The sequence below is a fragment of the Paenibacillus sp. genome (assembly GCF_031177825.1).
Classification (GTDB): domain Bacteria; phylum Bacillota; class Bacilli; order Paenibacillales; family YIM-B00363; genus Paenibacillus_AE.
Map to the genome: position 1 here is coordinate 53779 of NZ_JAPSKE010000012.1, position 106208 is coordinate 159986.

Below are 106208 nucleotides of genomic sequence, written 5' to 3' on the forward strand. Positions count from 1 at the left end.
GAAATCGAGCCGTAACGCAAGAGGCGCCGTGCGCTCATAAGGCCGGCGCTCCGCGACCCAGGCTTCCCATGCGTTCGGCTCCGCGCCGATCGCGGCGCCCGTTAACCGGCGCAGCTCGAGCAGCGCGTTCTGTCGCAGCCGAGCCCGCGGACGGCGCCGCCTCGGCCAAGAACGCCAGCGCTTCGTTCGCCGCTCGCTCGCCGCACGGACTAACCGTTCGGCACAAACCGACGCTCCCGCGCAAAAAAAAGGAGCCCGCCCGGGTCGAATTACGACCCGGACAGCCCCTGCGCCATCTCCTATTTCGTTCGACGATCAGCCCGTTCTCGTCCACGGCCGCCCCCCGACTCACTTCGGCATCCGATAGACGGCGACCCCGAGGAAATAGCGTACGCCTTCGCGCGGCTCCCGCTCGAACGTCGGGCCGCGCTGGTAATAAAACTCGACGCCCGGCAGCCCTTCGAACAGCTCGCGGAACTGCTCCGACGTCAGCTGATGCGTGTGGAACGGCTCGCTCGTCGGCTCCCCCCGCCCCCTTCCGAACGGGCTCGACAGCACGAGCGCGCCTCCGGGACGGAGCATGCGGAGCAGCTGACCGAGGAAGAGACGATCGTCTTCGACATGCTCGATCGTCTCGAAGCTGAGAATCGTGTCGAACGTTCCGAGCCGCTCCGGCAGCGCCGGATCCAGCGCATCGCCTTGCACATAGACGATCTTCTGATGATGGTACTCGCGCTCGGCGTATAGCAGCGTCTCCGCGTCGTTATCGACCGCGACGATCTCCGTCACCTCGCGCTTGCGCTCCTTAGCCGTCATATGGCTGCCGTAACCGACGCCGCAGGCGATGTCGAGCACCCGGCCTCTGACATACGGCGCCGCGAAATAATACCGCGCGACATGCTCGAGCAGCATGCCGTTCGTCGGCTTCATCGACTTCGGGATGATCCGCTCCCCGGTCCACTCCAGCTCCATGCGTCAGCCGCGCCGCAGGCCCGGGAACTCCGCCTGTCGCAGCGCCTCGAACAGGACGATCGCCGCCGAATTGGACAGATTGAGCGAGCGGATATGGTCGTTCATCGGAATGCGAATGCGCCGCTCGGGGAAGCGCGACAGAATCGAATCCGGCAGCCCCTTCGTCTCCCGGCCGAACACGAACATGTCCTCGTCCCGGTATTCGAAGTCCGTATAGCTGCGGCTCCCCTTCGTCGTCGCGAAGAACATGCGCCCGCCCCCGTACTGCTCGAGCACCTCTTCGAACGAATCATGCACATGCAGCTTGACGGACGGCCAATAATCGAGGCCGGCCCGCTTCAAGTCCTTGTCTTCGATGCTGAAGCCGAGCGGCCGCACGAGATGCAGATGCGTCCCGGTGCCTGCGCAGGTGCGCGAAATATTGCCCGTATTCGCCGGAATTTCCGGTTCGACGAGCACGATATGAAAAGCCATGTCGGAAAGCCTCCTTGAATGCCTAGGTTCGGCGACGTTTTACATACAATTAATATTCCGTTAATTCGGCGATGACGTCCGCGATGCATAATGGGGATACACCCTATACCATAGGAGCGAACCGATGCCATGAAAAGAAGAATCCTCGTCGTCGACGACGAACCGTCCATCTCGATGCTTATCGAATTCAACTTAAAGCTGGCCGGGTACGACGTCCAATGCGTATACGACGGCGAAGCCGTTTTTCACGTGCTCTCCTCGTTCCGTCCCGATCTCGTAGTTTTAGATTTAATGCTGCCGAAGATGGACGGCCTGGAGGTATGCCGGCGGCTCCGCTCCGAAGGCAACATGGTGCCGGTCATCATGCTGACGGCGCTGCAGGAACTGCCCGACAAGATCGCCGGTCTCGATAACGGGGCGGACGATTATATGACCAAGCCGTTCTCGCCGCAGGAGCTGCTGTCCCGCATTCAAGCGATTCTGCGCCGGACCGCCGCCTTGCCGTCGCTGCAGACGGACGAAGCGATCTCGCACGGCGCTCTCGTCGTGAAGCCGGAGCAGCGGGAAGCGTCGTTGGACGGCCAGCGGATCGACTTGACGCCGAAGGAGTTCGACCTGCTGCTCTTCTTGCTGAAGCATCGGGGCAAGGTGCTCTCCCGGCAGCAGCTGCTGCACGGCGTATGGGACTACCACTTCCTCGGAGATACGCGCATCGTGGACGTCCATATCAGCCATCTCCGGGACAAGATCGAATCGAATCCCCGCAATCCTGAATATATTGTAACGATCCGCAATGTCGGGTACAAGCTGAGCGAAGCCGCCGGGAAGGAAGCCGCCTCGAACGGGTAACGCGCCGCATCGGTCAATCCGCCGGGGCGGCGTTCGCGAACAGCTCGTTCATGTCGATCTCGACGCACCCGAACAAGGGGGACGTCAACGTATCCCCGAGGCCGTACGTTTCGTGCAGCTCGAACTTCCCGCCGCGCGACACGAACTGGTCGACGGTCCGATGCGTCGGATCGGCGATCCAGTATTCCTGCACGCCGTGGCGCTCGTACTGACGCTTCTTTCGAATCTTATCGTTGCTGCTCGTGCTCGGGCTAAGAATTTCGGCCACGAGATCCGGCGCGCCCTCGATCCGCTGTTCCGTGAGGATCGAGGCGTTGTCATGCGCAATGTAAACCAAGTCCGGTTGAAACCGATTGTTCTCGTCCAAGTACACGTCGATCGGCGCGAACAGAAGGATTCCATCGTTGGAGCAGATTCGATCCATCGCGCGGAACATGGCCGCTAAGATCCGTTGATGCGACACGACCGGCGCCGTCAGGAAATCATATCGCACCCCCTCGACGATCTCGTACCGCTCCTCGACGAACGGATTGCGACTCGGTTCTCCTTCGTACGTCTCCAGCTGTTCCTTCGCGCGTTCGGCCGGCTTCTTCTTTTCCACGAACATCCCTTCTTCCTTTCGAAAATGTCCCCGCAACGCGAAACACCCCGCCCAGGCCGCATGATGCGCGCGCTTAGGCGAGGTGCTTCCTCGGCTTCGTTACCGTCAGTATGACGGAAAACTTTGCAATTTGTCAAGTTTCGCGTCCGTTCGACATTACTGCCGTTTCCGACGGAAATCGTGCATAAACTCCGCCAGCGCGGCGCATGCCTCGTACGGCACCGCGTTGTACGTCGACGCGCGGCAGCCGCCGACGCTGCGATGCCCCTTCAACCCGACGAAGCCGGCCGCGTCCGCCGCCTTCAAGAACGCCTTCTCGTCGTCCTCGTTCGACAGGCGGAACGTAATGTTCATGCGCGAGCGGTACGGCGCTTCCGCGTGACCGCGGTAGAAGCCTTCGCTCTCGTCGATCGCTTGATAGATGAGGTTCGTCTTCTCCGCGTTGCGGCGTTCGATGCCCGCGAGTCCGCCCTCGGACTCGATCCAACGAAGCACGAGATTCATGATATATACGGAGAAGGACGGCGGCGTATTGTACAACGAATTGTTCGCCGCATGCGTGTCGTAGCGCAGCATCGTCGCGAGATGCTCCGGCGACTTGTCGACGAGCTCGTCCTTCGCGATCACGACGGTGACGCCGGACGGGCCGAGATTTTTCTGCGCGCCCGCATAGATGAGGGAGAATTTCGACACGTCGAGCGGACGGCTCAAAATATCGCTGGACATATCCGCGATGAGCGGCACGTCCCCGGTGTCCGGGAACGCGTCGAACTGCACGCCCTCGATCGTCTCGTTTGAGGTGACGTGGAGGTACGCCGCGTTGTCCGGGAGCGTCAGCTTCGACAAGTCCGGCACGCTCTTGAAGCCGTTCTCCTTGGTGGAAGCGATCGTCACGGCGTCGCCGAACAGCTTCGCTTCCTTATAGGCTTTCGTGCTCCACGCGCCGTGAACGACGAACGCCGCCGTCTTGCCCGCCGGCAGCAAATTCATCGGCACCATCGCGAACTGCGTGCTCGCGCCGCCTTGCAGGAACAACACCTTATAGCCGTCCGGGATGCCGAGCAACGTGCGGAACAAGCCTTGCGTCTCGTTGTTCAGCCGCTCGTAGTTTTCGCTGCGGTGCGACATCTCCATGACGGACATGCCCGTTCCCTCGAAATTCGTCATTTGTTCGGCGGCCGTCTGCAGCACCGACAGCGGCAGCGCCGCCGGCCCCGCGTTAAAGTTGTATGCTCTCTTCGTCACCCGTCCCACTCCATTTCCCGATTTCGATTTCACCTATCATAGCAAGGACGTACCGCGGGTTCAAGAGAAATATCCCATGATGATGCCCGCCGTCTCCTCGATCGCTTTATCCGACACATTGATGATGCGGCAGCCGATTCGATGCATGACCGACTCCGCGTATTCGAGCTCGCGGACGATACGCTCCATCGCCGCGTACGACGCTCCTTCGGGCAGCCCGACGGCTCTTAGCCGCTCCGTTCGGATCTTGTGGATCGCTTCCGCGTTCATCGTCAATCCGAAGACGCGCTCCGGGTCGAGCGACAGCAGCTCCTCCGGCAGCCGCACCTCCGGTACGAGCGGCCAGTTAGCCACCTTATACCCCTTGTGCGCCAGGAACATGCTGAGCGGCGTCTTCGACGTCCGCGACACCCCGACCAGCACGACCTGCGCCTGCGTCAGTCCGGTCGGATCCCGTCCGTCATCGTATTTGACGGCGAACTCGATCGCTTCCACGCGGTTGAAATACTGCTCGTCCATCTCGTGCAGCAGCCCGGGCTTGCGCTTCGGCGCGTCGTGGAACGTATCCGTGAACGCCTGCAGCATCGGCCCCATAATATCGACCGCGCGTACGCCTAATCGCGCCGATTCCTTCAGCATCGCTTCCCGCAGCTTGGGCTGAACGAGCGTATACGCGACGAAGCTTTCGTACCGCTTCGCCTCTTCCAGCAGACGCTCGATTTCTTCGACCTCGCGGACGTGCCCGACGCGCTTAATACGAACCTTCTTGCCTCCGAACTGTCGGAGCGTCGCCATGGCGACCGCCTCCGCCGTCTCCCCGACGGAATCGGAACATATGTAGAGGACACCCTCGTCAGGATGATACAACGTCTGCCGCGGCTCGCGCGGCGCTTCGGGTGGTACGGACATGCGTCGTGTTCGACTCCTTCTGCGGCGGTTTCCTCCGCTCTTCCTATCACTTTACCGCGTCGAATCGCCGAATTCAAGCCGAGGCCGACGGCTCGCGTTTACAAGAAAGCAGCCCCGGCGAGATGCCGAGGCTGCTTGGATAAGTGCAAGAATTAGCAATCGAAGTACAACGCGTATTCGTGCGGATGAATCCGGATGGAGACGGCTTTCGCTTCGGCGCGCTTGTACTCGACGTAGTTTTCGATGAATTCCTTCGTGAATACGTCGCCTGCCGTCAAGAACTCGTAGTCCGCTTCGAGAGCGTCAAGCGCTTCGTCCAGGGAGCCCGGAACGCTGCGGATGTCCTTCTTCTCTTCTTCGGAGAGGTCGTACACGTTCTTGTCGACCGGACCGTATCCGAGCTTGCGCGGGTCGATCTTGTTCTTGATGCCGTCGAGGCCGGCCATCAGCATCGCCGCGAACGCGAGGTACGGGTTCGCCGTGGAGTCCGGCGTACGGAACTCGATGCGCGCGCCCTTCGGCGTCACTGCCGCGATCGGAATCCGAACCGCTGCGGAACGGTTGCCCTTCGAGAACACGAGGTTGACCGGAGCTTCGTAGCCCGGTACGAGTCGCTTGTAAGAGTTCGTGCTCGGGTTCGTGAACGCGATGATCGCCGGAGCGTGGTGCAGGATGCCGCCGATGTAGTAGATCGCGAGCTCGGACATGTTCGCATATGCGCCCTTCTCGTAGAACAACGGGGAACCCGCGTTGAAGATGGACATATGAACGTGCATGCCGCTGCCGTTGTCGCCGAACAGAGGCTTCGGCATGAACGTCGCGACCTTGCCGTGCTGGCGCGCCGTGTTGTGCACGATGTACTTGTACTTCATCAAGTTGTCGGCCGTCTTCGTCAGCGTATCGAAGCGGAAGTTGATCTCGCCTTGCCCCGCCGTAGCGACTTCATGGTGATGACGGTCGATGCGGATGCCCGCTTCCATCATCAGTCGGCACATTTCGCTGCGGATGTCCTGTTGCGTGTCGACCGGTTGTACCGGAACGTAACCGCCCTTAACAGGAACCTTGAAGCCGAGGTTGCCGCCCTCTTCCTTGCGGCCCGTGTTCCATGCCGCTTCTTCGGAGTCGACTTCGAAGTAAGACTTGTTCATGCCGGTTTCGAAACGAACGTCGTCGAAGATGAAAAATTCGGATTCCGGTCCGAAGTACGCGTCCGTACCGATGCCCGTGGATTGCAGGTATTCTTCGGCCTTCGTCGCGATGCCGCGCGGATCGCGGTCATAACGTTCGCCTTCGGCCGTGAAAATATCGCACATAATGATCAATGTCGGGTGAGCCGTGAACGGATCGACGTACGCCGTTTCCGTAACCGGCATCATCACCATGTCGGAGTTTTCGATGCCGCGGAAGCCCGGGATCGAGGAGCCGTCGAACGCTACACCGTTAACGAAAGTATCTTCGTCGATTTCAACCGCAGGTAAGGAAATGTGCTGTGCTTTACCGGACAAACCGACGAATCGGAAGTCAACCCACTCGATATTTTTTTCCTTGATCAAATTGAGAACGTTTTGTGCCGACATGCGTAAATACCTCCTAATTCCGAACATTGAGTAGTTATTAAAGTCAAATCGTTCAGTAATTTGCTAAAACCTTGTCGTTATTATAAACCCGTCGATATTTAGCGTCAATAGCTATGTAAGGTATTTTTGACGCATATGTCAGCTATACTCACACCCTCGGGGCATGTAAGCGTTCGCAAAATAAGGCGGTTATTGGTTTATCTCCAGCAGATCTCCTGTGGTCAAGCTTTTCTTATCGATTGTTATTTTACTGATTTGCGCAATAAAGCGATACAAAGTAGGATCAGCGGAATCGCGGTTTGAACGAATGTGCCGTGAAAAGGAAAGACCGCCGTTAAAAAATGAACGACGTGCTGAAAGCTCGGGAAACTCCAAAAGCTGAATAAGGCAATCAATACCCCGATCGGGAGCACGATCGGTTTATAGTCTGAAAGCTTCAACCATTGAGCCGTTCCCAGAACAGCCGCATAATAAAATACGGAAATCTTCACCGCGTTCCCCATCACCCACATCGCCACCACGACCGACTCCATATTTTCGAAAAAATCGGCGACGCTGATATATCGGAACGTGATCAAGACCGGATATACCATAGCGGGCACATGTTCGCCGAACAACAACAATATCATGAGATTGATGTAGACGAGCCCGAACACGGCGGCCGCCACGGAGATGAACCCCCATTTCTTTCCTTTCTCGATATCGGTCAGGAAGGGAAGAAGGAAAGAAACGAGGAAAAACTCGCTGAACCAAGCCTGCGGCACCACCGCGCCCATGATGGCCGGCATGATCCCATGCTCCATGACCGGAAATAAATAGCTCGCGTGCAAATCCGGAATCAGCAATAAAATGAGGGCTAACGGAAAAATAAAGACAGGCGTAAAAATTAACGCGCTCCTCGCGATACTTTCGACTCCGCCGCGTACGGAGAAGGCGGTGACCAGAAGGATCGAAGAGATCACGACAATGACCGGGGTGCGGCGGAGAAACGCACTTGTAATCATTTCCGCGTATTCGCGGACAACGATGCCATTGGTATGCAAATAGAAGAAGATATAGATCAGCCCGATCGCTTTGCCTGCGATCCGGCCGACGATCCGTTCGCTGTACTGGACGACCGTCTGCTTCGGGTACAGCTGATGGAGACGGTAAGCAATATATACCGTTGCAAATCCGACAACGGAAGCGAGAATCGGCGAAAGCCATGCATCGTTTTTGGCATGTTGCGCCGTAACCCCGGGGACGATGAGGATGGCGGTGGCAACGATCGTCGGATACATCATGACGGCCATTTGAAAAGCCGAGATTTTCCCTTTGTCGATCATGCCCCGCCTCCTCCCCCTGTTTCAAGTATTTTTGAGAATGGTTTAAATACGTATTCAAGAATCGTTGCCGGCCCCGCCATATGTTGAAGATCGAACATGGCAAGCCCCCATCCGATCATAAGCAATATCACGAACGCCGTTTTATCTTTTTTCGGTATCTGTTTCATTTTCGGCCACTCGTACGCAATAATGAAACCCATCATCGCCGTAACGCCCAAGAAGTCTCCCCATTTCATTTTTCCGTGGCCTCTTCCTCCGAATTACCCGCGGGTACGGTTTGCAGCCCCGGACGGCGGATGCAAACGGAAATATCCGTCGACACCCGAACTTCCGGAAAGATTTCCTCCCAGCGATCTTTCGACTTCTGCCATTGCTTCGGGTACTTGCGGTGGTATGCAGCGGCAAACCCCAAAACGTCGGCCTTCAGTTCCTTCTGCGTTTTCTTCAACGCCAGCTCGACCCGATGTTGGATGTCCGCTTCCAACGCTTGTTCCAATTCCTTCAGCATTGTCAGATTCATGGGATCGAGGTCGGTTTCGTTTTGTACGAGGTCGCCTTCCGTTTCGATTCGGATCCGCATGCTCCATATTCCGTCTTCGATTTGGGGTATAAGCGTTGTCGTTTGCCTTACCGGATTAACGGACACGGAACCTTTTGCGTTCTTTGGTTCAACCGTAATCGTGGCTAGCGTAATTTCATTACGTATGGTCATCACGCCTCTTGTCGTCCGTTCCGCAATCGTTCCGATCATCTTATTTTTCTTGAAAATGGAAGTTCCCTTTATATAGGGAATAGTTTGCGACTCTTTCTCCCCTTTTTCAGGCGGCAACTTGTCGATGAAAGGCACAACGGCCGTTTCCGCCTCCCCTTTAAACATGACGATTAAATCTTTCGAGGTTATTCTCATGCCGATCTGCAAGTCGGAGATTTCCCGAAGCACTTCTGACGAATATCTCTCAAGGGGAGGGAGCAGCGTCAATACATCGACGGCGTTCCCCTTGCTCACATACACATATGACCTCTCCCTCGGTTCGGGATGACGAAGCAGAAAATCCAACTCATCCCGAATTCCGCGCTTCGCCAGCTCTTCGCCAAAAATAAAAACTTTGCAATGTCCCCAAAACATTTTTCGCGGGAGCTTACCCTGAAGCCTGGATGCGGCATCGGCAATATTGACGCCGCTGCCGGATCTGACCAATGTCATTTTCTGTCCCCCTGCGGATGCCCCGCCTCCCATGCCCCCGGCGCTGCCTAAAGCGCGGGGAATAAACACTTGCACCGCCAGTTCGATGGATCCGTCTTCATTTCGATCGATGCCGAGTCCCGTTACGATCGCGATATCATTGATTTCCGTTCGATCCCAGCAACCGCCGAGAAGGATAGCGCCGCCTAATAATGAAACCATCAATAGGATCGTTCTCACGCGCTTGACTCCCCTTTCCGCTACAGAAGCAGCAGCAGCTGAACAAATAAAACAATCCCCGATAGGCGCTAATTACGGCAAGAAAGCCGATAAGGGAAGCCCTGTCCGGCTTATGTTCCATTCCCGTCGTTGCCCGGATCCGGTCTTTGTCCGGGAGCCTGCCTATATGTATCGTATCCGCCGGTCAGGTTAGGGCGCGTATTCATCATCCACCATGGGGCTCTTACCGCCACATCCTTCCAACGCCTCCCCTTATACGGGGCGATCGGCTGAAGATACGGAACGCCGAAAGAGCGCAAGTTGCACAAGTGGATAATGATGGCGATCACCCCCAGCATCACCCCCAACAACCCCAACCAACCGGAAAGCAAAATGATCGGAAAGCGCAGCAGCCGGATCGCGATCCCGACAATATACCGCGGAACCATAAAGGATGCGATCCCTGTAATGGCTACTACGATCACCATTGGAGCGGAAACGATACCTGCTTGCACCGCCGCCTGGCCGATGACCAACGCGCCGACGATACTGACCGCGGGTCCGACTTGTTTGGGCAGCCTCACTCCCGCTTCGCGAAGCACCTCGAACGTTATTTCCATCATGAGAGCCTCCACCAGCGCCGGAAACGGGACGGTTTCCCGGGATGAAGCCATGGTTATTAACAAAGAGGCAGGAACCATCTCCTGATGAAAGGTCTGCACCGATACATAGATCGAAGGCAACAAAAGCGAGAACATCGTAAATACATACCGCAGCCAGCGGATCGAGGTACCGACCCAAAATCTCTGATAATAATCCTCGTGAGACTGAAGCAAAGAAAACAGAGTAGTGGGTACGATAAGCACGAAAGGAGTCCCTTCCGTCATGATCGCCACACGGCCTTCCAACAGAGCGGAACAGGCGACATCCGGCCGCTCCGTCGACTTGACCTGGGGGAAAGGCGAGTACGGATTATCTTCAATGAGTTCCTCAATATACCCGCTCTCCAAAATACCGTCGATTTGTATTTTTTTCAGCCGGTTTCTGGCTTCCTCGACGAGCGTTTGGTCCGCGATTCCTTCGATATAAGCAATGACGATTTGCGTTTGGGTATACTTTCCGGTTTTCATAGGTTCCAGTTTTAAAGCAGGGCTTTTGATGATCCGGCGCAACTGGGACGTATTCACCTGGATCGTTTCGGTAAAACCTTCTCGCGGCCCCCTGATTCCTCCTTCGGCCGGCGGCTCCTCGATCGCCCGTTTTTCCCAATTGCACAGTCCGATCGAAATTCCCTGGCGCTCCCTTTCGCACAGCAAAACCGGGTAACCGGTAGACAAAGATTGTACACAGTCGGCGAATGTAGCGACGACATTCACCTTGGAAACGGACAAGGTGCGGCCGAGCATTTCCTGGACGGTTATATTTTCCGCAGATTCCTTCAGGAGAGGAGCCAGCACATTCTCATTCATCTCGCTAATATTCGAAAGCCCTTCGATATAAAACAGCGCCGCTCTCGATTTTCCTCCGATCAGAAACGGCCGTACGATGATATCCACGCTATTCGAGTAGATCGAGCGCAGCGTCTCGACATTCCGGTCGAAATCGGCGGAAAGCGCCGGTTCCGGTTTCTCCTCGTCGGTTTCCGGTTGGGTCGGGAGCATTTTCGGCTTGATTGTTTTGAGCCATCTTCGATAATTCCGGAACAATCGCCTCGCCCCCTCGATCATTTACTTTTTACTATTTGGGAATATTGCTTAAATTATTCTGCGATGGAAATAGAAAAACCGTTCCGCCTTTCGTTTCCGAAAGGGGAACGGCATCATCCGAAGGTACGATTATTTTATTGCCGTTACAGGCTGCTTCGCCGTCTCGAACGACTTGCCGACGAGCGGAGCCAATTGCTGGAGCTCGCGCAGCAGCGTATCGAATTGGTCCGGGAACAACGACTGCACGCCGTCGCCCGTCATCGAGTTGTCCGGATCCGTGTGCATCTCGACGATCAAGCCGTCCGCGCCGGCCGCGACCGACGCCTTGGACATCGTCGCCACGAGCTCGCGGCGGCCCGTGCCGTGACTCGGATCGGAGATGACCGGCAGATGGCTCAGCTGCTTCATGACCGGGATCGCCGACAGATCGAGCGTATTGCGCGTGTACGTCTCGAACGTCCGAATGCCGCGCTCGCACAACATGACGTTCGGATTGCCGCCCGCCAAAATGTATTCCGCCGCGTTCAACCACTCGTCGTACGTCGCGCTGAAGCCGCGTTTCAGCAGCACCGGCTTGCCGCACGTGCCGAGCTTGCGCAGCAAGTCGAAGTTCTGCATATTCCGAGTGCCTACCTGCATAATATCCGCGTATTCCGCGCATACATCGACGTACTCCGGCGTCATGACCTCCGTGATGGTGACGAGGCCGTACTTCTCGCCGGCTTCCGCCATCCACTCCAACCCCTCGACGCCGACGCCTTGGAAGCTGTACGGGCCGGTCCGCGGCTTGAACGCGCCGCCTCGGAGTACTTGCGCGCCGGATGCCTTCACGTGCTTCGCGATTTCCATGATTTGCTCTCGGTTCTCCACCGCGCACGGGCCGCCCATCACGACGAGCTCTTCGCCGCCGATCTTCACGCCCTTGATGTCGATTACCGTGTCCTCCGGATGGAAGTCGCGGCTCGCGAGCTTATACGACTTCGAAATCTTAATGACGCTTTCCACGCCGCTCATCTGGCGCAGCTGCTCGGCGAGCGTCGGCTCCGCCTTGCCGATGATGCCGACGACCGTCCGGTCCGTCCCCTTGGAGACGTGCGCTTGGAGTCCACGCTTCTCGATCGCCCGCACTACGTCCTGAATTCTATCTTCGCCCGCCGCATTCGATAAGATCGCGATCATAGGTCCCACTCCTCATGAATATACTTTCGTACTTCGACGCGTATACGCTTCTACGCTTTTATGCTTTTAACCACTAAAGTAACTATACGAAAAAGTCGGCCTCTCCGTCAAGCCTAACTTGTCGGCGAGGCCGTTATTTTCTTTGCCCTGGTTGTCCCGGCGGCTAATCGCCTGCTAAAGTGCATCTAATCGGCCCGCGACGAGCTCGTGGCGCCCCTTTACCTGCGTAAATACATCTAATTCGCCGCCTGAAGGCTGCTTCGCTACTGAATAACTGCATTTTTGCAGGCATTCCGCGGGTAACGCATCTTTTTCGGCTCGAATTACCGCACATTTGCACCTCAAAGCGCTTGGGCCAAGCGCGTATTTGCGCTTATAAGCGGAATCCTCCGACTATACCGCCCAACTAAGCGCGAATCCTCCGCCGCCCGCCCTTCGCGCTCAGCGCTCCTTCACCGTCGGCAGCAGCCGGTTCGGGTTGAGCGTCCGCTCGATCGGCCACGTCGATTCGTCCGCCGGATCGAACGCTTCCAAATAAGCGATCACTTCCTTCGTTACCGGCGTCGGCGTCGACGCGCCGGACGTCACCCCGACCTTGCGCACCGGCATCAGCCACTCCGGACGCAGCTCGGACAAATCCGAGATGCGGTACGCCTTCACGCCTGCGATCTCCTCGGAAACCTGCGCCAGCCGATTGGAGTTGTTGCTGCGCGGATCGCCCACGACGATGACGAGGTCCGCCAGCGACGCCTGCTCCGCGACCGCCTCCTGCCGCACTTGCGTGGCGAGGCAGATTTCGTTATGGATTTCCGCGTGAGGATATTTATCCGTCACCCGCTTCATAATATGGCGAATGTCCCACTGGCTCATCGTCGTCTGGTTCGTGACGAGCACGCGGACGCCGGGCGGGAGGCTAAGCGATTCGATCTCCTCTTCCCGCTCGATCAGGTGCACCTTGTCCGGCGCGACGCCGACGGCGCCCTCCGGCTCCGGATGCCCCTTCTTGCCGATGTAGACGACTTCGTAGCCCTCCGCCGTCTTCTCGCGAATGAGGTCGTGCGTCTTCGTCACGTCCGGGCACGTCGCGTCCACGATCGTCAGCCCCTTGGCCGCCGCCCGCTGCCGCACCTCCGGCGACACGCCGTGCGCCGTGAAGATGATCGTGCCCTTGTCCACTTGCTCCAAGATGTCCAACCGATTCGGACCGTCGAGCGTGATGACGCCTTCGCGTTCGAACGCTTCGGTCACGTGCGCGTTATGAACGATCATGCCCAATATATAGATCGGCCGCGGCAGCTCCAAGTTGCGGGCCGTCTGCAGCGCAAGCACCATCGCGTCGACGACGCCGTAGCAGTAACCGCGCGGGGTGATTTTAACGACTTCCATGGGTCGTCACTCCCTTCCGTTTCATTATAAGGGAAACCGCCGCCGGAGTACATGACAGCTCTACGACGACAAGCTTCTGAACTAAGACGCTACGGCAATTCCGGAGGCGCCGGTTCGGTCCGCAGCCAGACGAGGAACGACGTTCCGCCGCCGGGGCGCGTCAACACTTCGATCGAGCCGTCGTGCTGATCGATGATCCAGCGGGCGATCGACAGCCCGAGACCGGTGCCGCTCGTCTCGCCGCGCGACGGGTCGATACGGTAGAACCGCTCGAAGATGCGCGGCACATGCTCCTTCTCCATCCCGATGCCCGTGTCCCGGATGCGAAGGCCGACGCGATCGCCCTCCTCCGACGGAACCGCCGACAGCTCCACTTCCCCGGAGGGGGTGTATTTGAAGGCATTTTCGATGAAAATGAACAATAGCTGCCGCAGCGCATCCGCGTCGCCGACGACCGAGACCCCCCGCAGCGCGGACAAGTCCCCGACGACCCAATCCGCCGCGCGCGGCAGATGCGTCGCCTTCCGGGCGACCTCGGCCACGAGCGGCCCCAACTCGAGGCGCTCCATGCGCATCTTGTGGCCGGCGTCCGCGCGCGCGAGCATCAGCATGTCGTTCACGAGCCGACTCATGCGCTCCGCCTCGCCGGCGATGTCCCGCACGGACTCCATCGCGATATCCGCTTGCTCGCCGTCGACGCCGCGGAGCGCGCCGGCCTCCCGCCACCGACGCCACATCTTCTCGAGCAGCTCCACGTTGCCGCGGATCGTCGTGAGCGGCGTCCGCAGTTCGTGCGACGCGTCGGAGACGAACCGACGCTGCGCCCGCACCGCATCCTCGAGTTCCCCGTACGCGGTCTGAATGCGCGAGAGCATGCCGTTGATCGTCGACGTCAGCCGCCCGATCTCGTCCTGCGGACCGCCGTATTCGATCCGGTGGCTCAGATCCTCCGCCTCGCCGATCCGGTCGGCCGCGCCGATGACGAGCTCGATCGGCTTCAACGCCTTGCGCGCCAAAAACCAGCCGAGCGTGGAGGCCAGCGCGATCGCCGCCAGCGCCGTCACCGTCAGCACGGTGCGCAAATACGACAGCGTCTGCTCCAGATCGTCGATCGTCGTCGCCACCTGCAGCAGCCCGACGTAATTGTCCGTATTCGGCAGCAACATCGGCCGGTTGTAGATCAAGACGGTGTTCCCGCCGATCTTCCGTTCCATATACATCGGTTTCGTCACCGGCTCGCCGTCCTCGACGTTCGCCGGCAGCGGCAGCTGGCCGTTGATGTTCTTCTGCCACACCCGCCCGTCGGCGTCCACCATCTGCAGGAAGTACCCCGAGTAGCGGAATTCGTCGAGCGCGGGGAACTGCGGTACGACGCGGGGACCGTAGAAGAAGCTCCACCCGACCCGAACGCCGATCTCCTGTTCGATCTGGTCGGCGAGCGACTCCATGTCGCGTTTCTCCCCCGTGGAGAGAATGAACGAGACCAACACGTACACCGCGATGCAGAAGGCGATGACGGTGACGCCGAGCACGGCGCTGTACCATAACGTCAATCGCAGCCGGATGCTCATCCCTTGTCGCCTCGCAACACGTATCCGGCGCCGCGCACCGTCTGGATCAGCCGCTTCTCGCCGCCCTCCTCCAGCTTGTTGCGCAGCATCGCGACATACACTTCCAGCACGTTCGACTCTCCGCTGTAGTCGTACCCCCAAATTTTATCCATCAGCACGTCGCGCGACAGCACGCGCCGCGGATTCGATAGAAATAAGTGCAACAGCTCGTATTCCTTCGCGGTCAGCTCGATCGACCGGCCGCCTCGAACCGCTTCCCTCGTATCCGGGTCGAGCGTCAAATCCTCGAAGACGAGGCGCCGATCTTCGACCGCCTCGTCGGCGCGCGGAACGGCGCTTCGCCGAAGCAAAGCGCGCACCCGCGCGAGTAGCTCCTCCAACGCGAACGGCTTGACGAGGTAGTCGTCCGCGCCCGCGTCGAGCCCCCGCACGCGGTCGCTCACCTCGTCCTTCGCCGTCAGCATGAGCACCGGCACGCGGATGCCCGCCTCGCGCAGCCGCCGGCACACCTCCCAGCCGTCCACGCCCGGCATCATAATATCGAGCACGATGACGTCCGGCTCCTCTTGCCGGATCGCCTCCAGCCCTTCCGCCCCGTTGCGCGCGGTCCGCACCCCGTAGCCCTCGAAGGCGAGGCCGCGGCGCAGCATCGATGTAATCTTCTCGTCGTCGTCGATGACCAATACCGTCTCTCTCATCGCGAATGAATCGCCTCCGTCTCGCGAAAAACCTTCCGAATCTATCGTAAAACAAAACCCGCCCCGCGGCAAAATCGAAAACGGCCGAACGGGATCCACATCACCGTTCGGCCGTTCGTTCGCCCCGCGCGGGGCGCTCGTCTTTATTGCTGAGCCGCGTCGTTCCGGTCGCCGACCGCTACGGTCACCTTCACCGATTTCCCGTTGCGGATGACGTCGAGCGCCATCTGGTCTCCCGGCTTCTTCTTGCCGACGATCGACTGCAGATCCGCGGCGCCCTTGATCTCCTGCCCGTCGATCCCGACGACGACGTCGTATTGCTGAAGGCCCGCCTTATAGGCCGGCGAACCGAGGATGACCTCGGAGATGAACGCGCCGTCCTTGTCCTCGAGACCCAAGTCGTCGATGTACTCTTCCGGCACGTCGCCCATCATGACGCCGATGTACGGACGCGGAATCGCCTTGTTCGCCTTAAGCGATTCGAGCACCTCGTTGATCGTGGTCGTCGGAATCGCGAAGCCGATGCCTTGCGCCTGCGCGTTCACCGCCGTATTGATGCCGATGACCTCGCCGTTCAAGTTGAGCAGCGGACCGCCCGAGTTGCCCGGGTTAATGGAGGCGTCCGTCTGAAGCAGCGCTTGGTATTTCCGGGTGCCTTCCGTATCCGGAATATCGATCGCCCGCTCCTTCGCCGACAGCACCCCGACCGTGACCGTATGATCGAACTCGTACGGGTTGCCGATCGCGACGACCCAGTCGCCGACGTCGGTCGAATCGGAGCTGCCGAGCGGCAGCGTCGGGAAGTCGGTCGCGCCTTCGATCTTCAACACTGCAAGGTCGAGATCGTACGCCGTGCCGAGCACCTCCGCGACATAAGGCTCTTTCGTACCCTCCACCACGACTTCGACCTTCTCCGCGCCGTTGATGACGTGCTCGTTCGTCAGGATATACCCTTCCTTATCGAAGAAGAACCCCGACCCCGAGCCGACCTGCACGAGATTGCCCGATCCGGCATTCGGCTGGCGCTGCTCCGGAACGCCGAAGAACTGATCGAAAATGCCGGACCCCGCGCTCGCGCGCTGGTTCGCGTACGTGACGATCTTCACGACCGCCGGGGACGCGACGTCGACCAGCTCCGCGATCGTGTTCGGCCGGACGACATCGATCGAAGCCGTCTCGATCGAGCCGCTCGAGCCGTTGCCGGCCGCGTTCGTCGCGGAGCCGACGCTGCCCGACGCCGCCCCCGTCGCCAAGACGTCGCTGCCCGAGAACAGGTTCATCTTGTCGCTGGCGAACATCAAGCTGCCGACGACGACCGCGCCGGCGAGGAACGAGGCGACGACGCTCTTGAACGACGAACGCTTCGCCGGACGCGCCTCCGCGCCGGTGTAAGACCAGGCGGACTGCGGTCTCGACGGCGCCTGCACCATCGGGTACGTGCGCAGCTCCCGAGGCGGGGTCATCTCCGCTTCGACCGCCGGCTCCGACGCCGCCTCGCGCCGCGCCTCTTCCCGTTCGCGCTCCGACGGAACTCGTCCGTACGTAAAGTGGTGATACTCTCTATCCTTCTTATTATGATCGTCCATTGCGAATAACCTCCTTGAATAACCTTATGGCTCTATTGTGAACGAAGAACCTTAAAGCTACCTTAAAGAAGGCTAAATTCGCGCTGAAAAGAACAACAATTTTCTAGACAAGCGCCGATTCGATCTCTCGAAGGACGTCCTTCGCCTCCGTGACGTAGGCGTCCTCGACCGCCGCGTCCGGGTCGACCGGCGCTTGGAATTGATTGACCAACGCGCCGAGCACGTAAAAGCGAGCCGTATGATCGTCGCCGGCGTTATAGAGATGCTTCAACACGTAAGGCGTGCCGACGACGACGCGCGTCCCGGGCTGCGGCGCGTCCGGGTCCAGCTCGCCGTGCACGACCTCGAACGGAACGCGAAGCCACACGGTCTGCTTCTCGCCGTCGAGTCTCCGATCGAAGCTGCCTTGATTGTAATCCCAGTTGCCGCCAAGCGCGAACCAATGGCGCTCGAGCGCGTCTTTCAGCTCCACGAAATCGAGCTCCCGATTCGTCAGATTCGATGATATAGAAATCAACGGAAGCAACCCCCTACATTGTTTCCATTAGAGTAGGCGTCTCTTCCGTCGATTATGTATTACACCCGCAAATCGATGCCCACCACGCCGCCCGCGCCGCCTTGGTAGCGAACGGCGAGCGTAATGCAGGGACGCTTCGTGATGGCGGAGACGTACGGCTCCGATACGTACAGCTCGCCCGCCATCGCCCGCTTCCACCACTCTCGATGGCGCGCGTGCAAGAGGCCTGCGGCCGGCTCGGAGAAGATGAAGCGGCCGTCGGTGTCGTTCGACCAGACGGCTTCGACTCCGTCATACGCCTTCAACGCTCGCAACAGCATGCCCTTGTGCCGGTCCTTGTCGAGCCCCGCGGCCGTCAACTCGGCCGCGAGCGACCGCAGGATATGCTTGCCCTGCTCGAGGTCGACGCCGACAAGCTCGGCGCCGTCCTCCGCGCGGAGCGAGAGGATCGACGAGACGAGCTCGCTGGACGCTTGCTGCAGCTCCGCGCCGACGGTCTGGAGCGACTCGATGCCCTCGCGCTGGCGCCGCATGTCCGCCATCGTCTGCTCGACGCTCTGCACCGTCTCCTGCCCGAGCTCCGCCGCTTCGTTCACCATCTCGGCCGTGCGGGAGACGCGAATCCGCTGCTCGCGGTTGGCGTCCGCGACGCCCAGGGCCGAGTCGTGCACCGCCTCCACCGCGGCGGACGCCTCGTCCAGCTTCAGCGCGATCGACCGCACATGCCCGATCGCCCGCTGCACCGACGCTCGCTCGGTTTCGACCGCCGCCGCGGCCTGCGCGGCGCCCTGCCCGATCTCCTCGACCATTCGCGAGGAACGCTCGACCGCTTCGCGGCTCTGCTCCGCGAGCTTCTTGATCCGATCCGCGACGACGCCGAACCCGCGACCGGATTCGCCGGCGCGCGCCGCCTCGATCGAGGCGTTCAAGGCGAGCAGCGACGTCTGCCCGACGATCTCCCGAAGCAGCTCGTTAATGTCCTCGATATGCTTCATCCGCTCGGTCGAATGCTTCACGTGGTCGACCGCCGTCCGGTTCAACCCGTCGAGTTCGGACAGCGCGCGCACCGACTCGTTCACCGCTTCGTTCATGTCGGTCATATTCGCGCGCGTCCGCTCGCTCTCCTGCTTCATCCGATCCGACAGCGCGTGCACGCGCTCCGCTTGGGCGTCGGCTTCCTTCATCCAGACGAGCGTCTGCTTCAAGCGGCTCATGACGTGCAAGCTTCGCTTGCGCAGCTTGTCCCCCGCGTCGGAGGAGCGTTCCGCGATATCGTTCAGATGATCGGCGGCCCGGCCGAGGTCGTCCACGCTGGCGATGAGACGGTCCGCAAACACTTGCGATTCGTTCAGGAACGCTTCGACCACATCGGCCGAAGCTGCGTTTCCGGATCTTCCTACGTCAGCTATGTTCCCTGACTTCTTCCAAAATGTCCAACCCACCACGCTCATCCTCTCATCTACGTTACTTTTTCTAACATTATAATCCCGGTATAACCAAAAGAAAAGAGGAACGCGTCAGCGTTCCTCTCAATAGTTTCATTTTCCAACCGTTATACCGACAGCTTCTTCCGACCGTCCTCCAGGATCAGTTCGTTCAACCGATTCAATTCCTTCTCGGTGAGCTTCCCGTCGCCCTTGTGAATGACGCGAACCTTGACCTTCTTCTTGCCCCATTCGTCGTACACCTGCTTCGTCGTCTCGAAGAACAAGTCGATCTTCTTCCCCTTGATCGCGGAGCCGGTGTCGGCGACGACGCCGTAGCCGTAGCCGGGAATATGCAGCACCGTGCCGATCGGGAACACCTTGCGGTCGGCCGCGATCGTGGAGAACACGTCGCGACGCACCTTTACGCCGGAATACGTGATCCCGTATTGCGGATGATCCGGCGACTTGCCCGTCGATTCGACGCCCGCCGTGTAGCCGGTCGCCGTCACTTCGATCTCGTCATATTGTTTCATCTTGTCGGCATGGAGCACCGGCACCGCCTTCGCCAGCTTCATCCATTGCGACTTCGATTTTACGTTCGCTTGCAAGAGCTGCACGATCGTCGGTCGCGCGGCCGGCGATCCAAGGCTCTTGACCGGGCTCAGGCCGTGCAGCTGCCCGGGGAATTCCGCTTGCGTCGGCGACGCGTCGTCGAACGCTTCGAGATGCGCTCCTAGTATTTTGCCATTGCCTATCGGGCCTAGCGACGCGATCAATAGGAAAGCGGTCATCCCTACGACCATCGTTCGAATCTTTCCGATCGTCGTCGTCGTTGGCTTTGCTGGCGTCGTTGTCATCATTCGGTTTCATCCCCCCATACTCTGAGGGTGTCCAGGCCATTTGGTTCTTATACATTAAAAACCTATTTTTTGGCATGCGAGGGGATGAAAACCGCATGAATTCGCTAGTTTAGTAGACTTTCCCGCCGACCTCTTCTTGGATCATCCGGATCGCTTCCTCGATTCCGAACGCGCCGATATCGCCGTCGCCGCGGCGGCGGATCGATACCGTGCCGGCGCTCTGCTCGTTCTCGCCGACGACGAACATGTACGGGATGCGCTCCAACTGCGCTTCGCGAATCTTATAGCCGAGCTTCTCGTTGCGCAGGTCCGCGTCGACCCGGAGGCGGGACGCCTGCATCTTCTCCTGTACGTTCTTCGCGTAATCCGAGAACTTATCGGATACCGGAATGACGACCGCCTGCACCGGCGACAGCCACGTCGGGAGCGCGCCGACGAAATTCTCGAGCAGGAACGCCGTCATGCGCTCCATCGTCGAGATGATGCCGCGATGGATGACGACCGGACGATGCTTCTGACCGTCTTCGCCGACGTATTCGAGCTCGAACCGCTGCGGCAGCAGGAAGTCGAGCTGCGCCGTGGAGAGCGTCTCTTCCTTTTTCAACGCCGTCTTGATTTGCACGTCCAGCTTCGGCCCGTAGAACGCCGCCTCGCCTTCCGCCTCGTAGTACGGCAAGCCGAGATCCTCGACGACTTCCTTCAGCATGCGCTGCGACATTTCCCACATCGCGTCGTCGTCGAAGTACTTCTCCTTGTTGTTCGGATCGCGGTACGACAAGCGGAACCGGTAGTCCTCGATGCCGAAGTCTTTGTATACGTGTTGGATGAGCTGCACGACGCGCGCGAACTCTTCTTTGATCTGATCCGGCCGGCAGAAGATGTGCGCGTCGTTCAGCGTCATCGCGCGGACGCGATGGAGGCCCGTCAACGCGCCGGACATCTCGTACCGGTGCATCGTGCCGAGCTCGGCGATGCGGACCGGCAGGTCGCGGTAGCTTCGCATGTCGCTCTTGTACACCATCATATGATGCGGGCAGTTCATCGGACGGAGGACGAGCTCCTCGTTGTCCATGCCCATCACCGGGAACATGTCCTCTTGATAATGCGCCCAGTGGCCCGAAATCTTATAGAGCTCGACGTTCGCGAGCACCGGCGTATAGACGTGGCTGTAGCCGAGGCGCTCTTCGAGATCGACGATGTACCGCTCCATGATGCGGCGCAGCTTCGCGCCCCGCGGCAGCCAGAGCGGCAAGCCTTGGCCGACCTCGCGCGAGAAGGAGAACATCTTCAGCTCGCGTCCGATTTTCCGGTGATCGCGCTTCTTCGCTTCCTCCAAGAGCACCAAATGCTCGTCCAGCTGCGCCTTCTTCGGGAACGCCGTGCCGTAGATGCGCTGCAGCATCTTATTCTTCGCGTCGCCGCGCCAGTAAGCGCCCGCCACGCTAAGCAGCTTGAACGCCTTGATCCGGCCCGTGGACGGCAGGTGCGGTCCGCGGCACAGATCGAAGAACTCGCCTTGGTCGTACAGCGTGATCGGCTCGTCGCCCGGAATCGCATCGAGCAGCTCCACCTTCAGCGGATCGTTGATGCCCTTGAAGATGGCTTTCGCTTCTTCGCGGCTGACTTCGCGGCGCGTGATCGCCAAGTTTTCCGAGACGATGCGCTCCATCTCCTTCTCGATCTTCGGGAAGTCTTCCACGGAGATCGGCGTGTCGAGATCGATATCGTAGTAGAAGCCGTCTTCGATGACCGGACCGACGCCGAGACGCACGTTGTCCGCGCCGTAGATGCGCTTGATCGCCTGCGCGAGCAGATGCGCCGTGCTGTGGCGGAGCACCTCGACGCCCGCTTCGGAGTCGAGCGTGACGATCTCCACGGCCGCGTCTTCTTTCAGCTCGCAGCTCAGGTCGACGGACTTGCCGTTCACCTTGCCGCCTACCGCGTTCTTCTTCAATCCCGGGCTGATCGAGCCCGCGACGTCTTCGACCGTCGAGCCGGCTTCGTATTCGCGAATCGACCCGTCCGGCAGCGTTACTTTAATCATGTCTTTCATCCTCCTCGTGTCTTTGGAAAACAACAAAAAAAGCACCCATCCCCATAGGGACGAATGCTTGCATTCGCGGTTCCACCCTAGTTCGTTCGCTTCCCGCCGTCCGGACGACGCGAGAGGCGCGACGCGCTTCATTCACCTGATTCGTCCGATAACGGGAACGTCCCGGCATCGACTACGGTCCTGCCCTTCGGGGCGGATTCGCCGACGCGGCTCTCGAAGCGGTAAGCGGTTCGTGCGTGAGTCCGGAGGAACTTGCAGCCGAGGTTCCTCTCTCTGGGCGGAGCGGCGAACGCTGTTGTCTTCGGTCGAAGCCTTTGCGCGAAAATATGACATCATTATAGACGCGCCGACATGCGTTCGTCAAGCGTGGACTCGGCCCCTTACTTCCTCCGGCGTTCCTCGATCAGCGGCAGGCAGACGGCGCAATCGACGCACAACTCCGCGCGACCCTCGAATATGGTCAGAATCGTCTTGATCACTTGTTCCTCGGGCGTCTGGGTATGCACGAACAGCTTGCCCGGCGATACGGAAATGAGCGTGCTGACGATGACGTCCTCATAGCTGATGTCCTTGTCGATCAGCTCCACGACGAATTGGTCCATCTGCTTCGTATCGATCGGCAGCATCCGCTCGTTCAGCAGCGTGAAGTCGTGGTTGCCGTGATGGACGACGTGCGCCGCCGGAATTTTCGCCTCTTGAATGTACACGAAGTATTTCAGCAAGGAGATGAACTCTTGGTACTGACGTTCCATCATCCATTCGTCGACCGCGTACGCGACCGAATCGCGCAGCTCCTCCACGTACGATCCGGCGCGAAACCGAAGAAACCCTTCCACGTTCAGGAAACGCTCTTCGCCGAGATACGCTTCGATCGCCTCGGCCAGCTTGGACAAGCGGCGTTCGTAAAACACGTCGACGCCGTCCTCGTTCGTCTTCGCCGCGAGCATGCGGTCGCATTGCTCCTGCACCGCGGCGACGCCTTCCCGGTCCTCGGCCCCGACTTCCTTCGCGATGTACTTCTGCAGCCACTCGCGTTCATAACCTTCTATGACAGCCGCCGCAAGCGGTCGCGACGCAGCCTTGCGGGCTTTCGCGATCGTTTCCTGGCTCGCGTTGGCGATATCGCAGACGATGCCTGTCCCGCCCGTAAGCGGAACTCTGCGAAGCTCGATCCCGTCCGCTACGGGACTCGCTTCGACGATGGCGGCTCGCATCGCTTCCGCGACGCGCTCCGCGTCGATGCCGGCGGGGTTCACAAGCAGAGTGAACAGCTCCATGGTGTTTCCCCTCCCTTCCCTTTCTAAGAGTATATGGTCGCTCTACAGGGGATATACAAAGCAATCGTTGGAAGGGGGGGCGAGAATTTTTTCGGAAAATGTTGTGCATTGCGCGAGGGAGGGGCATGCGTCATACGCTCCGCTGCTCCGGTATGACCCATGCCCTGTTCGCACATGCGCAAACCCAAAGCCTCCCGACGACCCGCCCGCATCATTAATAAAGAAATCGCACTGATCGCGAGGCTGGCCTCAAGACCGGAAGTCGACGCAAAAAGGCCCCGAAGCCGGGGGCGTCGCCTCCCGACAGCTTCGAGGACCTTCGAATCAAGCGATTAATTTTGCATCACGAAATCCTTGTCCACGCCCGCCGATTCGTCGTCGAACGTGCGGATCGTGTTGTATTTCGTATCGCGCTGCGCCGGCACCTTGCCCGCTTCGCGGATCAGCTTCAAGATCAGCTCGATGTTGACCTTGTGCGTCGTGCCCGCGGCGGAGACGACGTTCTCCTCGATCATCGTGCTGCCGAAGTCGTTGCAGCCGAACGACAGCGACTTCTTGCCGACCTCCGGCCCCATGGTGACCCACGACGACTGGAAGTTCGGAATGTTGTCGAGCATCAGACGCGCGATCGCCAATGTCTTCAGGTATTCCTCCGGCGTCGCTTTCTCGGCTTTCAGGTTCGTATTGTCCGGCTGGAACGTCCACACGATGAAGGCGAGGAAGCCCGTCGACGGGTTATTTTCCGCGATGCACTCGTCCTGCGCATCGCGAATGCGAAGCAGATGAAGCACCCGCTCCTCCATCGATTCGCCGAAGCCGATGACCATCGTCGCCGTCGTGTTCATGCCCGCGCGGTGCGCGGAACGCATGACGTCGATCCAGTCGCGCCAGGAGCCCTTCAGGCGGGAAATCTTCTTCCGCGTCCGGTCGTCGAGAATCTCGGCGCCGCCGCCCGGCAGCGAGTCGAGGCCCGCGGCTTTCAGCTCGCGCACGACCTCGTCCGCCGGAAGACCCGACACGTCCGCCATCTTGCGGATTTCCGCCGGCGAGAACGAATGCATCGTGATGTCCGGGAACCGCTGCTTAATGCCCCGCAGCAGGTCCGTGTAATACGAGAACGGCAAATTCGGGTTCGTGCCGCCCTGCATTAAAATTTCCGTGCCGCCGACGTCGATCGTCTCCTGAATTTTCCGGAAGATCGCCTCGTCCGGCAGCACATAACCCTCGTCGGAGCCCGGCTGGCGGTAAAACGCGCAAAACCGGCAATACACGTCGCAAATATTCGTATAGTTAATGTTCCGGCCGATGACGAACGTCGTCACCGGCTCCGGATGAAATTTTTTCATGATTTGGTCCGCCGCGGCGCCCATCTTCTCGATTTCGTCCGACGCGAACAACGCCAGCCCGTCTTCCATCGTCAGCCGTTCGCCCCGAAGCGCCTTGTCCAAAATCGCATCTATGCTCATTATCGGTTCGTCCTCCCCTGTTCTAGCCTTCCTATCATTCTATCACAATTCGATCCGAAAGACAGAACGGTAAGGTTTCCCGCGAGCGCCGACATTACTTCAATTCCGCGGCCGCCGCGTCGAACGCCTGCGCGAGGTCGTCGATCAGATCGTCCGCGTGCTCGATGCCGACCGAGAAGCGAAGCAGCGTCTCGTCGACGCCGACCTTGTCGCGGATGTCCTTCGGGATGTCCGCGTGCGTCTGCACCGCCGGATACGTCATGAGCGACTCGACGCCGCCGAGGCTCTCCGCGAACGCGATCAGCTTGATATGGCGCAGAATCGGCTCGATCGTGCGGGCGTCCTTCATCTTGAACGAGAAGATGCCCGTATTGCCGGACGACTGCCGGTTTTGGATGTCGTGGCCCGGGTGCGACGGCAGCGCCGGGTAGAACACCTCGGACACCATCGGGTGCTCCGATAACCATTGCGATATTTTCAGCGCGTTGTGCTGGTGCCGCTCCATCCGCAGCGCGAGCGTCTTCAGACCGCGCATGAGCAGCCAAGAATCCTGCGGTCCGAGCACCGCGCCGATCGAGTTGTGCAGGAAGGCGATCTTCTGCGACAGCTCTTCGCCCTTCGTGACGATGAGGCCCGCGAGCACATCGTTATGGCCGCCGAGATACTTCGTCGCGCTGTGGATGACGATGTCGCAGCCGAGCTCCAGCGGACGCTGGAAGAACGGCGTCAGCAGCGTGTTGTCGACGATCGTGATCAAGTCCTTCTTTTTCGCCCAAGCGGCGACGCGCTCTACGTCCGTCACCATCATGAGCGGATTCGTCGGCGTCTCGATGAGCACCGCCTTCGTCGAGCCGGGGCGGAAGTGCGATTCGAGCGCGTCGAGATCGTTCGTGTCGACGTACGACGCCGTCACGCCGAAGCGCGTCATGATTTGCTCGATCAAGCGGTATGTACCTCCGTACAGATCGAGGCTGACGAGCAGGTGATCGCCGGACGAAAATAGGGCGAAGATCGTCTGCAGCGCGGCCATGCCGGTGCTGCAGGCGAACCCGGCGTCGCCGGACTCGAGGTCGGCGAACGCCTCCTCGAGCACCTTGCGCGTCGGCGACTTCGTCCGAGCGTAATCGAAGCCCGTGCTCTGCCCGAGCTTCGGATGGCGGAATGCGGTCGATTGGTAAATCGGATAGCTGACGGCGCCCGTCTGCGGATCCTCCAAGGATCCGATCTGCGCGAGGCGGCTTTCGATATGTTTCACTGGTTCACTCGTCCCCTCTTTAAATGTACATTCCGGCGTATACGAAGCTGTCTTCTTCCTTCGCCTGGCCCAGCTCGAACGGCGTTTCTTGGTATACGTAGTAGTTTAACCAGTTGGAAAACAGCAGGTTCGCGTGCGCCTTCCACGTCGAACGCGGCTCGCGAGTCGGGTCGTCCTTCGGGAAGTAGTTTTTCGGCACGGCGATGTCCATGCCCTTCTTCATGTCGCGGTCGTACTCCCACTTCAGCGTCTCCGCGTCGTATTCGGAGTGGCCCGTGACGAATACGTGCTTGCCGTCCTTCGTCGCGGCGAGGTAGACGCCCGCTTCGTCCGACACCGCGAGGATGTCGAGGTCCGGCACCTTTTCGATATCTTCCCGCTTGACGTCCGTGTGACGGCTCTGCGGCACGAAGAACATCTCGTCGAACCCGCGCGTCAGCTTCACGTTCGAGCAAGTCAGGACATGGGGGAATACACCGAAAATTTTCTCCGGCATATCATATTTCGATACCCCGAAGTGGTGGTACAACCCGGCTTGGGCCGCCCAACATATATACATCGTCGACGTTACGTTGCGGTTCGCCCAGTTCATGATGTCCTGCAGCTCGCGCCAGTAATTCACTTGCTCGAAGGGGAGATGCTCCACCGGCGCGCCCGTGATGACGAGACCGTCGAATTGCTCGTAACGGATGTCGTTGAACGTCTTGTAGAACGACTCCAGGTGCTCCGCGGACGTATTTTTGGACCGATGCGTCTCCGGGTGCAGCAGCGTGACTTCGACCTGCAGCGGCGTGTTGCTGAGCAGGCGCAAGAGCTGCGTCTCGGTCGTCTCCTTCGTCGGCATCAGATTCAGAATGACGATGCGCAGCGGGCGGATGTCTTGGCGGAATGCGCGGGATTCGTCCATCACGAAGATGTTTTCGTTCGATAAGATTTCCTTCGCCGGCAGATTGTCGGGTACTTTGATCGGCATGGCGGAACGCTCCTTTGTCCTGAAAGATAGGGATGTCACGGAACGTGGAACATGAAAAGAACGCCTTCCTCAAATAGAGAGAAAGGCGTTCACGGGTATCGGTAACGGCCTTCTCTCATCTCTCAGAAGCCCCTGAATCTCCAACCGTCAAACCAACGGACGACGTGGAGATTCGGTCGATTCAGGTGTTATATCCGAAGGATATACGTTCTGAATCGTAAGCTTCCGCAAGAATTAGCACCGTGCAGGAATCGCGCCGCTTGGGCGTTGCGATTCCGTGCCGGTTGCCGGGTTTCATCGGGCTAGTCCCTCCACCTGCTCTTGATAAGAGTGCGTTCATATTCGGTTTCCAGTTGCGATTACTCTTTATGTTACGGAGAAACCGCCTCGAAGTCAAGAGGGGTGCGGAACCCTGTTGAAACCCAATAGGGACAAGAGTATACTAATCGAGTACTCGCGAGTTTTCATGTTATTTTCGCGGGGAAAATCAGGATGTATCGAGGTGACACGAGCGCATGGACGGAGACCGACCCTGTTGGTTCCAACACGCAGCGACGAACAAAATTGCATATTGGAACGCAGAAGCGATTCTGCCGCCGGCGCGAGCGATCCTACATTGACGATACCCGCGCCCGACTTGCTTCGCACTCGCGACTGCGTTCCTCGACACGAGGAGGAGATCCGCGATGAAAGTCAGATTGGTGCAGCAAGGCGTATTTACACAAATCGAAGACCCGGCGGAAGCGCTCGTTCAACCGGCTAACGGCTTCTACTGGATCGACGCGAGCCCCGAAGAGCTGGAGACGCTCCAACCGTTATTCCACCTTCACGAGCTGGCGGTCGAAGACGTGATGCAGGAAGAGGAGCAGCGCCCGAAGCTGGAAATTCACGAGGGACATTACTTTATCGTCGTGAACAGCATTCGGTTCGACGACGAGGAGTTTTTCTTTCGGGCCGTGAACATGTTCTTAGGCAAGCACTTCATCATTACGGTGACGCGGCAGAAGGTCAACGAGCTGCGCGCGGTGAAGCCGCTGCTGTGGGAGGAAGAAGTCAACTCGCCCGATCAATTCCTCTACCACCTGGTCGACCGGATCGTCGACAATTATTTCAGCGTGGCGGACCGAATCGAAGACAAAATCGAGAAGCTCGAGGAAGACATTCTTCGACATACGAAGAAATCGCATTTGAACGAAATCATCGGTCTCCGCAGCGAGATCTTATATTTGAAGAAGGTGCTCGGCCCGCAGAAGGAAGTGATCGGCATGCTGGCGCGCAAGGAGCTTCGGCTCATCGACGGCACGCTGCAGAAGTATTTCGCCGATATGCACGAGAACGCGCTGAAGGTCACGGAATCGTTCGACACGTTCCGCGACCTGATGGGCAACTTGCGCGAGGCGTACCAGTCGAGCATCGCGAGCCGCGCGAACGAAATCATGCGCGTCTTCACGGCCGTCACGACGATCTTCATTCCGCTGACGTTCATCACCGGCGTCTACGGGATGAACCTGCTGAATTTGCCGGGAGAGAAAAACCCGCATTTCGCCGTCATCTTGATCGTGACGATGACGTTGCTCGCGGTCGGCATGTTCTTTTATTTCCGCAAACGAGAGTGGCTGTGACCCAGCCGCTCTTTTTTTGCGTCGAGTTTTGCCCCTTCGAACGGGAAATCCTCCCTCCCATTTCGCCCCAGAGAGGCAAAATCGCCGGATCCGGCCAAATCGGATGGAGAATTTCCCGTTCAGCCCCTCGTCAAGCCGGATCCAGTTCGAATAAGACGGAGGTTTTCCTGTCTGACGAAATGTTTATTCCTCGCCTGCCTTCGACAGCATCCCGATTTCGACGCCCGCCAGCATCATGATGCCGATCCCGTGATTGTCGTTCACGACCGTCCGCAGATCGTCCATGTAATACCCTGGATCGAAGGAATATCGGGAGCCGCTGCACACCCCGTGCACGTTACCCTGCCGGTCGATCGCCTCCGCGGCGAGCCCCCGCCAAGCGCGATGCGCCGCCGCCGCATAACGCTCCCGCTCCTGCTCTCGGAGCCAGCCGAAGCGCACGCCTCTGGCGAAAGCGTAGGCGAACATCGCCGTACAGGACGCTTCTTCGTATGCGTCCGGCTCATTCAACACCTGACGCCACAGCCCGCTGTCCGATTGCAAGGCGATCACGCCGGCGCAATGGTCGCGGAAGAAAGCGAGCAGCGCCTCCCGGTCCGGATGGTTCTCCGGCAGCTTCTCCAGCAGCTCGGACAACGAGAACAGGCACCAGCCGTTGCCGCGTCCCCACGGCACGCGCGTCGCCTTGCCGTATTTGAAGTCGTAAACGTGCGACATCAGCCCTTCCGGCTCCATGAACAAGTACCGGCGATACAGCAGGAACTGCCTCGCCGCTTCGTCCAACGCTTCCCGGCTTCCGCGGGCGACGGCATACCGCACCAGGAACGGCCCGCTCATGTACAGATCGTCCGCCCACATCGTGTCCGCCGAATACTCCCCGGGGCATCGTCGATAGAACGCCCCGTCCTCGCGGCGCTCCAGCTTCCGAAGCATGAAATCGGCGATCGCGTCGGCGATGGTCAAGTAGCGCGCACTCCCTGTCTGGAGATAGGCTTCGAGCATCGCCGAGCCGAACGAACCGCAGTTGTCCAGCATCCGGATGAGGACGAGCTGATGGTTGACGGACGGGAAGCCGTACCGGTCCCGATCCCATAAGGCGTACTCGTACAAATCCGTGCAGCTGTCGATGTGGCCCAGCGCGTATTCCGTCAGATCCGGCCGGTTCAGCTCGCGCGCGGTCCGCAGCAGCCCGTACATCGTCACGCCGAGCGGATAGTCCCAGCGCGCGTAGTTCGTCGCGCCGCCCGTCGTCCAACGGTTGCTCAGCATGGCGTTCTCGTAATACGGCCGCGCCATCGTCTCCGGAGCGTCCAGCCGCCAATACGTCTGCCCGGCGGCGCGGCCCGCGAGATCGACGGCCGGGAACAGCGCCGCCGTCCCGCACGCCGCTGTAGGCTCCGCCGCGGCGGACGGGTCGAGCGGGCCGGCGTACATCCATGCTCCCGCGCCGCCGTGGACGGGGATCGGCGCCGCGAACGCGAGCGACTCCCCCCCGCGGTACGCCCGCAGCTCGAAGCCCCATTCGTCCGGGCCGCCGACGCAGCGCACGAGCACCTGACGACGACCGGCGTCCGCGGATATCTCCGCGCGGAACGGCCCGGCGGCGGCAACCTCGATCGCCGGCTTCCCGTCAAGCCAGACGGTCGCATTGCCCGACGCCCGGCCCTCCAGAACGATAGAAGACGCGCCGTAAGGCACCTCCAGGACGGACCAACCGTACGCCGCGACCGGCGCGGCGGGCCGGCCGAACATCCGCTCCAGATTGGGGCGCCCCGCCTCCTCCGCCGTCCATGCCGTCCGCGGCAGCCACGTCAGGCCGGTATCCTCCTCGTTCGCGAGGACGTCCGGGAACCCTACCTCGGGGCCGAATCGACGGCTCTTCGCCGGCGCCGTGAACGCCCAGCCCGCGCTTCCCTCCCGCCCTGCGAACGGGGCGAGCACCTGAAGAATGCGCACCTTCGCCTCCTCCGCGCCGAAGCGGCACCCGAAGCCCGCCTCCGTGCGGCGCGCTTCGACGAGCAACGCGTTCCATCCTTTGCGGAACAGCAGCGGCACGACGACGCTCGCGTCCGGCTTCATCTCCTCGGCCGCGCTCGACCGGTACAGCAGCTCCTCGTTCACGTACAGTCGAACCGGGCTCAGCGGCTCGACGACACAATCGATCGACCGCTCGTCGTCGCTCCACACCCGTCCGAGGACGTAAGCGTAATCGCCGTTCTCGGCGGTCGGCAGCTTCGCGGTTAAATCCATATCGTACAGCCCTTCTCGCGTCTGTAGAACGCCGGACGCGGAGAAGGCGCGCATCGCGAAAGGAACGGGCGGGTTCGCGCCGACGTAGCGGGCGGACAACACCTCCAGGACGCGGCGGGCGTCCTCGCCGAACCAATAGCGCGCGCTCTCGCGCGGCTCCAAATCACCGCTCATGCCCGCTCCCCTCCCGACGGCGAAGTTCGAATGCGGATCGTGTGATCATAGGGCGTCAACAAGTTGACGAGCAGCGTCCGGCAATGCGGGGGGTAACCGACATTGTTGATCGTCCTCGCGGTATGTTGCCGCGCCCCCCCGTCCAGCTCGATCCAATCGTCCCCGGCCGCGAGGCGAACCGCCCCGCGTTCCCAGTACGATAAGCCTTCGCCCGCCGGCGACAGACCGTCTCCGGCCGGCTCGCTCCCCGGCTCGAACACGAACGACAGCTGCGTCAGCAACGGCTCCGGCAGCGCGCATCGGACGCGGACGATCCATCCCCTCCCGTCCTCGTCCTCCGTCAGCTCGAGCTCTACCTCGTGCCGCTGCTCGTGAGTCAGCTCCCGCTTCTGATGCGGCAGCAAATACCATGGGCTCGCCGGCCCTCGCGCGCTCGCCGGCAAATCCGTCTCCGCGACGGGGCCGTAGTAGCCCTTCCGCTCCGCCGCCGTCAATCGGTAGCCGGACGGAATCGTCTCGAGCCGCCGCATCTTCACGAAGCCCGGCTCGAAGGACGAGGCGAGCTGCACGGCAAGCAGCCGCGCGGCGCCGTGGCGCAGCGCGAAGAACGCGTTCGTCTCGGTCATGACGGTCGCGCTCGTCGCGCCGTTCCGATGCCGGACGACCGGCGCGCCGAATTCGGGATGGAGCTTGCTGTGATAAATCCGACCGCCGTGGCCGGCCGCCTCCATGCCGTCGAGATACCGCTCCCGAGGGAAAGCGCCGTTCACGACGACCCGATACCGTTCCGGCAGCCGGCCGGCCCGTACGGTTCCGGACCGAAGCTCCGGATACCGCAGCAGCCCGAGCATCGGCTGGTTCGGCAGTCCGCCCGGATGCTTCAGCGCCGCTCCCGCGAGCTCCGCGATCGCTTCGAACAACGGATCGTCGTCCCGGTTCGCCATCAGCTTCGCGACAAGATAATAGGGGCTCAGATCGGAAGCGGCCCCGAAGTCCTGTCGCCCGGAATAATCCGTGACGACGTCGCCGTTCGGATGGATCATATACGCCATCATCCGCAGATTGCGCCGCACCGGCTCCAGCAGCTCGGGCCGATCGAACAGCTCCGCGGCGTAATACAGCACGATATCGCTGACGGCGTTATAGATGCCGTTGCTCCGCTCGGTCCACTCGCCGTCTTCCGTGCAGTCGAGCCCTTCCGCGAGCCACCGGTCCGCGCGCGACTTCAGCTCTACCCGGCCCGTCAGCTTATACAAGAACCCTAGCGCCGCCGCGATGACCCAGCGATGATTCGGCGTGTGACATCCGCCCGTCAGCAGCGCGGGAATCGTCCGCTCCAAGAACGTTCGAATGTCCGCGGCCGCCTCGCGGGCCGGCTCCCAGTCGGCGAGAAGCTCGTACGCTTGCGCGAGGCCGCCGACCACGAAGGCGGTATCCGGCGGCGAGTGCAAATTCGTCCACGGCGGCGAGATGGTGCCGTCGGCATGCTGGGACCGGAGCAGGAAGCGGGCGCTCAGCGCAAGGCGCCGAAGCAGCTCCGGGTCCCGGTAATAGCGCGACCGCTCGCACGAGAGCGCGGCGGTCCATACGCCCATCGTCAGCGGCGTTCCGCCATGGCTCGGCCAGGCGACGCCGTTCGCCGGATCGACGATTCCGCCGTAAAACCGGCTCCCGTCGTCGAGCACCTGCCCTTCCATGCCGCGCGCGGCCCATTCGTCGTTCATGGCGGCAAGCTTCTCGTACGTCTCCACATGGATTCCTCCTATCCTTTGATCGCTCCGATCATGACGCCGTTCACGAAATATCGCTGAAGCCACGGATACACGATCAAGATCGGCACGGTGGCGAAGATGACGCTGGCCGCCTTCAAGCTTTCCGGGACGACGAGCGCCATCTGCGCGCCCTCCATCTGGAGCAAATCCGTGATCATATTGTTTTGGATCAATTGATACAGCTTCAGCTGCAAGGGATACAGCTCCGGACTGTTAATGTACATGAGCGTATCCGTAAAGCCGTTCCATCGCCCTACCGCGTAGAACAAGCTCAACGTCGCGATGACCGGCATCGACAGCGGCAGCATGATGCCGATCAAGCTTCGGAAGTGGCTGCACCCGTCGATCTCCGCGGACTCCTGCAGGCTTTCCGGAATGTTGGCGAAGAATGAAATCAGGATGATGAGATAGAACGGGTTGATCAATCCCGGCAGCACCAGCGCCCAGATCGAATCGAGCAACTGCAAGTTTCTCACCAAGATATATTCCGGAATGAGGCCGCCGCTGAAAAACATCGTGACGACGACGATCAGCATAAGCCCCTTGCGTCCCCTGAGCTTCTTATTCGCCAGCGGATACCCCGCCGCGATCGACAACAGCATGCAGAACAAGGTGTACAAGACGGTCAGCATCACCGTAAACCCGAGCGAACGAATCATCGAACCGTCGGTAAACACCTTGGCGTACGCTTCCGTCGTGAACTCGACCGGAAGCAAGCTCACCTTCCCGGATAGGATCGGCCCGGCCGAGCTGAGCGAGATGGCCGCTATGTGAAGAAACGGAGCCAGACAGATCAACGTGAAGGCGAGTAACACGATAAAGTTGACGGCGTCGAACACGCGGTCGGACGTATGCGTTCTCATCGCGTCCGCTCCTTTCCTGTAATCGAATTCGCAACGCTACATAATGCTCTCGTCGGTAAGCTTCTTAGAAGCGTAATTAGCCCCCAGCACGAAAACGAGACCCACGACCGCCTGGAACAACCCGACCGCGGTCGCCAGCGTATATTGGCCGGATTCGAGTCCGACCCGGTAGACGAACGTGCTGAGCACGTCGGAATATTCGCGGACCGCTAAGTTGCCGATGACGTACGGGCGCTCGAAGCCGATGGAAATCATATGCCCCAGATTGATGATCAGCAGCACGAGAATGGTCGGCTTCAGTCCGGGAAGGGTGATGTGCCAGATCCGTCTCAGCCGGCCCGCCCCGTCGATGCCCGCCGCTTCGAACAGCTCCTTGTTGATGCCGGTGAGCGCCGCCAAGTAAATGATCGTGCCCCAGCCCGCGCTCTGCCAGACGCCGACCGCCAAGTACGTGGTCAGCCAATAGCCCTTGTCGGTCAGGAACGGAATCGCATCGAACCCGAGCGCGGTAACGACATTGTTGATCATGCCGGATTGCGTACCGAACACTTGATAGACGATACCGCCGATGATGACCCACGAAATAAAGTGCGGAATATACAGAATCGTCTGCGACAGCTTCTTGAACCAGATCAGCCTCATCTCGTACAACAAGATGGCCAAGACGAGCGGGGCCGGGAACGAAACGAGCAGGTCTAGAAAATTGAGCATCAACGTGTTGCGCAGCGTGATGTAGAAATCGCGCATCCGGAAAATGTCCCGGAACGCTTCCAAGCCGATCCACTCGCTGCCCTCGATGCCTTGAAAGAAATTAAAATCCTTGAATGCGATCTGAATGCCGTACATCGGCCCGTATTTGAAGATGACGAAATAGGCGAGCGGCAGGGCAAGCAAAGCGTACAACTGCCAATACCTGCGGAGATATACGTTCCAGCTCAATGCGGATTCCTCCTTATGCGCCAGGCTGTTCGGCGCGGAACAAGGCTGCCCGTCCCGCGCCGAGCCCGTACTCCAGTCTGTCGTTAGTCGGCCTTCATCTCTTGATAAACAGCCTTCCGTTCGTCCAGAATCGCTTGGCCTCCGCTCGCCATGTAATCCTTCAACATCGTCTCGTAGACGCTCTCGAACTGTTCCGGCTTCGCCATCGTCGTCTTAACGATCATCTCGTTGAACTTATCGAGCAGCGTCGTGCCGTATTTCGTCTGCGCCGCGATCGGCCGGTCGAGCAGCACCGGCGCGAACACGTCCGTATTCGCCACCTGCTGCGCGGCGTCCACCTCGTCTTGGAATTCCGGCGGCATCTGCATCGCGCGCGCCTTCAAGTTCAATTCCATGCTCCCGAGCTGCTTGCCGTTCGACACGATCACCATGTCGCCTACGTTATACAGCCGATTCGCCGCTTCCTCGGTCGGGTTCTCCACCGCTACCGGGATGCCGTCGACCATCGTGTAATTTTCGCCCTCGACTCCGTTCTGCAATTCGAACAGATTGTCGGCCGTCGCCATCCAATCCAAGTATTTAATGGCCTCGACCGCGCGTTCGCTCGATTTCGGGATCATGATGTACATCCCGTTCGGCGCGTACATCGGCTTGGCGTGTTTTCCTTCCTCGTTGGCGTATACGTCTACCGGAGCGAGAATGGCGCCGGGTACGTTCGTCTGCAGCGTCTCATAGGATCCGTTATCATAGAACGGATTGATGTCGTCCTCGCTGAAAAAGCCGATCTTGCCCGTCGAGACGTCTTCGCCTAATTTCTTTTTGTCTTTATCCAACGCGAAGTCCTTGCTCATCAGACCTTCGTTGTACAGCTTGTTCATGAATTGCAGCGCATCCTTGAAGCCGGGAAGCAGCGTCGGGTAATCGTTGGAGCCGAGCTGCTGCGTAAGCGTATATTTCTCTTCCTCCGTCGTCGGCTTGATGAACGACCAGATCAGCGGCTCGTATTGCGCGGAGGCGATCGTCATGCCGAGCGGAATGACTTGACCTCCCGTGCCGCCGGGATCCTGCTCCTTGAACGCTTTCAACACGGTATACAGCTCCTCCGTCGTCTGAGGAACCGGCATCCCGAGCTTGTCGAGCCAGTCCTGTCGGATGAAGGAAGCGTATTTCCCGAGGACCGAGCGCTTGGCGGGAATCGCGAACTGCACGCCCTTATATTTTCCATACGCCAATACGTCTTCTCCGAGGAACGCCTTCAGGTTCGGGCCGTGCTCGTCGAGCAGCGCGCCGACGTCGGTCAATCCGCCCTGCTCGGCGTACCGATTGAACGTGTTCGGATCGTACGTAAACACGATGTCCGGCACGTCGCCGCCGCTCGCCATGAGGACGTTCAGCTTCTCTACCTCTTCGGACCGCGGCACCGGCACGTATTCCACGTCGATGTTGTTCGGGTCGCCGAATCGTTCTTGAATAAGGTTCGTCATGTAGTTGTCCGTGATGGTACTGCCTGCCGGCGAGTTGCCGCGGTCGAACACCTCGACCTTCAGCGTCACCCGCTCTCCCTGCGCCGCGCCGTCCGTGCCTTCGGCCGCTTCGGGAGCCGCGTTCGAACATGCCGCGAGCAGCAAGGTGCAAGCCAGACCGAACGCCGCTGCCGCTCGTTTCGTTGCCGGAGCAACGCTTGCTCTTCTGATGCCGATCATTGTTCCAACCCCTTATACAAGTTAAGTTGTACCGCGCAGGCGGCCGCCGCATTCGATAACGCTTACAACCGAGGCGGAGACGGCCCGATCGGAATGACGCCAGTATGGCACGGCATCCGGGCGAGCGGCAATAAACTAGTTTCCCATGCATAAACCGGGGCGGAAATTCCCTACATATGGAAAATAAAACCGGATTCGCATGCTAAACCTTTTTCACATATCGCTCGAAATCCGCGTCGTACCGGGCTTCAGCTTCAGCTTGCGGTAATCTCCCGGCGTCACGCCGACGAGGCGCTTGAACACGCGTCCGAACGTTATGGAGTTGGCGTACCCGACCTGTAGGGCGATGCGTTGGATCGATTCCTCCGTCTCCGCCAGCAGCCGCTCGGCGCGATCCATCCGCAGCTCCGCGAGATAATCGACGAACTTCATGTTGTACGCCTCTTTGAAGAGATAGCTGACGTACTTGCCCGAAATATGGAATCGATCGCTCAGATGCTTCAACGACAAGTCGGGATTCTCGAAATGTTCCTCGATATAAGCCTTCAATTCCTTGATCATCGCGAGATGGTTTTTCGTTTCGCGGTGCGCGACGTAGGTGCGGTAGATTTCGGTCAATCGTTCCGACATTTTCGATTTGAGCTCCGCGAGCGTAGCCGCTTCCTCCTCGGCGGCTTCAGGGGCTTCCGCAGCTTGGAAATGCGCCTGCAGCTCCGGCGACATCTCCGCCAGCTCGGTCCCGAGCATATCCATCAACGTCCGCAGCGCCGTTCGGATATCCTCGTCCTTCAGGCGATCCGCCGCCATCCGATCGAACATCGCGTCGAGCGAATCGCGCCACTCGGCGTTCAGCAGTCTGAACGCCTTCACGAGCTCGGCGGCGCATTGAATATACTTATACCATTGCCGTTCGGATTCCCCGGGCAAATCCTCGCTCATCAGAATCGCTTCTTTGCCGAGCGACATCTTGTGCGACAGCGCGTCGAGCGCCGCGCGATACGATCGTCCGACTCCCTCCCAATCCCGCTCGACGGACCCGATGGCGAATAACAAAGACAACCGCAGATGCTCGGCCACCCAATCCCGTCCCTTATCGGCGAACCGCCGAATCGTCTCCCGAAGCGAAGCCGTCTCCCCGTTCCATCCGACGATGACCCCCATCCGATTTTCGGCGATCCACTCCGCCCACGCGTACATGCCCTCCGTTTGCGCCAGCTCCTGCAGCACGTTCGTAAGCGCGAATTTCAACGTATGCTGGTCCCGCGAGGAGAACGCCCGGCTGAAGTCTCGGTAATGTCCGATCTCGACGACGACGAACGCCAATCGCTGCAGCCGCTTCGCCTCGGGAAGCATGCCCAGCTTCTTCAGCCGCTCGGCCGCCGTCTCCTTGGCGAGGCCTTGCATCATATCGTGGAACAGCTGGCGGCGTTGGACGAGCAAATTTTCGCGTTGCTGTTTTTCGAAATCTTCGGTTTGCCGAATGAGCTTCTCCAGCGTCTGATCGATGACCGACAGCTCATCCATCTTCAGTCCGAAATCGTTCTCCGACATTCGGATCGATTCGATCCGATTCATCATGACCCGGATCGGCTGATAGTTCTTCCGCGTAATATAGAGAATGTAGAAAATGGCGAAAACGATCGTCACCAAGCCGACGCCGACCCAAGCGTAGGAGATGACCGAAACCCACATGAACATCTGCCCCGCGGCGATGCCGGTTTCGAACGTCCACCCGAGCGGCTCGAACGTCGCCCGATTGAGCACCTTGCCGCCGTTCGCCGCCGGCCCCTCCCGGTCCGCCGAACGGGTGGAAAACAACAAGCTCCCGTTTTCGTCGCGAACGTCCACGAACGAGACGTCGCCGTCGTTCATCGATCGGATCATCTGCTCGATCGCGTAGACGTCCGCGTTGACGACGAACAGTCCGTCGGAGCCGAAGGGCAGCGGCCACCGCTTATACATGGAAACGACGCGCCGCTCCTGATCGATGCTGAACTCTCGATACGTCCGAATGGACGACCAGCCGCGGAACTCCGGGCGTTCCATCGCCCGCTCGATGAAGCCTCGATCGGCGAAGGTATCCCAACCGACGAGTCCGCTCGTCGTCAGCACTTGCTTGTCTTCGAGTCTGTAAATATACATGGAATGAATCAAGCCGTCGTTCGCCATCAGCTTTCTCATGCTGTCCGCCACGTCGATGACGACCTGACGATCGTCCCGCGTCGTTCTCGCGTTCAGCGCGTCTCGGTATCGGTCGTTCTTCTCGAGCTCCTCGAGCACGTCCATCTCGACCGCTCGCAAGGATCGGGACAGACGGTCCAGCATATAGTCCGTCGACAATCGATCGGCCTTCACGGTTTCCTTATGCGAAATATCGTTCACGAGGATCAGGGACAGGAAGATCAGAATCGTAACCGTAAAGAAGAAGATCGGAAAATACGAAAGCAGCATGCGGCGGTACCAATTTTTCTTCATGTCCACACCACCTTTTCTTTGAAGGGAAGCGCTTTCCTATGGACATTTTAAAAGATAACGGTACCCTAGGCAAATCATTTTCCTGCCGCCTCTCCTCCGTTTCGCCGCCGAAAATGGAAGGACGGCCAAATCGCCGCGCGGCGAATCGGCCGTCCCCCCATCCATCCGATGCGTACCTTCGCTTACCCCGCCTTCGCCGCGGTCTCGTCCTTCCGCCGACGGAAGCGAATGCGCAGCAATCGCAGCCATTCGTACGCGCGGTCCGACGGGACGTCCTTCCATAGCTCCTCTTCGTTCAGCTTCTGCAGAATCGGCTTCAGGTATCGGTCCCCCGCCTGCCCGAACAGCTGAAGCACGCGCGCCTGCTGCTCCGACGGCACGTCCTTCGTCTCTACCGCGATGACCGGCTCGACGTCGTAGCCCTCCTTCTCCAGCTCCTCGAGCAGCGCCAGCGCTTCCCGCCGCGGCAGCGACGCGCTCGTCTTCAGCGTCTCGAGGTCGGTGCCGTTCAGCGCCGCCTCGAGCACCGCGTTCCGCTGCTGCTTGCGCTGCCGCTCCCGCTCGACGAACGCCTCCTGCTGCTGATGCAGCCACAGCTTATACTGAGCGTAGTCGATGCGTTCCGGCACCCAATCGAGCGGGAACGTCGTCTCCCGCGCCGCCGCGCCCGTAATCGCGAGCAGCTCCTTCCCGTACAGGTCCGCCTTGAACGGCCCGAATCCGGGCAGCTGCAACAGCTCGTCCGTCGTCTGCGGCAGGAAGGCGCTAAGCATGCCGAGCAGCCGGTTCGTCGCGACCATGTAAGGCGCCTTGTTTTCCTTGCCGGCCTGCTTCCGCCGCCATTCCCGCAGCGCCTCGTACACCGCATCGTTCTTGAACGCGTCGCCGTAATATTGCAGCTTCTGCACCCACTCCGAGCGGCCGTTGATCGACTGCACGTCGCCCGTTACGTTGTCGAGCAGCGGCGCGTAGCCTTCGGACATCTTCTGCAGCAGCTGTCCGCGGAACGCCGTCAGCATCTCGTTCCATCCGGCGCCCTCGAACCAGCACATCTCCGTCGTCTCCCCGCTCTCGTCCGGCTCGTTCCAATACACATGCCATACGCCGGAGTCTTCCCCGATCGTGACCTGCGCTTGGACGACGCCGCCCTCCTCCGTCCGCTTCTGCAAGCTGTTCATGAATACCCAGTTCATCCGTCAATGCTCCCCTTCCTAGGAAAATGATGATCCTCGAACGACGACAAAAAAAGCACCCCACTTACCTAGGTAAGTGAGGTGCTTCCTCGCCGATCACGTTCAATTGCCTTCACTATATCACGCGCCGAACGCGCTGGCAAGCCTAATTTTACCTTCGTACACTTAATACGAACCCGGCGCGGACCACCTTATTATAATCGTATATAGAGCGGCCGCGGCGACGACGACGCCGGCGAACCCGAGCGCGTATACGCCTCGTCGGGACGCCATCTCGCGCACCTTCCAAGCTCGCTTGCCGCGTTCGACCGGCCCGATAAACACCGCTACCATTACGTCCATCCACCACAGCATGATCGCTTGCAATTTGCGCATTCGCGTCCCTCCCCGCCGCCGTCTTTGCCGGAACCGCCTCGCTCCGGTATAATGGTTGAATTACTGTTTTATACGCCGAACGGCTCCCAAAAGTTTCTCCCGAAGGAGGAAAATCCATGTCGAACGATTTCGATTTTTTATCGGACAGCACCGAACAAACCAGCACGCGTTACGTTACCATGGTGACGCCGAAGCTGAACCGGTTCGACCTCGCGATCTTGACGACGAACCGCTTCTACGGCAAGAAGCTGATCATCGACATGCAAAGCGGCATCTCCGCCATCATCGGGCCGGACGACCTCGACGAGGAAGGCTTCTTGGAGCACCGGTTCCGCTTGAACGAAGAGCAAGCGGAGGAACTTCACGAATTCCTGTCGCAAATCGTCGGTCCGATTTCGTATCCCGACGATTAACGTTCATGAAAAACCTCCCTCCCGGACACGATAAGGAAATCCCGGGAAGGAGGTTTTTTGTATGGCTTTTCTGAAGGAAGATCGCTCGGAATATACCGACGTATCGACGGTGGAATCGCAGCGAAACGACCTCACCTTCGAGGAGTTTCCGGAAGGACCGTACGGCTCGAGCCTGATCGTCGAATCGATCGGCAAGAGCGGACCGTGGCGCGAAGACCAGCGGCCGCCGAACCGGTTCAATTACGAAAACCGGGAGCTTCACGAGGGGCTGCCGCGTCAATTTCCGGGCGCCCATCCGACGCACGACGAAGAAGGCAACGAAAGCGCGTTCGATGCAGGCATTTAATCGTCAAGGCGCGGCGAACGAAAAAGACGGCCTCCGGGGCGCAGTCCCGGAGGCCGTTTTCCAACTCGTTAAACAATATCCTTCAGCAACCCGCGGAACTCCAGCTCCTCGAACTTCGCCCCTACGCGCTCCGGATCCGGCGCCCAGCGGCAAGCGTCGATCTCGCACGTCAGCGGCACTTCGCAATAGATCGTGGCCAACTCGCGGCACAGATGCAGCATGTCGAGGTCCGCTTCGATCTTCTTCTTGACCGAAGCCGACAACGCGTCGAGATTCGCGAGGATGCCCTCGATCGTCTCGTACTCCGACAGCAGCTTGATCGCCGTCTTCTCGCCGATGCCTTTGACGCCAGGGTAGTTGTCGCTGCTGTCGCCGATGAGCCCCTTCAAGTCGATGACCTGCGGCGGCGTCAGCTGCTTTTCCTCCAGCAGCGCCTCGCGGTCGTACACCGCGTAGTTGCCGAAGCCCTTTTTCAACATCACGACTTTGACACGATCCGAGACGAGCTGCAGCAAATCATGATCGCCCGTCAGGATGAGCACGTCCATCTCGTCGCCGTACTTGCGCGCGAGCGTGCCGATACAATCGTCCGCCTCGTAGCCGAGCACGCCGATATTCGGAACGTCGAGCGCTTCGACGACTTCTTTCACGAGATCGAATTGCGGAATGAGATCGTCCGGCGCTTCCGGCCGGTTGCCCTTGTACGCCGCGTAACGCTCCGTGCGGAACGTCTTGCTGCTCATATCCCAGCAGACGGCTACATGAGTAGGTTCGTATGTACGGACCGCATCGGTCAAATACCGGACGAAGCCGTGAATGGCGTTGACGGGCACGCCCGATTTCGTCTTGCGCACGTACCCGCCGTACGCGGACGCGAAGTAAGCGCGGAACAGCACCGCCATGCCGTCGACCAATAACAACGAATTGGACACGAAGAAACCTTCCCCTTTGCTTGCAGACGGAAGCCTGCTTTTCTAGCATTATACCACAGTAGAAACCTACAAAGTGGAAACGACTCTCGCAGGGAAATAGTTCCGAATCGACTCGTTTCGACTCGTCCGCCTACAAAAATCATCCCGCTCGCAGTATAATGGAGTTAGCCCTATTCCCTACCGTCACACCCAGCGCGGATACCGAGGGCGATATGTCGACGATAAGGAGCGTGACCTCGGTATGACGAGCGAACAACAAGAATTGGTGCGGATGATCAGACAAGCGATTACGGAAAGCCACGATGATCTAAAACAGGAAATTCAAGGACTTCGAGCGGAATTGAAAGCGGAAATCCAAGAGGTTCGGGCGGAACTGAAAGCGGAAATCCAAGAGGTTCGGGCGGAACTGAAAGCGGAAATCCAAGAGGTTCGAGCCGAAATCCAAGAGGTTCGCACGGAGCTGCAGGCGGTTCGAACGGAGATGAACGCTCGCTTCGAGAAGGTCGACGAAGGCATGGACTACGTCCGGGAAAAAATCCAAGAACACGACGAGGACATCTTTCGAATCAAGCGATTGCTTAAAGCGGTAACCTAATCCTACGATAATAACATTCAAATGATCGGCCTCGACCCGTACGCCAACGGATCGAGGCCGTTTCGTCGTTCAGCGGATATGCGCCGTTACTTCCGCCATCCGGCGAAGGTCGGCCTCGGACAGCGCTCGGTCGAACACGGCGAGCCCTCCGAGCAAGCCGGTGTAGAAATTCCCCGGTTCGCCGGAACGATCCACCGCGCCGACCGTAAAGTCCGCGCCGTCCTCGCCCCCGTCGAAGATGCCCCCGTCGTACGGATACGGATTGAACGTGTCCCGTTCGTCCAGACGGCCGTCCAAGTACGACCGAGCCGCCTTGCCGTCGTACGTGAACGCGACGAAGCGCCATTCCCCGAACGGAACCGGCGTGCCGCCGATCGAAGCGTCCATGCAGTACATATAGCCGGGCGTCGGTCCGCCGACCGAGGAGACGTGCCCGCACACCTGCTGCGAGCTGTTCCATATTTTCAAGTTGAGGAACAGGCAATATTGCCGTTTCCGCCGCGTTTCGTCCCAAAAACCGGCGACCGCCTCGCAGCCGTCGTAAGCGACGGCTTCCCGTTTCACCCAAGCGGCGACGGTCAGCTGCGCCTGCGGCCCATGAAGGTTCAGCGCCGGACATCGTCCCCGCGGGATGCGGAACCATTGGCCGAAGCGCAGGTACGCGGCATACGGCCCGAACACGCCGTCGGCCGCTCGCTCGATCGGACCGTTCCTCTCTTCCAGCCGGTATTCGCAGCGCCCCTGAGAAACCCTATCCGCCCCCGCTTCCTCGCGAAAATCCCAAAAGGCGAGAAGCCCCGGAACGGATAAAATACGCTCCGTTTTCGATAGACGATTCATCCCTCGCAAATCACCTCCATAATTCTAGCGTGATTCAAGCCGTTCGTGCGGATGCCCTCGACGCGAAGCGCGGTCACGCCTTCCAACGCGACGTCGAACCGCAGCACCCGTCGGTAATTGTCGCGAACCGACGCGATCGTCTCCGCGCCTCCGGCGAGCTTCGCGACCACGCGGCAGTCCTTCACCGTCTCCGGCTGCGGACGTCCCCAGCACATGCTCCGATAATGGGAATCTTGGTGCGTTAAGGATAAGTGGCGATGCAGCCCGGTATCGAAGATGAGCGTAACGGAGGACAACCGCACCGGTACGTCCCAAGTCAGCTCCAGCCATGGATCGGGATCCCGAGGATCGGACATCCACCGGTGCGTCCCCGGCTTCCGCAGGTCGGGCCGCACGCCTCGCTCGCCGTGCACCGCGCGCGTCATGCCGTCGACGACGCACGAAGCCGGCCCTTGCGCCTGCTCGGAGGAGGCGGCGACGCGAGCCGAAACGGCAAGATTGCCTTCCACGACCTTCCCGGGAAGGAACGCGCCCTGCCGAAGCAGCCGCTGCTGCGCCGTACGGATCGACGACTTGTCGTTCCACGCTTGGTCCAACGGCCTGCCGGCCTGAAGCGCGACCGCGGCGAACGTGCCGAGCCCTTCCCCCATCGCCGCGCAGGTGGCCATGACGCGGGTGCTGGAGAAGGCGATATGCGTCGCGGAAGCGTTCCTCCCGGCGAACATGAGGTTCGAGACGTTCCTGCTGACAAGCGACCGCAGCGGAATGCCGTACAAATACGGCGTATACGGCTGGCTGCACGGCTCTTCGTCTTTCGCGTCGATGCCCGCAGGCGGGTGCGTATCCATCGGCCACCCGCCGTAGGCGATCACGTCGTCGAAGTCGACCGCTCGTTCGATATCGTTCTGGGTCAACACATGCCGGCCGATAAACCTTCTGGATTCCCGCTTCCCGGGAAGAAACCCGAACCAATCGAGCGCCCACGTTTCCGACTCGGGATGATGGCCGCTGTTTTTGATATGATCCCAGACGCCCAGCAGAATCGCGAGCAGTTCGTCCCGGATCGCCTCGTTGTCCTTGATCGTGTCGATCGTTCCGCCGGTTTCGACCCACCAATACCCGTATTCCCAGCTGCCATGGTCCCGGAAGCGCAAATCTTCCTCCGTAAACTTTCGGGCCCAAGGTGGGGGAACGAACGGCATGGACCGCCCCGTATCTCGGGCCGTAAACAACAGCGAGGACCCGAGACGGCGGGCGTCCCGGGCCCGAACCGCGCCGGATTCGCCGTATTCGTCCCCCGCTTCCCGGCCGGTCGTGTACAGCGCTCCGGCTTCGAATCCCAATCGTCCGTCCCCCGTGCAATCGGCGAACAGCTCCGCCTCGATGGCGAAACGATCCTCCGTGCTTTCCCGAACGGCATGGACGCGCCGGATGCGGTCTCCGTCCATCTCCGCGCCGACGACCGCCGTATTCAGCAGGAGTGTAAGATTCGGCTCCGCGCGGCACTTTTCGTACAAGATCAGATCCAGCATGCTGGCGCTTCGCTGCGGGTTCCGCACCGAGCATTCCAGCATGATTTCCTCGACGATGCCGGTCTCCCTGGCTTCCGTCTCCAGCTCCTTGCCCCGGACGGAGGAGCCGGATACGTGCATCCGGACTTCCGAGGAAGCGTTGCCCCCCAATACGGGACGGTCGTGGCAGAGCACGACGTTCGCGCCTCCCCGGCTGGCCGCGATCGCCGCCGCGACGCCGGCGAACCCTCCCCCCGCAACCAGAAGCTGCGTCGTCATCCGCTTCGTCTCATCGTTCCTCATCGTTCCTTCCTCCTCCCAGCACATAAGCTTCTAAGGCCGCCGCGAAATCGGCGCCGAACCGCCGGCAGCTGTGCGGCGTGACGGCGCCCCCCTCGACTCCGAAGTACGGGAGCTCGAAGGAGAAGGCCAGCCGCGCGCCCCGCCGCTCGAAGAACGAGCTGCAGGTGCGGTCGTTCGGCTGATTCCAATCCTCGCCCGCCTCGATGTCGTGCGCCCCGTCGTACCGCAGTTCGTTCGCAGCCGCCTCCGAACGGCTCGTCGCGCGGACCAACAGCGCGCCGAACCGTTCGATTTCCTCCTTCATCGGCGAACGGCGCTTGACGATGAACGGTCGGTCGTTGCGGCCTCCCCATAAATACGGGCTATGGAAGTCGATGCCGACCTCGAGGGGGAAGGCGCTCGCGTAAGCCATCAGCGCCGCGGTCGAGCGGTAGAGAGGGCGATCCGTATAATCGCGGTTATGGTCGTGAGGCGCCCGGCCTTTGCCCTGATCGCCCCGTTCCGCGCCGTCGAGATCGACGAAGGGCACGTAATGAAGTTTGCATTGCGTAAGAAGCCGCGAATGCGGCGATTGCAGGCAATGCTCCAGGAAGCCTTCCATCGCGTAGCCGGATACGGCTTCGCACGCGTGTTGGCGGCAGGCGATCAAGATATGCCTCGAGGCGGAGTCGTCCCCGGCGACGAGCAGCGGCAGCGCGCGGAGCCGCTCGGACACCGCCAGCACCTTCCGGCGGACGAGCGGATGCGGGGTCATGCGAGCGTAAAACGATTCGAAATGGTGCAGCTGGTACGGGATGCAATAGCTGAAGTACGCCTTCTCTCCGGCTTCGAACGCGTACGCGAACGAAGCGCGAGAGCTTCTCGAGGCGTCCACGCCGAGCCACGTCCATTCGATGCCGTCTCGACTGTACGCCGGCCCCCACGGTCCTATCACCTCGCCGTTTGCGAACTCGAACGTGACGGTGCGGGCTTCGACGGCGATCGCGGCGAAGCCCCAGTAAAACCACCAGCCCGTCGTATCGCGCAGCTGCTGCTCGAGCGTTACGACGCCGGACTCTTCCGAGACGACGCGAATGTTGCCTCCGGCATAATCGTCTTCGATGGCGATGCCGTTCATCTTACGCCCCCCTGACGCGCGGAATCGCAGCATCCGGCTTCATCCAAGCCGAATGCTGCGAATCGTGAATCGCTTATTGGTTATGCGGTACCGTTACGGTCGCCTCGACCGTCGCTACGTTCCCCGCGACGTCCGCGATCGCATACGTAATCGTGTAAACGCGCCCGCTTCCGCCGTCGGACCGCTCCGCCCGCAGCGAGATGCTCGTATCTTCCGTTCCGTATTCCGCGTCCGCGACGTCGCCCGGCACGTCTTCGCCGTCCGTGCCTTCGTCCGGTTCGCTGCTCGCAATCGAGACGAGCCGGACGGACGCGACGCCCGAGCCGCCGTCGCCGTCGTCGGACGTCACCGTCGCCTGGATCGGCCTCAGCTTATGGTTCGGCGGCCAGAGCACGGCGACGTCGAGCGCGACCGCCGCTTCCGGCGCGGTCTTGTCGATGGCGATCGTTGCGCTTTGCGTCGCTTCCGCGTGACCGGCGTTATCGAAGCCGCGATATTCGAGGACGTGCGCGCCGTCTTCCGTCAAGACGATCGGCTCGGCATAGACGGTCCAGTCGCCGCCGTCGATCCGATATTCCGTCCGGTTTACGCCGACGGAATCGTCGGCGGTCGTCGCCAGCGCGACCGTCACGTCGGACGTATACCATCCGCCGCCGCCGTTCGGCTCGCCGGGCGAGATCGACGCCGACGTTTCCGGACCTCGGAGAACCGTCACGGATACCGCCGCCGTCGCCGTGCCGCCGGAAGCGTCGGTCGCGACGACCGTGAACGCGTCCGGTCCGACGTAGTCTTCGTTCGGCGCGTACGTCCAGTCGCCGCCTTCCGTCACGGTCGCCGTACCGTGGAGCGGCGCCGTCCCGAGCGCGAACGTCAGCGCGTCTCCGTCCGGATCCGTTCCGACGATCGTGCCGGAAGCGACCGTATTTTTCACGGTCGAGTAGGTAACGTCGGTGACCGTCGGGGCTTCGTTTTCGGCAAAAAACCGATTCTTCAGATCGGCCGTCCGCGCGTCCTCGGCGTCGTACCGAAGCTCGAACCACTCGTCGACGTGAGCGTACGTCTCATCGACCTCGGCGGCGCTCATCGCGTCCAAATTCGGAATTTCCGCGCCCTTCGCTTCGCCCTCCGCGATCAGCGGCTGCAAATACCGATGGAAGAAGCGCTCGTCGTCCGCATCCCCGTTCAGCCACGTCGCGCGCAGCGTCGCGGAAGTTTCGTTAAATTTCGCCCACGCTTTCCGGATCACGTTCTTCTGGATGTTCGTCCGCTGTTCCGCGGTCGGCGCCTGGATGTCGAGCACGTTGAACCGGCCCGCCTGATGCACTCGTCCTCCCCATGTCGGCGAATGAGACGGCGACCAGCGGATCATCGCGAATTCCCAATCCTCGCCGTTCAACGGGACGTGTTCATAGTACGTCTCCCACGGGATCCGCACCACGGTGCCCCAGCCCGTCGGTATTTCCTCGTTCACGACCGTGACGTTGCCCTTCAACGGACGGTTCTTTCGGTATTCCGTCTGCCATTCGAAATAATCGACCGGGCCGCCGTTCGTCGGAATAATCATCTGATGGTAGGGAAGATCGCCATGACCGGTCTGCAGGAAAACCTCAAGGGAGCTGTTCTTCAATACCCCGTTCGCTTCCCGCTCCTGCTCGTTCGACTGGAAGAAAATATTCATTCCTTCCTCGTTATAGACGATGTAGAAGCCAGTGTCGCGAGGGCCTCCCGGCGCGATCGGCGTTTCCACCCAATATTGCACGAACCGATTTTCCTTGTACTCCGGGTTGTCGAAATAATCGCTGTTGTACCAGTCCATCGGCGTAGACAAATCTTCCGCCGAATACGTCACTTCGTACGTCAGCTTGCCTGCGTCGGCCGCGGACGCCGCCGGCACGCTCGAAGCGATCAGCGGGAGCGACAGCAGCAGCGCCCCAAGGCGTTTCGTAGTTTTCAACATGGATATCCCCCCTTATTCCGCGTCGGCCAAGTCGATCAGCTTCGTAATATGGTGAATCATTTCCAGTCGAATCAGATCTGCGTTCGTCGAGCGTTCGTCGGTCGCCTCAAGCCAGGTCAGCGCCTTGTTCGCGGCGGCGGCGCGCTCCGGATCGCCAGAAGCCGCTGCGTCCGCGGCCAGCTGCTTCAGCTTCGTCGCATAGCGGATATCGTCGATGCCCTCGCGGAACCCTTCCCACGCGAGCGTGTCGATAATGTCCGTCTTCGTCGGGTATACCAAGTTCAGAGCCCGGAACGTGCCGTCGATTTCGTCGTTCCACGTGTTGAGGAAGTTCTCGTAATAAATGTAGTTGTAGGTAGCGTCATAATTTGCTTTATAGAGCCACATGCCGTGGCGTTGCCGCATCAAATCCGGATTTTCCGGGCCGGTATGCGGATACGCGTAGTTCGTAATGCGCTTATCTTCGCCGAACGCGTGCCAAGCGGCCGCCTTCTCCCGCGTCGGGTCTCCGACCCAGTTGATGAAGTCTTCCTTGATCTCCAGGTCGAGATGCGAGTCATGCCCCGTCGCAAACATCTTCACGCCGAGTTCTTCTTTGGCGTATTGCCACATTTCCTGCTGCCATTGAAGCAAGTTCCAGCCCGCTTCGTCCCAACCGTCGAAGTACAAATTCGAATGGCCGACGATGTTCGTTACGGCATCGTATATTCGGGCGAGGTCGGTTTTGTGGGTTTCGATCCCCGTGCGCCAGTTGTTGTAATGCTGCTCCATCTTCAGTCGATTCGGTTCCGTCGGATTCGCCTCATAGGCCGCCTTAGCGGCGACATAGCTGTTGTATTCGTTAAAGAAATGATAAGGCGCGAACGCCGACGCGGAGCCGAAGAGCGGATCCAGATCGAGTCCGGCTTGCCGCATCAATTCGATCTGACGAATAAAATGCTGCGGTTCCGAAATTCGATAGATCGGGCCCGGAATATTGACGGCATTGTGTTCGGCCATGTTGCGATACGTGTTCAGCAGCTTCTCGTCGACGAGCGCGCTATTCCCGCCGCTCGCATCCATATATTCCTTGACGCGGCTCTCGTGGTACAGCATGACGTAGAAATCTTTGTCCAAGTTATAGTACGTCTTCGGGTCCGGCAGCTCGAACGGTAGTACCCTTATTTTCAGTTCGAGCTCCCCTGCGGGAACGCCGTCCGCCGTAATGCCGATCGTGCCCGTGTAGATCCCTTCCGGCGTACCGGCGGGCACCTTCGTCGTCACCCACATCTGCTTCGACTCGCCCTGCTTCAGCGCGATCGGCAGCAGCGTCGGGCTGTCGGCGACGGGCTCCCGCAGGTGATCGAACTTCTTCGCCGGCTTCGTGAAGACGTCCACGTACTGCGAGCCGGTCGGGTAATCGACGCGGAGGAAGTTTTTCTTCTGCGCGTGGTCCACGAGGATCAGATTTTCGTCGTGCAGCAGCAGTTCGGGGGTCAGCACGTCTTTGGTCGCGTCGTAGAAGTAGCTTTGCCACGCCGTCCCGCCTTGGTACCAGGTCTTGACGACGTGCATGTCGACGGCGGTGGCCGGGATCGTCCCGCCTTCCCCTTGCAGATCGCTAACGTTGAACGCCACCGAACTCGCGTCGCGCAGCGGGGCGAGCACGAAGGAAGACGCCTCGTATTCGTCTTGCGCGGAGACGACTTTCAGCGAATCGCTCACGGCGCCGTCCGACGGCAGCGAATCCGGCAGCCGCTTCTCCGGGCTGAGCGCCGGCACCTCGTACACGACGAACGGCGAATTCGTCCACAGCTCGGTCCCCTCGACATCGGTCGCTACCTTCAAGGCGTACGCCAGCTTGCGCTCGGCGTCCGCGGCGCCGCTGTCCGCCAGCGCGTCTTCGATAAATCCCTTCAGCTGCGGACGGCTCGTCGTCTCCGCCAGCTGCTGCAGACGAGCGATCGTCTGCGATAAGGACGCATTCCCTTCCGTCGCCGCCGCCTTGTTCGCCGCCGCCGGCGAGACGGCGGCGATCGCAATGCCGAAGATGCAGGCGAAAATCAGAAGACGTCGTTTCAACATACGAAATTCACTCCTTCTTCGATCGAATGGGTTCCTGGGGTTAGCTTTCGACTTCCTATCGGCGATTGGCTCCGGCGATCCCCCCTTTCCTTAATTTTAATAATGGAAGCGCTTGCATCTGACGATGCTCCCGTGCCGCCGTGCCGCCGAGCCGCCCGGAAGCTCGAACGGTTTGTCCGACTTCCCCCGCCTCGCAGCCGCCTCGGCCTTGGACCCAAAGATGCACGTCGTTATACCATAAGCATACAACCTCTTGGGTGGCCCAACTAGTTCCACTTTTGTTTCATTTTGTCATTTCATTTATAATAATTTTCCGTACGGTGTTGCCTTCGCGCCATCGGCACAATAACCGGGAATGCTCATAAGGCAAATGCGGATTCGCGATCCGCCACAGCATCCGGTCCGCCGCCCTCGCCCCGGTATCTCGGACGGGAAGCGCGGGGCAGGTAATATCCGGAAACGCGGCGCTTTCCGACGTCTCCAGACTGACGACGGACACCTCGTCCGGAACGACGATGCGCAGCGCTTCGCACGCCGCCGCGACCCACGGCAGCAAATACTCGACGGCGCATATGACCGCGGTCGGCCGCATGCGCTCCCGCTTCTCGGCGAACGCCCGGATCCATCGCTCCAGCGTCGGCGCCGGCTCCAGCAAGCATTCCCGCGGATCGAGCCGAATGCCGTTGTCCGCCAGCGCTTCCTTGAACGCTTGCCATCGCAAGCGGAACCCCCGATGCCCCTCGATATGACCTGCGTACACGATCCGGGTATGCCCCGCTTCCGCGAGAACGCCGACGCAACGAGCCATAGCGTCGTATACGTCCCAGACGACGCTGTCCGCCTCGACGCCGACCTTCGGGTAATTCAGCAGAATTTTCGGGGAGGGCAGCTCCAGCAACGTCTTCTCCAACGTCGGAGACAGTAACGGAGCGATGAATATTCCGGATGCGTAAGGAATGCCGCTCCGCTCGACCCACTCCCGCAGCGCCGAAGGCGTCCTCGCCCGAACGGGGCACGCGATTCGATCCAACCGGTGCCCGAGCTCGGCCAACCGTTCGCGGATGCCTTCGCCGAGAACGTCTACGATCCCGTCGTCCCCCTCCGTCGCCAACACGAAACGATGCTGCTTCCCGCCGGAAAGCGCGACGCCGCCTATGGTCAGCGACAGCTCTTGCGCTTTCGTGCGATAGCCCAACTCTCGCGCGGTGCGGAACACTTGCCGCCGGGTTTCTTCCGACATGCCGCGTCGGCCTCGGAGCGCTTTGGAAACCGTATGGACGGTCAGTCCCAGCCTCGCCGCGATGTCCTTGAGCGATACTTCCTTCCTACGCTTCATGTTCATCCCTCTTTCCCCGGGGAGGGCACGCGCCGAAGACCGCATGCCGTTATCGTTCGATCGGGAACATGCCGCTTCGCAATCGGGCGTAGCGGAACCTGCGGAAGCTCGCGGAGGTGACCCCGGCCGCGTCCACCTCGACGGAAGCTCGGGCGATCCTGCCGTAGGACGACTTCCATTGTACGGCGCCTTTGACGACGATATACCGCATATGTTTCAAGTGCAGCCCTACGCTTTCGATCGCCGCCAGGTCGAACGCCGGCACGCGTTCCGTCGTTAAGACGACATAGACGCCGCCGCAATCGACGACGGCCGTATTCCCCATATATTTGGGTTCGCCGGTCCGCTCGCTGCGGTAATGGCCGTCGCTGAGCCGCGCGACGGTTCCCCGAATGGCGACGCTCTCCCCGTGAAGGCGGTCCGTCTTCCCGCCGACCTTCGTCGCAAGCGTGCCGCCGATGCCCGCCTCGATCGCCTCCAGCACCGCTTCGGGATCGGCGAGCATGACGACGGAAGGTTTCAATCCATGTCTCAGGATGGCCGCGAGCACGTCCGTTCCGTCGCCGGAAGAGCCGCCCCCCACGTTATCGCTGGAATCGACCAATACGATGGGATAGGCGTCCGACGCTTTCGCGAGGACGACCCCCTCGTCCGGGGAAGGCAGCGCGACGGCGAACCGTTGCTCCATGGCCTCGAAGGCGCTCCCGATGTCCCGGGCCCGACGTTCCGCGCCGGCCGCGTCCCCGTTCGTCGTCACGATAAATCCCATTCCCGCCCAATAGACGTCGGCGTAAGGGAAGCCGCCGGTGATCGTCACGTTGATGACGCCCGGTTCCTTCTCGATCCGATGCGCAAGGTCGATGAGCGATTTCATAGGCGGGGCGTCCGTCAGCATGGATTGTACCGCCGGCATGGCGGAAGGCTTGTAGAGGGAAGGGGTCGGCGAGAGGTCGCCGAGAAGTATGCCATGAAGGATGTCTACCGCTTCCACGGCCCTGGGGTAATAATCGGTGTGCGGGTACGTGTCGTATCCGACGAGACAATGCGACAAGCGAACCATCTCGGGGCTGACGTTGGCATGAAGATCGATCGTGCAGACGATCGGCATGTCGGGGCCGAACCTCTCCCGGCATCGCCGCAGCAGCCAGCCCTCCGCGTCCTGCTCCTCGGATGTGACCATGGCGCCGTGCAGCACGAGCAGAATGCCGTCCGCGCCGGCATCCAGCGAAGCGACCAATTCCTCTGCAAGCTGCAGGAACAACGCGTGCTCCACCACCCCTCCGGGAACCGCCTCCGCGTATAACGCAGGGGACAACCGGACGCCCAGCGCTTCCGCTCGGTCGATGATCCCGCCCCACGTCCCCTCCGTTCCTCGGTAGCGATCGATGATGTCCCCGCCCCTCAGCAGCGCGCAGCGTTGGAACTGCGGAAGCTCCGTTCGCAAGGCGACGAACGTATTCGTTTCGTGAAACAGTCCGCCGACGGCGATGTTCATGGATTTCCCCCCGCCTCTTTCAGCTTTCTAACGCTTCTTTCGAACCGATGCGCCGTGTCGTCCACGTCCGCCTCCGCGTGCGCCGCGGACAAATACCACAGCCCGCTCGGCCGGACCATAACGCCTTCCCGGAGCAGCTGTTCGGCCAGCGCGGCGAACCGGGCGGCGTCCCGGCGAACGAATTGCTCATACCGCTCCACCGGCCGCTCCTCGGCGAACATCGTGTGGAACACCGGTCCGCAGCGATTCACGACGAACGGGAGCCCTTCGCGGGCAGCGATCTCTTCGAGCGCGCTCGTCAGACGAACCGTTAACTCCTCCATCCGGCGATACGCCGCTCCGCCGTCCTCTTCCAGCGTTTCGATCGTGGCGAGGGCGGCTGCCGTGCAGAGCGGATTTCCGTTCAACGTCCCCATATGGGTCACTCGGTTGTCCGCGATCAGCTCCATGATGTCGCCTCTGCCGGCTACCGCGCTGAGCGGCATCCCGCCGGCGACGGCTTTGCCGAGCGTCGTCAAGTCCGGCGTCACGCCGAGCGCCGCTTGGGCGCCCCCTAGGCCGAGCCGGAAGCCGGTGATCACCTCGTCGAAGATCAACACGGTCCCGTGGGCCGCCGTAAGTTCCCGCAGCCGCTCCAGGTATCCCGGCAAGGGCGGCAAGCAGCCCGAGTTGCACATGATCGGCTCCGTGATGACGGCGGCGAGCTGTTCGCCGTATCGCCGGAAGCACGCCTCCAGCGCTTCGACGTCGTTCCACGGGAGCGGCACGAGCTCGGACAGCGCGAGCGGGTCTTGCCCGGCCGTGCCAGGAACGGCGCCGTCCCCGCCGGGCGCCGAAGACGTGAAGACATTGTCGAACCAGCCGTGGTACTGGCCTTCGAATTTGACGATCTTCCTCCGCCCCGTGAAGGCGCGAGAGAGCCGCAGCGCGACGTGCACCGCTTCGGAGCCCGTGCTGCAGAAGCTGACTAACTCGGCGCTCGGCACGTGCGACACGATTTTCCGAGCCAATTCGATCTCGCCGCGGTGCTGCGTGCCGAACGCTTGCCCCCGCTCCGCTTGGCGCCGGACCGCCTCGACGAACCGGGGATGCGCATGCCCTAGAATTTGCGGGCCGTAAGCCAAGATGTAGTCGATATACGCGTTCCCGTCGACGTCGAACAGCCGGGAGCCCTGCGCGCGCTCGGCGAAGATCGGCACCGGCTTCATCGCCAATCGCAAATTGCTCGCGACGCCCGCGGCCAGCACTCGCTTGGATTCCTCGTGCATCCTTCGGCTAACGTCGAATCCCGATTCCATTCGGATTCCCCCTTCTCCCGCTCCGGCCTCGGCCCGGACGAGCGTTACGTTCGACGCGCGTATTCCCGGTGGTACCGATCCCGGAACGCCGCCATCGACACGACTTCCTTGTGAATTCGCGACCGCTCCGCGGCGAACGCCATCAGATGGCTTTGGACCGAATCCTCTGCGGCCGTCAGCCCCTTGCCCTTGCCGCCCTTCCGCACCAATCGGACGAAATCGCGAACGATGCCCCCGTCGCCCCCGCCGTGTCCTCCTTCAGCGCCGGCCCCGTCCAAGGGGATGCGCTCGCGAGCGCCCGCGCCGAATCGGATCAGCTCGATGTCGTCGTTCTCCATCGAAGCGCGGATCTCGCCTGCGGTCCCCATCAGCTTGATCGTTCGCGACACTTCATTCGTGAACGCGGTCATCGTGAAGGCGGCGGTCACTTCGTTGGCGAATTCGAGGTTTACCGCTTGGTGGTCGACGACGTCGTTGTCGCAGCGGTACACGCAGCGTCCGTACGGTCCCTCCCGCAGCGCTCGGAGGCGCGCCTCGTAACTCGGGTCGTCGCTGATCGCCGCGCCGAGCCACCCGGGATCCTCCGTCAGATACACCTTGGGGGCGTAATACAGACACGTCTCGGACGCCGGGCAGCCGTCGGTACATCGTTCCGGCGCGCCTTCGGGCGCGCTCTCCGCCTTGAAGTGCGAGAGCGAGCCGGCGGAGGAGACGCTGACGCAGTCCGCGCCGGCGAGCCATAACAAGATGTCCATGTCGTGACACGACTTGGCGAGAATCATCGGACTCGATTCGGCCGAGTTCCGCCAATTGCCGCGGACGAAGCTGTGCGCTTGATGCCAGTAGCCCACGTTTTCGTTATGTTGAATCGCTAGGAGACGCCCGATCCGCCCCTCGTCGATCAAGCGCTTGATCGTGCCGAAGAACGGCGTATACCGAAGCACATGGCAGATCGAAAAGACGAGCCCCAGCTCCTTCGCCTTCTCTCCCATCGCGATGCATTCGACGGGATCCGGCGACATCGGCTTCTCCAACAGCACGTGGTATCCCGCCTCCAGCGCTTGCATCGTCGGTTCGTAATGCATCTTGTCTTGCGTGCACACGAAGACGGCGTCCGCCAGCTTCGGCCGCGACAGCAGCTCTCGCCAATCGGCGAAGCACATCGCCGCGTCGATGCCATGATCCAGCCTCATCTTCTCCCGGCGGTTCGCGTTCGGATCCGCCACGGCGACGACCTGCATCTCTTCCGGGTATTTCAATGCGTATTCCGAATACCCTTGCCCCCGCAATCCGGCGCCGATCAGCGCCACCCTCGCCTTGCTCATTCCGCGACCCTCCTCTCGCGCCATAAGGCGCGTTACTCGCCGTACGCGACCCGGAGCTCCGGCGTCGCGACGGTCTTGCCGTCGTAGAAGCTGTCGACGACCGCGCACGTCAGGGCGGTGGTCAGCAGCGTGCGTTCCATGGGAAAAGGCGGCCGGCCCGTAACGACCAGTTCTTCGATGAGACGGGTCAACCGTTCGAAGTGGCCGAACGGCCGGTCCAGCTCGCTATTGCACAGCGCCCCGGCGACGCCTCCCTCTTCGTTGCGGAAGGCGTACGCCCACTGCTCGACCAAGCTTCTGAACTGAACGACGTATCCCCTCGCGCCGTCCGCGTATTCGACCTTCATCAAGATCGGGTTCGGCTCCAGTTCCCTAGGATGTCGGCCGGCCGGCAAGTCCGGATACGTCTCTAGCGCCCGCAGCATCAGCGCTTCCGGCCACTCCATGCGATCCATGGCCGCCCATACCTCGGGGCCTTGCGTCACGGTTACCGAGGCGACCCCGGTTTCGCCCCCCCGCCTCCGTTCGGCGACGGACTGCAGCACTTCGAGGGCGTGGAACCCGTACGCTTCAACGAGTGTGGAATGGCTGATGACGACGATTTCCTTAAGCGTTCGCAGCATCCCCGGGTCGTAGGAAAGCAGATGGTCGGTGTGCGGGATGGAGGAGCCGCCCATGAACGGAATCCCGCGCCGCTTCAGCTGTTCGTACATCCACTTCGCTTCCTGGACATCGTAGGAGAAGTGCTTGTCGGAAAAAATCGGCACGCTGCGTCCGAGTTCGTCCAGCGCGAGCAGCGTCTCCTCCAGCATGCGCCGTCTCGGGTACATCGTCTGCCCTTTGGCGGTCGTCGGATAATTGCCGTGCTCTCCGATAATGACGACCCCGTCGACGGGTCCGCCGCTTCGTTCGGCGCGCACGGCGTCCCGGATCGTCAGATAGATCGGAATGCCGAGCCGCCCCGCCCTCTCTCGGCTCATGTCGCTCTCCGGCACCTGATCCGTGTAGATCGCGACGACGTCCACGTCCGGCCGATAGCCGAAGTCGCCGAGCAGCCGCCCCAGGATGACGTCCGCATGGGAATTGAAGCGATACTCCGTTACGACGGCGGCCACCTTCTTCCGCCCGCTTCCGCTCGCCATGGGCGTCATCGGTTCCGCTCCCCTTCCTCCATCGCTCGCACCGTACGAACCATCCAATCCGCCACGCTCGAGACGATCGTCTCAAGATACAACTCCCCCAGCTCCGGCGTCGCTCGGGAGGCGGAATCCGTGTACCCGTCGACCCCCGTCAGCTCCAGATGCCTGCCGATGAAGGCGCCCGGCGGTCCGCTGTTGATCCATGGCCGGCTGACGTGTTCGGCCGGGATGCGGTCCCGCCGCACGAGCTCCGGACGAAGCGCCAGCATCGCCGCCGTCTCGAAGCCGCCCGCATGGCCGGGCACCATGCCGACCCGGCTCGCCCCGATCGAACGCAGCGCTTCCCCGGCGACGCTCCAGTACGAGGCGGAGGCGGTCCAGATCGGATGCCGCACGGCGAGGTCGCTCGCCGTCTGGTGCATAATCGGTTCGTTGCCGCCGTGCCCGTTCAGGAAGATGATCTTTCGAAAGCCGTCCGCGACGAGACTTTCTCCGACATCCCGCAGCATCCGCAAATACGTCTCCGAGGCGAAGGACAGCGTGCCGCCGAACGCCAGGTGATGCTGGGAGCAGCCGACGGCGAGCACCGGAGCGATGAGCAGCGGCGCTTGACCGGCCGCGCGCTCGCCCGCCGCCCGCGCGATATGCTCGCAGATGATCGTGTCGGTGGAGACGGGCAGATGCGGGCCGTGCTGTTCCGTCGCGGCCAGCGGCACGACCGCGGCGGCGCCGGCGCGGGCGAGCTCGGAAATCTCTTCGCGCGTGCAACAGTGCATGAACGGCGATGTCATAAGTGAAAGCCTCCGTCCGCGGTAAATAGGGAGCCGGTGACATACGACGAAGCGTCCGAGAGCAGGAACGCGGCGAGCTCGTTGATTTCGTCCGCGTTGCCGCTCCGCCCGAGCCAAGCGCGCTCGCGCATCGCTTGCCGTTCCGCGTCCGACTGCCGCGCGAGCGCCTCCCCGGATCGGAAATCGCCGGGAACCAACACGTTGGCCCGAATGCCGGAGGCCGCGTAGTCCGCGGCCAGCACGCGGGTCAACTGGTTGAGACCGGCTTTCGCCGCCCCGTAGGCGAGGCAGCCCGGCGAGACGACCTGCCCCAAAATCGAGGAGGTGTTGACGATCGAGCCGCCGCCGGAACGAATCATGAGGGGCAGGGCATGCTTGCATACGAGGAACGCGCTCGTCAACGTCCCGCGGACGGAGTCCTCCCATTCGGTCAAGGACAGCTCCAGCGCCGGCTTCCAGACGTTGGCGTAGACGTTGTGATACGTACCGTCCAACCGTCCGTACCGTCGTTCGATCTCGGCGACCGCCGAGACGACGTCGCCTTCGTCGCACGCATCCGCGCGGAGGAACGCGAACCGCTCCTCGCCGTACGACGCCGCCAGCCGTTCGACGTCGGGGACCTCTTCGAGACGCTTCCGATCGACGGCGATCACGACCGCCCCGCGTTCCAGAAACATCCGAATCGCGCTCCGTCCCAGCATCCCGAGGGCGCCGGTGATCCATATGACTTTATGTTGCAGCATCGTCGCGAGCCCCTCCTCCTTGTTCCGTCGCCGGCGTTCCGATCGTCCGGTCGACTTCGGCGTAGCACCGAATTTCGTAGATCGCCGCGGACGCGTCGCCGTTCGTGGCGGTCACCGTCACGCGCAGCCGGTCGGCGACGACGGGATGCGACGGAACGACGGCCGCCTGCCGGCGGTAGTTGCCGGCGAGCGAGCCGACTTCCGTCCATCGTCCGTCTTCGTACGCCTCGACGACGAGATCCTTCGGACACTGCGGATCTCGGTACAGCGCCGGGTAAGAACGGTAATCGCGCAGCAGCTGACCGGGGAACGTCAGCTCGACGCGTCCGATGCGAATCGGCTCGGGCCAGGTCAACGTCACCCGCTGCGGCAGCGGTTCGTTCGGGTCGGAACGCCATAGATTCGTATATCGGTACGGCCGCGTCACGCCGCTGACGACTTGCGCCGCGCCGTAACAATGCTGGGCAGGCGAGACGCGGAAGCTCATCGTGACGCCGCCGCTGTATCTTCGCATTTGTCCCGTCCCAAGGTCGTACGCGCTGACGTGCCCGGGCTCGACGCCCTCCGCGGCATGCCAGCGCACCTGCGGGTTCTCGAGCAGATCGAGCCGGACGTAGGCGCCGCGAAGCGCCGCGGTACGAAGCCCGACCGGCCATTCGATCCATTGCTCCTCGCCCGCCGGCACCGTCAGGACGGCTTCCGCGAGCGGCGGTCCCGGTTCGACGCGATAATCCCACAGATGCTCGACCGCGTACAACCTCGCCGTTATCGGCTGCGGGGTCTCGGATCCGTTGCTCACGCATACGGCCAGCGCGTCGATCCGATCCTCGCCGACCGCGATCCACTGCCCCCGCCGCGCTGTCAGCGCGTCCGACCCGTTCGCCTCCCGCCGCACGCCCGCCGTACCGGACAGCGCCGCCTCGCTGCTCGCTTCGACCGACGCGCGGCGGGCCAGATCGCGATCGTCCTCGTTCTTCGCGTGCAGCAGGAAGCAGCCGTCCCGGAGCAGCGCCTGCTGCACGTCCCGGATCCCCCGTGTGGGGACCTCCCGGATCGGTATGCCGGTCCGGACCGCGTAGGCGGCCGCCGTGCCCGCCGCCTGCCCCATCAAGGCGGTCGTGCCCATGACGCGCACCGTGCCGAGCGCGGCGTGCGTCACGCTGACGTTGCGGCCGGCCATCATCAGGTTGTTCATGCCGCGGGCGATCAAGATACGCAGCGGAATCCCGTACGGGCCGACATAGCTCTTCGCGGCGTACGCGCCGGAATGCCCTTCGGCGGCGGCCCGCTCGCTGAAAGGCGCGAGCAGTCCTCCGGGCTCGTGCAAATCCACGAACCATCCGCCGTACGCCGCTTCGTCGGGGAACGCCGTCTTCTCGAGCGGATCGTGCTCCGTCATGAAGTACTCCCCGACGATCCGGCGGCTCTCCCGCTTCCCCGGCACTTGCCCGATCCAATCCAGCGCGTAATTCGCCGCCGCTACGGAAAGCTCGGGGTCTTTGTTTTTGATCCAGTCCCAGATGCCGAGCACATGCCGCGTCAGCTCGTGGCGCAGCGTCTCGTTGTCGTAGATCGTATGCCAAGGCACGGACAGCTCGATCCACCAATACCCGCTGCGGATTTCGCCCGGCCATCGGCCTTGCTTGTAGAAGAAATCCGGATCGTCGTACGCGACGGCCCAATCCGGGGCGGAGAACGGAACGGGACGCCCCGTATCCTTCGCCTTGAAGTGGATCGAGTTCCCCATGACGGCGTCGCTCGCGCGCTCCGGCGCATGCGGCTCGCCGAATTCGTCCCGCCCCTCCGTGCCGAGACGCCATTCGCAGCCGGCGAAGGCGGCGACCAGCCCGTCGCCGGTGCAATCGATGAAGACGCCGCCGCGAAGCGTCAGCTCCGTCTCGGCGTGCTGGACGCGGCAGACGACAGCTTCGAGGGTCCGTTCGTCCTTCATCGCCACCCTCGTCACGGAGGTGTTCAGCCGGAACGTTAAGTTCGGCGTCTTCATCGCCGTATCGTACAGCACCATATCCCACACGCTGTTGATCCACCCGTTGTCGAACGTCGCCTCCTCGTGGTTCCTCGCGCGCTCCTCCGTCAGCAGCTCGTGGACGATTCCCGTCTCTCTCGCATAGGCGTGGAAGCTCGCCGCGCCCTGCGGCGGGACGCGAATTTCCGAGGAGCTGTTCCCCCCGAACACCGGGCGGTCCTGCACCAAGCAGACGCGCGCGCCGTGCCGGGCCGCCGCCACGGCGGCGCAAAATCCCGCGAGCCCCCCGCCGCAGACGACGACGTCGTACGTCTCTTCCACGGCCCGATATCCCGTTTCGTTCGGCATTCGCTCACCTCCGTTCGTCCCGGCCCGCATGCCGGACCGCTCGCTTGCATCAAGATGTACATCCCGTCGGCCCCTTCGCGAACGGCTTCCCGCAGAGACAGCATCGTATTTTCGGGGAACGCCGCCGGCAAGCCTCGATGTCCTTGGATCCGGATCACGACGGTTCGCCCGGCCCCGCCGCGCCGCGGTAGCGTACGATGCAGCCGTACGTCTCGCCCGAGGCGACCCAGAGCGCGTCGTCTTCCGCGTCGTAGACCAAACAAGAGATGTAGTGGATATTGGCCCACTCGGTGTCGACGTCCCTTAGCTCGGGGTTATCCTTGATCACCCGGGGCCGGCCCAGATCGACGAAGCCCTCGTCCCGGGAATAGCGGAACACATGACCGGCATCGTTCGGACCGCCGTAGACGCCCGCGATCGCCTCGTCCCCGAGCCGGACGAACTCCCGAAGCTCCCCGCTCGAGTACAGCCGACCGTACGTCGTCTTGCGCCGCAAATCCGGCGACAAGGCGAACAGCATGCCGTCGTACGTGCCTCCGACGACCGTGCCGTCCGCCAGCAGCGCGCCGCCGGTCAGCGTCGCCAGGAACGCTCGGCCCCGGATGGAAGGCGCTCGCGCGGCTAACGTCTCGTTGCGCCCCTCCGACATGTCGTACACCAGGAGCTCGTCGTTCTCCCCGGAAAACAGCAGCCTGCGGTCGTCGAGCTTCAGTACGCGGCCGTCTTTGGCCCGGACGCGCGCGTTCGGCAGCGGCGCGCACGCCCCGGTCGCGCAATCGAGCGTATGGAGCGCCCCTTCGCGGTCGCCCGCGAGAAGAACGCCTCCCCCGAGGTCGCAGTGCAGCGTCGCGAGCGTCGCGCCGCCCGGGACCGCAACCGCGACCGTACGGACCGCGCCGCCGGCGAGATCGATCGACGCGACGCGGCCGTCCGCGGTCAACGCTGCGATTCCGCCGTCTCCCAAGAGATCGATGCAGGAGATCGCGGCCGCCCCTTCGTTCACGACCGTCGCCTTCGCCGGCCCGACGCCGTCCCGCTCGAGCTCGAGCAGCAGCGTACGCTCCGTGCCGCTCACCGCGTACAGCCGGCCGCCCGCGCTCCGCATATGACGCACCGCCGTGTCCGCCCAATCCAAATGCTGATGCAGCGGAATCGTACGGGTGTCGTTCGCGACGATATGCATGTACGCCGGCGCGCCTACGCCGTTGTAGTCGGGCTCGCTGTACGGTCGCAGCGCGGCGTTCGGCGCGTCCGGCCCCGGCGGCTGCAGCCGCTTCGCATCCACGGCCAGGATATACGGCGAAAATTCGCCGCAGACGTCCACCATGTGCAGCCGCCCGTCGTCGTCGAAGATCATCTCGCACAAATACTGAGAGTCCTTGCCCGAAGGCGTGACGAGTCCGAGATTTTCGGGAGCCCCGCCGTTCAAGATATCCCAGCGGACCAATCGGATCGGGCTGTAACCGTCGTACGTCTTCAGTCCGTAATACAAGACGAAGTCGTCGTCCGCCGCGAGGCCGCCGACGCCGTACGGGTTGACCGGCCGCTGCGAAGGAAGATGTATGGGACCGTGTCTCGTCGCTTCGAGCGTCTCGGGATCGAGCTCGATCATCTCGCCGTCCATATTGTCGACCATGAAGATGGTGTTTCGCGGGGAGTGGACGGCGAAGATGAATTGCCTCCGATGCTTCGTCCCGTTCGGCGACAGGAATCGCACCTTCAAATCTTCGATGCGGTCGCTCGCCGGATCGTACCGCCACACTCCGCCGGTGTACGAGCTGCCGTACAACCGACCCTCGCGGTCTTTCACTAACCGGCAAGAGGAAAACTCGGACACCTTCCCGTAATCCTTCACTTCGTTCGTGTCCAGATCGAGCCGATAGAAGTGACCTCGCATGTACCCGAGAAAATAGTAATACCGCGGGTCGTTCCCGAGCATGCCCCCGTAGATGCTCTCCCTCGGCACGGGAATGCCTCGGACCTGCACTTCGTTCGCGTCCGGATCGACGATCATTAAGATCGAGCCGGGATACCCTTCCCACGGATGCTCGTAATACTGCTCATACATCCACTGCTTGTGCCCGGGCGCCGGCGCGGTGTTATGCGTCGCCAGGATCAGCCGGCCGTCCGGAAGGAAGTCGATGCTCGTATGGATCTTGCTCGGCGGCATCTGCCGCGCGTCGACGATCCACGCTTTGGCGACGTCGAAGACGAGCCGAATGTCGCCCGTCTTCGGGTAATACTCGTAGAGCAGCGCTGTAAGCGGTTTCTCGTTTTCCCCGCACACGCTTACGTAAAACCGGCCATCGGGCGATTTCGCGAAATCCCAAACCGCGTTATGTCCTTCCGCGTTCGGCAGCTGCGTAAATCGAGTCAGCTCCTCAGGCAGCGCCGCCAGCAAATTGTCGACCATCCCGCTTCCCCCTCGACTCCCCGTATTCCGTTTTTCCGTTCTATTCCAGTTGTTAAGGAAATTCTATATTCGGCGCCCCCGATAGTCAACGATTTTTTCATGTATACTTAAACTTTTTTTATTTATGAAAAATGAAACCAAAAAAGCCCCCTGCATCGCAGGAGGCTTTCGAGCCGCGGACGGCCTGTTTTCAATTTTGCAGATACACTTTATTGCTAATTTCCGTACAAGCTTTCTTGATCCAAAACCGCGTATTTTCCCATAATTCGTCCGTAATCCGGATCGCGGGAATCGACACGCTGACGGAAGCGACCACGTTGCCCTCCATGTCGTAGATCGGCCCGCCCATGCAGTGGACGCCCTCCACCGATTCGCCGTAATTGTACGCGATCTCCTCTTCGCGCACCTTCGCGAGCTCCTCTTTGAGCGCATCGACGGTCGAAATCGTTTTGCTTGTAAACGTTTTTAATTTTTTCTTTGGATACAGCGCGTCGATCTCCTCTTCCGGCAGACGGGAGAGCAAGATTTTCCCGGAAGCGGACGCGTGAAGCGGCAGCACCGAACCGAGGCTGGTGGAAAAGCGGAACGGCTGCGCGATTTGCTTTTCCGCGATATAAACGACCTTGTCTTCGCTGCGCACGCCCAGCAGAATGACTTCCTTCAGCTGTTCCGCCATCCTGCCCGCGATATGGAAAAACTCCGCCGTCAAGCTGGTGCTCTTCCGGTGCTGTACCCGAATTTCGAAGAGCTTGTAGCCCAGTCGGAAATTTTTGCCCGTGCTGTCCGACTCGAGATACCCTCGGCTCAGCATGTTCTGAAGCAGTTGATACGTGCTGCTTGCGGGCATGTTTAGCGACTTCGCGATTTCCGTCAGCGTATAAGAATCTTTATCTCCCGAATACAGTTCGAATATATCTAGAACGCGGTCCGCCGATTTCACCTTAGGCGATGGTTGATCCAAGGATATCCCTCCCTCTTTCTCCGAAAATATTGTAACGTATCCGTCGTCCGGGTGTCCACGACGAACCTCCTACCACCCCTCCCCGCTCCTCCACATCGTCCAGCAGCGCCCGGGAACGTCCGTCCGGAACGTCTCGATATTGCCGTTGTCGGCGACCGTGACGTACGCATCCCGGCCGTCCGCTCCGCCGAACGTCACATTCGTGCACTGCTTCCCGATCAGCGCGATCTCCTCCAGAAGCTCTCCCTCCGGGGACAGCTTTGCGATGCAGCCTTTGCCGAATCTCGTCACGTACAGATTCCCCGCCGCGTCGCAGCGCATCCCGTCCGATAGATGGTCCTCGAAACGGTGCAAGAGCCTCTTGCCCGACACCGCCCCCGTTCCGCTCACGTCATACGCCCATACGGTACGCTGCAGCGTCTCGGCCACGTACAGCGTTCGTTCGTCGGGGCTGAGCTCGATGCCGTTCGTCGTCCCCATGCCGGACTCGAGCAGCGCGGCGGTTCCGTCCGGATCGATCCTCCACAGCTGTCCGGTGCCGTCGTCCCAAAGCGGGTCGCTTGCGAACAGCGTCCCGTCGGCGCGGATCGCCAGATCGTTCGGTTGATGCATGCGCGGCTCATGGCAATGCACCGACACGCGCCGCGTCGAGAGCTCGATCTTCAGCACGTTATGGCCGGCGAAGTCCGCGACGAACAAGGCGCCCTCCTTCGGGTACGCCCGCATGCCGCAGCCCATGCTGCCTTCCGGCAGGGAGACGAAGAAGGAGACCTCCCCTCCGGGGGACACCTTCCCGATCGCCCGAGGCCGGCCGTCATTGTACGCGACGGCGTATAGATTGCCGTCCGGGTCGCAGGCGGGGCCTTCGATCCCTGCCGCGAACGCCCCTCGCTTCGTATACTCGCGCGCGAACGTCATTCGACCATCCCCGATCGTTCGATGCCCTCGGTGAACCAACGCTGCGCGATCATGTACACGATCAGCGGCGGCAGGATGATGAGGAACGCCGCGGCCATCTTCGGCCCTTCGGCGATCGGATCCTTGCCGGCGTCGGCGCCGAACGTCAGCGACTGGTTGCCGATCAGCTGCATCTCGAGCGCGCTGAGCCGGATGGATAACGGCGTGAACCCTTTGCTTAGAAACAGCGTCGCCTCGTAGTACATGTTCCAGTACCAGATGAAGGAAAAGAGGAACACCACGAGACAGGACGCGCTCGCGAGCGGAAGCATGATCCGGAAAAACAAACGGAACGCGGAGGCGCCGTCCATCCTCGCCGCTTCTTCCAGCGCCTTCGGTTGAGACAGGAAAAACTGGCGGAAAATAATGACGAACAACGCGCCGCGCAGCCCCTGCCCGAGCAGCGCGGGCACCAAGAAGACGAACGGCGTATGCAGCCACCCGAGCTGCTGGTAGATCATGTACAAAGGAACGATGGTAATTTGCGGCGGCACCAGGAACGTGACGATCGTCAAAAAGAAGAAGACGTTCTTCCCCGGAAACTGCAGACGGGCCAGCGCGTACCCGGTGATCGCGCAGGAGAACACCTGAAACGCGGAGCCGAACAAGGCGATCGTCAGCGTGCTCGCGAACGACTGCGGATAGACGAGTCCGTTCCAGGCGTCGATGAAGTTCTGCGGATCGACGTTCCGCGGGATGACCCCTACCACCGGGTCGATCAAGTCCTCCAAGCTCTTCATGCTCGTCGAGATCATGTCGATGATCGGACGGACGTACAAGAACGCGATGACCGTCAAGACGAGCAAAATGACGATCTTCGCGATCCAGCCGTCGTTCACGTTCTGCCCGACCGCAAGCCTCTTCAGCTGCAACGCCATCCGATTCGGCGTCCTCTCCGCCGTCCGGAGCCCCTCGAGCCGCCGCGCCGTTCTCTCCGGCTTCATCTTCGCCCGCCTCCCATCTCCGACGCCCGATACGTCAATCCGAGCGCCGCGCCGATACATAGTAAGACTAAACCGAAATACAACCATGCCATCGCGCTTGCGTATCCATACCCCGTCGTCGCCTTGAACATATTATCCTGCACGACCTTAAGGACAGGGTTGAACGGGTACGTGAACAAGTCGACGATCGTATACACCGCGTTCAGCCCGACGAACGGAATCATCGCGGGGTACGTAATTTTCCAAAAGCTTTCCCACGGCGACGCGCCGTCGACGCGAATCGCCTCGTACAGCGTTCGCGAAATCGTCTGGAAGCCGGCGAGGAAGATCAAAATTTGCACCCCGGAGTACCATAAGATGATCACCGCCTTGCTTAGCACGCTTACGATCGCCTCCGCGACGGAGCCTCCGAAGTACAAATCGACGACGTCCTCGACCCGGTATTGCTCCATGAACGGGAGCTCGCCCGAGCCTTGCCGGAACAGCTCCATCAACACCTGACCCGTCGCGAAGATGACGGGCAGGAAGAACACCGTCCGCATGAACCCCCGAGCCGGGAACTTCTGATTCAGCAGAAGCGCGACGAAGAACGCGAAAATTAAAATCAACGGAATCATGAGCAGCATTTCTTGAAAATACGTAATCAAGAGAATCGGATATTCGTTGTTCTCGAACAGCATCCGGTAATAATTTTCGAATCCGACCCAATGGTATTGAAAGCCGCCGCTCGTAATCGACACTTTATTGAAACTGTTGTATAACGACCACCCGACCGGGAAGAGAACGAAGGATAAAAAACCGACGATCCACGGGAGCATAAACAAGTACCCCATGCCATAAGTCTTCCAGCGAAACAGCAGGTACGCCTTGCGCTTCTCGACGCTCGAATTCACCGGTCTTCCCCGCCTCCTTCCTTTACGTAGAATTGCATCGCGTTATAGTCGACGGTGACCTTGGTGCCGTCTTCGTACGTCGTGACGAACACGCCGTCCTCCGCTCGCTCATGGTCTTCGATCCGCTGGTGGTACACCGCGGCAAGCGAATCGAATTTCGCGTATTCCGCCGCGATCCGATCCTTCCATACGGCGAATTCGCTGCTGTACACGTCGCCGTAATCCGTGTCGGTCAACGCGCGGCTCGGCGCGTACGTCAGCTTGAAGGAAGGGATCGCGCCGTATTCGATCGCTTTCAGCAAGTCGAGATCGTATTGATTGCGCAAATTGCCCGGCGTCGAAGTATAAGGAACCGCGCCGTGAACGGCGATCGGATAGAACGGCACCGTCTCGTCGACGATCAAGTCGTAGCTTGACTCCAGCGGAAATTCCTCGACCAGCTCCGCGTATTTCAGCGCATAATCGTACCCCCGCTTCACGCCGACGGAGCCGAATTCGTTCTTCGTATACCGGAGCAGCGACGAGTAGTAGTAGGCCGTGTCCGCTCTGGAGAGGCGCGCGTCGGCGTTATAGTCGCTGTACAGCAGGTTGCCGGGACCGTCGACGTAATGGATGCCGCTCGCCCCGATCCGCCCGAGCGCGTCGATCACTTCCTTCTGACCGCGAATCGCTTTCGCCGGATGCACGATGAAGTCGCCCAGCACGCCAGGGATCAGCGTGAATTCGTCGTTGAATCGGAATCGACCCTGGAGCACGGTGGAATCGATAGCCCGGACGCCGTCCGTTCTCATCGAGAAATCGGAGTGCTCCGGGCGCTTCCAACCGACGGTATCCTCGAACAGCACCGGAATCCCCTTCTCCTTCATCGTGCTTACGAAGGCTCTCGCGCCGTCCGTCCCGCCGATGTCTTTCGCGATCGGAAGCCGCTGGTCCGTGCTCGCGCGGCCGCTGCGCTGCCAGCCTTGGAAGGTGATCCGAAGGTTCGCGACCCCTTCTTGGAGCAGCTGCTCCACGATGCGCTCCGCCTGCCGGAACGTCGTGGCCGGTTCGTACCGATAACCGCCGAATTTCGGCTTCATTCCGCCGCCGATGAGCGACAGATGCAGCGGGATGCGTTCGGTCGGCGCAAGCCGCTCCGGCAGCATGTCGTTGTCCTCCAAGTACTGTCGGTACGCATGGGCCATCCCGACGTAATCGGCTTCGTCTCCATGAAGCAGCCGATATTCGACGCGCCGATCCGTCGACGCCCGCTCCGCTTCGATCGTCTTTACCTTCTCGTCCGTAAGCCCGCTCACTCTTCGCCCGTACTCCTGCCGATACGGGAAGTTGACGCTGAGCGAATGGTACGAAGAGACGATCCCGGACGGAAGGGCCCGGATCGACGCGTTATATTTCCCTTCCGACACGATCGCCGCGTACGCTTCGTCCCCTCTCGCAAGGCCGAATACGGGGTAACTGATCGGCTCCCGCTTCGGCTTGAAGAAGCCCTCTTTCAGATGGGCGGGATCGTCTCCGTAGATGGCGAAATCGTAACCTCTCACATGAGCCGGCGGACGGGAGTCGTACCGAATGATCCCTCCCGGACCGTCGGGAACGAAGAGGTAGCCTTCCTCTTCCTTCCCGGCGACCGCGCCGAAATACGGGAGCGGGTTGAGCGAGAACAACTTCATCTCTCCCGCCTCCTTCAAGCCCGCATCCGGAATGCGCAGCTCGAAGCCGGCTTCGGTTAAGACGTACTGCATCGCGAAGGAGAGGTTCAGCTCCCCGTAATCGTACGTGATTTGAATGCCGTCCCGGATCGGGACGTAGGTCGCGTTCAGCTTCGGATCGAGCGAATTGCTTTGGATTCGGCGCGTGCTCGCGCCGGCGACGTACTCTAAGATGAACGGGGACTGCAGGTTTTCAAGCAACGCCCCTTTCACCGTTTCCTTTTCGATTTGCGAGGCGGGCGGATTGCTCCTCCATAAAAATCCGCTCTCCTTGTTGCGGACCGCGATTTGGCTCGTCTTCGGATCGACGTACAGCGCGAATCGCCGATTTTGCGCGACTTCCGCGAAGCCGTCGGGGCCGGTCGGAGGCGCGACCCATGGATCTCCTTGGAACACCGGGAACGCGTTCCCCGGGGGGGCGTCGATCCCCATCTCTTGCAGGCCGGGGAGGCGATCCCACCGACCGCTCGCGAACAGGAGGCTTCCCGCCGTCAGAAGGCCCATCGCCAGAACGATCAAGAGCCGCGTCGAGACGCTTGTCGGCCATATCCTTCTAAGCAAGGAAGGTCACCTCCCGATAAATCTGCTGAATAAAGTCGTACAAGTTCACGCCGAGCCCGACGAGAATCGTGACGAAAATCCAGATGACGCCGATCGTAAACAATGTAATCCCGATATTTTTGACCGTTTCCGTAAACTCGAAATTATGCGTCACTTGCGTCATGACGAAAAACAGCAGACCGATCCAAACCCACATCGCTTGTTTGCTGACGTCGTATACGATCCACTCCTCGAATACGAGCACGTTGGACAGGAGCGTGATCGGAATCGTCATGACCGCATAGGGGACGAACGCGACGGCGCTGGCCTGCACGACTTCCCGGAAGCGTCCCTCGCCGCCTTTGACGGAGCTGACCAAATAATTGGCGACCACCCAGGTCAGCCACGGCACGAGCAGCAGGCCGACGGACAACGGAAGATTGACCTTATCCGCGTCGTAGGGAGAGGCGATGAGGCTGGATCCGAAAATCGAGTACAGATGGACGCCGACGACCGCCGCCAGAATCGTCGCCGTCGTCGCCCACGACAAGTTCCGTTCCTTCAACCGGTAAAACCCTTCGTACGGGTGAAACACGGCGAACCCTACGTCCCTGATTTCCGAACCGTATCGCAGCGCCAACGGGGGCCACGCGCGCTTGACGGCATAAGCTCTCCCCTTGCGGAACAGGAACGCGCCCCCCCATACGGCCGCCGCCAGCAGGAGAAGCGTCCAACCGAAGTAACGCTGGATCCACTCATAGCGTACGTACCAGAACGCATCCGAATAGTTCGCCGCGTCCCGCGCCTCTTTAAAATAACCGACGGCCGCGGCATACTTTCCTTCGCTGAGCTCGCTCTTGCCGAGTCCGGTGAAGGCGAAGTCCATCATTCCGTTATGCCGCATCACTTCTTCCCAATACGGCTTGCTCTTCTCGTACTCCCCCGCGAAATACAATTCGTTCGCCTTCAGGAACGTCTCGCCGAAGTCCGTTCTTTGGTATACTTGGACCGCATGCTGGGAGCTGTCCGCCACCCACACCTCGTCGGCGTCGCTGACGGCGATGCTGGCGGGAAAGCTCATGACGCCTTGCTGACGCGCCGTCTCGTCTTTGACGCCGAAGAAAATCATCTGGAACCCCGTCGGATCGTAGATGCCGACTTCGCCGAAGCGGAGGCTTAACGTATACATAAACCCTTGCGAATCCGTCACCGTGTCGACCAACTGATGGTCGAATTCCTTATTGCGGAATGCGTCGGCCCCGCCCGCGTTCAGCTTGCGGATTTGCCCGTCGCTGAGCCGCCCCGAGCTGGTCACCAGGAGGAAGCCGTCTTCCGTCAGCGAGACGTTGCCGATCGTATTCGGCCGGATCGCGGCTTCCTTGGCCAGCTGCTCCTTGGACAAGATCGTCCGCTTCAATCGGTCGAGCCAAGACAGCTTCGCCTTGTTCGCGCCGAAGAAGCCGGTGAATTGTCCCTCCGGGTTCATCCGAAACAACCCTTGATACGAATCCTTCACGACGATGTACATGACCCCGCGCCGGTCGACGACCAGCTTGGTCGGGACGAAATGGTACTCTTCGTAAAGCAATTCGGACTCGGGCTTCTCGAAGACGCGGAGCGGCCGGCCGTCCGCTCCGTATTTCACGATCGTCCGGCCCCCCGTATTGGCGACGTAGATCGTGCCGTCGTCCGCGACGTACACGCCTTCCGGACCTTTCAGCTTCCCCGGACCTTCTTCGGTGCCGATGCTCCGGACATAGTCCCCTTCGCGGTCCAATTGAACGATGCGGTCATTGCCCGTATCGGCGATATATACGCTGCCGTCTCGCGCGATAAACAGATCGCTCGGCGATTGAAGCGGCGTTTCCCAATCCGACCCGTCCACGACTTCCTTCGGGACGTAGATCGGTTGGATCGCCGACATGCGTCCGGTTTGGCGATCGACGAACCAAGTATCGTACGGAAGCCGGGCGGAAACGACGGCCGGCGCGAGCATGCATAACAAGCATATGGCTGCCAAAATTTTAGCGGATCGACGCATCTGCGGCCCCCCTTGTCTCCTCCATCTTATTTCACGCCCGAATGAAGCATCGTCTGGATCATCTTCCGCTGGAACAACAGGAACAACAACAGGTTCGGGAGAAACATCAGCAGGCTGATGGCCGCGCCGACGCTTGCCGCCGCGACGCCGGGAATATTGATCGTGAATGAAGTCATATAGAAGGCCATCGTCTTGAGCGTATCCTTCGTCGTGTAATACGTCGACGTCGTTACGTCCATAAACACGAGCTGGAACGTAATGATACAGATCGTAGCGACGGCCGGCGCCGTCAACGGAATCACGATTCTAGTAAACATGTACATATCCGTCGCTCCGTCGAGTTTGGCCGCCTCCAACAAGGCGTCCGGAATTTGATCGATGAACTGCTTCATTAGAAACACGGCGACCGGCGAAGCGACGAAGGGCAATATATGCGCCCAATACGTGTCTTTAAGCCCCAACCCGCTGACGACCAGGTACCGAGGAATGAGCACCATCTCGGGAACGAACATGAGCGATATCATCACCGTCGCCATAATGACCGACTTGAAGTGGAACCGGTGCTTCGACAAGACGTACCCGGCCATCGTGCTGACCAGAACGACGGCGGCGAGCGTAGAGACCGCCACGACGACGCTGTTGAATAAGTATCGGGTGAACGGGACCGCGCCGGCGGCGGCCTGCAAAAACAAATGGTCGAAATTTTGCATGGTCGGCTGCCGAACGAAGATCGGCGGCGGAAATAAGTAGAGCTCGTTCAACGGCTTGAACGCGTTATTGAACAGAAAGACGATCGGGATGAACATAAACAAGCCGATCGCGGTCAGAACGAAGAGCAGCAGCCATTGGGCAAAGGTCACCTTCCGGAGGGAGCGCATTATTCATCCTCCTTCGTTCGGAACAGCTTGTAACTGAGTCGCATCAGTCCGTACCCCATCAGCAGCAGCAGGACCGACAATGCGGAAGCGTATCCCCATTCGTATCGGAGGAACGCGTAATCTTCGATATGGTTGTTAATGAGATGCCCCGCGTAATTCGGGGTGACGACGACGCCGGTCAGCAACGTAGTGACCTCGCCCGCCTTCAGCGTATTCACGATCGACATGACCGCCCCGAACAGCATCTGCGGCTTCATGGAAGGAATCGTGATGTAATACACTTCTTGCAAGCTGTTCTTGATGCCGTCGATTCTGCCCGCTTCGTACAATTCCGTGTTCACGGTTTGCAATCCGCCCAGCATGGCCAAGAACCCGATGCCCATACTCGTCCATAAGGTAATAATGATGACGACCCACATGAGGGTTTTCGGATCTTGCAGCCAAAGCACCGGCGATTCGATCATGCCGAAGCGCAACAAGAGATTGTTCAAGTACCCGACGCGGTCGCCGCTGAACGTCGAAACCCAAATGACGGATAACCCGACTCCGACGGCCATCGAAGGCGCGTACAACGCTAACGTGAAGAAATCCCGAATCGCCCTTGGCAGCTGGTGAATCAACCAGGCGAAGAAGAATGCCAGCGCATAGCCGCCCGGTCCGACGATGACCGCGAATTTCAACGTATTGGGCAGCGTGTGCTTCATGAACACGAAATCCTGCGTCAGCATCGCGATGAAATGGCTGATGCCGACGAATCTCGGAAATCCGATCCCGTTGAAGGTGGTCATGCTCAGGAAGATCGCCATAAGCACCGGGACGACGATGAAGACGGAGAAGAGAATCAGGAACGGCGCCAAAAACAAATAAGATAGCCGATCCCGCCAACATTGTTTAGCGAACGAGACGATCCGACGCGCGAACGGGGGCGTTCCCGGCTTCCGGGAAGCCGCCCGCGCGGAAGCGGCCGTCGGGGAGAGTCGTGTAGGTTCCATGGCTTACTCCTTTCCGTACGGCTCGTCGTAGGTTTCAATATTCCATCCGTCGCCCGGTTCGATCCCGAATTCGACCTGCTTCCGGCGCATCTCCCGCATCAAGGACATCTGAGCTTCCTCCAGCGCTTCTCTCGGAGGCTCGCCCTCCAGCAGCGTCCGGTTCCAAGCGAAATCCATCTCCCGAGGAAGCATATAGTATCCGGGAACGAACGGCATGTTCTTAGCCCATCTCCACTGTTCGGATATCGCGAGCAGCTCTTCCTCCGTCCAAGGAACCGAGCGCATAGCGTTCAGGTTGGCCGAATGCCAGCGATACTCGACGCCGGCGAACGATTCGATATCGTTCGCATAGCGGGATTGGACGTCGTCCGACGTCCACCACTCCAGAAATTTCCACGCTTCTTCCTTCCGTTCGCTGGCGCTTAAGATCATGGCGGAGGCGAGGCCTTGCGACGTCCAGCGAACGACCGTGCCGTCGGGCGACTCGATGCCCGGAATCGGGAGCATCTTCCACTGGCCCGCCAATTCGGGGGCGGCGACCGTCAGTTGGATATACATCGAGATATCCCCTACGCCTACCGGGATGCTGCCGAAGCGGAAATGGTTGAAAAATTCCGGCACGTCTCTCGGCAAGTCGTATTTCGCGAACCAATCCGTCCATTGCTTGAACGCCGCATACCCTTCCTCGCTGTTCAACGTCGGCCGCAGCCCGTCGGGCGCGTAGAAATCCGCGCCGTGCTGATAATACGGCGTAATGAAGTCGGGCTTCCGGGACATGAACGTCATCGCGCCTTGATCCAGCGTCGACAGCTTCGGAAACATAAAGCTCATGGCGTTCTCCTGCAGCGTCGGCAGCATGGCGAGCACGTCTTCCCACGTGTTCGGCGGCGCCAGTCCGAGTTCTTCCAATATATCCGTCCGCACGAACAACATATTGTACGTTACGGTTTCGGGAAGCGCATACACTTTGCCGTCTACCGTGTACGAACGCATCACGCCCGGGGTAAACCGGCCGAATACGTCTTCGAAGTTTTCGAATCTCGTCAAATCCTGGGCCGCGCCGCGCATCGCGAAATCGGCGGGAACCTCCATGCCGAACCCTAGCGCTACGTCCGGCTGCTGACCGGCCGCCGCGCTCATCAACAGCACGTTCTGGTTTGCGACCAAGTTGATGTTGACCGGAATTCCCGTCCTCGGGGTGAACTCTTGGGCGATCATCGACTCGAGCAAGTCCACGTAGTCTCTTCCCCGTTGGACCCAAACCGTCAACGCCCCCTCTTCTTTCCCGACCCCAGCGTCGTAAGGCTGGAAGAACGAGCGCGCGAAGTTGACGCCGGCGTACCGCACTTTATCCCAGGTGTCCGGCAATCGGTAATCCGGATCCGCTCCCGGCGCGCGCACGACGAGGAAGTCGAGATGCATCGGTTGATTTTCGATCGTCTTCGTCCACGTATTCAAATTCGTTTTGATTTCCGCGAACGCGGCTACGTCGTTGGGCAAATTGTCGACGTCGCGAAGCAGCCCGTTCAAGCGGCTGACGGCGTCGTCCAGAGCGGTCGTCGAATCCGTCGCGCCTTGATACAACCCTTTCAGGTATGCGCTGACGAGCGCGATCTCGTCTCTAACGGCGATCAGCTTCGACTCCATCTCGGGATCGTACTTATCCATCTCCCATACTCTGGACGGATCGACGTTCACGACGCCGCCGTATCCGTAATTTCCGGAGATGGCGCGAACCTTCCGCTCGATGTCGCCGATATCGACGCTCAACCGGTTCAATGCGATAATGACGGGCCGAATCGTCGAATTGTCGACGGTCATCTCCAGCAGATGCTTCCCTTCCGTTAAATAAAACAAGTACGGATTTCCTTGCTCGTCGGCGAGCGGCGCGATGTCCATGGCGGAATTCGCCGCGAATTCGTATCGAAGCAATTCGCGGAACGGCACGCGGCCGTCGATCTTGATCGTTCGGTAGACGCTCGCGTTGCCGTTGTACCCGCGGAACGATTTGACGTCGATCGCATATGCGCCGGTCTCCGGCACGTCCACTTCCCATGCGACCGAATCGCCGGGATCCTGCCAATTCGTGCCCCCAAGCACGTTGTAGACGATACGACCTTCCGGGTCGGGCGACACATGCGGCTCGCTAATGCTGATCGGCCGCGTTCTCGTCGACGTCTTGTATGCGAACCGTTCGGCCTCGACTCGGCTATGCCACGCGCTCGACGCGTCGGATTTCGGCAGCTCGGCGGCGTACTCCGAATAGGACGGAATCGGCTCCGGCGCAGCCAACGCGATTCGATAGATGGACAGGGGCTCCTTCACGCCGACGAACCGGATCGTGTGCTCCCCTTCCGCGAGCGCGAACCGAAGCGGCTCCGCCGAAAGGGAATGATCCGAGAGCCGCTTCGTCGTCCACCCCGACACTTCCGTTTGGACCGGCCGGATCTCGTTGGCGATCGCGTTGCGGTCGTACGGAAACTTGCTGTCCCGCCACATTCGTTCGAACCCGATCCTTCTCGCCTCGCGGAACGGGTATTCGCCGTCGATCTGAACGCCCCGGATCGCATTCGAATAGCTGCCCGGCAGAGGCGCGTAATCGACGACGATCTCGTACCATCCGTCCTCCGGCGCTTCCACCTTCCATTCCACCCACCCCTTCGAGTCGTTCCAATCGACGACGTTCGCCCGCTTCGCCTCGTCGTATCGGATTCGAAGGGTCGCCTCCTCCGAGGCGGCCGAATAGTCCGCCGCGAGCACCGCGGAGGGCGCTCCTTCCGCCTGCGGCATCGATCGAACCGCTTCGCTGCGAATCCATTGGAGGTAAGGGACGGGGCCTTCGTCGTCCGCCGGCGATCCGATCAAGTCGTACAAGCTCTCTTCGGCGATAACGGGGTACGCGGCCGGCTCGGTCGACGCGAACCGCCAGACGAGCGCCGCCGCGCAAGCGGCCGCCGCCCCCGCGACGGCAAGTCGTCTTGCGATCCTCCCGGATTTCTTCATGAACGCTCCTCCCGATACGTGAACGCGCGGCCGCTCTCCCGGTCGAAAAATCGAGCCTTATCCATCCGGACGGCGATTCGGATCGGGTCTCCCGGACGCGCGGGCGCATGCGGCTCCGTCCGCAGCGTGAACGTATGCTCGCCGACCGTCGCGTACAAATACGTATCCGAGCCCATCGGCTCCCGCATCTCGACCGTGGCGGCGCCTTGCCAGTCGGGGTACCGTTCGATCGCCCATGACTCGCAGGCGACATGTTCCGGGCGCACCCCCATGACGACCTGCCGCAAATTCGTCTTCGCCGACTTGATCTCGGGCAGGCGGTTCTCCGGTATTTTCAAATGCAGGCGCTTCGTTTCGAAAAAGTATTCGCCCCCCGACTCGACGATCGCGCCGTCGATGAAGTTCATCTGCGGCGTGCCGATAAACCCCGCCACGAACAGGTTCGCGGGCTCGTCGTACAACTGCTGCGGGGGGGCTACCTGCTGAATGTTTCCATCCTTCATGACCACGATGCGCGTCCCCATCGTCATCGCTTCCGTCTGGTCGTGGGTCACGTAGACGACCGTCGTCTTCAGCTGGCTGTGCAGCTTGGCGATCTCCATCCGGGTTTGCGTCCGCAGCTTCGCGTCCAGGTTCGACAGCGGTTCGTCCATGAGAAACACCTTCGGCTCCCGCACGAGCGCGCGGCCCAATGCGACGCGCTGCTTCTGCCCGCCGGACAGCTGGTTCGGCTTCTTCGCGAGGAACGGCGTAATTTCCAGCATTCTAGCCGCCCGATTGACGCGAAGCTCGATTTCGTGTTTGGCGACCTTGTGCAGCTGCAAGCCCAAAGCCATATTCTCGTATACCGTCAAGTTCGGGTATAACGCGTAATTTTGGAACACCATCGCGATATCCCGGTCCTTAGGGGATACGAAATTCATAAACTTCCCGTCGATGTAGATATCCCCCTTGGACACCTCCTCCAAGCCGGCAAGCATGCGCAGCGTCGTCGACTTGCCGCAGCCCGAAGGTCCGACCATCACCAGAAACTCCCCGTCCTCGATCTCCAGGTGGAAATCGTTGACCGACGGCCGAGTCTCGCCTTTATAGAACTTATATACATGATCGAACGCCACGTTCCCCATGAGCGGCCCCCCTCGAACGTTGTGATTTGTGAATTTAATTTATATACGTGAAAGTATAACGCGATTATCCTAAAAATGACAGCGGAATATTCAAAATCGTTGGACGTTTTCGAAATAATATTTTTTAGCATATGTGAAATATTTTTGTTGACTTGAAATTATGACGTGATTAAAATCGAGGCAAGAACTTCCAATTACTCACGGCGTCGCGTACAGGGAAGCGCTTACTATTTTTTTCGGGGGGGAAATGCGTTGAAATTAGGATGGTGGAAGGTTCGAGGCATTATCGCGGTGCTGCTTGCGGTCATGGTTGCGTTGTCCGCATGTTCCGGGGGCGGAACGAAATCCGGGACGGAAGAGCCGCCGGTCGAGACGCCGCCTGCGACCGGCGAGACGAAGACGCCGCCTGCCGACGAGGCGAAGCCGGAGCCGGAGCCGGCTCCCGAAGACCGACAGCCCGTCGAGCTGACGATTCACGGCTGGTTTTTCAGCCCGGCGCTGAAGGCGACGATCGCGGCTTTCATGGAAGAGCATCCTTGGATCACGATCAAAGAGAACACCTCGATCAACCAGGCCGTCATTAACAACATCATCGCCGGCGAGGAGTCCGACCTCGTCATTCTGGACCGCGGATTGACGGAATGGGTATCGAACGGCAACGACCTGTTGGAAGACTTAAAGCCTTACATCGCCGTGGACGAAAGAATGCAGAACGCGAAGATGGTCGAAGGCTTGCTGGAGTCGTTCACGACCGGCGGCAAGACGTATGCCCTCCCGTGGACGGACATCCCGATGTGGATCGCCGTCAACAAAGAGATGCTTAGCAAATATGGCATGGAGATGCCCGGCAAAGATTGGACGTACGACGACTTGCTCGAGATGGCGAAGACGGCGACGAACAAGGACGCCAACGACTGGGGCATGTTCGGCCTCGCCGGCGACATGAACGACATCCGCGCGATCGCCAACGGCAGCGCGGGCAGCGCCCGGTTGCTGAGCGAAGACCGGACCAAGAGCGTAGCGGATTCGCCGGAGGTGCTGGCCGATCTGCAGTGGTCGCAGGATTTGATCCGCAAGTGGAACGTGCAGCCGAATCCGGAGCAAATCAAGGAGAACGGCTTTAACGCCGATCCGGCCGTGAACTTCGTCAACGGGAACGTGTTGTTCATCACCGGGGTGGATTGGATCTTGCCGACGCTCCAGCAGGCGACCTTCGAGTGGGACGTTCTGCCGTTCCCGCGCGGCACGGAGCGGCAAGTCACGCTGCACCAAGTCGGCCCGATGTCGATGGTGAAGGCGTCGAAGCATAAGGAAGAAGCGTTCATGTTCCTCAGCTATCTCTTCAGCGAGAAAGCGCAGAAGCTTAGCATCGACAACGGTTCGGGCTCGTGGGTCATCAGTCCGGAGATCGACGCGCATTACGAGCAAACGAGCATCTGGAGCGGGAAGGACGTCGAAGCGGTCAAGATGTCCGCGCAGATGTGCTGCTACTGGAACGATATGAACGTGATGGACCTCGGCGATTACGTGAACAACGTCAGCGCGAGGATCAGTCGGATTATGACGGAAGGCGGGGACTTCAGCGAGGTGATCCCGTTCGTCGAGGAGTACAATCGGAAAGCGGCGGATACGCGCAAAGCGTTGGGCTGGTAACCGTCTTTTATCCCGCGTAGGCTGCCGGCGGCGGGTCTGCTCCGACGCAGGCGGCCTCCGGCACGCCGAACCGAGCGAAATTTCTACGAGAGGAACATGGCGATTGGAAAACAAGATCAACTCGTACGGCACGGAAGTCGTCCCCTTCTCCGTAACGACGCAGTCGGACACCTTGCTGTTTATTTCGGGGCAAGGCGGATTCGATCCGATCACGGGCGAGCTGGCGGCGCACGATCTGGAGGGCCAAACCGTGCGCACGATTCAAAACGTCGCGGCGATCCTGTCGCAATCGGGCGTTACGCTGGAGGACATTCTCAAAGTCAACGTGTACCTTTCCGATCGCAAGCATTACGAGGGATTTAACCGGATATACGCCGAGCTGATCCCCCGTCCCTACCCGGCGCGAACGCTTGTTTACTGCGAATTGAACTTCGATCTGCTCGTCGAGATCGACGTCATCGCAAGGCTGAAACGCAAATAACGACCATGGCCCGCTTGCTGCGTCGAACGCAAGCCGGCCATGGTCGTTTCTTTTCGCCTCAGCGATCCGATGCGGCGAACACGAGGGCGCCGAATCGTTCGGATCGGTGGAAATCGACGGCGCCCGTCGGCGACCATGCCCAGAAATGGCGCCGCCCCGAAGGGTCCGCGTCGATTCTGTACAGGTTCCATCGCCATGTCGTTCCGGCGTCCGGCCGCTTCTCGAAATTATCGAACGGAATCGAGATTTCGTACGTCGTCTTCCCCGCTTCCCGGACCGCCGTCGTATGTAAACCTTCCGCATCCCACGACGTGTCGACTTGAATGTTCCCTTCCAGATCGTTGACGATTTTTGCGTCGAACACCGCGTTCAGCGGGTTGATCTCCAGCTCCATGTAGCGCTCCCCCGCCCCCGCTTCGTCGATAAACACTTCGACGACGTCTTCGTCGTAGAGCGGATCGTCCCGCCGCGTCATCGCCGCGGAGATGAAATCGTCTTCGCACTCGAACCGAATCCGCAAAGCATCGTTCGTCCACACGGCTTTCGCTTCCGTTCGCTGCCGGGGGACGCCGCCTGTGACGACATCCATGAGTACCGCCGCATCCGCGCGTTCCCAAGGAATCGCTTCGCCGGGTTTCGCCTCGACGTATCGACAGACATATTGCATGGCCATAGCCTCCTTCCGGTCTCGTTCGCCGTCTTTCCTTAGTCGACGCTTAGCCCTTCCTCGCGGAAAAATTCGCCGATCCGCCGCGCCGCCTCCAGCAATCTGCCTTCCTCTTGCACCAGCGCGATGCGCACGTATCCTTCTCCTTCGACACCGAACGCGTTGCCCGGAACGACAACAACGCCGGTTCGCCGACAAATTTCCTGGGAAATTTGTCGAGACGTCCACCCTTGCGGCACGCGCGCCCAGACGAACATCGTCGCTTTCGGCTTGGGGACGACCCATCCGGCCTCCCGCATCGCTTCGACAAATATGTCGCGCCGGGACTGATAGACGGCGGCGGCTTTCGCGCCTTCGTTCGACAGATCCTCCGCGAACGCTCGAATCCCCGCTTCCTGCGCGGCGGCGAACACGCCGTAGTCGAGGTTCGCCTTCAGCGTGCGCAGCGCCTGAACCGCCGGCGCATGCCCGACGGCGAAGCCGATGCGGCAGCCCGCCATGTTAAAGCTCTTCGACAACGAGTGAAACTCGATCGCCGCGTCCTTCGCCCCCGGAAGCTCGAGGATGCTCATCGGGCGATACCCGTCGAAGGCGAGCTCGGAATACGCCGCGTCGTGAACGACTAAGATGCCGTATTGTTTAGCGAATGAAATTAATGATTCATAGAACGAACGATCCGCCACGGCGCTGAGCGGGTTGCTCGGATAGTTGACGACGATCAGCTTGGCGCGGCGGGCGACGTCCTCCGGGATCGACGCGAAGTCGAACAAGTAACCGTTGCTCTCCCGAAGCGGCACCGGATACGGCTCTACGCCCGCGACGGCCAGTCCCGCTCCGTAGATCGGGTACCCCGGGTCGGGCAAGATCGCGATGTCGCCGGGATTCGTCACAGCCAGCGCGAGATGGCCGAGGCCGTCTTGCGAGCCCATGAGGACGGTCGTCTCCGCCGCCGGATCGACCTCGACGCCGAATCGGAACTTGAGCCACTCGACGGCCGCCTGCCGGAACGCCGGACTCCCTTCCGAAGAAGGGTAGCCGTACATATCCTCGCGCATCGCGGCGTCGGCGAGCGTCCGGCGGACCGCTTCCGCCGGCGGCTTGTCCGGGCTCCCGATGCCGAGGTCGATGACGTCGAGCCCTTCGGACGCGGCCTCCGCGCGCCAAGACGCTACTTCGCTGAAGATCGACGAGCCGAGCCGGCCGAGCCGCTCGGACGGTTGCACGAAGTTCATGACCAGATCTCCTTATATTGCTCTTCTTTGAACCCGACGGTGATCCGCTTGCCGTCGGTGACGATCGGCCGCTTGATCAGCCGTCCGTTCGAGGCGAGCAGCTCCAAGATGTCGTCGTCGCTCATCCGCGGAATGCGGTCCTTCAGTTTCATCTCCTTGTACGCTTCGCCGGAGGTGTTCAGGAACTTTTTCAAAGGCAGCCCGCTAAGCTCCCAGAACGATCGCAGCTGCTCCTGCGAAGGCGGCGTCTCGAACAGATCGATCTTCTCGGACTGCACTCCTTTAGCCTCCAGCGACTTCATGGCGTCGCGGCAGGTGCTGCACTTCGGGTAGATATATGCGGTGACGGTCGTCATGATGTCATCTCCCCTTCTTCGCGTAGAAATTTAATCAACGTCTCCAAATCCGGCGTCAGCGGCGCCGCGAACGCGACGCGTTCCTTCGACTCGGGATGCACGAACGACAGCGTCTCGGCGTGCAGCGCTTGACGCGCGATCGGCAGCTCGCGCGGCGGGTGGCGCACCGCGTCGATGTACAGCTCGTCGCCCATCAACGGATGCCCGATGAACTTCATATGGACGCGAATCTGATGCGTGCGGCCGGTGACCGGCTTCACGCGCACGACCGTCGCGTCCGCGAACCGCTCGACGACTTCGTAATGCGTCGTCGAAGGCGCGCCCGCCGGCGTCACGACGCGCATATGCGGCACGTCGACGTCGCGGTCGATCGGTCCCTCGACGGTGCCGGCGTCCGCCGACATGCGGCCGTAGACGACGGCGATGTAGCTTTTGGCCACCTGACCGGCTTGAAACTGCTCGCTCACGAACTGATGCGCGTACCCGTTCTTCGCGACCGCGAGCACGCCCGACGTATCCTGATCGAGGCGGTGAATCGGGCGGAACCGATACGATTCCCCCCGTTCCCGCCAGTAATGAACGATGCCGTTCGCGAGCGTCCCCGTATAATGGCCCGACGTCGGGTGGACGATCAAACCCCAGGGCTTGTTCACGATGAGCAGATGCTCGTCCTCGTAGATGATTCCGAATTCCATGGGCTGCGGGAGAATCGTCTCCGACTGTTCTACCGGCAGCGTCACCTCCACGACGTCGCCGGCGCGCATCGGCCGGTACAGCACGTCGGTCGAGCCGTTCACGGTGATCGACCCCTCCAGGCCCCGCTGCCGCACGAGCAGCTTGCGCGACAGCCCCATGCCCGTCAGCAGCACGGAGCGCAGCCGCCACCCGTCCTGCTCCGGCGGCACGACATGCGTCAGCTTCGTCGGTTCGGTCATCGGCCGGACTTACGGCGGAACACTTCCGCGCTGCGGGCGTATTCGACGTCGGTCTGCCCTTCGCGGAAATTCGCCGTCCGGGCGATCGTGAAGAACAAGTCCGACAGTCGGTTCAAATACGTCCGCACATGTTCGTTGATGTCTTGACGTTCCGCCAGCGTCACGACGCGGCGTTCGGCCCGGCGGCAGACGGTGCGGCAGACGTGCAGCGCGGCCGAAGAGGCCGAGCCCCCCGGGAGGATAAACCGCGTAATGTCGGGCGTCTCCGCGTCGTACTTATCGATCAAAGCTTCGAGCTTCTCCGACATGTCGGCGGTGACCTTGTATTCGCGCTTCGCCTTGTCGAGAATCGCGAGGTCCGAGCCGCAATCGAACAGCTCGTGCTGTATGTTGAGCAAGTCTTCCAGCAAATCGGCGAACTTGGTCTTGTCCATGCCGGCCATCGCGACGCCGACGAACGAATTCAGCTCGTCCACCGTGCCGTACGCCTCCACCTGCAGGTCGTCTTTGCGCACGCGGCCGCCGATGACGCCGGTGCTCCCTTTGTCGCCGGTTCTCGTATAAATTTTCATCCTGAAGCGCCTCCCTTACGAAATCCTATCATAGCATAGATCGCTTCCATATCCACATGGCTTCGCACATGCTCCGCCAGCCGGTCGAACGCGGCTTCGCGCGCCTCGCGATGGCGGTAGGCGGCATCCAACGGAGCCAACCCCCGATCGCCGCGCAAGGCGTTCAGCCAAGCTCTTCGAAACCCGTCGTTATCGAAAATGCCATGCACGTACGTCCCCCACACCCGTCCGTCTTCCGTCGCCGCTCCGTCCTCCGACCCGTCGTCGAAGCGAAATAACGGCCGGACCGGCTCGCGGAACGCCGTCTCTCCCATATGGATCTCGTAGCCCTCGACGGGAAGCTCGAAGGCGGCAGGCGCCGCTTCGCCGGGCCAGCCCGCGAACGCGCCCGAGACGCGGATCGTCCGCTTCTCTCGCGCATAGGTCGTCTCCAGCGGAAGCAAGCCGAGTCCCTCCATGCGGCGCGTCGCCGCCTCCGACGATTCGACGCCGTGCGGATCGTTCAACGTCAGGCCGAGCATCTGGTAGCCGCCGCAGATGCCGGCGACGCGCCCGCCCGCCGCCGCGTATCGCCGCACGGCGGCGTCGAGGCCGCGCTCGCGGAGCGCCGCGAGGTCCATCAGCGCGTTCTTCGTGCCGGGGATGACGATCGCGTCCGGACTGCCCAGCTCCTCGGCCCTGCTTACATAGCGGACGGACGCGTCCGGCTCGCCGGCGAGCGCGTCGACGTCGGTGAAATTCGACAGCCGCGGCAGCCGCAGCACGGCGATGTCGAGGTCGCGCGCCGGGTCGGCGCGCGTTCGGAGCTTGTTGTCGAGCGACGCCGCGTCCTCGTCCTCGAGCCCGACGTCGTGCAGCATCGGTACGACGCCGAGGACGGGCTTGCCGGTTTCCTTCTCCAGCCAGTCGAGCCCGTCGGTCAGCAGCGCCGGGTCGCCGCGGAATTTATTGATGATAAAACCCTTGACCCGGTCGCGCTCCTCCGGCCGAAGTATGGCCATCGTGCCGACGATCGAAGCGAACACGCCGCCGCGGTCGATGTCCGCGACGAGCACGACGGGAGCGTCGCCCCAAGCGGCCGCGCGCATGTTGACGATGTCTCGGTCGCGCAGGTTGACCTCGGCCGGGCTGCCCGCGCCTTCCATCACGACGACGTCGCGGGCGGCGCGGAGCCGGTCGAGCGCCTCGCGGACGAACCGTTCCGCGGTGGGGAGATACTTCTCCCTATAGTCGATCGCGTCATAGTCTCTCAGCGGCTTCCCGTGCACGACGACCTGCGCGCGCCGTTCGCCCGTCGGCTTCAGCAAAATCGGGTTCATGTCCGTCGTCGCCGGGACGCGGCACGCGTCGGCCTGCACCGCTTGGGCGCGGCCGATCTCCCTGCCGTCCGGGGTCACATGCGAGTTGTTCGACATGTTCTGCGACTTGAACGGCGCGACGCGGTATCCGTCGTTCGTCAATATGCGGCAGAGCGCCGTCACGATCAGGCTCTTGCCGACGTCGGACGCGGTGCCTTGAATCATGAGCGTCGGGCAGAGGTGCGGCCGTGTCATCGCGACTCCGCCCCTCTCGCCTCGAGGCAGCCGGCAAGTGCCGCCAGCAGCCGCTCGTTCGCGTCCCGCTTCTTCACGGCGAGGCGAATGTAGGCGTCCTTCTCGAGGGCGCGGAACGTCGAGCCGCTTCGGACGAGCACGCCTTCGCGCCCGAGCGTCGTCTGCAGCTCTCCGGCCTTCGCGCCCTCGGGCAGCCGCGCGAGCAGGAAGTTGGCCGCGCTCGGGAAGACGCGCAGGCCGAGCGCCGTCAGTCGCGCCGCCAGCCACTCCCGCTCCGGCGGCAGCCAGCGCAGCGTGCGCTCGGCGAACTCGCGGTCCGCCAGCACCGCGGCGCCGACCTCGAGCGCGATGCCGTTCGCGCTCCACGGCACGGCGAGCGCGCGGATGCGCGCGATGCCCTCCGGGTGCGCGACGACGTAGCCGAGCCGGAGCCCCGGGATCGCGTAGAACTTCGTGAGCGAGCGCGTCACGAAGAGGCCCGGCCGCTCCGCCGCGCGTCGAACGAGCGTCAGCGACTCCTCCTCGGGGGAGAAGTCGAGGAACGCTTCGTCGATGACGACGCCGCGGAACGCGTCGAGCGCGGCATCGACGACGCCTTGCGCAAGCGGCTGCCCCGTCGGGTTGTTCGGGTGGCCGAGCACGATCGCGTCGGCCCCGGCCGCCGCAGCAGCCCTGACGTCTTCGGCGCGGAGCCGGAAGTCGTCGTCCGGGCGCAGCGCGAAGGGGCTCGTCGTTCCGCCGGCGTGCTCGACCGCCGTCTCGTATTCGGCGAAGCCCGGCGCCGCCACGGCGGCGATCGTCGGCCGCAGCGCTCGGAGGGCGAGGTCGATCGCCTCCGCCGCGCCGTTGCCGACCCAGATCGCCTCGATCGGCACGCCGTGCTTCTCGGCGAGCGCGCCCCGCAGCGTTCTCGCCGCCGGGTCCGGGTACGCGTCGACGCGCTCCCACGCGCGCAGCATCGCCGCCCGCGCTCCCTCGGGCGGCCCCCATGGATTCATGTTCGAACTGAAGTCGACGAACGCCTCCGCCGGCCGGCCGTACAACGCCGCAGCGGTGCGCAAATCTCCCCCGTGTCCGTATCGTTCTAGCATCATCGGACCCCACCTTTCATTATCGGTTTCTCGGCCGCCTCCCCGGTGATGCAACTCTCCGCCAGCGCCTGCACTAGTACAGGTAATTACTCTTCCGGATGCCCGCAGCGGCGCACTACCTGCAATAGTGCATTTATTTGACCGCTTCGAGAGGGAAGCGGTCCCGAATAGCTGCACTTTCGCAGGTATCCGGCAATTTGGTACCAATTTCACGCGAAATACCTGCACTTTTGCATCTATGCCGCGACGGACCCATGACGATGCAACGGTCAATGCGAACGCAAGCGCGCCGGACGCCTCGAGCTCACGTGTTTCCCGACGCGACGAGCGCGAGCAGCAGCGCCAGCTCGATGCCCTCGATCAAGGCGCCGTACGCGTCGCCGGTGAGCCCCCCGAAGCGGCGGCTCAGCCAAGCGGCCATGACGGCGCCGGTCAAGGCGGCGAGCGCGGCCCCGGCCAAAGCGATCGGCAGCATGAACAGCGGGTCGCCCGAGCCGAACAGCGCGAGCGCCGCCGCGAGGCAGGCCGCGCCGACCGCCGCCGACGCCAAGGCGTGCCGCGGTCCGGCCGAGCGCATCGCGGCGCCCATGCCGCCGCTGCCGCCGGCGTACGGCCACAGGGCGACCGCCCACGGCGCGAACGCGCGCGCGACGATCGGCACGCAGGCGACCGCCGCGGCGAGATTCAAGCTGCCGGCGGCCGTATATTCCAAGAGCGACAGGACGAACGCGTACTTGCCGAGCAGCAGCAGCACGCCCGCCGCCACGCCCATCGCGCCGACGCGGGGATCCTTCATAATCTCCAGCATCCGCTCCCGCGAGCGGTTGCTGCCGAGCGCGTCGGCGGTATCCATCCAGCCGTCCAGATGCAGCCCGCCGGTGACCCACACCCAAGCCGCGACGACGATCGCGCTTGCCGCCGACGGCGGCAGCAGCAACGATAAGCCCCAATAGAAAGATCCCACAAGCACCCCGACGACGAGTCCCGCCAGCGGATAGAACGCGATGCTCCGCCGGGCGACACGCTCGTTCCACGCGGAAGCGAACGGCAGCGGCACCCGCGTCATCAGCTGCACGGCCGCCGCCGCCGCGCTTACCCAATCCCCCAAGTGACCAGAACCGCCGCGCATAACAAGCCTCCTAACAGCAATCCGCCGAACGCATGCAACAGTCCGACGGTGCGCACGATATGTTCTTTGCGAAGCGGCTCCCGCGGCTCGCCCATGTACGCTCGGAAGCTTTCGACGCCGCCGTACGCGTTCACGCCTCCGAGCCGAACGCCGAGCGCGCCGGCGACGGCCGACTCCGGATAACCGCTGTTCGGACTCGGATGCAGCCGCGCGTACCGCCGGACCGTCCGCAGCGCCGCGCCGCCCGGCAGCCCGCGCAGCCAGGCGGCGCCCGCCAACAACAATGCCGACAGCCGCGCCGGAATCCAATTCAAGACGTCGTCGAGCCGCGCCGACGCCTTGCCGTACCACAAGTACCGCGCGTTCCGGTACCCGACCATCGAATCGAGCGTGTTCGCCGCCCGATAAAGCATCGCCCCCGCGGCGCCGCCGAGCAGCGCGAAGACGACGGGCGACAGCACGGCGTCGACCGTATTTTCCGCGACCGTCTCCACCGTCGCCCGCGTCAGCTCCGGCTCGTCCAGCGTGGCCGTGTCCCGCCCGACGATATACCCCGTGTACATTCGGGCTTCGTCCAGCCGGCCCCCGACGAGCGGCCGGTACACGCGCAGCCCGGCGTCCGCGAGCCCGCGCCACGCGATCGTCGTCGAGACGAGCCAGACGTTCGCGGCGTAGCCGAACCACGGATGGATCCACAAGCAGCCTCTTACGATCAGCCAAGCCGCCGCGGCGCTGCCCGCCACCGTCGTTACACATAGCAAAACGCCGAACAGGAACGACCGCTCCCTCGGCGCTTCGACGTACGTTCTCGCTTCCACCCACCGGATCCAGCGGCCGATCGCGACGACGGGATGCGGCAGCCGCGCCGGGTCGCCGACGGCGAGGTCCACGGCGAGCGCCGCCGCGACCATCCACAGCGTCTCCTCCCACGTAAACAGCGCGAGCCCCGTCATAACCGATACTCCCGGCTCTTCAGCTCGATCGGGATGCCGGAGGCGACGAGGAACACTTGGTCGGCCGCCGCGGCGACCTTCTGGTTCATCCGCCCGGCGGCGTCGCGGTACAGACGGCCGAGCGGCGTCGCCGGCACGATGCCGAAGCCGACCTCGTTCGTGACGAGCACGACGGTTCCTTGGAATCGGCGCAGGACGGCGACCAGCTCGTCCGCGCGCGCCAGACAGCGCGCCTCCGCGTCCGGCTCCGCTTCCCATTGCAGGAGCAGATTGGACAGCCACAACGTCAGACAATCCACGAGGACGAGCGTATGCCCGGACCGGTATACGTTATATTCGAAGTCGAGCGCCTCCAAGCATTCCGGCAGCCGAATCGGCTCCTCGACCGTCTTCCAGACGAATCCGGCCGTATCCCGCCGCGACCGATGCGTCGCGATGCGCCGCTCCATCTCCTCGTCGAACGACTGCGCGGTGGCGATGTAGACGCCTTCCTCCGCGTACCGCTCGACGTACCGTTCCGCGAAGGCGCTCTTGCCGCTGCGGGTGCCCCCGGTCACCAATACCACGACCATAGCCGTTTACCCTCCGACTTCCGCTTCGACTTCGACGTTCACGACTTACTCCAGTTTGCCCGAGACGCCGGCCGACGCGAACGTCGCCATGCGGCCGAGCACGTCGACCGCCGCCTCCACGATCCGTAAGGAAAGCGCCGCGCCCGTGCCTTCGCCGAGCCGCATGCCGAGCTCCAGCATCGGCTCGAGTCCGAGCGCGTCCAGGACGATGGCGTGGCCCGGCTCCTCGGAGCGATGCGAAGCGATCAAATACGACGCGACGTGCGGCGACAATCGAGACGCGACCAAGGCGGCCGCCGTCGAGATGTAGCCGTCGACGACGACCGGCACGCGGTAGACGCCCGCGCCGAGACAGACGCCCGCGATGCCCGCGAGCTCGAAGCCGCCGACCTTCGCCAGCGTCTCGAGCGCGCCTTCCGCGCCCGAAGCGCCGGCGCCGGCCGCAAGGCCGTTCGCCGTCAGCGCCCGCGCCACCGCGTCCCGCTTGCGGGCGAGTCCCGCGTCGTCGACGCCGGTACCGCGGCCGACCGACGCTTCAGGCGCTGCGCCGAGCAGCGCGCTCGTCACCGCGGCGGCCGCCGTCGAGTTGCCGATGCCCATCTCGCCGACCGCGATCAGCCGCACGCCGTCGCCCGCCAGCCGGCCGACGAGCTCGACGCCCGCCGTCAAGGCCCGCAGCGCCTGCTCGCGCGTCATCGCCGGTCCCTTCGTCATGTTCGCCGTGCCCGGCGCGATCTTCGAAGCGATCAGGTCAGGATGGTCGATCGTCGCCGCGACGCCCATGTCGACGCAGACGACGTCGGCGCCCGCGTGCTTCGCGAACACGTTAACCGCGGCGCCCCCGCGCAAGAAATTCAACACCATCTGCTCCGTCACCGCTTGCGGGAAGGCGCTGACGCCTTCCTCGCAGACGCCGTGATCGCCCGCCATGACGACGACCACCTTCTTCCCGAGCGGCGGCGGCATCGTCCCCGCGATGCCGGAAAGCCGTTCCGCGAGCCGCTCCAGCGCGCCTAAGCTGCCGGGCGGCTTCGTGAGCGAATCGAGCCGCTCCCGCGCGGCCGCCATCGCCTCTTCGCGAAGCGGTTCGATCGACCGGCAGACGCTTGTAAGCCACGTATCGTCCATGTGTATCTCCGTCCCTTGTTTCGTCCGTTACCAAATTTAACTTATTATACCCGAAGCCGAAGCGCTTGTCGCCGCCGGAACGCCCGACTCGAGCAGCACCTGCGGCGCGCCGTTCGTCGGATGCGCCAGCACGGTGGCGTTCGCCCCGTAGACGGTCCGGATGCGCCCGGGCGTCAGCACCTCTCGCGGCGAACCGCAGCAGACCGCTCGGCCCCGATCCATCAGCAGCAGTCGGTCGCAATACATCGCCGCGAGGTTCAAGTCGTGCAGCACCGCCACGACCGTCAGCGACGAATCCTTCTGCCACGCGCGGATGAGGTCCATCAATTGAATCTGGTAGCCGATATCGAGGAACGTCGTCGGCTCGTCGAGCAGCAGCGCCTTCGGCTGCTGCGCCATCGCCTTCGCCAGCGCGACCCGCTGCCGCTCGCCGCCGCTGAGCCGGTCCACCGACCGTTCCGCCAGCGCCGTCAGCCCCATGCAATCGAGCACCGAGTCGACGACCGTTGCGTCGGCGCCTCGCTCTTCCCCTAACCAGTTCTGGAACGGAAACCGGCCCATCTCCACCACGTCCCGCACCGAAAAGCCGACCGGCGGCAGCGCGTCCTGCTGCAGGACGGCGAGCATCCGCGCCAGCTCTTTGCGCTTGTAATCGAACGCCGGGCGCTCGGCGATCGACGCCTCCCCGGCGTCGGGACGCTCGAGCCCGGACAGCAGCTTCAACAGCGTCGTCTTGCCGCTGCCGTTCGGACCGAGAATGCCGAAAAACTCGCCTTCGCGAACCTGGAAGCTTACGTCGGACAATACCGGCACGCTCTCGTAGCGTTTGCTGACGTTCGTCGCTCGGATCATCTAGCCGCCTCCCATCGTCTTTTTATGTCGGGTCAACAAATACAAGAAGAACGGCGCGCCGAGGAACGCCGTCACGACGCCGAGCGGGATTTCCGTCGGGGCGAGCGCCATCCGGGCGAGCGTATCCGCCCAGACGACGAACGCCGCGCCGCCGATCGCCGACAGCGGCACGATCATGCGGTAGTCCGAGCCGAACAGCAGCCGGATCATATGCGGAATGACGAGACCGACGAAGCCGATGACGCCGGTCACCGACACGGCGGCGGCCGTCATGAGCGTCGACACCGCGAGCACGATCCAACGCGTCCGCTCGACCCGCACCCCGAGGTGCGCGGCGCTTCGCTCGCCCAGCTCGAACAAGTTGAGCGTCCGCGCGTACGCGCATAAGACGACGACGCCGACGGCGACGTACGGCGCGACGGCCGCGGAATACGGCCAACCGCGCAGCGCGAGGCTGCCCATCAGCCAGAAGACGATCTGGTTGACGACGTCGTCGGACAACGACACCATGAAGGAGACGACCGCGCCGAGGAACGCGCTCAGCACGACGCCGGCGAGGATGAGCGTCTCCCGCCGCATGCCGCCGTCGACCCGCGCCAGCAGGTACACCGCGCACAACGTCGCCATGCCGGTGCAGAACGCGACGACGGGGATCGTCGCGAAGCCGAAGAGGAACTGCGCGTTCGTCAAGATGAGGAACGCCGCGCCGACCGACGCGCCCGAGGCGACCCCGAGCGTGAACGGATCGGCGAGCGGATTGCGCAGCACGCCTTGGAAGCCTGCGCCCGCCGTCGCGAGCGCCGCGCCGACGAGCATGCCGAGCGCGATGCGGGGCAGCCGCACCTGCAGAACGATCTGCTCGTGGGCGACGGACCACGTCGGATCCACGAGCCCGCCGATCCCCGGCAGCGCGCCGACCAGAATGCGCCACACCGTGCCGACGCCGAGCGTGGAAGCCGAACCGAGCGATACGCTGACGACGAGAGACAGAAGGAGGAGCAGCGCTCCCGCTCCTCCCCATCCGATCAGCTTTCGCCTCATATTATTGTCCGATCCGTTCCGGATACAGCGCCTTCGCGACTTCGATGAGCGCTTCCGTTAAGCGCGGGCCCGGACGCGAGATCAGGTTGTCGTCGATCGCGAACAGCTGTCCGTTCGCGAGCGCGTCGATTTTGTTCCACCCGGCTCGTCCCGTAATGATGCCTTCCAATCCTTCGACTCCGGCGCTATACAAGATAACCTCCGGATTCGCCTCGATAATGTTTTCCTCGCTGATTTCGTACCAGCCGGGCTGGTCGGCGACGTTCACGCCGCCGGCCAACGTCAGCAGCTCGTCCATGAATTCGCCCTTGCCGACCGTCCAGCCCGGGGAAAACTCGACGTACACCTTCTTCTTCTCCGCGTCGGTCAACCCCCCGACCGCGTCGAGGACCTTCTGCCGGTCGGCTTCCATCTTCGCGGCGACCGCTTCCGCCTCCTCCGCGTTGTCTACGATCTTGCCCACCTCGCGGATGTGCGCGATCGCTTCGTCCAGCGTCTGCGTCTCGAACGCGTACACCGTCAGCCCGAGCTTGCGCAGCTCCTCGATCGTCGCCGTGCTCATCGACCAACCCGCGAAGACGACGTCCGGCTCCAGCTCGAGAATCGCCTCGACGTTCGCTTCGAGCCCGCCGACGCGCGGCAGCCCTTCGACGTCCGCCGGGAAGTCGCTCCAATCGTCGACGCCGACGACGCTTGCGCCCGCGCCGACCGCGAACAGCACTTCCGTCTCGCTAGGCGCGATGGAGACGATTCGCTCCGGCGCCTTCTCGAATACGACCTCGGTCCCCGAGGCGTCCGTCACCGTCAGCGGATACGCCGCCTCCGCAGGAGACTCCGCAGGAGACTCCGCAGCGGACTCCGCGCCTTGCGGAGCCGGTTCCGCCGCCGGCGGCGCCGTCTCCTCGGCCGTTCCTCCGCACGCCGCTACCGCGACCGCCAATACGACCGACAACAATCCTGTTAACCAACGCTTCCACATACCGATAACCTCTCCTCGACCCTTATGTTTTTCTATGAGAGAGAATCGCACCGCCGCTTGCTTGCCGAATGACAAAGAAAGAAAGCCTTCCGTCTCGACTAGAAACGGAAGGCTGGCACAACGAGTTCAGGAACGCGCGACCAAGCGTGCGCTTGGCGTCCTGCGTCGAGCCGCATCCTTTTCCTCGAAGGAGTTGTCAGCAATCGCTCTTAGGCAGGTCTCCTGGCTTATGGGTTGAATGACGCGCTTCGCCTTCCCGTTCCGCTTGTCGTCCGCGAAACAGTGGCATATCGAAACGCATCCCCAAGTTACAGTGGCGGGACCGCGCCGGACTCGCACCGGCTTCCCTTTTCACCTTCCCCGCGCTGCGTGCGCGGACAAGGACCCAAGAACGTAAATCAAGCAATTCAATTCAGGTGTTGCTCATCTCATAAAGACGATTATAGGGAAAATGGTTTCCCCTGACAATACAATTCTCAACGTCTTTCGACAAACCGATCCCGCTTTACGCGTTCTGCGTCGCCCGCAGCGTATGCACGAACGCGCCGATCCGATCGATCGCCTCGGTCAAATTCGCGACCGACGTCGCGTACGAGCATCGCAGGAAGCCTTCTCCGCCGAGGCCGAACACATGGCCCGGCACCGCGGCGACCTTGCCTTCGACGAGCAGCCGCTGCGCGAATTCCTCCGACGAGAGGCCGGTCTTCGCGATCGACGGGAATGCGTAGAACGCCCCATGCGGTTCGTGAATGTCGAGGCCGATGTCGCGGAAGCCCTTCACGACGAGTCGGCGGCGCTGGTTATACGACTCGACCATCCGGTCCTTCTCTTCCATGCCGTTCTTCAGCGCTTCGATCGCCGCCAGCTGGCCCATAACGGGCGCGCACATGACCGTGTACTGGTGAATCTTCAGCATCGCGCCGATAATGTCCGGGTGTCCGCACGCGTAGCCCATGCGCCAGCCGGTCATCGCGAACGCCTTCGAGAAGCCGCTCACGAGAATCGTGCGATCCCGCATGCCCGGCAAGGAGGCGAAGCTGCAATGCTTGCCGTCGTACGACAGCTCGGCGTAAATTTCGTCCGAGATGACGATGAGATCGTGCTCCTCCACGAGCTTCGCGATCGGCTCATAGTCCTCGCGCGTCATGATCCCGCCCGTCGGATTGCTCGGGTAGCTGAGGATCAGCACCTTCGACCGCGGCGTAATGGCCGCCTTCAGCGATTCCGCGCGCAGCTTGAACTGGTCCTTCGCGAACGTCTCGATGCCGACCGGAATACCGCCCCCGATCGCCGTGATCGGCGAATACGACACGTAGCACGGCTCCGGGACGAGCACTTCGTCGCCGGGCGACACGAGCGAGCGCAGCGCCAGATCGATCGCTTCGCTGCCGCCGACCGTGACGAGCACCTCGTCCCTCGGCTCGTATTTCACTTCGAATTGACGATAGAGATATTCGGCGATCGCCTCGCGGAGCTCCGGGAGGCCGGCGTTGTGCGTATACGTCGTGCGTCCTTGCTCGAGGCCGTTCACGGCCGCGTCGCGGAACCGCCACGGCGTGACGAAGTCCGGCTCCCCGACGCCGAGGGAGATGATGTCTTTGCTGCCGCTGACCAAATCGAAAAATTTGCGAATCCCCGACGGAGGGATCGCCTGTACGAACGGAGTCAAATACCGTTTCATGGCGCGCACCTCCTATAGTTACGGCGACACGACCATTCGGTGATCGCCTTCGCGGCCCTCGAATATGATGCCGTCCTGTTTGTATTTTTTCAAGATGAAAAACGTCTTCGTCGAAAGCACGCGCTCCAGCGTCGACAGCTTATTGGAGACGAACGAAGCGATCTCGCGCAGGCTCTTCCCTTCGATCTCGACCTGCAGATCGTAGGCGCCCGACATCAAATACACGCTCTTGACCTCCGGATATAAATAAATGCGTTCCGCGATCGCGTCGAAGCCGTGTCCGCGCTCCGGCGTGATCTGCACTTCGATGAGCGCGGTAACCTTCTCTTGATCGACCTTGGACCAATTGACGACCGTCGCGTACTTCACGATGACGTTGTTCTCTTCCATCTCGCGGATCGCCGCTCGAATCGTCTCCTCGCTTTCGTCCAACATCGTGGCGAGCAGCGCGGCATCGCGCCTGGAATCCTCTTTCAACAGTTCGAGAATCCTCAATTGAAGCTCCGTCATGTGTTGCGTTCCCCCCTGGTCGTCAATCGACTTTTGAATTTTTGAAGATACCTTCCATATTACCCGAATCGAGGTCCTTCCTGCAAAACAAAAAAACTCCCGTTCTCGGGAGTTTCGCCGCGTTATGCCGTTACCAACGGACCAATTTCTTCATATTGTGCTCGATGTCGCGCCGTAGGTACGCCGGATGCACCGTCACGTCGCCGCCGGCGCCGACGCCGACCAGCTTCTCGCCGTCGTAGGCCGCGATCACGTTCGGACCGGCGCTCAGGAGCGCCTCGTACCGCGCGTTCGCGTCCGCCGCTTCGTTCAACAAACCGAAGAAGGCTTCCGCCTCGGGAACTTTGATTTCGAATGCGATTTTCACTTGGACCCGCCGCCTTTCGTCTTTCCTATGACCATACTCATAATTATACGCACAGTCGTATTTTTATGCAACCGCGAGATAAAAAAAGGGCGCTCAGCGCCCGCCTTCGGCCAGATGCTTCCGCATGAAAAACCACGAGAAGATCGGCGCCGATCCCAAAATCAACATTAACGTCGTAATATGCTGCGGCTCCTTCGTGAACGAAACGACCGAGATGAACGCGATCGTCCCGAGAATCCGCCCCATATTGAGCGCCGTCTCTCGCAGCACGACGTATTCGACCCGATGCTCCGCGCTCTCCGTGTTCGCTCCGATCATATCGAAGATCGTCGACGTAATCGGAATCGAGTAGAGCGGGTAAAACAAGGCGACCACTACCCCGAAGACGATTAACGTCGTATAGTTCACCTGCCAGAAGAACGGCAAGATGATCAGCGTCATGGCGAGCGCCCCCGCGAGCATCGGGATCGACCGCCGCCCCGGCTTGACGAGCCGCCCCGCCAAGAAGAAGGCGACGAGCGATACGGCCGACGTAATCAGCGCGTAATTGCCGAGCTGCAGCTCGTTCTTCGTCGCGATGTACACCATCAATCCGATCAGAAAGCCGAAGACGCCTTCCCTTACGCCCTGCGCGAACAAGGCGGGGTAAGCGCTCCGCCATCCGTTGCCTTTCTGCCGGAGCTGCTTGATCCCGTACAGCCATTCATAGTTTTTCTGCACCGGGCGTTTCTTTAGGAAAAAGCTGACGAATGCGCCGACGACGAACACGCCGAGCGAAATCGAGAAGATCAGACGATAGCCGGTCATATTCGGCATCCTCGTAATGAGGAAGCCCGAGATCCACGGCGCGGCCATGCCGACGGCGGAGCCGAGCAGTCCGGCCCAACCGTTGAAGCGGTCTCGGTTATCGCGGTCGGTCACCTCGAAATACACGACGTTGAAAGCGAGCCAGAAGAACGCCGAAGACATGCCCTGCACGCCCCCGAGCAAGACGACCCACTGCGCCGCGCTCTTCCCGAGCAGCAGCACGAGCAAGTAGAAAATCGCCGCGAGCGCGACGCCGAGCCGCAGCGAATTCATCTTGTTGCGTTCCTTCACCCACTTGCCGATCGCGACGAACATCGTCGCCATCACGACTTGGTGAGACAGCGCGAACCAACCGATCATCGCGAAATCTTGCTTGGCCTTCCACAGATAGACGTTGACGAAGGCTCCGGATAGCGCGTTGGCGCATGCAAACAAAGCGTTGACGAGAAGTAGAAGCCGGGTTTGGCCGTCAAGGCGGCCACCCGAGCGCTCTAACTTTTGCGGCATGGTTCGTACCCCTTTGTTCCCCTTGTTTCGTTCCTTGCGCGTAGCTTCCACGTAGGTTGCCCAAATTCGCGGAACGGAAACGTCTTGGAAAAAAGAGGGGGCCCGCAGCCGCCGCGCGCGAGCCGGGAATCAGTCCTGCTCTTCGCCGAGACGGCGGACGAGCGCCGCCTTGTCTTTCGAGCTCAGCCGTTGATGCACCGTGAAGCAGTGCGGGCACACGAACACGTCGAGCCGGAACGGCGCCTTCAGGAACGGCGGGAACATCGGCGACGGCGTCTTCGGCACGAACGCCGCCTCGGAGACGATCTGCTCGCCTGCGTGCACCATGTACTCCTGGCATTGCGGACATTCCGGCACTTCCTCTTGCGCGTCCAAATACTGCTCCGCCGCGCGCGTATACCGATTCCAGTCGTCGTTCGATTCCTCGTCGAACGGGATTCCCCCGTCCTTCCTCAGCGGAATGGACACCGTTCGGTATTCGGCCAGTTCGTTATAGCAGTGGGGACAATTCGGCTCCGGTCCGAGCTCCTCGTCCCACGTAATTTCCATCTGACACCATGGGCACACTTGCTGTTGCTGCTGCGACATCGCGCATTCTCCTCTTCTATAGCTTGCTAAAGTAGTACACTCCGCATATTAAAAAAATCAGGGCGAAAACCAACAACGTTCCCCATAGGTATTTCACCGCTTCTCCCCCTTTAAGAACCCATAAAGCAAAGACTTCTCTTATTGTAACGAAAACCCGTCCGGGAAAAAAGTCGCGCCTCGCCAGACATTCACATTGGAATCGCTTTGATTTACAATGAGGTGAAATAGAGGAAGGGGTTGGAAGAGGATGCGCGTATTCGTCACGGGAGCGACCGGTTACGTCGGCACCGCCGTCGTCGACGCACTGACGGAACGAGGTCACGAAGCGATCTGTTTGGTACGGCCGGGAAGCCAGCTCCGCGGGGCCGCCGCCGATTCGACGCGGGCGCGCGTCGTTGAAGGCGACCTGCTGTCGCCGGAGACGTATCGGGACGCGTTGGCGGACGCGGACGCGGTCATCCACCTCGTCGGCATCATCCGCGAGGCGCCTTCGCGCGGCGTTACCTTCGAACGGATCCACGAAGAAGGGACGCGGCGCCTCGTCGCGGCATGCGTCGACGCCGGCTTCGCCCCCGCGGAAGGCAAGCGCTTCATTCATATGAGCGCTCTGGGCGCCCGCCCGGGCGCGGCGACGGGCTATTTCCGCTCCAAGTGGGCGGCGGAGGAGCTCGTTCGGTCGAGCGGCATCCCGTACGTCATCTTCCGACCGTCCGTCATCTTCGGTCCGGGCGACGACTTCGTCAACATGCTGGCCGGGCTTGCGCGGCTTCCGCTCACCCCGGTCATCGGCGACGGACGTTACCGGATGCAGCCCGTGTCGCTGCGCACCGTCGCCGACGTCTTCGTCAAGGCGCTGACGTACGAGCCGCTCGACGTCGCCTTCGACATCGGCGGTCCGGAGCAGATCGTCTATAACGACATGCTGCGGGACATCGGCGCCGCGATCGGCCGCCGCCGAATCGCCCTCGTCCATGCGCCGCTCTGGCTGATGAAGCCGGCCGTGCGCCTGTTCGAGCGGTTCCCCTTCTTCCCGATCACCGGCAATCAACTCGCCATGCTGCTCGAAGAAAACATTTGCCGCGACGGCACTCCCTTCTACGAGGCGTACCGAACGCCGGCGATCCGGTTTTCGGACGGCATCCGCGAGTATTTGCGGTAGGTTACATTTGATTCGTTTTCCGAAACCGTCCCGGCGTCACGCCCATCTCTTTCGTAAACACGCGGTTGAAATAATACCCGTTCTGATACCCGCAGCTCTCCGCGATATCGTCTAGGAGAAGGTCCGTCTCCAGCAGCAGCGTCTTGGCCTTCTCGAGCCGAAGCGAGGTCACGTATTCGCTCGGCGCAAGGCCGTACGTCTTCTTAAACCGCTGCGTGAAACGGGACGGAGACAGCCGCAGCGAAACGGCCAGCTCGCCGAGTTGCAACGGACGGAACGCCTGCTGCCGGATGAGCTGCATCGCCCGAACCATCGCCTCGTCTCCGATCCCGGCCTCAGGCTCCTCGGGCGCCATCGCTTCGAGCTCTCCGAAGCATAAATACCAGGTATCATAGACGTAGTGACTGCACTTCGCGAATTGCTCCGCTTGCTTCCACGCCCTCCCGCTTACCTTCAGGATGTCGTAATTGGCTTTCAGACGCTCCGTATCGGACACGCTGACTTTGCCCGAGAGCCGCTTCTCCTTCGCCTCCTGCAAAGCGACCCCGTCGCGATGCAGGACGACCTTGGCATGGTGGAACGACAAGGGCGAGATGACCACTCTGCGAAAAGGCACCTTCGGCGGACAAACGACGAGGTCGCCGAACGCCGCGGTCCCCTTTTCCCCGTCAATCTCGTATTCGAACGAGCCTTCCTCGACGCCGACCAAGCTCCATTCGTCGTAGACGTCTTCGTACAAAACGAACCGATCTTTTTTGCGCCAAAATTTATAATAGGATAACTCCGTTTTGTATTCGAATAAGGATACGGACATTTTCGCGTCTCCTATCGTAAAAAATGTATATTTTCGATAAAAAGCAAGACATTTACTTGCATCATAGTTGAACATAAGATGAATGTAAACGAGCCCTTTGAAGCGCTTTCACTATTAGGCGCCCATGGAGGGCACTACCTTTCTAAAGGGGATGATGCGTTGAGATCGAACGCGAGGAGAACATTTACGAAGCCGCTGGGCGCCTGCTTAACCGCGATGCTGTTCTTGACGGCGGGACAAGGGGTAGGCGCCGGCGGCGTTCATGCGGAAGGGGCGGAACCATATCCGATGATTCTCAACGTTGCGGATTACGGCGCGATCGCGGGCGACGGCGCCGACGACGCGCCGGCCATTCAATTGGCGATCCAAGCGGCGGCGGCGAGCAACAGCCATAATGTGCTTGCCTTCGAGGAAGGCGTGTACCATCTCGGCACGGCCGCGGGGGAGGAGGCGATGCTGCGCCTCTCGAATATGCGCAACGTCACCGTCCGCGGCGCGACGTATGCGGACGGCGCCCCGGCGACCGTGCTCCAAGTCAATCTCCCGCTCGGGAACGACGTGAGCGGAGCGGCGGCGGCCGGCCATTTCTTCATCGAGAACACGAAGAACGTCAAGCTCGAGCATTTGATTTTGGATTACGGCCCCCGCTTCGCCACCGCCGGCGAGATCGTCTCGGTCGACCGGGCGAGCGACACGGTCGTCGTCGACATTTTCCCGGGGATGCCTCACTTCGACGGAATGAAAGCGTACTCCGCGAACAGCTGGGATCTCGAGACGGGGATGCTCCTCCCCGTGGATGCGCTGACGATCGGCACGGATAAGGACGGTTATTTCGCGACGACGTGGAGCAAGGTGCCGGACGGGAGCGACGACCGGTATCGGATTTCGGGGATGGGCTTCTCGAATCGGGTCGAGATCGGGCAAGGGATCTCTTGGCATTTCAACGTCGACACCGCGAATCCGAATTTGCGGATCATGCATTCGGAAAACATCGCGTTAGAAAATGTCCGGATTTACAATTCGCTCGGCATGTCCATGCTGGCCGGCTATAACAAAAACTTCACGGTCAAGAACGTCCGCGTCGAGCCGCAAGGCCATTCCTTGGCCGTCGGACCGCGCGACGCGTTCCACTTTTCCAACAACCGCGGTTCGCTCTTGATGGACGAAGTGTACGTGAAGGGCGTGCGATGGGATCCGCTCGTCAGCCGAAGCACCTTCGTCGAAGTGAAGGAGCGTATCGACGACTATTCCATCCGGACGTCCTACGGAGTGGGCACGCTGTCGTTCAACGCAGGCGACACGATTGCGTTCTGGGTCGGGGATCAGCCGTTCGAACGCGTCATCGCGTCTGCGGTAAACGCGGGAGGCACCGTCGACGTCCTCACCTTCGCGGACCCGCTCCCCGACACGGTGAAGGTCGGTTCCCGATTGACGCATCAAGGCTACGAATGGGATCAAGTCATTCTCCGCAACAGCACCGTCGAGGGCAATTTCGGCACCGCCTTGGTGTTCATGAACAAAAATTTGCTCGTCGAAAACAGCGTGTTCCGCAATAACGCATACTCCAATATCGGATTGGGCCCGACCAGCGTCAATACCGGACCTTTCGCGCGGAACGTCGTCATTCAGAACAACCTGTTCGAGCAATCGACATGGATTCAGAAGTATAATTCGTACGACGGGACGATTACGACGTTCGAAAACCATGCCTCCTTCAATAAGGAGAAGTATAACGACGGCATCGTCATTCGCGACAATACGTTCAAGGATCTTCACATCGGAGCTCATGCGACGGCCGTCCATCTGAAGAACGCCCGCAATGTCGAGCTGAGCGGCAATACGTACATCAACGTCAATCACCCGATCAAAGTGAACATCCCGAGCACGGAAAACATCGTCAATAACGACGGCGTCCCCGTGGTCGAGGAACGCGGCGATGCGATACTGCCGGCCGAGGCGATCGTCGTCGACCCGACCAGCCCGCAATACAAGGAAGTCGTCGGCTCGTGGGCGCTCAGCGGATTGACCGGCTACAACGGTTCCATTACGCGCTACAGCGGGACGGCGGGCGGCGCAGCGACCTGGACGCCGAATCTGGAGGCGGGCACGTACCAGGTGCTTGCGTACCGCATCGTGCATCCGGCCAGCGAGCCGGCCACGAAGCTTGCCGTGTCCCATGCCGGGGGCGTGACCGAGGTCGTCTCGGACTACACGGCGGGCCAATCCGGGTGGGTCGAGTTAGGAACCTTCGAGTTCGCCGAGGGGACCGGCGGGTTCGTCCGGATGTCGCGGGCGAACCCCCAGCAGGCCTCCGGCTACTTGCGGACGAACGCCGTCGCCTTCATTCCCGCGAACGACTGAGTGTTTCGCAGCGCTCGTCTCTCGTCATCCCCCCATTCGAAAAAAATACCCGTCAGGCGATTGCCTGACGGGTATTTACCTTCCGGAGGAACTTAGCCCACACCTGTGCAGCAATAAGCGGAATTTTCCGCTTACATCGAGCGTTTAAGCGCACATGTGCGGTTATAGGCGGAGTTTTCCGCTTACCGCAGATATGCGTCTTTGTTACTTCAACTCCGCGACGGTGACGCCGTGACCGCCTTCGTTGAAGGCGCCGATGCGGAACGTGCGGACATGCTTGTGACGGCGCAGGAAGTCTTGAATGCCGGTCCGCAGCACCCCGGTCCCCTTGCCGTGAATGATATACACCTGCGACAGGTTCGCCATGATCGCTTCGTCCAGGAAGCGGTCCACCTCGACGATCGCTTCCTCGACGTTGGAGCCGCGGAGGTCCAGCTCGGTGCGGACGTTCTCGTCGCGGGTCCGCTTCACGGTGGCGACGCTCCGCTGCTGCTTCGAAGGCGCGGAACCGCCGACCGGCTCGAGGTCGGTGAGCGCGACCTTCATCTTGATGATGCCGAGCTGCACGACGGCGCCGTCCGCTTGGCGCTCCACGACGTGACCGCGCTGCCCGAGGGAGACGACCTTCACCTCGTCGCCCGGCGACACCTGCGCTTTCGCCCGCGAGACGCTCGGCGACGCGGAAGGCTTCCGCGGCTTCGGCGCGGTCTCCTCTAACCGCCGCTTCGCTTCGATCAGCTTATGCTCCTTGATCGACGCGCCTTCCTCCATCGCCTGCTTGCGCAGATCGGCGATGATCGCGTCCGCTTCGCGGCGCGCCTTCGCCACCGCTTCCGCCGCCTCGCGCTCCGCTTCCGCCATCCACTTGTCGCGCTGCTCGTGGAGCTTGCGCTTCTCTTCCGTCAACTCGCGGCGCAGCTCCTCCGTCTCGCGTCGAAGCCGCTCCGCCTCCCGGCGCTCGGCTTCCGCGGCGATCCGATGCTCCTCGAGCTTCGCGATCATCGACTCGACGCGTTGATCCTCCTCCGTCACCTGCACCCGCGCGTCTTCGATGACGCGGCGCGGCAGGCCGAGACGCTCGGCGATCGCGAACGCGTTGCTTCGGCCCGGCACGCCGACCAGCAGCCGGTACGTCGGACGCAGCGTCTCGACGTCGAACTCCATGCTGGCGTTGATGACGCCCGCCTTGTCATACGCGTACGCCTTCAGCTCGCTATAATGCGTCGTTGCGATCAAGCGGCACCCCATCGCGCGGATATGCTCGAGAATGGCGATCGCAAGCGCGGAGCCCTCGGCGGGATCCGTGCCCGCCCCGACCTCGTCGAGCAGGACGAGGGAACGGGGGGTCATCTTTTTCAAGATTCCGATGATGTTGGTCATATGGCTCGAAAACGTACTGAGGCTCTGCTCGATGCTCTGCTCGTCGCCGATGTCGGCGAACACCGCGTCGAACACGCACAGCTCGCTGCCGTCCTCGGCCGGGACGAACAGCCCCGTCATCGCCATCAGGCTCAGCAGTCCGACCGTCTTCAGCGACACCGTCTTGCCCCCGGTGTTCGGTCCGGTTACGATGATCGCCGAGTACGAGCCGCCGAGCTCGATGTCGAGCGGAACGGCGTTCTCGATCGCGATGAGCGGATGGCGGCCCCGGCGGATGCGCAGGAAGCCCTTGCCGTTCATGGCCGGCAGGCTCGCCTTCATCTCGCGGGCGAGCCGCGCCTTCGCGAACAGGAAATCCAGCTGGCCGAGCAAATCGACGTTCGACTCGAGCGGCTCGGTATGTTCCGCGACGGCGGCGGACAAGCGCTGCAGTATTTTCTCGATTTCCCGTTCTTCTTGGATTCGCAGCTCTCGCAGCTTGTTATTCATCTGCACGACCTGCTCCGGCTCGATGAACATCGTGGCGCCCGAGGACGATTGGTCGTGCACGATGCCGCCGAACGCGCTGCGGTACTCGCTCTTCACCGGGATGACGAAGCGGTCGTTCCGCACGGTGATCAGCGCCTCCTGCAGCATCTTCTGCGTCGAAGAACTGCGCACCATCGACTCCAGTTTCTCGCGCACGCGCGCCTCGCCGGAGCGGAGCTCCCGCCGCACCCGGTACAGCTCGTCGGACGCGGTGTCGACGACGATGCCGTTCTCGTCGACGCAGCGGCGAATCGCGTCCTCGAGCGTACGCAGCTCCTCGATGCCCTCCGCCAACGCGCCGAGAATCGGGGCGTCATGCTTCTCTTGATACGACTCGACGAACCGCCGCACCCGGCGGCCGCCTTGCACCGTATCGGCGACGCCGAGCAGCTCGAACGCGCTGAGCGTGCCGCCGATCGCGGCTCGCTTCAAGCTGGCGCGGATGTCGGTAATGCCGCCGAACGGCGCCGCGCCCTTCATCCGGTCGATCGCGGCGGCCTCGTCGGTCCCGGCCAAGCGATGACGAACTTCTTCCAGATCGCCGCTCGGCAGCGCCGCCGCGGCAAGCGCTTTCCCCACCGATGTGGCGGCGTGGGACTCCAGTTTATTTAAAATTTTCGGATACTCTAATTTTTCCAATAACTTCTGGTCCATGGGACGCACTCCCCTCAAGAAAGTATTATATCCAAAGCGCCGGGGGAACACTAGGGAAGCACCGAAACGTCGTCTCCTGAGCGTGCGACACAAATGAATACGAGGAGGACTTGAAACATGCATTTCTTAGGACATGTCGTCAGATTCATCGTTTCGGCACTCGTTTTGTTGTTGGTCGGCGCCCTGGTTCCTCAATTCGAGGTGGGCGGCTTCTGGAGCGCATTATTCTTGGCGCTTGTGATCGCCCTGTTCGGCTGGGTGATCGAAGGGATCTTCGGCAAGCGGATCACTCCGTTCGGCCGGGGCATCGTCGGCTTCCTAGTGAGCGCGCTGGTCATCTACGCGGCGCAGTTCATCGTCGGCGGGGTCGACGTGACCGTCATCGGCGCGCTGCTCGCGGCGCTGGTCATCGGCATCATCGACTTGTTCCTGCCGGTCGCTACCCCGTTCGATCGCGGCGAACGACGCCGTGCGGAGTAAGCGCGGAAAATCAGTCTGCACGTCAGGTGCGGGCTGGTTTTTTCCTACATAGCAAAGTTCAACATGTTGTCACAGTCCCCCGTTGAAACCTCATGGACATCTTCCCGAATCGGAGTACAATGTGGATAGTGTATTCTTCCACAACCTACGATCCGGGGAGGGTCTTTTACGTATGAAAAAGCGGTTATCCTGCTTCGCGATGGCTATCGTTCTGGGCGGTGCGTTGGCGGCTTGCGGCGGAGGCGGTTCCGAGCAAGCGGCGCCGACGGTAGAGCCGAACGGCAACACCGTCGATCTGACGATCGAAGCGACGGACTTCCAGTTTAACGAGAAGGAGTACCGCGTGAAGACGGGCGACACCGTCAACGTCACGTTCGCGTCTAAACAAGGGATGCACGGCATCGATATCCGCGGCGTCAACCTTAAGCTCAAGGACGGGGACAGCGCCTCGTTCGTCGCGGCGCCGGGGGAATACGAGATCATCTGCAACATTATGTGCGGCACGGGCCATTCGCAGATGAAGTCGACGTTGATCGTGGAATAAAGCCAAGCTGGAAAAGTCGGCGCCTATAAAGGCGATCGGCTTTTTTTTCTACCTCCGACCCATCCACTAACAGCAATCCGGAACTCAATACATTGGGGCGCTTTTCCACAATAATTAGGGTAAACCACCCCAAAAATTGAGGAACCCTCCCCAATTGGCCGCATAACACGAGTTTCATCTTGGTAGGGAGCAATACATTGGGGCGCTTCTCCGCAATAATTAGGGCATGCCACCCCGAAAATTGTGGAACCCCTCCCCAATTGGCTGCACAACACGAGTTTCATCCTTGGGAGGTTGCAATCATTCAAGGCGCTCCGCCCGCTCCAAAAAAAGAGGCGGCCGGCTGTTCCGGCTGCCTCTATTGCGTCTCCATCTGCGTCAGTTCGATCCACTCGTTGAACTCGTTCTGCAGCTTCGCGTATTCCTCTTGCAGCTTCTTATACTTCTCCGCCAACGACGGATCGCCCGCTTCGGCCGAAGACTTCGACGGCGCTCCGAACGGTGCCGGTTTCGCGGTCTCGACGGTCGCGGCGGCTTCCCGTTGGGATCGTTCCGCTTCCAGCTCCGCGACTCTCGCGCCCAGCGCGGCGACCGCCGCTTCCGACTCGCGCGCCGCGGCGCCGTACTTCGCTTCCCACTCTTCCACGCGCTCGGCCCAAGCGAGGCTCGCCAGCTCCGATTCTTCGGCGAGCCTTGCGTTCTCCGCTTCCAGCTCGTCGATCTTCGTCCGCAGCTCCGCCGCCAGCGCCGCTTCGCCGCGCTCCCGCTCCTCTTCGAGACGGAGCGTCTCCAGCTCCAGCTCGTCGAGCCGCTCCTGCAGACGCGCCGCCAGCGCCGACCGGCTCCGCGCCTCTTCCTCGGCCTTCGCCAGCGCGTCGCTCTTCGCCTGCAGCTCCGCCGCCAGCGCCGCCTTCCCGCGCTCCCGCTCCTCTTCGAGGCGGAGCGTCTCCAGCTCCAGCTCG

At 61.3% G+C, this 106208-nt stretch carries 88 protein-coding genes, 2 pseudogenes and 2 riboswitches; of the genes and pseudogenes, 11 read left to right on the forward strand and 79 right to left on the reverse strand.

All coding sequences use genetic code 11. The features are described 5' to 3' along the window. Positions 1–348: 348 nt before the first annotated feature. Both RIN49_RS15410 and trmL read right to left on the reverse strand, forming a co-directional pair. A complete protein-coding gene (locus RIN49_RS15410; protein ID WP_309121056.1) occupies positions 349–972 on the reverse strand; it encodes a class I SAM-dependent methyltransferase in 624 nt (207 codons plus the stop codon). 3 nt (positions 973–975) lie between these two features. Continuing rightward, positions 976–1446 (reverse strand): tRNA (uridine(34)/cytosine(34)/5-carboxymethylaminomethyluridine(34)-2'-O)-methyltransferase TrmL, encoded by a 471-nt coding sequence (trmL, locus tag RIN49_RS15415; RefSeq protein ID WP_309121057.1) that lies wholly within the window; start codon positions 1444–1446, stop codon positions 976–978. A gap of 129 nt (positions 1447–1575) precedes the next feature. On the opposite strand from trmL, the gene RIN49_RS15420 reads away from it, so the two are divergent. Further along, the gene (locus RIN49_RS15420) at positions 1576–2295 is read left to right on the forward strand and encodes a response regulator transcription factor (RefSeq protein ID WP_309121058.1); all 720 of its coding nucleotides are present in this window, start codon (positions 1576–1578) and stop codon (positions 2293–2295) included. A gap of 13 nt (positions 2296–2308) precedes the next feature. Here RIN49_RS15420 and RIN49_RS15425 read toward each other — a convergent pair whose 3' ends face one another. The 21 genes from RIN49_RS15425 to metA all read right to left on the reverse strand — a co-directional run bounded on the left by RIN49_RS15425 (position 2309) and on the right by metA (position 27308). Next, complete coding sequence (locus RIN49_RS15425; RefSeq protein ID WP_309121059.1) at positions 2309–2896, reverse strand: Uma2 family endonuclease; 588 nt, start codon at positions 2894–2896, stop codon at positions 2309–2311. A 156-nt stretch (positions 2897–3052) separates the two neighbouring features. Beyond that, complete coding sequence (gene serC / locus RIN49_RS15430; RefSeq protein ID WP_309121060.1) at positions 3053–4141, reverse strand: 3-phosphoserine/phosphohydroxythreonine transaminase; 1089 nt, start codon at positions 4139–4141, stop codon at positions 3053–3055. Between the two features lie 60 nt (positions 4142–4201). Next, entirely contained in the window at positions 4202–5050 is an 849-nt protein-coding gene (locus RIN49_RS15435; protein ID WP_309121061.1) for a pyruvate, water dikinase regulatory protein, read from the reverse strand. 152 nt (positions 5051–5202) lie between these two features. Then, positions 5203–6627 carry a type I glutamate--ammonia ligase gene (gene glnA / locus RIN49_RS15440; protein WP_138195498.1) on the reverse strand — a complete coding sequence of 475 codons (1425 nt, stop codon included), beginning with the start codon at positions 6625–6627 and terminating at the stop codon, positions 5203–5205. A gap of 242 nt (positions 6628–6869) precedes the next feature. Then, positions 6870–7952, reverse strand: coding sequence for a GerAB/ArcD/ProY family transporter (locus RIN49_RS15445; RefSeq protein WP_309121062.1), 1083 nt, complete (start codon positions 7950–7952; stop codon positions 6870–6872). Further along, positions 7949–8188: a hypothetical protein gene (locus tag RIN49_RS15450; RefSeq protein ID WP_309121063.1), complete on the reverse strand. Its 240-nt coding sequence runs from the start codon at positions 8186–8188 to the stop codon at positions 7949–7951. Before RIN49_RS15450 ends, RIN49_RS15445 begins: the two co-directional genes overlap by 4 nt. Next, entirely contained in the window at positions 8185–9375 is a 1191-nt protein-coding gene (locus RIN49_RS15455) for a Ger(x)C family spore germination protein (protein WP_309121064.1), read from the reverse strand. The genes RIN49_RS15450 and RIN49_RS15455 overlap by 4 nt, the downstream gene beginning before the upstream one ends. A 110-nt stretch (positions 9376–9485) precedes the next feature. Beyond that, positions 9486–11015, reverse strand: coding sequence for a spore germination protein (locus tag RIN49_RS15460; RefSeq protein ID WP_309121140.1), 1530 nt, complete (start codon positions 11013–11015; stop codon positions 9486–9488). 174 nt (positions 11016–11189) lie between these two features. After that, the gene (aroF, locus tag RIN49_RS15465; RefSeq protein ID WP_309121065.1) at positions 11190–12239 is read right to left on the reverse strand and encodes a 3-deoxy-7-phosphoheptulonate synthase; all 1050 of its coding nucleotides are present in this window, start codon (positions 12237–12239) and stop codon (positions 11190–11192) included. 441 nt (positions 12240–12680) lie between these two features. Then, positions 12681–13625, reverse strand: a complete 945-nt coding sequence (locus RIN49_RS15470; protein WP_309121066.1) for a 4-hydroxy-3-methylbut-2-enyl diphosphate reductase — start codon at positions 13623–13625, stop codon at positions 12681–12683. Positions 13626–13714: 89 nt separating this feature from the next. Then, a complete protein-coding gene (locus RIN49_RS15475) occupies positions 13715–15196 on the reverse strand; it encodes a sensor histidine kinase (protein WP_309121067.1) in 1482 nt (493 codons plus the stop codon). Beyond that, positions 15193–15894, reverse strand: a complete 702-nt coding sequence (locus tag RIN49_RS15480; RefSeq protein WP_309121068.1) for a response regulator transcription factor — start codon at positions 15892–15894, stop codon at positions 15193–15195. Before RIN49_RS15480 ends, RIN49_RS15475 begins: the two co-directional genes overlap by 4 nt. Before the next feature lie 143 nt (positions 15895–16037). Next, positions 16038–17480, reverse strand: a complete 1443-nt coding sequence (locus RIN49_RS15485; RefSeq protein WP_309121069.1) for a S1C family serine protease — start codon at positions 17478–17480, stop codon at positions 16038–16040. 103 nt (positions 17481–17583) lie between these two features. Further along, complete coding sequence (locus RIN49_RS15490) at positions 17584–17997, reverse strand: YugN family protein (RefSeq protein ID WP_309121070.1); 414 nt, start codon at positions 17995–17997, stop codon at positions 17584–17586. 59 nt (positions 17998–18056) lie between these two features. Beyond that, positions 18057–19364 (reverse strand): methyl-accepting chemotaxis protein, encoded by a 1308-nt coding sequence (locus RIN49_RS15495; RefSeq protein WP_309121071.1) that lies wholly within the window; start codon positions 19362–19364, stop codon positions 18057–18059. Between the two features lie 185 nt (positions 19365–19549). Next, positions 19550–20284, reverse strand: a complete 735-nt coding sequence (locus tag RIN49_RS15500; protein WP_309121072.1) for a 3D domain-containing protein — start codon at positions 20282–20284, stop codon at positions 19550–19552. A 109-nt stretch (positions 20285–20393) separates the two neighbouring features. Next, complete coding sequence (gene thrS / locus RIN49_RS15505; RefSeq protein WP_309121073.1) at positions 20394–22328, reverse strand: threonine--tRNA ligase; 1935 nt, start codon at positions 22326–22328, stop codon at positions 20394–20396. 389 nt (positions 22329–22717) lie between these two features. Then, on the reverse strand, positions 22718–23614 hold the full coding sequence (locus tag RIN49_RS15510; protein WP_309121074.1) for a putative sporulation protein YtxC: 897 nt from the start codon (positions 23612–23614) through the stop codon (positions 22718–22720). Positions 23615–23946: 332 nt separating this feature from the next. Next, positions 23947–25083, reverse strand: coding sequence for a cyclic dehypoxanthinyl futalosine synthase (mqnC, locus tag RIN49_RS15515; RefSeq protein ID WP_309121141.1), 1137 nt, complete (start codon positions 25081–25083; stop codon positions 23947–23949). Positions 25084–25174: 91 nt separating this feature from the next. Beyond that, the gene (locus RIN49_RS15520; RefSeq protein WP_309121075.1) at positions 25175–26335 is read right to left on the reverse strand and encodes a PLP-dependent transferase; all 1161 of its coding nucleotides are present in this window, start codon (positions 26333–26335) and stop codon (positions 25175–25177) included. A 19-nt stretch (positions 26336–26354) separates the two neighbouring features. Beyond that, positions 26355–27308 carry a homoserine O-acetyltransferase MetA gene (gene metA / locus RIN49_RS15525; RefSeq protein ID WP_309121076.1) on the reverse strand — a complete coding sequence of 318 codons (954 nt, stop codon included), beginning with the start codon at positions 27306–27308 and terminating at the stop codon, positions 26355–26357. A gap of 185 nt (positions 27309–27493) precedes the next feature. Continuing rightward, a riboswitch (SAM riboswitch) is annotated at positions 27494–27639 on the reverse strand. Between the two features lie 355 nt (positions 27640–27994). On the opposite strand from metA, the gene corA reads away from it, so the two are divergent. Next, positions 27995–28930: a magnesium/cobalt transporter CorA gene (gene corA, locus RIN49_RS15530; RefSeq protein WP_309121077.1), complete on the forward strand. Its 936-nt coding sequence runs from the start codon at positions 27995–27997 to the stop codon at positions 28928–28930. Between the two features lie 183 nt (positions 28931–29113). On the opposite strand, the gene RIN49_RS15535 is transcribed toward corA, so the two are convergent. The 8 genes from RIN49_RS15535 to RIN49_RS15570 form a co-directional block, all read right to left on the reverse strand. Continuing rightward, entirely contained in the window at positions 29114–31354 is a 2241-nt protein-coding gene (locus RIN49_RS15535; RefSeq protein WP_309121078.1) for a glycoside hydrolase family 88/105 protein, read from the reverse strand. Further along, on the reverse strand, positions 31351–33105 hold the full coding sequence (locus tag RIN49_RS15540) for a hypothetical protein (protein WP_309121079.1): 1755 nt from the start codon (positions 33103–33105) through the stop codon (positions 31351–31353). The genes RIN49_RS15535 and RIN49_RS15540 overlap by 4 nt, the downstream gene beginning before the upstream one ends. 11 nt (positions 33106–33116) lie before the next feature. Continuing rightward, on the reverse strand, positions 33117–33989 hold the full coding sequence (locus tag RIN49_RS15545; RefSeq protein ID WP_309121080.1) for a carbohydrate ABC transporter permease: 873 nt from the start codon (positions 33987–33989) through the stop codon (positions 33117–33119). Positions 33990–34025: 36 nt separating this feature from the next. After that, on the reverse strand, positions 34026–34928 hold the full coding sequence (locus tag RIN49_RS15550) for an ABC transporter permease (protein WP_309121081.1): 903 nt from the start codon (positions 34926–34928) through the stop codon (positions 34026–34028). Between the two features lie 83 nt (positions 34929–35011). Further along, the gene (locus RIN49_RS15555; RefSeq protein ID WP_309121082.1) at positions 35012–36631 is read right to left on the reverse strand and encodes an extracellular solute-binding protein; all 1620 of its coding nucleotides are present in this window, start codon (positions 36629–36631) and stop codon (positions 35012–35014) included. A gap of 213 nt (positions 36632–36844) precedes the next feature. Continuing rightward, complete coding sequence (locus RIN49_RS15560; RefSeq protein WP_309121083.1) at positions 36845–39106, reverse strand: helix-turn-helix domain-containing protein; 2262 nt, start codon at positions 39104–39106, stop codon at positions 36845–36847. Between the two features lie 182 nt (positions 39107–39288). Beyond that, positions 39289–40299 carry an HRDC domain-containing protein gene (locus tag RIN49_RS15565; RefSeq protein WP_309121084.1) on the reverse strand — a complete coding sequence of 337 codons (1011 nt, stop codon included), beginning with the start codon at positions 40297–40299 and terminating at the stop codon, positions 39289–39291. A gap of 165 nt (positions 40300–40464) precedes the next feature. Next, a complete protein-coding gene (locus RIN49_RS15570) occupies positions 40465–40674 on the reverse strand; it encodes a hypothetical protein (protein ID WP_309121085.1) in 210 nt (69 codons plus the stop codon). Between the two features lie 116 nt (positions 40675–40790). Between RIN49_RS15570 and RIN49_RS15575 the strand changes: the two genes are divergently transcribed. Together RIN49_RS15575 and RIN49_RS15580 are read left to right on the forward strand one after the other, a co-directional pair. Continuing rightward, entirely contained in the window at positions 40791–41087 is a 297-nt protein-coding gene (locus RIN49_RS15575) for a DUF3055 domain-containing protein (RefSeq protein WP_309121086.1), read from the forward strand. Between the two features lie 61 nt (positions 41088–41148). Next, positions 41149–41433: a hypothetical protein gene (locus RIN49_RS15580; RefSeq protein ID WP_309121087.1), complete on the forward strand. Its 285-nt coding sequence runs from the start codon at positions 41149–41151 to the stop codon at positions 41431–41433. Between the two features lie 68 nt (positions 41434–41501). Here RIN49_RS15580 and RIN49_RS15585 read toward each other — a convergent pair whose 3' ends face one another. Further along, a complete protein-coding gene (locus RIN49_RS15585; protein WP_309121088.1) occupies positions 41502–42365 on the reverse strand; it encodes a 5'-3' exonuclease in 864 nt (287 codons plus the stop codon). A 241-nt stretch (positions 42366–42606) separates the two neighbouring features. Here RIN49_RS15585 and RIN49_RS15590 point away from each other — a divergent pair, with 241 nt between their 5' ends. After that, on the forward strand, positions 42607–42960 hold the full coding sequence (locus RIN49_RS15590; protein WP_309121089.1) for a hypothetical protein: 354 nt from the start codon (positions 42607–42609) through the stop codon (positions 42958–42960). A gap of 69 nt (positions 42961–43029) precedes the next feature. Here RIN49_RS15590 and RIN49_RS15595 read toward each other — a convergent pair whose 3' ends face one another. The 25 genes and pseudogenes from RIN49_RS15595 to RIN49_RS15710 all read right to left on the reverse strand — a co-directional run bounded on the left by RIN49_RS15595 (position 43030) and on the right by RIN49_RS15710 (position 77672). Continuing rightward, a complete protein-coding gene (locus RIN49_RS15595; protein ID WP_309121090.1) occupies positions 43030–43800 on the reverse strand; it encodes a LamG domain-containing protein in 771 nt (256 codons plus the stop codon). Then, positions 43797–45614: an FAD-dependent oxidoreductase gene (locus tag RIN49_RS15600; protein WP_309121091.1), complete on the reverse strand. Its 1818-nt coding sequence runs from the start codon at positions 45612–45614 to the stop codon at positions 43797–43799. Before RIN49_RS15600 ends, RIN49_RS15595 begins: the two co-directional genes overlap by 4 nt. Beyond that, on the reverse strand, positions 45601–46731 hold the full coding sequence (locus RIN49_RS15605; protein ID WP_309121092.1) for a M14 family metallopeptidase: 1131 nt from the start codon (positions 46729–46731) through the stop codon (positions 45601–45603). The genes RIN49_RS15600 and RIN49_RS15605 overlap by 14 nt, the downstream gene beginning before the upstream one ends. Before the next feature lie 73 nt (positions 46732–46804). Next, positions 46805–48688, reverse strand: coding sequence for an Ig-like domain-containing protein (locus RIN49_RS15610; protein WP_309121093.1), 1884 nt, complete (start codon positions 48686–48688; stop codon positions 46805–46807). A 12-nt stretch (positions 48689–48700) separates the two neighbouring features. After that, positions 48701–50752 carry a hypothetical protein gene (locus tag RIN49_RS15615; RefSeq protein ID WP_309121094.1) on the reverse strand — a complete coding sequence of 684 codons (2052 nt, stop codon included), beginning with the start codon at positions 50750–50752 and terminating at the stop codon, positions 48701–48703. A gap of 283 nt (positions 50753–51035) precedes the next feature. Continuing rightward, a complete protein-coding gene (locus RIN49_RS15620) occupies positions 51036–52088 on the reverse strand; it encodes a LacI family DNA-binding transcriptional regulator (protein WP_309121095.1) in 1053 nt (350 codons plus the stop codon). 49 nt (positions 52089–52137) lie between these two features. Beyond that, positions 52138–53583, reverse strand: a complete 1446-nt coding sequence (locus RIN49_RS15625) for a M81 family metallopeptidase (protein WP_309121096.1) — start codon at positions 53581–53583, stop codon at positions 52138–52140. After that, positions 53580–54881, reverse strand: a complete 1302-nt coding sequence (locus RIN49_RS15630) for an aspartate aminotransferase family protein (protein ID WP_309121097.1) — start codon at positions 54879–54881, stop codon at positions 53580–53582. The genes RIN49_RS15625 and RIN49_RS15630 overlap by 4 nt, the downstream gene beginning before the upstream one ends. Positions 54882–54925: 44 nt before the next feature. Beyond that, positions 54926–56206 carry a Gfo/Idh/MocA family protein gene (locus tag RIN49_RS15635; RefSeq protein WP_309121098.1) on the reverse strand — a complete coding sequence of 427 codons (1281 nt, stop codon included), beginning with the start codon at positions 56204–56206 and terminating at the stop codon, positions 54926–54928. Positions 56207–56238: 32 nt separating this feature from the next. Next, positions 56239–57357: a hypothetical protein gene (locus RIN49_RS15640; protein WP_309121099.1), complete on the reverse strand. Its 1119-nt coding sequence runs from the start codon at positions 57355–57357 to the stop codon at positions 56239–56241. Then, positions 57354–58136, reverse strand: a complete 783-nt coding sequence (locus RIN49_RS15645; protein ID WP_309121100.1) for a creatininase family protein — start codon at positions 58134–58136, stop codon at positions 57354–57356. The genes RIN49_RS15640 and RIN49_RS15645 overlap by 4 nt, the downstream gene beginning before the upstream one ends. Then, positions 58133–58879: an SDR family NAD(P)-dependent oxidoreductase gene (locus tag RIN49_RS15650; RefSeq protein ID WP_309121101.1), complete on the reverse strand. Its 747-nt coding sequence runs from the start codon at positions 58877–58879 to the stop codon at positions 58133–58135. The genes RIN49_RS15645 and RIN49_RS15650 overlap by 4 nt, the downstream gene beginning before the upstream one ends. Beyond that, positions 58866–61214: an FAD-dependent oxidoreductase gene (locus RIN49_RS15655; protein WP_309121102.1), complete on the reverse strand. Its 2349-nt coding sequence runs from the start codon at positions 61212–61214 to the stop codon at positions 58866–58868. Before RIN49_RS15655 ends, RIN49_RS15650 begins: the two co-directional genes overlap by 14 nt. A gap of 74 nt (positions 61215–61288) precedes the next feature. Continuing rightward, positions 61289–61372, reverse strand: a pseudogene (locus tag RIN49_RS28825) (hypothetical protein); the annotation flags it as partial. Then, a complete protein-coding gene (locus tag RIN49_RS15660) occupies positions 61369–63627 on the reverse strand; it encodes a hypothetical protein (RefSeq protein WP_309121103.1) in 2259 nt (752 codons plus the stop codon). The gene RIN49_RS15660 and the pseudogene RIN49_RS28825, both read right to left, overlap by 4 nt. A 190-nt stretch (positions 63628–63817) precedes the next feature. Continuing rightward, positions 63818–64588, reverse strand: coding sequence for an IclR family transcriptional regulator (locus RIN49_RS15665; RefSeq protein ID WP_309121104.1), 771 nt, complete (start codon positions 64586–64588; stop codon positions 63818–63820). A gap of 69 nt (positions 64589–64657) precedes the next feature. Continuing rightward, positions 64658–65506: an SMP-30/gluconolactonase/LRE family protein gene (locus tag RIN49_RS15670; protein ID WP_309121105.1), complete on the reverse strand. Its 849-nt coding sequence runs from the start codon at positions 65504–65506 to the stop codon at positions 64658–64660. Continuing rightward, on the reverse strand, positions 65503–66489 hold the full coding sequence (locus tag RIN49_RS15675) for a carbohydrate ABC transporter permease (protein ID WP_309121106.1): 987 nt from the start codon (positions 66487–66489) through the stop codon (positions 65503–65505). Before RIN49_RS15675 ends, RIN49_RS15670 begins: the two co-directional genes overlap by 4 nt. Beyond that, entirely contained in the window at positions 66486–67382 is an 897-nt protein-coding gene (locus RIN49_RS15680) for a carbohydrate ABC transporter permease (protein ID WP_309121107.1), read from the reverse strand. Before RIN49_RS15680 ends, RIN49_RS15675 begins: the two co-directional genes overlap by 4 nt. Continuing rightward, entirely contained in the window at positions 67379–69652 is a 2274-nt protein-coding gene (locus RIN49_RS15685; RefSeq protein WP_309121108.1) for a DUF5696 domain-containing protein, read from the reverse strand. The genes RIN49_RS15680 and RIN49_RS15685 overlap by 4 nt, the downstream gene beginning before the upstream one ends. Then, a complete protein-coding gene (locus RIN49_RS15690) occupies positions 69645–71672 on the reverse strand; it encodes a YIP1 family protein (protein WP_309121109.1) in 2028 nt (675 codons plus the stop codon). Before RIN49_RS15690 ends, RIN49_RS15685 begins: the two co-directional genes overlap by 8 nt. Before the next feature lie 26 nt (positions 71673–71698). Next, entirely contained in the window at positions 71699–72550 is an 852-nt protein-coding gene (locus tag RIN49_RS15695) for a carbohydrate ABC transporter permease (protein WP_309121110.1), read from the reverse strand. Beyond that, the gene (locus tag RIN49_RS15700) at positions 72550–73542 is read right to left on the reverse strand and encodes a carbohydrate ABC transporter permease (protein WP_309121111.1); all 993 of its coding nucleotides are present in this window, start codon (positions 73540–73542) and stop codon (positions 72550–72552) included. Before RIN49_RS15700 ends, RIN49_RS15695 begins: the two co-directional genes overlap by 1 nt. Before the next feature lie 3 nt (positions 73543–73545). Continuing rightward, positions 73546–76545 carry an extracellular solute-binding protein gene (locus tag RIN49_RS15705; RefSeq protein ID WP_309121112.1) on the reverse strand — a complete coding sequence of 1000 codons (3000 nt, stop codon included), beginning with the start codon at positions 76543–76545 and terminating at the stop codon, positions 73546–73548. Next, positions 76542–77672 (reverse strand): ABC transporter ATP-binding protein, encoded by a 1131-nt coding sequence (locus RIN49_RS15710; RefSeq protein ID WP_309121113.1) that lies wholly within the window; start codon positions 77670–77672, stop codon positions 76542–76544. Before RIN49_RS15710 ends, RIN49_RS15705 begins: the two co-directional genes overlap by 4 nt. Before the next feature lie 252 nt (positions 77673–77924). Between RIN49_RS15710 and RIN49_RS15715 the strand changes: the two genes are divergently transcribed. Both RIN49_RS15715 and RIN49_RS15720 read left to right on the forward strand, forming a co-directional pair. Beyond that, complete coding sequence (locus RIN49_RS15715; RefSeq protein WP_309121114.1) at positions 77925–79325, forward strand: ABC transporter substrate-binding protein; 1401 nt, start codon at positions 77925–77927, stop codon at positions 79323–79325. Between the two features lie 103 nt (positions 79326–79428). Continuing rightward, positions 79429–79806: a RidA family protein gene (locus tag RIN49_RS15720; protein ID WP_138195091.1), complete on the forward strand. Its 378-nt coding sequence runs from the start codon at positions 79429–79431 to the stop codon at positions 79804–79806. 58 nt (positions 79807–79864) lie between these two features. Here RIN49_RS15720 and RIN49_RS15725 read toward each other — a convergent pair whose 3' ends face one another. From RIN49_RS15725 to RIN49_RS15815, 19 genes are all read right to left on the reverse strand, one after another. Next, on the reverse strand, positions 79865–80473 hold the full coding sequence (locus RIN49_RS15725) for a carbohydrate-binding family 9-like protein (RefSeq protein ID WP_309121115.1): 609 nt from the start codon (positions 80471–80473) through the stop codon (positions 79865–79867). A gap of 38 nt (positions 80474–80511) precedes the next feature. After that, a complete protein-coding gene (locus RIN49_RS15730; RefSeq protein ID WP_309121116.1) occupies positions 80512–81705 on the reverse strand; it encodes an aminotransferase class I/II-fold pyridoxal phosphate-dependent enzyme in 1194 nt (397 codons plus the stop codon). After that, complete coding sequence (locus RIN49_RS15735; protein ID WP_309121117.1) at positions 81702–82061, reverse strand: arsenate reductase family protein; 360 nt, start codon at positions 82059–82061, stop codon at positions 81702–81704. The genes RIN49_RS15730 and RIN49_RS15735 overlap by 4 nt, the downstream gene beginning before the upstream one ends. Then, positions 82058–82996 carry an RluA family pseudouridine synthase gene (locus RIN49_RS15740; RefSeq protein ID WP_309121118.1) on the reverse strand — a complete coding sequence of 313 codons (939 nt, stop codon included), beginning with the start codon at positions 82994–82996 and terminating at the stop codon, positions 82058–82060. The genes RIN49_RS15735 and RIN49_RS15740 overlap by 4 nt, the downstream gene beginning before the upstream one ends. Then, positions 82993–83568 carry a cob(I)yrinic acid a,c-diamide adenosyltransferase gene (locus RIN49_RS15745; protein ID WP_309121119.1) on the reverse strand — a complete coding sequence of 192 codons (576 nt, stop codon included), beginning with the start codon at positions 83566–83568 and terminating at the stop codon, positions 82993–82995. The genes RIN49_RS15740 and RIN49_RS15745 overlap by 4 nt, the downstream gene beginning before the upstream one ends. Further along, positions 83565–85121, reverse strand: a complete 1557-nt coding sequence (locus RIN49_RS15750) for a cobyric acid synthase (RefSeq protein WP_309121120.1) — start codon at positions 85119–85121, stop codon at positions 83565–83567. The genes RIN49_RS15745 and RIN49_RS15750 overlap by 4 nt, the downstream gene beginning before the upstream one ends. Further along, positions 85118–86215 carry a threonine-phosphate decarboxylase CobD gene (cobD, locus tag RIN49_RS15755; protein WP_309121121.1) on the reverse strand — a complete coding sequence of 366 codons (1098 nt, stop codon included), beginning with the start codon at positions 86213–86215 and terminating at the stop codon, positions 85118–85120. Before cobD ends, RIN49_RS15750 begins: the two co-directional genes overlap by 4 nt. 301 nt (positions 86216–86516) lie before the next feature. Then, complete coding sequence (gene cobS, locus RIN49_RS15760; protein WP_309121122.1) at positions 86517–87341, reverse strand: adenosylcobinamide-GDP ribazoletransferase; 825 nt, start codon at positions 87339–87341, stop codon at positions 86517–86519. After that, entirely contained in the window at positions 87305–88294 is a 990-nt protein-coding gene (gene cbiB / locus RIN49_RS15765) for an adenosylcobinamide-phosphate synthase CbiB (RefSeq protein WP_309121123.1), read from the reverse strand. Before cbiB ends, cobS begins: the two co-directional genes overlap by 37 nt. Beyond that, positions 88291–88866 (reverse strand): bifunctional adenosylcobinamide kinase/adenosylcobinamide-phosphate guanylyltransferase, encoded by a 576-nt coding sequence (cobU, locus tag RIN49_RS15770; protein WP_309121124.1) that lies wholly within the window; start codon positions 88864–88866, stop codon positions 88291–88293. Before cobU ends, cbiB begins: the two co-directional genes overlap by 4 nt. Positions 88867–88911: 45 nt before the next feature. Further along, complete coding sequence (cobT, locus tag RIN49_RS15775) at positions 88912–89994, reverse strand: nicotinate-nucleotide--dimethylbenzimidazole phosphoribosyltransferase (protein ID WP_309121125.1); 1083 nt, start codon at positions 89992–89994, stop codon at positions 88912–88914. Between the two features lie 36 nt (positions 89995–90030). Next, positions 90031–90846 (reverse strand): heme ABC transporter ATP-binding protein, encoded by an 816-nt coding sequence (locus RIN49_RS15780; protein WP_309121126.1) that lies wholly within the window; start codon positions 90844–90846, stop codon positions 90031–90033. Further along, on the reverse strand, positions 90847–91887 hold the full coding sequence (locus tag RIN49_RS15785; protein ID WP_309121127.1) for a FecCD family ABC transporter permease: 1041 nt from the start codon (positions 91885–91887) through the stop codon (positions 90847–90849). 1 nt (position 91888) lies between these two features. Next, on the reverse strand, positions 91889–92866 hold the full coding sequence (locus RIN49_RS15790; protein WP_309121128.1) for an ABC transporter substrate-binding protein: 978 nt from the start codon (positions 92864–92866) through the stop codon (positions 91889–91891). A 195-nt stretch (positions 92867–93061) separates the two neighbouring features. Further along, a riboswitch (cobalamin riboswitch) is annotated at positions 93062–93270 on the reverse strand. A gap of 101 nt (positions 93271–93371) precedes the next feature. Next, entirely contained in the window at positions 93372–94547 is a 1176-nt protein-coding gene (locus RIN49_RS15795) for an aminotransferase class I/II-fold pyridoxal phosphate-dependent enzyme (RefSeq protein ID WP_309121129.1), read from the reverse strand. 18 nt (positions 94548–94565) lie between these two features. Further along, positions 94566–95057 carry an Lrp/AsnC family transcriptional regulator gene (locus tag RIN49_RS15800; RefSeq protein WP_309121130.1) on the reverse strand — a complete coding sequence of 164 codons (492 nt, stop codon included), beginning with the start codon at positions 95055–95057 and terminating at the stop codon, positions 94566–94568. 130 nt (positions 95058–95187) lie between these two features. Continuing rightward, complete coding sequence (locus RIN49_RS15805; RefSeq protein ID WP_309121131.1) at positions 95188–95424, reverse strand: hypothetical protein; 237 nt, start codon at positions 95422–95424, stop codon at positions 95188–95190. A gap of 93 nt (positions 95425–95517) precedes the next feature. Beyond that, positions 95518–96738 carry an MFS transporter gene (locus RIN49_RS15810; protein WP_309121132.1) on the reverse strand — a complete coding sequence of 407 codons (1221 nt, stop codon included), beginning with the start codon at positions 96736–96738 and terminating at the stop codon, positions 95518–95520. Positions 96739–96867: 129 nt separating this feature from the next. Further along, positions 96868–97326, reverse strand: coding sequence for a hypothetical protein (locus RIN49_RS15815; protein ID WP_309121133.1), 459 nt, complete (start codon positions 97324–97326; stop codon positions 96868–96870). A gap of 247 nt (positions 97327–97573) precedes the next feature. On the opposite strand from RIN49_RS15815, the gene RIN49_RS15820 reads away from it, so the two are divergent. Further along, positions 97574–98485, forward strand: coding sequence for an NAD-dependent epimerase/dehydratase family protein (locus RIN49_RS15820; RefSeq protein WP_309121134.1), 912 nt, complete (start codon positions 97574–97576; stop codon positions 98483–98485). 1 nt (position 98486) lies between these two features. Here RIN49_RS15820 and RIN49_RS15825 read toward each other — a convergent pair whose 3' ends face one another. Beyond that, complete coding sequence (locus RIN49_RS15825; protein ID WP_309121135.1) at positions 98487–99299, reverse strand: helix-turn-helix domain-containing protein; 813 nt, start codon at positions 99297–99299, stop codon at positions 98487–98489. A gap of 159 nt (positions 99300–99458) precedes the next feature. On the opposite strand from RIN49_RS15825, the gene RIN49_RS15830 reads away from it, so the two are divergent. Then, complete coding sequence (locus tag RIN49_RS15830; RefSeq protein WP_309121136.1) at positions 99459–101660, forward strand: golvesin C-terminal-like domain-containing protein; 2202 nt, start codon at positions 99459–99461, stop codon at positions 101658–101660. A 204-nt stretch (positions 101661–101864) separates the two neighbouring features. Here RIN49_RS15830 and RIN49_RS15835 read toward each other — a convergent pair whose 3' ends face one another. After that, positions 101865–104222 carry an endonuclease MutS2 gene (locus RIN49_RS15835; RefSeq protein WP_309121137.1) on the reverse strand — a complete coding sequence of 786 codons (2358 nt, stop codon included), beginning with the start codon at positions 104220–104222 and terminating at the stop codon, positions 101865–101867. A gap of 117 nt (positions 104223–104339) precedes the next feature. On the opposite strand from RIN49_RS15835, the gene RIN49_RS15840 reads away from it, so the two are divergent. After that, positions 104340–104702, forward strand: coding sequence for a phage holin family protein (locus RIN49_RS15840; protein ID WP_309121138.1), 363 nt, complete (start codon positions 104340–104342; stop codon positions 104700–104702). A gap of 172 nt (positions 104703–104874) precedes the next feature. Next, positions 104875–105246, forward strand: coding sequence for a cupredoxin domain-containing protein (locus RIN49_RS15845; protein WP_309121139.1), 372 nt, complete (start codon positions 104875–104877; stop codon positions 105244–105246). A gap of 358 nt (positions 105247–105604) precedes the next feature. Here RIN49_RS15845 and RIN49_RS15850 read toward each other — a convergent pair. Next, positions 105605–106208 (reverse strand): annotated as a pseudogene (locus RIN49_RS15850) (hypothetical protein); the annotation flags it as partial.

What these genes read in the sequence shown, in the direction of transcription:
- RIN49_RS15410 (WP_309121056.1), bottom strand. Translation starts at nt 972, where the DNA reads ATGGAGCTGGAGTGGACCGGGGAGCGGATCATCCCGAAGTCGATGAAG.
- trmL (WP_309121057.1), bottom strand. Translation starts at nt 1,446, where the DNA reads ATGGCTTTTCATATCGTGCTCGTCGAACCGGAAATTCCGGCGAATACG.
- RIN49_RS15420 (WP_309121058.1), top strand. Translation starts at nt 1,576, where the DNA reads ATGAAAAGAAGAATCCTCGTCGTCGACGACGAACCGTCCATCTCGATG.
- RIN49_RS15435 (WP_309121061.1), bottom strand. Translation starts at nt 5,050, where the DNA reads ATGTCCGTACCACCCGAAGCGCCGCGCGAGCCGCGGCAGACGTTGTAT.
- glnA (WP_138195498.1), bottom strand. Translation starts at nt 6,627, where the DNA reads ATGTCGGCACAAAACGTTCTCAATTTGATCAAGGAAAAAAATATCGAG.
- RIN49_RS15445 (WP_309121062.1), bottom strand. Translation starts at nt 7,952, where the DNA reads ATGATCGACAAAGGGAAAATCTCGGCTTTTCAAATGGCCGTCATGATG.
- RIN49_RS15450 (WP_309121063.1), bottom strand. Translation starts at nt 8,188, where the DNA reads ATGAAATGGGGAGACTTCTTGGGCGTTACGGCGATGATGGGTTTCATT.
- RIN49_RS15460 (WP_309121140.1), bottom strand. Translation starts at nt 11,015, where the DNA reads ATGCTCCCGACCCAACCGGAAACCGACGAGGAGAAACCGGAACCGGCG.
- aroF (WP_309121065.1), bottom strand. Translation starts at nt 12,239, where the DNA reads ATGATCGCGATCTTATCGAATGCGGCGGGCGAAGATAGAATTCAGGAC.
- RIN49_RS15470 (WP_309121066.1), bottom strand. Translation starts at nt 13,625, where the DNA reads ATGGAAGTCGTTAAAATCACCCCGCGCGGTTACTGCTACGGCGTCGTC.
- RIN49_RS15475 (WP_309121067.1), bottom strand. Translation starts at nt 15,196, where the DNA reads ATGAGCATCCGGCTGCGATTGACGTTATGGTACAGCGCCGTGCTCGGC.
- RIN49_RS15480 (WP_309121068.1), bottom strand. Translation starts at nt 15,894, where the DNA reads ATGAGAGAGACGGTATTGGTCATCGACGACGACGAGAAGATTACATCG.
- RIN49_RS15485 (WP_309121069.1), bottom strand. Translation starts at nt 17,480, where the DNA reads ATGGACGATCATAATAAGAAGGATAGAGAGTATCACCACTTTACGTAC.
- RIN49_RS15500 (WP_309121072.1), bottom strand. Translation starts at nt 20,284, where the DNA reads ATGATGACAACGACGCCAGCAAAGCCAACGACGACGACGATCGGAAAG.
- thrS (WP_309121073.1), bottom strand. Translation starts at nt 22,328, where the DNA reads ATGATTAAAGTAACGCTGCCGGACGGGTCGATTCGCGAATACGAAGCC.
- RIN49_RS15510 (WP_309121074.1), bottom strand. Translation starts at nt 23,614, where the DNA reads ATGGAGCTGTTCACTCTGCTTGTGAACCCCGCCGGCATCGACGCGGAG.
- metA (WP_309121076.1), bottom strand. Translation starts at nt 27,308, where the DNA reads ATGCCGATCAAAGTACCCGACAATCTGCCGGCGAAGGAAATCTTATCG.
- corA (WP_309121077.1), top strand. Translation starts at nt 27,995, where the DNA reads ATGAAAGTCAGATTGGTGCAGCAAGGCGTATTTACACAAATCGAAGAC.
- RIN49_RS15535 (WP_309121078.1), bottom strand. Translation starts at nt 31,354, where the DNA reads ATGAGCGGTGATTTGGAGCCGCGCGAGAGCGCGCGCTATTGGTTCGGC.
- RIN49_RS15545 (WP_309121080.1), bottom strand. Translation starts at nt 33,989, where the DNA reads ATGAGAACGCATACGTCCGACCGCGTGTTCGACGCCGTCAACTTTATC.
- RIN49_RS15555 (WP_309121082.1), bottom strand. Translation starts at nt 36,631, where the DNA reads ATGATCGGCATCAGAAGAGCAAGCGTTGCTCCGGCAACGAAACGAGCG.
- RIN49_RS15560 (WP_309121083.1), bottom strand. Translation starts at nt 39,106, where the DNA reads ATGAAGAAAAATTGGTACCGCCGCATGCTGCTTTCGTATTTTCCGATC.
- RIN49_RS15565 (WP_309121084.1), bottom strand. Translation starts at nt 40,299, where the DNA reads ATGAACTGGGTATTCATGAACAGCTTGCAGAAGCGGACGGAGGAGGGC.
- RIN49_RS15570 (WP_309121085.1), bottom strand. Translation starts at nt 40,674, where the DNA reads ATGCGCAAATTGCAAGCGATCATGCTGTGGTGGATGGACGTAATGGTA.
- RIN49_RS15575 (WP_309121086.1), top strand. Translation starts at nt 40,791, where the DNA reads ATGTCGAACGATTTCGATTTTTTATCGGACAGCACCGAACAAACCAGC.
- RIN49_RS15580 (WP_309121087.1), top strand. Translation starts at nt 41,149, where the DNA reads ATGGCTTTTCTGAAGGAAGATCGCTCGGAATATACCGACGTATCGACG.
- RIN49_RS15590 (WP_309121089.1), top strand. Translation starts at nt 42,607, where the DNA reads ATGACGAGCGAACAACAAGAATTGGTGCGGATGATCAGACAAGCGATT.
- RIN49_RS15595 (WP_309121090.1), bottom strand. Translation starts at nt 43,800, where the DNA reads ATGAATCGTCTATCGAAAACGGAGCGTATTTTATCCGTTCCGGGGCTT.
- RIN49_RS15600 (WP_309121091.1), bottom strand. Translation starts at nt 45,614, where the DNA reads ATGAGGAACGATGAGACGAAGCGGATGACGACGCAGCTTCTGGTTGCG.
- RIN49_RS15605 (WP_309121092.1), bottom strand. Translation starts at nt 46,731, where the DNA reads ATGAACGGCATCGCCATCGAAGACGATTATGCCGGAGGCAACATTCGC.
- RIN49_RS15610 (WP_309121093.1), bottom strand. Translation starts at nt 48,688, where the DNA reads ATGTTGAAAACTACGAAACGCCTTGGGGCGCTGCTGCTGTCGCTCCCG.
- RIN49_RS15615 (WP_309121094.1), bottom strand. Translation starts at nt 50,752, where the DNA reads ATGTTGAAACGACGTCTTCTGATTTTCGCCTGCATCTTCGGCATTGCG.
- RIN49_RS15620 (WP_309121095.1), bottom strand. Translation starts at nt 52,088, where the DNA reads ATGAAGCGTAGGAAGGAAGTATCGCTCAAGGACATCGCGGCGAGGCTG.
- RIN49_RS15625 (WP_309121096.1), bottom strand. Translation starts at nt 53,583, where the DNA reads ATGAACATCGCCGTCGGCGGACTGTTTCACGAAACGAATACGTTCGTC.
- RIN49_RS15630 (WP_309121097.1), bottom strand. Translation starts at nt 54,881, where the DNA reads ATGGAATCGGGATTCGACGTTAGCCGAAGGATGCACGAGGAATCCAAG.
- RIN49_RS15635 (WP_309121098.1), bottom strand. Translation starts at nt 56,206, where the DNA reads ATGAGCAAGGCGAGGGTGGCGCTGATCGGCGCCGGATTGCGGGGGCAA.
- RIN49_RS15640 (WP_309121099.1), bottom strand. Translation starts at nt 57,357, where the DNA reads ATGACGCCCATGGCGAGCGGAAGCGGGCGGAAGAAGGTGGCCGCCGTC.
- RIN49_RS15645 (WP_309121100.1), bottom strand. Translation starts at nt 58,136, where the DNA reads ATGACATCGCCGTTCATGCACTGTTGCACGCGCGAAGAGATTTCCGAG.
- RIN49_RS15650 (WP_309121101.1), bottom strand. Translation starts at nt 58,879, where the DNA reads ATGCTGCAACATAAAGTCATATGGATCACCGGCGCCCTCGGGATGCTG.
- RIN49_RS15655 (WP_309121102.1), bottom strand. Translation starts at nt 61,214, where the DNA reads ATGCCGAACGAAACGGGATATCGGGCCGTGGAAGAGACGTACGACGTC.
- RIN49_RS15660 (WP_309121103.1), bottom strand. Translation starts at nt 63,627, where the DNA reads ATGGTCGACAATTTGCTGGCGGCGCTGCCTGAGGAGCTGACTCGATTT.
- RIN49_RS15670 (WP_309121105.1), bottom strand. Translation starts at nt 65,506, where the DNA reads ATGACGTTCGCGCGCGAGTATACGAAGCGAGGGGCGTTCGCGGCAGGG.
- RIN49_RS15675 (WP_309121106.1), bottom strand. Translation starts at nt 66,489, where the DNA reads ATGAAGCCGGAGAGAACGGCGCGGCGGCTCGAGGGGCTCCGGACGGCG.
- RIN49_RS15690 (WP_309121109.1), bottom strand. Translation starts at nt 71,672, where the DNA reads ATGCGTCGATCCGCTAAAATTTTGGCAGCCATATGCTTGTTATGCATG.
- RIN49_RS15695 (WP_309121110.1), bottom strand. Translation starts at nt 72,550, where the DNA reads ATGCGCTCCCTCCGGAAGGTGACCTTTGCCCAATGGCTGCTGCTCTTC.
- RIN49_RS15700 (WP_309121111.1), bottom strand. Translation starts at nt 73,542, where the DNA reads ATGGAACCTACACGACTCTCCCCGACGGCCGCTTCCGCGCGGGCGGCT.
- RIN49_RS15705 (WP_309121112.1), bottom strand. Translation starts at nt 76,545, where the DNA reads ATGAAGAAATCCGGGAGGATCGCAAGACGACTTGCCGTCGCGGGGGCG.
- RIN49_RS15710 (WP_309121113.1), bottom strand. Translation starts at nt 77,672, where the DNA reads ATGGGGAACGTGGCGTTCGATCATGTATATAAGTTCTATAAAGGCGAG.
- RIN49_RS15725 (WP_309121115.1), bottom strand. Translation starts at nt 80,473, where the DNA reads ATGCAATATGTCTGTCGATACGTCGAGGCGAAACCCGGCGAAGCGATT.
- RIN49_RS15730 (WP_309121116.1), bottom strand. Translation starts at nt 81,705, where the DNA reads ATGAACTTCGTGCAACCGTCCGAGCGGCTCGGCCGGCTCGGCTCGTCG.
- RIN49_RS15735 (WP_309121117.1), bottom strand. Translation starts at nt 82,061, where the DNA reads ATGACGACCGTCACCGCATATATCTACCCGAAGTGCAGCACCTGCCGC.
- RIN49_RS15740 (WP_309121118.1), bottom strand. Translation starts at nt 82,996, where the DNA reads ATGACCGAACCGACGAAGCTGACGCATGTCGTGCCGCCGGAGCAGGAC.
- RIN49_RS15745 (WP_309121119.1), bottom strand. Translation starts at nt 83,568, where the DNA reads ATGAAAATTTATACGAGAACCGGCGACAAAGGGAGCACCGGCGTCATC.
- RIN49_RS15750 (WP_309121120.1), bottom strand. Translation starts at nt 85,121, where the DNA reads ATGACACGGCCGCACCTCTGCCCGACGCTCATGATTCAAGGCACCGCG.
- cobD (WP_309121121.1), bottom strand. Translation starts at nt 86,215, where the DNA reads ATGATGCTAGAACGATACGGACACGGGGGAGATTTGCGCACCGCTGCG.
- cobS (WP_309121122.1), bottom strand. Translation starts at nt 87,341, where the DNA reads ATGCGCGGCGGTTCTGGTCACTTGGGGGATTGGGTAAGCGCGGCGGCG.
- cbiB (WP_309121123.1), bottom strand. Translation starts at nt 88,294, where the DNA reads ATGACGGGGCTCGCGCTGTTTACGTGGGAGGAGACGCTGTGGATGGTC.
- cobU (WP_309121124.1), bottom strand. Translation starts at nt 88,866, where the DNA reads ATGGTCGTGGTATTGGTGACCGGGGGCACCCGCAGCGGCAAGAGCGCC.
- cobT (WP_309121125.1), bottom strand. Translation starts at nt 89,994, where the DNA reads ATGGACGATACGTGGCTTACAAGCGTCTGCCGGTCGATCGAACCGCTT.
- RIN49_RS15780 (WP_309121126.1), bottom strand. Translation starts at nt 90,846, where the DNA reads ATGATCCGAGCGACGAACGTCAGCAAACGCTACGAGAGCGTGCCGGTA.
- RIN49_RS15785 (WP_309121127.1), bottom strand. Translation starts at nt 91,887, where the DNA reads ATGAGGCGAAAGCTGATCGGATGGGGAGGAGCGGGAGCGCTGCTCCTC.
- RIN49_RS15790 (WP_309121128.1), bottom strand. Translation starts at nt 92,866, where the DNA reads ATGTGGAAGCGTTGGTTAACAGGATTGTTGTCGGTCGTATTGGCGGTC.
- RIN49_RS15795 (WP_309121129.1), bottom strand. Translation starts at nt 94,547, where the DNA reads ATGAAACGGTATTTGACTCCGTTCGTACAGGCGATCCCTCCGTCGGGG.
- RIN49_RS15800 (WP_309121130.1), bottom strand. Translation starts at nt 95,057, where the DNA reads ATGACGGAGCTTCAATTGAGGATTCTCGAACTGTTGAAAGAGGATTCC.
- RIN49_RS15810 (WP_309121132.1), bottom strand. Translation starts at nt 96,738, where the DNA reads ATGCCGCAAAAGTTAGAGCGCTCGGGTGGCCGCCTTGACGGCCAAACC.
- RIN49_RS15815 (WP_309121133.1), bottom strand. Translation starts at nt 97,326, where the DNA reads ATGTCGCAGCAGCAACAGCAAGTGTGCCCATGGTGTCAGATGGAAATT.
- RIN49_RS15820 (WP_309121134.1), top strand. Translation starts at nt 97,574, where the DNA reads ATGCGCGTATTCGTCACGGGAGCGACCGGTTACGTCGGCACCGCCGTC.
- RIN49_RS15825 (WP_309121135.1), bottom strand. Translation starts at nt 99,299, where the DNA reads ATGTCCGTATCCTTATTCGAATACAAAACGGAGTTATCCTATTATAAA.
- RIN49_RS15835 (WP_309121137.1), bottom strand. Translation starts at nt 104,222, where the DNA reads ATGGACCAGAAGTTATTGGAAAAATTAGAGTATCCGAAAATTTTAAAT.
- RIN49_RS15840 (WP_309121138.1), top strand. Translation starts at nt 104,340, where the DNA reads ATGCATTTCTTAGGACATGTCGTCAGATTCATCGTTTCGGCACTCGTT.
- RIN49_RS15845 (WP_309121139.1), top strand. Translation starts at nt 104,875, where the DNA reads ATGAAAAAGCGGTTATCCTGCTTCGCGATGGCTATCGTTCTGGGCGGT.